The organism is Nereida sp., from assembly GCF_965655635.1.
Lineage (GTDB): Bacteria > Pseudomonadota > Alphaproteobacteria > Rhodobacterales > Rhodobacteraceae > Nereida.
The window spans coordinates 1-110,027 of record NZ_CBFHHE010000005.1 but is presented as its reverse complement, the minus strand read 5'-3'; the positions used below and the strand labels follow the sequence as shown (position 1 = coordinate 110,027).

At 54.0% G+C, this 110,027-nt stretch carries 93 protein-coding genes, 2 tRNA genes, 1 other RNA gene and 6 pseudogenes; 53 read left to right on the top strand and 49 right to left on the bottom strand.

Annotation, left to right across the window (positions count from 1 at the left end; genetic code table 11):
• Positions 1–19: 19 nt before the first annotated feature.
• Both pheS and pheT read left to right on the top strand, forming a co-directional pair.
• Positions 20–1,093 carry a phenylalanine--tRNA ligase subunit alpha gene (gene pheS, locus ACTF5M_RS03055; protein WP_438959619.1) on the top strand — a complete coding sequence of 358 codons (1,074 nt, stop codon included), beginning with the start codon at positions 20–22 and terminating at the stop codon, positions 1,091–1,093.
• Entirely contained in the window at positions 1,090–3,483 is a 2,394-nt protein-coding gene (gene pheT / locus ACTF5M_RS03050; RefSeq protein WP_438959612.1) for a phenylalanine--tRNA ligase subunit beta, read from the top strand. The genes pheS and pheT overlap by 4 nt, the downstream gene beginning before the upstream one ends.
• Positions 3,484–3,559: 76 nt before the next feature.
• Here pheT and ACTF5M_RS03045 read toward each other — a convergent pair.
• Positions 3,560–4,261: pseudogene (locus ACTF5M_RS03045) on the bottom strand (glutathione S-transferase family protein).
• Between the two features lie 154 nt (positions 4,262–4,415).
• Between ACTF5M_RS03045 and mscL the strand changes: the two are divergent.
• On the top strand, positions 4,416–4,829 hold the full coding sequence (mscL, locus tag ACTF5M_RS03040; RefSeq protein WP_438959611.1) for a large conductance mechanosensitive channel protein MscL: 414 nt from the start codon (positions 4,416–4,418) through the stop codon (positions 4,827–4,829).
• A 62-nt stretch (positions 4,830–4,891) separates the two neighbouring features.
• On the opposite strand, the gene ald is transcribed toward mscL, so the two are convergent.
• Positions 4,892–6,007: an alanine dehydrogenase gene (gene ald / locus ACTF5M_RS03035; protein WP_438959610.1), complete on the bottom strand. Its 1,116-nt coding sequence runs from the start codon at positions 6,005–6,007 to the stop codon at positions 4,892–4,894.
• Between the two features lie 76 nt (positions 6,008–6,083).
• On the opposite strand from ald, the gene ACTF5M_RS03030 reads away from it, so the two are divergent.
• Positions 6,084–6,605 (top strand): Lrp/AsnC family transcriptional regulator, encoded by a 522-nt coding sequence (locus ACTF5M_RS03030; protein WP_438959609.1) that lies wholly within the window; start codon positions 6,084–6,086, stop codon positions 6,603–6,605.
• A 133-nt stretch (positions 6,606–6,738) separates the two neighbouring features.
• Here the strand turns inward: ACTF5M_RS03030 and rpsU are convergent, their stop codons facing one another.
• Positions 6,739–6,945 (bottom strand): 30S ribosomal protein S21, encoded by a 207-nt coding sequence (rpsU, locus tag ACTF5M_RS03025; RefSeq protein ID WP_048598879.1) that lies wholly within the window; start codon positions 6,943–6,945, stop codon positions 6,739–6,741.
• Positions 6,946–7,056: 111 nt separating this feature from the next.
• Between rpsU and ACTF5M_RS03020 the strand changes: the two genes are divergently transcribed.
• Both ACTF5M_RS03020 and ACTF5M_RS03015 read left to right on the top strand, forming a co-directional pair.
• Positions 7,057–7,761, top strand: a complete 705-nt coding sequence (locus tag ACTF5M_RS03020) for a COQ9 family protein (protein WP_438959608.1) — start codon at positions 7,057–7,059, stop codon at positions 7,759–7,761.
• A 31-nt stretch (positions 7,762–7,792) separates the two neighbouring features.
• Positions 7,793–8,767 (top strand): NAD(P)H-quinone oxidoreductase, encoded by a 975-nt coding sequence (locus ACTF5M_RS03015; protein WP_438959618.1) that lies wholly within the window; start codon positions 7,793–7,795, stop codon positions 8,765–8,767.
• Positions 8,768–8,820: 53 nt separating this feature from the next.
• On the opposite strand, the gene ACTF5M_RS03010 is transcribed toward ACTF5M_RS03015, so the two are convergent.
• Complete coding sequence (locus ACTF5M_RS03010) at positions 8,821–9,453, bottom strand: ribonuclease T2 family protein (RefSeq protein WP_438959607.1); 633 nt, start codon at positions 9,451–9,453, stop codon at positions 8,821–8,823.
• 132 nt (positions 9,454–9,585) lie between these two features.
• Here ACTF5M_RS03010 and ACTF5M_RS03005 point away from each other — a divergent pair, with 132 nt between their 5' ends.
• Positions 9,586–10,341: a DUF1013 domain-containing protein gene (locus ACTF5M_RS03005; RefSeq protein WP_438959606.1), complete on the top strand. Its 756-nt coding sequence runs from the start codon at positions 9,586–9,588 to the stop codon at positions 10,339–10,341.
• A gap of 67 nt (positions 10,342–10,408) precedes the next feature.
• Here the strand turns inward: ACTF5M_RS03005 and recR are convergent, their stop codons facing one another.
• From recR to ACTF5M_RS02975, 6 genes are all read right to left on the bottom strand, one after another.
• Positions 10,409–10,999 carry a recombination mediator RecR gene (recR, locus tag ACTF5M_RS03000; RefSeq protein ID WP_438959605.1) on the bottom strand — a complete coding sequence of 197 codons (591 nt, stop codon included), beginning with the start codon at positions 10,997–10,999 and terminating at the stop codon, positions 10,409–10,411.
• A gap of 8 nt (positions 11,000–11,007) precedes the next feature.
• Complete coding sequence (locus ACTF5M_RS02995) at positions 11,008–11,343, bottom strand: YbaB/EbfC family nucleoid-associated protein (protein ID WP_048598884.1); 336 nt, start codon at positions 11,341–11,343, stop codon at positions 11,008–11,010.
• Between the two features lie 2 nt (positions 11,344–11,345).
• Positions 11,346–11,678, bottom strand: a complete 333-nt coding sequence (locus ACTF5M_RS02990) for a hypothetical protein (RefSeq protein ID WP_438959604.1) — start codon at positions 11,676–11,678, stop codon at positions 11,346–11,348.
• 68 nt (positions 11,679–11,746) lie between these two features.
• Positions 11,747–13,507, bottom strand: coding sequence for a DNA polymerase III subunit gamma/tau (locus tag ACTF5M_RS02985; RefSeq protein WP_438959603.1), 1,761 nt, complete (start codon positions 13,505–13,507; stop codon positions 11,747–11,749).
• 116 nt (positions 13,508–13,623) lie between these two features.
• An RNA gene (gene ffs / locus ACTF5M_RS02980) (signal recognition particle sRNA small type) lies at positions 13,624–13,722 on the bottom strand.
• Between the two features lie 342 nt (positions 13,723–14,064).
• Positions 14,065–15,501, bottom strand: a complete 1,437-nt coding sequence (locus ACTF5M_RS02975; protein WP_438959602.1) for a bifunctional metallophosphatase/5'-nucleotidase — start codon at positions 15,499–15,501, stop codon at positions 14,065–14,067.
• Positions 15,502–15,598: 97 nt separating this feature from the next.
• On the opposite strand from ACTF5M_RS02975, the gene nudC reads away from it, so the two are divergent.
• Both nudC and ACTF5M_RS02965 read left to right on the top strand, forming a co-directional pair.
• Positions 15,599–16,558 (top strand): NAD(+) diphosphatase, encoded by a 960-nt coding sequence (gene nudC, locus ACTF5M_RS02970; protein WP_438959601.1) that lies wholly within the window; start codon positions 15,599–15,601, stop codon positions 16,556–16,558.
• 72 nt (positions 16,559–16,630) lie between these two features.
• Positions 16,631–17,083 (top strand): SRPBCC family protein, encoded by a 453-nt coding sequence (locus ACTF5M_RS02965; RefSeq protein WP_438959600.1) that lies wholly within the window; start codon positions 16,631–16,633, stop codon positions 17,081–17,083.
• A gap of 8 nt (positions 17,084–17,091) precedes the next feature.
• Here ACTF5M_RS02965 and ACTF5M_RS02960 read toward each other — a convergent pair whose 3' ends face one another.
• Positions 17,092–17,940 carry a prephenate dehydratase gene (locus ACTF5M_RS02960; RefSeq protein ID WP_438959599.1) on the bottom strand — a complete coding sequence of 283 codons (849 nt, stop codon included), beginning with the start codon at positions 17,938–17,940 and terminating at the stop codon, positions 17,092–17,094.
• A 123-nt stretch (positions 17,941–18,063) separates the two neighbouring features.
• Between ACTF5M_RS02960 and ACTF5M_RS02955 the strand changes: the two genes are divergently transcribed.
• The 5 genes from ACTF5M_RS02955 to ACTF5M_RS02935 all read left to right on the top strand — a co-directional run bounded on the left by ACTF5M_RS02955 (position 18,064) and on the right by ACTF5M_RS02935 (position 24,472).
• Positions 18,064–18,573, top strand: coding sequence for a c-type cytochrome (locus ACTF5M_RS02955; RefSeq protein ID WP_438959598.1), 510 nt, complete (start codon positions 18,064–18,066; stop codon positions 18,571–18,573).
• 180 nt (positions 18,574–18,753) lie between these two features.
• Positions 18,754–20,667, top strand: coding sequence for an extracellular solute-binding protein (locus tag ACTF5M_RS02950; RefSeq protein ID WP_438959597.1), 1,914 nt, complete (start codon positions 18,754–18,756; stop codon positions 20,665–20,667).
• A 21-nt stretch (positions 20,668–20,688) separates the two neighbouring features.
• Positions 20,689–21,771, top strand: coding sequence for a microcin C ABC transporter permease YejB (locus ACTF5M_RS02945; RefSeq protein WP_048598893.1), 1,083 nt, complete (start codon positions 20,689–20,691; stop codon positions 21,769–21,771).
• A complete protein-coding gene (locus ACTF5M_RS02940; RefSeq protein WP_438959596.1) occupies positions 21,768–22,868 on the top strand; it encodes an ABC transporter permease in 1,101 nt (366 codons plus the stop codon). The genes ACTF5M_RS02945 and ACTF5M_RS02940 overlap by 4 nt, the downstream gene beginning before the upstream one ends.
• Positions 22,865–24,472 (top strand): ABC transporter ATP-binding protein, encoded by a 1,608-nt coding sequence (locus ACTF5M_RS02935; protein ID WP_438959595.1) that lies wholly within the window; start codon positions 22,865–22,867, stop codon positions 24,470–24,472. The genes ACTF5M_RS02940 and ACTF5M_RS02935 overlap by 4 nt, the downstream gene beginning before the upstream one ends.
• Before the next feature lie 18 nt (positions 24,473–24,490).
• Here ACTF5M_RS02935 and ACTF5M_RS02930 read toward each other — a convergent pair whose 3' ends face one another.
• On the bottom strand, positions 24,491–25,825 hold the full coding sequence (locus tag ACTF5M_RS02930) for a D-alanyl-D-alanine carboxypeptidase family protein (RefSeq protein WP_438959594.1): 1,335 nt from the start codon (positions 25,823–25,825) through the stop codon (positions 24,491–24,493).
• A 379-nt stretch (positions 25,826–26,204) separates the two neighbouring features.
• Between ACTF5M_RS02930 and clpS the strand changes: the two genes are divergently transcribed.
• The 4 genes from clpS to hemF all read left to right on the top strand — a co-directional run bounded on the left by clpS (position 26,205) and on the right by hemF (position 29,372).
• Positions 26,205–26,543 (top strand): ATP-dependent Clp protease adapter ClpS, encoded by a 339-nt coding sequence (clpS, locus tag ACTF5M_RS02925; protein ID WP_438959617.1) that lies wholly within the window; start codon positions 26,205–26,207, stop codon positions 26,541–26,543.
• A gap of 18 nt (positions 26,544–26,561) precedes the next feature.
• On the top strand, positions 26,562–27,548 hold the full coding sequence (locus ACTF5M_RS02920; protein ID WP_438959593.1) for a class I SAM-dependent methyltransferase: 987 nt from the start codon (positions 26,562–26,564) through the stop codon (positions 27,546–27,548).
• A 20-nt stretch (positions 27,549–27,568) separates the two neighbouring features.
• The gene (locus tag ACTF5M_RS02915; RefSeq protein WP_438959592.1) at positions 27,569–28,375 is read left to right on the top strand and encodes an SDR family NAD(P)-dependent oxidoreductase; all 807 of its coding nucleotides are present in this window, start codon (positions 27,569–27,571) and stop codon (positions 28,373–28,375) included.
• A 103-nt stretch (positions 28,376–28,478) separates the two neighbouring features.
• Positions 28,479–29,372: an oxygen-dependent coproporphyrinogen oxidase gene (gene hemF / locus ACTF5M_RS02910; protein ID WP_438959591.1), complete on the top strand. Its 894-nt coding sequence runs from the start codon at positions 28,479–28,481 to the stop codon at positions 29,370–29,372.
• Between the two features lie 87 nt (positions 29,373–29,459).
• Here the strand turns inward: hemF and hemE are convergent, their stop codons facing one another.
• On the bottom strand, positions 29,460–30,500 hold the full coding sequence (gene hemE, locus ACTF5M_RS02905; protein WP_438959616.1) for a uroporphyrinogen decarboxylase: 1,041 nt from the start codon (positions 30,498–30,500) through the stop codon (positions 29,460–29,462).
• Positions 30,501–30,689: 189 nt separating this feature from the next.
• Between hemE and hemC the strand changes: the two genes are divergently transcribed.
• Positions 30,690–31,631: a hydroxymethylbilane synthase gene (gene hemC, locus ACTF5M_RS02900; protein WP_438959590.1), complete on the top strand. Its 942-nt coding sequence runs from the start codon at positions 30,690–30,692 to the stop codon at positions 31,629–31,631.
• Here the strand turns inward: hemC and ACTF5M_RS02895 are convergent.
• Positions 31,628–33,046, bottom strand: coding sequence for an FAD-binding oxidoreductase (locus ACTF5M_RS02895; RefSeq protein ID WP_438959589.1), 1,419 nt, complete (start codon positions 33,044–33,046; stop codon positions 31,628–31,630). The two genes, hemC and ACTF5M_RS02895, sit on opposite strands and share 4 nt — an antisense overlap.
• Positions 33,047–33,121: 75 nt before the next feature.
• On the opposite strand from ACTF5M_RS02895, the gene ACTF5M_RS02890 reads away from it, so the two are divergent.
• Positions 33,122–33,198, top strand: a tRNA-Met gene (locus ACTF5M_RS02890).
• A gap of 9 nt (positions 33,199–33,207) precedes the next feature.
• Here ACTF5M_RS02890 and ACTF5M_RS02885 read toward each other — a convergent pair.
• Positions 33,208–34,245, bottom strand: coding sequence for an NAD-dependent epimerase/dehydratase family protein (locus ACTF5M_RS02885; RefSeq protein ID WP_438959588.1), 1,038 nt, complete (start codon positions 34,243–34,245; stop codon positions 33,208–33,210).
• Between the two features lie 140 nt (positions 34,246–34,385).
• Here ACTF5M_RS02885 and ACTF5M_RS02880 point away from each other — a divergent pair.
• Positions 34,386–35,689: pseudogene (locus tag ACTF5M_RS02880) on the top strand (UDP-glucose dehydrogenase family protein).
• 7 nt (positions 35,690–35,696) lie between these two features.
• Entirely contained in the window at positions 35,697–36,422 is a 726-nt protein-coding gene (locus ACTF5M_RS02875; protein WP_438959587.1) for an esterase/lipase family protein, read from the top strand.
• Here the strand turns inward: ACTF5M_RS02875 and ACTF5M_RS02870 are convergent.
• The 3 genes and pseudogenes from ACTF5M_RS02870 to ACTF5M_RS02860 all read right to left on the bottom strand — a co-directional run.
• Complete coding sequence (locus tag ACTF5M_RS02870) at positions 36,406–37,374, bottom strand: aldose epimerase family protein (RefSeq protein WP_438959586.1); 969 nt, start codon at positions 37,372–37,374, stop codon at positions 36,406–36,408. The genes ACTF5M_RS02875 and ACTF5M_RS02870 overlap by 17 nt on opposite strands.
• Positions 37,359–39,257: a beta-galactosidase gene (locus ACTF5M_RS02865; RefSeq protein ID WP_438959585.1), complete on the bottom strand. Its 1,899-nt coding sequence runs from the start codon at positions 39,255–39,257 to the stop codon at positions 37,359–37,361. Before ACTF5M_RS02865 ends, ACTF5M_RS02870 begins: the two co-directional genes overlap by 16 nt.
• Positions 39,254–40,027: pseudogene (locus ACTF5M_RS02860) on the bottom strand (SMP-30/gluconolactonase/LRE family protein); the annotation flags it as partial. The gene ACTF5M_RS02865 and the pseudogene ACTF5M_RS02860, both read right to left, overlap by 4 nt.
• Here ACTF5M_RS02860 and ACTF5M_RS02855 point away from each other — a divergent pair.
• A pseudogene (locus tag ACTF5M_RS02855) lies at positions 39,965–40,108 on the top strand (hypothetical protein); the annotation flags it as partial. The pseudogenes ACTF5M_RS02860 and ACTF5M_RS02855 overlap by 63 nt on opposite strands.
• Here ACTF5M_RS02855 and ACTF5M_RS02850 read toward each other — a convergent pair.
• The 8 genes from ACTF5M_RS02850 to ACTF5M_RS02815 all read right to left on the bottom strand — a co-directional run bounded on the left by ACTF5M_RS02850 (position 40,056) and on the right by ACTF5M_RS02815 (position 49,292).
• Complete coding sequence (locus ACTF5M_RS02850) at positions 40,056–40,667, bottom strand: 2-dehydro-3-deoxy-6-phosphogalactonate aldolase (protein WP_438959584.1); 612 nt, start codon at positions 40,665–40,667, stop codon at positions 40,056–40,058. The pseudogene ACTF5M_RS02855 and the gene ACTF5M_RS02850 sit on opposite strands and share 53 nt — an antisense overlap.
• On the bottom strand, positions 40,664–41,563 hold the full coding sequence (locus ACTF5M_RS02845) for a 2-dehydro-3-deoxygalactonokinase (RefSeq protein WP_438959583.1): 900 nt from the start codon (positions 41,561–41,563) through the stop codon (positions 40,664–40,666). The genes ACTF5M_RS02850 and ACTF5M_RS02845 overlap by 4 nt, the downstream gene beginning before the upstream one ends.
• On the bottom strand, positions 41,560–42,321 hold the full coding sequence (locus ACTF5M_RS02840) for an SDR family NAD(P)-dependent oxidoreductase (RefSeq protein ID WP_438959582.1): 762 nt from the start codon (positions 42,319–42,321) through the stop codon (positions 41,560–41,562). The genes ACTF5M_RS02845 and ACTF5M_RS02840 overlap by 4 nt, the downstream gene beginning before the upstream one ends.
• Positions 42,321–44,036 carry an IlvD/Edd family dehydratase gene (locus ACTF5M_RS02835; protein ID WP_438959581.1) on the bottom strand — a complete coding sequence of 572 codons (1,716 nt, stop codon included), beginning with the start codon at positions 44,034–44,036 and terminating at the stop codon, positions 42,321–42,323. The genes ACTF5M_RS02840 and ACTF5M_RS02835 overlap by 1 nt, the downstream gene beginning before the upstream one ends.
• Complete coding sequence (locus tag ACTF5M_RS02830) at positions 44,033–46,111, bottom strand: alpha-galactosidase (protein WP_438959580.1); 2,079 nt, start codon at positions 46,109–46,111, stop codon at positions 44,033–44,035. Before ACTF5M_RS02830 ends, ACTF5M_RS02835 begins: the two co-directional genes overlap by 4 nt.
• Before the next feature lies 1 nt (position 46,112).
• On the bottom strand, positions 46,113–46,961 hold the full coding sequence (locus ACTF5M_RS02825) for a carbohydrate ABC transporter permease (RefSeq protein WP_048598913.1): 849 nt from the start codon (positions 46,959–46,961) through the stop codon (positions 46,113–46,115).
• Positions 46,961–47,887 carry a carbohydrate ABC transporter permease gene (locus ACTF5M_RS02820; protein WP_438959579.1) on the bottom strand — a complete coding sequence of 309 codons (927 nt, stop codon included), beginning with the start codon at positions 47,885–47,887 and terminating at the stop codon, positions 46,961–46,963. Before ACTF5M_RS02820 ends, ACTF5M_RS02825 begins: the two co-directional genes overlap by 1 nt.
• Positions 47,888–48,026: 139 nt before the next feature.
• Positions 48,027–49,292: an ABC transporter substrate-binding protein gene (locus ACTF5M_RS02815; protein ID WP_438959578.1), complete on the bottom strand. Its 1,266-nt coding sequence runs from the start codon at positions 49,290–49,292 to the stop codon at positions 48,027–48,029.
• A gap of 145 nt (positions 49,293–49,437) precedes the next feature.
• On the opposite strand from ACTF5M_RS02815, the gene ACTF5M_RS02810 reads away from it, so the two are divergent.
• A complete protein-coding gene (locus ACTF5M_RS02810) occupies positions 49,438–50,226 on the top strand; it encodes an IclR family transcriptional regulator (protein WP_438959577.1) in 789 nt (262 codons plus the stop codon).
• A 15-nt stretch (positions 50,227–50,241) separates the two neighbouring features.
• Positions 50,242–51,297: an ABC transporter ATP-binding protein gene (locus ACTF5M_RS02805; protein ID WP_438959576.1), complete on the top strand. Its 1,056-nt coding sequence runs from the start codon at positions 50,242–50,244 to the stop codon at positions 51,295–51,297.
• Between the two features lie 65 nt (positions 51,298–51,362).
• On the opposite strand, the gene ACTF5M_RS02800 is transcribed toward ACTF5M_RS02805, so the two are convergent.
• Positions 51,363–52,322: an ester cyclase gene (locus tag ACTF5M_RS02800; protein ID WP_438959575.1), complete on the bottom strand. Its 960-nt coding sequence runs from the start codon at positions 52,320–52,322 to the stop codon at positions 51,363–51,365.
• A 122-nt stretch (positions 52,323–52,444) separates the two neighbouring features.
• Here ACTF5M_RS02800 and ACTF5M_RS02795 point away from each other — a divergent pair, with 122 nt between their 5' ends.
• From ACTF5M_RS02795 to ACTF5M_RS02780, 4 genes are all read left to right on the top strand, one after another.
• Positions 52,445–53,494 (top strand): ABC transporter ATP-binding protein, encoded by a 1,050-nt coding sequence (locus ACTF5M_RS02795; RefSeq protein WP_438959615.1) that lies wholly within the window; start codon positions 52,445–52,447, stop codon positions 53,492–53,494.
• 85 nt (positions 53,495–53,579) lie between these two features.
• Entirely contained in the window at positions 53,580–54,833 is a 1,254-nt protein-coding gene (locus ACTF5M_RS02790; protein ID WP_438959574.1) for an ABC transporter substrate-binding protein, read from the top strand.
• Between the two features lie 82 nt (positions 54,834–54,915).
• The gene (locus ACTF5M_RS02785; RefSeq protein WP_438959573.1) at positions 54,916–55,941 is read left to right on the top strand and encodes a carbohydrate ABC transporter permease; all 1,026 of its coding nucleotides are present in this window, start codon (positions 54,916–54,918) and stop codon (positions 55,939–55,941) included.
• Between the two features lie 15 nt (positions 55,942–55,956).
• Complete coding sequence (locus ACTF5M_RS02780; RefSeq protein ID WP_391483129.1) at positions 55,957–56,838, top strand: carbohydrate ABC transporter permease; 882 nt, start codon at positions 55,957–55,959, stop codon at positions 56,836–56,838.
• 228 nt (positions 56,839–57,066) lie between these two features.
• On the opposite strand, the gene ACTF5M_RS02775 is transcribed toward ACTF5M_RS02780, so the two are convergent.
• The 7 genes from ACTF5M_RS02775 to ACTF5M_RS02745 form a co-directional block, all read right to left on the bottom strand.
• On the bottom strand, positions 57,067–57,936 hold the full coding sequence (locus tag ACTF5M_RS02775; protein WP_438959572.1) for a dimethyl sulfoxide reductase anchor subunit family protein: 870 nt from the start codon (positions 57,934–57,936) through the stop codon (positions 57,067–57,069).
• On the bottom strand, positions 57,936–58,691 hold the full coding sequence (locus tag ACTF5M_RS02770) for a 4Fe-4S dicluster domain-containing protein (protein ID WP_438959571.1): 756 nt from the start codon (positions 58,689–58,691) through the stop codon (positions 57,936–57,938). The genes ACTF5M_RS02775 and ACTF5M_RS02770 overlap by 1 nt, the downstream gene beginning before the upstream one ends.
• Positions 58,692–58,833: 142 nt before the next feature.
• Positions 58,834–61,656 (bottom strand): molybdopterin oxidoreductase family protein, encoded by a 2,823-nt coding sequence (locus ACTF5M_RS02765; RefSeq protein ID WP_438959570.1) that lies wholly within the window; start codon positions 61,654–61,656, stop codon positions 58,834–58,836.
• Between the two features lie 54 nt (positions 61,657–61,710).
• Complete coding sequence (locus tag ACTF5M_RS02760; RefSeq protein WP_438959569.1) at positions 61,711–62,649, bottom strand: phosphate acyltransferase; 939 nt, start codon at positions 62,647–62,649, stop codon at positions 61,711–61,713.
• 131 nt (positions 62,650–62,780) lie between these two features.
• Positions 62,781–64,553 (bottom strand): sulfoacetaldehyde acetyltransferase, encoded by a 1,773-nt coding sequence (xsc, locus tag ACTF5M_RS02755; protein WP_438959568.1) that lies wholly within the window; start codon positions 64,551–64,553, stop codon positions 62,781–62,783.
• Between the two features lie 86 nt (positions 64,554–64,639).
• Entirely contained in the window at positions 64,640–66,091 is a 1,452-nt protein-coding gene (locus ACTF5M_RS02750) for a PLP-dependent aminotransferase family protein (protein ID WP_438959567.1), read from the bottom strand.
• 247 nt (positions 66,092–66,338) lie between these two features.
• Positions 66,339–67,730, bottom strand: coding sequence for an aminotransferase family protein (locus ACTF5M_RS02745; protein WP_438959566.1), 1,392 nt, complete (start codon positions 67,728–67,730; stop codon positions 66,339–66,341).
• A 416-nt stretch (positions 67,731–68,146) separates the two neighbouring features.
• Here ACTF5M_RS02745 and ACTF5M_RS02740 point away from each other — a divergent pair, with 416 nt between their 5' ends.
• The 9 genes from ACTF5M_RS02740 to ACTF5M_RS02700 all read left to right on the top strand — a co-directional run bounded on the left by ACTF5M_RS02740 (position 68,147) and on the right by ACTF5M_RS02700 (position 78,947).
• A complete protein-coding gene (locus tag ACTF5M_RS02740; RefSeq protein WP_438959565.1) occupies positions 68,147–69,151 on the top strand; it encodes a taurine ABC transporter substrate-binding protein in 1,005 nt (334 codons plus the stop codon).
• Between the two features lie 101 nt (positions 69,152–69,252).
• Positions 69,253–70,059, top strand: a complete 807-nt coding sequence (locus ACTF5M_RS02735) for an ABC transporter ATP-binding protein (RefSeq protein ID WP_438959564.1) — start codon at positions 69,253–69,255, stop codon at positions 70,057–70,059.
• Positions 70,060–70,166: 107 nt separating this feature from the next.
• Positions 70,167–71,396: an ABC transporter permease gene (locus ACTF5M_RS02730; protein WP_438959614.1), complete on the top strand. Its 1,230-nt coding sequence runs from the start codon at positions 70,167–70,169 to the stop codon at positions 71,394–71,396.
• 19 nt (positions 71,397–71,415) lie between these two features.
• On the top strand, positions 71,416–73,050 hold the full coding sequence (gene betA / locus ACTF5M_RS02725) for a choline dehydrogenase (RefSeq protein ID WP_438959563.1): 1,635 nt from the start codon (positions 71,416–71,418) through the stop codon (positions 73,048–73,050).
• A 63-nt stretch (positions 73,051–73,113) separates the two neighbouring features.
• Positions 73,114–74,124: a UDP-glucose 4-epimerase GalE gene (gene galE, locus ACTF5M_RS02720; RefSeq protein WP_438959562.1), complete on the top strand. Its 1,011-nt coding sequence runs from the start codon at positions 73,114–73,116 to the stop codon at positions 74,122–74,124.
• A 181-nt stretch (positions 74,125–74,305) separates the two neighbouring features.
• Positions 74,306–76,321: a DEAD/DEAH box helicase gene (locus ACTF5M_RS02715; protein ID WP_438959561.1), complete on the top strand. Its 2,016-nt coding sequence runs from the start codon at positions 74,306–74,308 to the stop codon at positions 76,319–76,321.
• A 99-nt stretch (positions 76,322–76,420) separates the two neighbouring features.
• Entirely contained in the window at positions 76,421–77,398 is a 978-nt protein-coding gene (locus ACTF5M_RS02710) for a GlxA family transcriptional regulator (protein ID WP_438959560.1), read from the top strand.
• A gap of 169 nt (positions 77,399–77,567) precedes the next feature.
• Entirely contained in the window at positions 77,568–78,686 is a 1,119-nt protein-coding gene (locus ACTF5M_RS02705; protein WP_438959559.1) for an FAD-binding protein, read from the top strand.
• Positions 78,687–78,719: 33 nt separating this feature from the next.
• A complete protein-coding gene (locus tag ACTF5M_RS02700; protein ID WP_438959558.1) occupies positions 78,720–78,947 on the top strand; it encodes a hypothetical protein in 228 nt (75 codons plus the stop codon).
• Between the two features lie 128 nt (positions 78,948–79,075).
• Here the strand turns inward: ACTF5M_RS02700 and ACTF5M_RS02695 are convergent.
• The 8 genes and pseudogenes from ACTF5M_RS02695 to ACTF5M_RS02660 form a co-directional block, all read right to left on the bottom strand.
• A tRNA-Gln gene (locus ACTF5M_RS02695) sits at positions 79,076–79,150 on the bottom strand.
• 83 nt (positions 79,151–79,233) lie between these two features.
• Positions 79,234–80,732, bottom strand: a pseudogene (locus ACTF5M_RS02690) (phosphomannomutase/phosphoglucomutase).
• Between the two features lie 15 nt (positions 80,733–80,747).
• Positions 80,748–81,581 (bottom strand): 3-deoxy-8-phosphooctulonate synthase, encoded by an 834-nt coding sequence (kdsA, locus tag ACTF5M_RS02685; protein ID WP_438959557.1) that lies wholly within the window; start codon positions 81,579–81,581, stop codon positions 80,748–80,750.
• On the bottom strand, positions 81,581–83,200 hold the full coding sequence (locus tag ACTF5M_RS02680; protein WP_438959556.1) for a capsule biosynthesis protein: 1,620 nt from the start codon (positions 83,198–83,200) through the stop codon (positions 81,581–81,583). Before ACTF5M_RS02680 ends, kdsA begins: the two co-directional genes overlap by 1 nt.
• A complete protein-coding gene (locus ACTF5M_RS02675) occupies positions 83,169–83,837 on the bottom strand; it encodes an ABC transporter ATP-binding protein (RefSeq protein WP_438959555.1) in 669 nt (222 codons plus the stop codon). Before ACTF5M_RS02675 ends, ACTF5M_RS02680 begins: the two co-directional genes overlap by 32 nt.
• A gap of 204 nt (positions 83,838–84,041) precedes the next feature.
• The gene (locus ACTF5M_RS02670; RefSeq protein WP_438959554.1) at positions 84,042–85,289 is read right to left on the bottom strand and encodes a Na+/H+ antiporter NhaA; all 1,248 of its coding nucleotides are present in this window, start codon (positions 85,287–85,289) and stop codon (positions 84,042–84,044) included.
• A gap of 67 nt (positions 85,290–85,356) precedes the next feature.
• Entirely contained in the window at positions 85,357–86,406 is a 1,050-nt protein-coding gene (locus ACTF5M_RS02665) for a permease (RefSeq protein WP_438959553.1), read from the bottom strand.
• Positions 86,403–86,834 (bottom strand): ArsR/SmtB family transcription factor, encoded by a 432-nt coding sequence (locus ACTF5M_RS02660; protein ID WP_438959552.1) that lies wholly within the window; start codon positions 86,832–86,834, stop codon positions 86,403–86,405. The genes ACTF5M_RS02665 and ACTF5M_RS02660 overlap by 4 nt, the downstream gene beginning before the upstream one ends.
• 150 nt (positions 86,835–86,984) lie before the next feature.
• Between ACTF5M_RS02660 and ACTF5M_RS02655 the strand changes: the two genes are divergently transcribed.
• From ACTF5M_RS02655 to ACTF5M_RS02640, 4 genes are all read left to right on the top strand, one after another.
• Complete coding sequence (locus ACTF5M_RS02655) at positions 86,985–87,755, top strand: SseB family protein (protein ID WP_438959551.1); 771 nt, start codon at positions 86,985–86,987, stop codon at positions 87,753–87,755.
• Between the two features lie 77 nt (positions 87,756–87,832).
• A complete protein-coding gene (gene dut, locus ACTF5M_RS02650) occupies positions 87,833–88,294 on the top strand; it encodes a dUTP diphosphatase (RefSeq protein ID WP_438959550.1) in 462 nt (153 codons plus the stop codon).
• Positions 88,294–89,331: a HesA/MoeB/ThiF family protein gene (locus ACTF5M_RS02645; RefSeq protein ID WP_438959549.1), complete on the top strand. Its 1,038-nt coding sequence runs from the start codon at positions 88,294–88,296 to the stop codon at positions 89,329–89,331. The genes dut and ACTF5M_RS02645 overlap by 1 nt, the downstream gene beginning before the upstream one ends.
• A 62-nt stretch (positions 89,332–89,393) precedes the next feature.
• Entirely contained in the window at positions 89,394–91,406 is a 2,013-nt protein-coding gene (locus ACTF5M_RS02640) for a M3 family metallopeptidase (protein ID WP_438959548.1), read from the top strand.
• Positions 91,407–91,426: 20 nt separating this feature from the next.
• Here ACTF5M_RS02640 and ACTF5M_RS02635 read toward each other — a convergent pair whose 3' ends face one another.
• Positions 91,427–92,887 carry an MORN repeat-containing protein gene (locus ACTF5M_RS02635; RefSeq protein WP_438959547.1) on the bottom strand — a complete coding sequence of 487 codons (1,461 nt, stop codon included), beginning with the start codon at positions 92,885–92,887 and terminating at the stop codon, positions 91,427–91,429.
• Between the two features lie 165 nt (positions 92,888–93,052).
• Here ACTF5M_RS02635 and ACTF5M_RS02630 point away from each other — a divergent pair, with 165 nt between their 5' ends.
• Genes ACTF5M_RS02630 through gltX form a run of 3 tightly spaced genes read left to right on the top strand, consistent with a single transcriptional unit; the run spans position 93,053 to position 96,444 of the window.
• Entirely contained in the window at positions 93,053–94,750 is a 1,698-nt protein-coding gene (locus tag ACTF5M_RS02630; RefSeq protein WP_438959546.1) for an NAD+ synthase, read from the top strand.
• A complete protein-coding gene (locus ACTF5M_RS02625) occupies positions 94,740–95,072 on the top strand; it encodes a hypothetical protein (protein ID WP_438959545.1) in 333 nt (110 codons plus the stop codon). Before ACTF5M_RS02630 ends, ACTF5M_RS02625 begins: the two co-directional genes overlap by 11 nt.
• Positions 95,073–95,121: 49 nt before the next feature.
• A complete protein-coding gene (gene gltX / locus ACTF5M_RS02620) occupies positions 95,122–96,444 on the top strand; it encodes a glutamate--tRNA ligase (RefSeq protein WP_438959544.1) in 1,323 nt (440 codons plus the stop codon).
• A gap of 44 nt (positions 96,445–96,488) precedes the next feature.
• Here gltX and ACTF5M_RS02615 read toward each other — a convergent pair whose 3' ends face one another.
• Positions 96,489–99,011 carry an ABC transporter permease gene (locus tag ACTF5M_RS02615; protein ID WP_438959543.1) on the bottom strand — a complete coding sequence of 841 codons (2,523 nt, stop codon included), beginning with the start codon at positions 99,009–99,011 and terminating at the stop codon, positions 96,489–96,491.
• On the bottom strand, positions 99,008–99,679 hold the full coding sequence (locus tag ACTF5M_RS02610) for an ABC transporter ATP-binding protein (RefSeq protein ID WP_438959542.1): 672 nt from the start codon (positions 99,677–99,679) through the stop codon (positions 99,008–99,010). Before ACTF5M_RS02610 ends, ACTF5M_RS02615 begins: the two co-directional genes overlap by 4 nt.
• A gap of 13 nt (positions 99,680–99,692) precedes the next feature.
• On the opposite strand from ACTF5M_RS02610, the gene ACTF5M_RS02605 reads away from it, so the two are divergent.
• The 3 genes from ACTF5M_RS02605 to ACTF5M_RS02595 all read left to right on the top strand — a co-directional run bounded on the left by ACTF5M_RS02605 (position 99,693) and on the right by ACTF5M_RS02595 (position 100,992).
• Entirely contained in the window at positions 99,693–100,358 is a 666-nt protein-coding gene (locus ACTF5M_RS02605) for an arylesterase (protein ID WP_438959541.1), read from the top strand.
• A 57-nt stretch (positions 100,359–100,415) separates the two neighbouring features.
• On the top strand, positions 100,416–100,619 hold the full coding sequence (locus ACTF5M_RS02600) for a dodecin family protein (RefSeq protein ID WP_438959540.1): 204 nt from the start codon (positions 100,416–100,418) through the stop codon (positions 100,617–100,619).
• A gap of 124 nt (positions 100,620–100,743) precedes the next feature.
• Positions 100,744–100,992: a hypothetical protein gene (locus tag ACTF5M_RS02595; RefSeq protein ID WP_048598958.1), complete on the top strand. Its 249-nt coding sequence runs from the start codon at positions 100,744–100,746 to the stop codon at positions 100,990–100,992.
• An 81-nt stretch (positions 100,993–101,073) separates the two neighbouring features.
• Here ACTF5M_RS02595 and ACTF5M_RS02590 read toward each other — a convergent pair whose 3' ends face one another.
• Together ACTF5M_RS02590 and ettA are read right to left on the bottom strand one after the other, a co-directional pair.
• A complete protein-coding gene (locus tag ACTF5M_RS02590; RefSeq protein WP_048598959.1) occupies positions 101,074–101,280 on the bottom strand; it encodes a cold-shock protein in 207 nt (68 codons plus the stop codon).
• Between the two features lie 277 nt (positions 101,281–101,557).
• Positions 101,558–103,213, bottom strand: coding sequence for an energy-dependent translational throttle protein EttA (ettA, locus tag ACTF5M_RS02585; protein WP_438959539.1), 1,656 nt, complete (start codon positions 103,211–103,213; stop codon positions 101,558–101,560).
• Between the two features lie 102 nt (positions 103,214–103,315).
• Here ettA and ACTF5M_RS02580 point away from each other — a divergent pair, with 102 nt between their 5' ends.
• Entirely contained in the window at positions 103,316–103,921 is a 606-nt protein-coding gene (locus ACTF5M_RS02580) for a nicotinate-nucleotide adenylyltransferase (protein WP_438959538.1), read from the top strand.
• Here ACTF5M_RS02580 and ACTF5M_RS02575 read toward each other — a convergent pair.
• Positions 103,918–104,745, bottom strand: coding sequence for a DMT family transporter (locus ACTF5M_RS02575; RefSeq protein ID WP_438959537.1), 828 nt, complete (start codon positions 104,743–104,745; stop codon positions 103,918–103,920). The two genes, ACTF5M_RS02580 and ACTF5M_RS02575, sit on opposite strands and share 4 nt — an antisense overlap.
• Before the next feature lie 65 nt (positions 104,746–104,810).
• Here ACTF5M_RS02575 and dacB point away from each other — a divergent pair, with 65 nt between their 5' ends.
• Positions 104,811–106,271 (top strand): D-alanyl-D-alanine carboxypeptidase/D-alanyl-D-alanine endopeptidase, encoded by a 1,461-nt coding sequence (gene dacB / locus ACTF5M_RS02570; protein WP_438959536.1) that lies wholly within the window; start codon positions 104,811–104,813, stop codon positions 106,269–106,271.
• On the opposite strand, the gene ACTF5M_RS02565 is transcribed toward dacB, so the two are convergent.
• Positions 106,268–106,699: a tellurite resistance TerB family protein gene (locus ACTF5M_RS02565; protein ID WP_438959535.1), complete on the bottom strand. Its 432-nt coding sequence runs from the start codon at positions 106,697–106,699 to the stop codon at positions 106,268–106,270. The genes dacB and ACTF5M_RS02565 overlap by 4 nt on opposite strands.
• 166 nt (positions 106,700–106,865) lie before the next feature.
• On the opposite strand from ACTF5M_RS02565, the gene ACTF5M_RS02560 reads away from it, so the two are divergent.
• The 3 genes and pseudogenes from ACTF5M_RS02560 to ACTF5M_RS02550 all read left to right on the top strand — a co-directional run.
• Positions 106,866–108,512 (top strand): lysine--tRNA ligase, encoded by a 1,647-nt coding sequence (locus ACTF5M_RS02560; RefSeq protein ID WP_438959613.1) that lies wholly within the window; start codon positions 106,866–106,868, stop codon positions 108,510–108,512.
• Positions 108,513–108,560: 48 nt separating this feature from the next.
• Positions 108,561–108,971 carry a DUF4864 domain-containing protein gene (locus ACTF5M_RS02555; RefSeq protein WP_438959534.1) on the top strand — a complete coding sequence of 137 codons (411 nt, stop codon included), beginning with the start codon at positions 108,561–108,563 and terminating at the stop codon, positions 108,969–108,971.
• A gap of 184 nt (positions 108,972–109,155) precedes the next feature.
• Positions 109,156–110,027 (top strand): annotated as a pseudogene (locus ACTF5M_RS02550) (right-handed parallel beta-helix repeat-containing protein); the annotation flags it as partial.

Sequence of the window (110,027 nt, the reverse complement as noted above, 5' to 3'; positions counted from 1 at the left end):
ATTGCAAACGGAGTATCTCTTGACCGATCTACGTACCAAATACCTTAGCCTGATCGCGGAGGCGCAGGACGCTGCGGTTCTCGAAGATTTGCGTGTGCAAGCAGTTGGCAAAAGAGGCGAAATCAGCCTCCAAATGCGTGAATTGGGTAAAATGACACCGGAGCAGCGACAAGAAGCTGGTCCGATGTTGAACGCACTGAAAAACGAAATCAACTCTGCGCTGGCTGCCAAAAAAGAAGCGCTTGAAGATGCTGTTCTTAATGAACGGTTGCGTACCGAGTGGCTTGATGTGACGTTGCCGTCACGCGGACGACCCGCGGGCACTTTGCACCCGATCAGTCAGGTCTGGGAAGAAGTCACTGCCATCTTTGCCGACATGGGCTTTTCCGTAGCAGAAGGCCCCCAGATCGAGAGCGATTGGTACAACTTTGATGCGCTCAACATCCCGGGCCACCACCCTGCGCGCGCCGAGATGGACACTTTTTATACCCACCGTGCCGAAGGCGATGATCGCCCGCCGCACGTGCTGCGTACCCACACCAGCCCGGTACAAATCCGTAGCATGGAAGCAAATGGCGCACCGATCCGCGCAATTTGCCCGGGCCGTGTTTACCGAGCTGATTATGACCAAACTCATACGCCTATGTTCCACCAAGTCGAAGGTTTGGCGCTGGATAAGAACATCTCAATGGCCAACTTAAAATGGGTGCTTGAAGAGTTTGTGAAGGCATTCTTTGAGGTCGACGATGTCGAGCTTAGGTTCCGCGCGTCCCACTTTCCGTTCACAGAGCCATCCGCAGAAGTGGACATTCGCTGCTCGTGGGAGGGCGGTACGCTTAAAGTGGGTGAGGGGGATGATTGGCTCGAAATCCTTGGTTCAGGCATGGTGCATCCCAAAGTAATTGCTGCGGGTGGCATCGATCCGGATGTGTACCAAGGTTTTGCGTTTGGTGTTGGTATCGACCGCATCGCGATGCTGAAATACGGCATTCCCGACCTGCGTGCGTTCTTTGACAGTGATCTGCGTTGGTTGCGTCATTACGGGTTTGCATCGCTCGATCAACCAAATCTTGCAGGAGGGCTGACACGATGAAATTCACTCTGTCATGGCTGAAATCGCACCTTCAAACCGATGCGTCTGTTGACGAGATTGCAGATGCACTGACCGACCTTGGTCTTGAGGTTGAGGGCATTGAAAACCCGATCGAAAAGCTCCGCCCGTTTACCATTGGCTACGTTAACTCTGCGGTGAAGCACCCTGATGCAGACAAACTGCGTGTGTGTCAGGTGCAAACTGATGAGGGTGAAAAGCAGATCATTTGCGGTGCGCCAAATGCGCGCGAAGGCATTACCGTAGTTGTAGCCAAGCCCGGCGTTTACGTGCCTGGCATTGATACCACTATCGGCGTTGGCAAAATCCGTGGCATCGAAAGCTTCGGCATGATGGCGTCAGAGCGTGAGATGGAACTGTCCGACGAGCACGATGGTATCATCGAGTTACCATCCGGTGAAATTGGCCAGAGTTTCGCGGATTATCTTGCTGAGCATGATCCAGCCAAAGTGGATCCGGTCATCGAAATTGCGATCACACCAAACCGTCCTGACGCATTGGGCGTACGCGGTATTGCGCGTGATTTGGCGGCGCGCGGTCTTGGAACGTTGACGGCTCGCGATGTCACTGCCGTTGCCGCAAATGGTGCAAGCGCGATTGGTGTTAGTATCGATGAGGATACGCTGGATGGGTGTCCCGTATTCTGTGGTCGCTTAATCAAAGGCGTCAAAAATGGTCCGTCCCCGCAATGGCTGCAAGATCAGTTACGTGCGATTGGCCTGCGCCCGATCAGTTTCTTGGTCGATGTGACCAACTGGTTTACGTATGATCTGAACCGCCCGCTGCACGTTTTTGATGCTGATAAAGTTGCGGGAAATCTGCGGGTCCACCGCGCTGTAGGCGGTGAAGAAATCGTTGCTCTTGATGATAAGACCTACACGCTTTCCGCTAGTCAAATGGCAATTTCCGATGACAACGGTGTGCAAAGCATCGCCGGTATCATGGGCGGGCTTGAGACAGGCTGTACAGATGAAACCGTTAGCGTCTTTGTTGAAAGCGCTTATTGGAACCCTGTACAAATCGCTTACGCAGGCCGTGCGCTTAAAATCAATTCTGATGCGCGCTACCGGTTTGAGCGCGGCATTGATCCTGCCTTTACGCCTGAAGGTCTTGAGCATGCTGTACGCATGATCGTTGATCATGCAGGTGGTGACGCGAGCGAAGTTGTAACCGCCGGTGCTGTACCTGATACTGCGCGTGCCTATAAGCTGGACACTGACCGTGTGGTGTCTCTCGTTGGGATGGAAATTCCAGCGCAGACACAGCGTCAAACCCTAACTGATCTGGGATTTGTGTTAGACGGTGACCAAGCTAACGTGCCGTCATGGCGTCCTGATGTTCAGGGCGAGGCGGATTTGGTTGAGGAAGTTGCGCGGATTGCGTCGTTGACAAAGCTTGTCGGCAAGCCGCTTCCACGTATTGCTGGCATTTCAAAGCCTGTACTTACGCCGATGCAAAAGCGTCTGACAACGGCGCGCCGCACAACCGCCGCGTTGGGGTATAACGAGGCTGTCACCTACAGCTTTATCGACCAAAAGGCGGCTGAGCTTTTTGGCGGTGGTACTGATGCGACAATGCTTGCAAACCCCATTAGCTCTGAAATGAGCCATATGCGTCCTAACTTGCTGCCTGGTCTTCTGCAGGCTGCAGCCCGCAACCAAGCGCGTGGATTTATGGACGTAAGCCTTTTTGAGGCGGGACCTGCATGGCACGGTGGTGAGCCGGGTGAGCAGCACGATCAGGTGGCAGGTATTCTTGTCGGGCGAACAGGTCCAAAGGATGTCCACGGTGAAATGCGCCCCGTAGATGTTTACGACATAAAAGCGGATATAGAGGCGGTTCTGGCCTCCATGGGGGCTCCGGCCAAAGTGCAAATCCTGCGCGGTGGCTCTGACTGGTGGCACCCTGGGCGGCATGGCCAAATCTGTCTTGGTCCAAAGAAAGTGCTCGGCGTTTTCGGTGAGCTACACCCTAAAATTCTGGCGGCGATGGGCATTAAAGGTCCCGCGATGGCCTTCACAATTTTCCCCGCTGAAATCCCGCTTCCGCGTAAATCATCTGCCACGCGCCCTGCTTTGAAGGCGACAGATTTACAGGCTGTTGAACGCGATTTCGCGTTTGTTGTGGATGCGGATGTTGAGGCGTTGACCTTGGTAAATGCAGCTGTGGGTGCTGATAAAGCACTTATTTCCGAAGTACGCGTCTTTGACGAGTTTATCGGCGGCAGCCTTGGTGAAGGGCGTAAAAGCCTTGCGATTACTGTCCGCTTACAGCCGAGCGATGCCACGTTGACTGAAAAAGATATTGAGGCCGTAGGCGCCAAAATTATCGAAAAAGTTAACAAAGCAACAGGTGGTGAGCTGCGCGGTTAAGACTGCTTTGCTGAGACATTATAAGGCCGCTCTGAACGATATCAGAGCGGCCTTTTTTGTTTGTAAGAACTCACGTTTACGCAGGCTCGCGTGGCGGAGCAATGAGGCCGCGCTGAACCGCGTCACGGGCCAGAAAGCGATCCAGATATGCTGAAACATTCTTGAAGCCATCAAAACCTAGCAGTTCTTTGGTGCCGTAGAAATCAAGTGCCCGAAGCCAAGGCGCAATCGCCATATCGGCAATTGAGTACTCACCAGTTACCCAATCGCGTCCTTCAAGATGCCCGTTTAAGACAGTTAACAATCGCTTACTTTCATCTAGGTAGCGTTGCTTGGGGCGTGGGTCTTCAATCTCAGACCCAGCGAATTTATGGAAAAAACCCATCTGCCCAAACATCGGACCAAGGCCACCCATTTGCCACATGAGCCAAGTCATCACTTCAGCCCGCTCAGCGGGGTTAGTTCCGATGAACTGTCCCGTCTTATCCGCAAGGTATACCAAGATTGCACCGCTTTCGAACATTCCAATCGGGCCATCAGGGGCAGTTGGGTCGATAATGGCTGGAATTTTGTTATTAGGATTCAGGGACAAAAACTCGGGACTGCGCACATCCGCATCGGCCAAAGTCACTGTGTGTGCCTCGTATGGGATGCCCATTTCTTCCAGCGCGATCGACACTTTAACGCCGTTTGGTGTTGGAAACGAATAAAACTACAGCACACTTGGGTCTTTGGCGGGCCATTTCTCATTAATCTTGAAATCATCTGGAAACGTCATGGCGTGATCCTTTCATCGCGTTAACCTGTTTTGAACATAGGCGCTAAGTCTGCGGAAAAAAGGAATAGTATTGTGTTCATCATGCGTTAACAATGTGCGTAGGCGCGCCAAGTAGTCATTGCGGCGTTTGTATAAGTAACGAGGGAACTAAAATATGTTAAAAGAATTCAAAGACTTAATCGCGAAGGGCAACGTCATGGACATGGCTGTAGGCATCATCATTGGTGCAGCCTTTACGGCCATTGTTGGCAGCCTTGTGTCAGATTTGATCAACCCGATCATCAGCCTGTTCATGGGCGGCGTTGATTTCAGCGGCATGTACGCGTTGCTTGGCGAGGGCGAGTACACGTCGATGGCTGAGGCGGAAGAGGCCGGTGCGGCAGTCTTCGCTTACGGCCGTTTCATCATGGCGATCATCAATTTCCTGATCATTGCTTTTGTCGTGTTCATGCTGGTTAAATCTGTAAACGCGACGAAAAAGAAAGAGGCACCAGCAGCACCTCCTGCGCCCAAAGGGCCGACCCAAGAAGAGTTGCTGATGGAAATTCGTGACGCGTTACAAAAGTAAACTTATTACGCGCAATCGTGTAGAATGGGGAGGGCCCGCCGGCTTATTGGCGGGCCTTTCGTTTACTTCAGGATGACGGATGTTGACGTGACATCAATGCCAAGGGCCTTACCCACAGCGAAATAGGTTAGCTTGCCGTCATGTACATTTAGTCCGTTTGCAAGGTGCGGATCATCAATGCAGGCCTGCTTCCATCCCTTGTCCGCAAGGGCCAGCATGAAAGGCATCGTCGCGTTACCAAGGGCAATGGTCGACGTGCGCGCAACAGCGCCCGGCATGTTCGCAACGCAATAGTGCATGATCCCGTCCATATCATAGATCGGGTCTTGGTGAGTGGTGGCTTTGGATGTTTCAAAGCATCCGCCTTGGTCAATGGCCACATCCACAAGGGCCGCGCCGGGCTTCATTTCAGAAAGCTGCGCACGGCTGACCAGTTTGGGAGCAGCCGCACCGGGAATTAAGACTGCACCGATGACCATGTCCGCTTGTTGTACCAATTCTGCCGTGTTGCCGGCACTGGCATAGCCGTTTTTGAAGCTGCCGCCAAAGACGTCATCCAAATAGCGCAAACGAGGCAGAGAGCGGTCCAGAACGGTTACATCTGCGCCCATTCCTGCGGCGATTTTTGCCGCATGTGTGCCGACTACACCGCCGCCGATGACAACTACTTTTGCAGGACCAACGCCGGGTACGCCGCCCATAAGCACACCGCGTCCGCCGTTTGCTTTTTGCAGCGTCCACGCGCCTACTTGCGGGGCCAAGCGGCCTGCGACTTCGGACATCGGGGCCAGCAAAGGAAGACCGCCACGGTCATCTGTCACCGTTTCGTACGCGATGCAGGTCGCGCCGGATGCCAGCAAATCTTTGGTCTGCTCTGGATCGGGAGCAAGGTGCAAGTAGGTGAACAGCAACTGCCCTTCACGCAGCATTTTGCGCTCTGCGGCTTGGGGCTCTTTCACTTTCACGATCATGTCGGCGGTGGCAAAAATCTCTGCGGCTGTGTCCAGCATGGTAGCACCAGCCGCTTCGTAATCGCTGTCGGCAAAGCCTGCATCAAGGCCCGCGCCTTTTTCGATGACAACGCTATGACCGCGTAAAACCGCTTCGGCGGCCGCATTAGGGGTCATTCCAACGCGGAACTCTTGTGGCTTAATTTCTTTTGGACATCCCAGTTTCATGATGTTCCCTCCTGTTAGTAATCTGAAGGGACGTTCGCCTAGAATACGCGCATTTTCTCACTTAATTGACTGGTTGATGTGGCGCTTAGTGCAAGAATATTCTACTTATTTCGAATTACTGCGGAGGATATTCGAATTGACGCCACTTGATGACACCGATTGCCGTATTCTCAAGGTGCTACAGAAGTCTGGGCGCATGTCCAACGCCGAATTGTCTGATGCAGTGAACCTGTCAGCATCTGCGTGCCATAGGCGTGTGCAACGCTTAGAGAATGACGGCTTTATTCGCAATTACGTAGCGATGGTGGATCCCCGCAAAATCGGGTTGCCGACGACTGTGTTCGTCGAGATTACCCTGTCGACCCAAGCGGATGAGGTGCTTGATGCCTTTGAAAAAGCTGTGGCGCGTATTCCAAATGTTCTTGAGTGTCACTTGATGGCTGGTAGCGCGGATTACCTGCTTAAGGTCGTGGCGTCTGATACAGATGATTTCGCAGCCATTCACCGCCGCTACCTTGCGCGTTTGCCGGGTGTGCAAACCATGCAATCAAGCTTTGCGCTACGCACAGTTTTTAAAACAACAGCACTTCCCGTTTAATCTGTTTGCGCAATAAGAACCGTGGTCCTTTCGGGCTGCTCCATACCGCACACCATAGCAATTAGCCAAAATAAAACCCCCGCAAATTGCTTTGCGAGGGCTTAATTCTTTTGCGTTGCGTGTTGAGCAGCTCTTAGAGCATACCTTCGCGCTGTGCTTTCTTACGTGCTAATTTACGGGCACGACGGATAGCTTCATCATTCTCGCGCGCTTTTTTCACGGAAGGTTTTTCGAAATGTTGCTTGAGCTTCATTTCACGAAAAACACCTTCACGCTGGAGCTTTTTTTTCAGAGCTCGAAGGGCCTGTTCAACATTGTTGTCGCGAACACTAACCTGCATGTGGTTTTCACCACCTTTCTAGTTTGAAGTTGCATGGAATTGCAGGAAGTGGCCGTATAGCAACCGGCGCCCTATGTGTCTAGTATACCCCCATTGATAAGGAGAAGCCTGATGCCTGCCGCGCCCTATGACATTGCAAAGCAAGAACTTCTTGAAGCTGCATTGATGCATGTTGCTTTTGATGGGTGGTCCGATGCCACTTTCAAAGCGGCTGTGCGCGATTCGGGCATGGATATTGGTTTGGCCAAGTCTGTTTGCCCACGCGGGGCTATTGATCTGGCGATTGCGTTTCACAAACGCGGTGACGAAGCGATGATCGCAGCCGTCAAAGCAGCAGATCTGAGTGAGATGAAGTTCCGCCAGAAAGTCGCGTTTGCGCTGCGTACCCGCTTTGAATTGATTACTGATAAAGAGGCGGTACAGCGGGGCACGACCCTTTTTGCGCTGCCACATCTGGCTGCGGATGGTGCCAAGTTGATCTTGGGTACTGCAGATGCGATTTGGACTGTTTTGGGTGATACCTCTGAGGATGTAAATTGGTATACAAAGCGGGCGACCTTGTCCGGCGTTTATGCCTCGACAGTGTTGTATTGGCTGGGTGATGACAGCACCGAGGCGCAGGCCACTTGGGATTTTATCGATCGTCGCATTGAGAACGTGATGCAGTTTGAAAAAGTCAAAGCGCACGTGAATTCAAACCCTGCTTTATCCAAACTCATGGCGGGGCCGAATTGGTTGATGAGCCAAATCAAAGCGCCAACACAATTCGCCCCGCCTTCCGATTTACCGGGCATGTGGCGCGGTGATCAAAGCTAAGCTGCAGACAGAACGAATGGATCCGCGGATGATGAAGGCAGTTGAGATTACCCAAGCGGGTGGCCCAGAGGTGTTGCAGCTATGCGAGCGTCCTGTGCCGCGCGCTGGGCACGGTGAGGTGGTGATTAAAGTCGCCTATGCAGGGGTAAATCGGCCTGATGCGCTTCAGCGTGCGGGGTCTTATGCGCCACCTAAAGGTGCCAGCGATTTGCTGGGTCTTGAAGCGTCCGGCGAAGTTGTTGAGGTCGGTGCCGGTGTTGTGTGGCCCGCCGTTGGTGAGATGGTCTGTGCGTTGTTGCCAGGTGGTGGCTATGCGGAATTTGTGGCGACACCCGCGGCGCACTGCTTGCCTGTTCCTGCCGGCACTGAGCTAGTGCAGGCGGCCTGTCTGCCCGAAAACTACTTTACCGTTTGGTCCAATATGTTCATGCGTGGCAGGCTTAAGGGGGGTGAGCGGGTGCTTATTCATGGTGGGTCAAGTGGCATTGGCACGACGGCCATTCAGCTTGCCAACGCAGCGGGCGCGCGGGTTTTTGCAACCGCTGGAACTGCGGAGAAATGCGCCGTGTGCGAAGATCTTGGGGCTGAGCGGGCGATTAATTACCGCGACGAAGACTTTGTGGCCATCCTTAAAGAAAACGGTCGCGCCAATATGATCCTTGATATGGTTGGTGGTGATTACATCCCGCGCAATATTAGTGCCTTGGCAGATGATGGGCGGCTTATACAGATTGCCTTTTTGCAGGGCCCAAAAGTGGCTCTGAACTTTGCTCACGTCATGATGCGGCGGCTGTCGATCACGGGATCAACTCTGCGCCCGCAGTCTGATTTGGCTAAGGCACAGATCGCAACAGAGTTGCGTGATACGGTGTGGCCCATGCTTGAAGCAGGCCGTGTCAAAGTGGTGATGGATAGTGAGTTTGAACTTGCAGATGCAGCCAAGGCGCACGCACGCATGGAAAGTAGCGAACACATTGGTAAAATCGTTCTGAAAGTAAGTGGCTAGGCCAGCCTTTTGGGTGGGCAGTTCCCAAGTGCTTGTGTCGTGCTGGAAATAGTTTAACGGATTGGGTTCCAAAGGGCATCGTCCAAAGTACAATCACGCCGCACGTCTACACCGCACCTGACCGGCGTCAGGCCATCTTTTGACAGGCAAACGCGCACTTCTTGGACGCGCGCAGATTTGCAGGTGACTGTGATCATGTCGCGTTGCAGCCTTGAGTTTGCCCTTATGAAAGCTTCTTCGATCACCTGTGCGGGGACCTCAACAGCGCGGTCTAGTTTTCGGAACACTTCGGGCCGGTTGATGTGCCCGTAGGCTGCGCGGGCGGTGCCAAAATAGCGCGCCGCAGACAGCCCTGAACAGGCGCCGTGTTTCTTCCATTGATGCCAAGCAGAACCCGCTGTGCCCATGATATCTGCCATCCCAGCAGTTTGCGCGCGCGATGCAGCACGCGCCGGGGTGGGGCAGTAAGACGGCCAACCTTTGTTGTACTGGGGCCAGAGCCCGTGCAGAACCCACCCAAAATTTGCGTCATCTGCGCATTGCTCTGAGCCTCGCGCGTCACCCTCAAGCGCGCACCATGTAGGTGACCATGACAGGGCCAGCACGTAGTAATCAAAATCACCTGATTTCTCGCCCGCCGCTTGGGCGATTGAGCTTGATATCAGTAGAGCAAATAACCAACGCATGTTTACACTTCCCAAACCGTACTGGTGTCCTTATACGATCATGCAAGTTCCCCGACAATGTGAACCCGCCCGAACGAGGGCAGACCGATTTAAGGTCGCGGGGAAGGCACGTTTAATGAAAGGAGACATCTTATGTCTGGCAAACCGATTATGGCAAAAGCAACAGCTGTTTGGCTGTGTGACAACACCACGATGACCTTCAAGCAGATCGCAGATTTCTGTGGCCTGCATGAGTTGGAAGTCCATGGTATTGCTGATGGGGATGTTGCGGCTGGCGTGAAGGGGTTTGACCCCGTCGCCAACAACCAGCTGACAGCCGAAGAGATTGAAGCGGCGGAAAAGAACCCGCTACACTCGCTCAAGCTGAAGTTCTACCAAGCTGCCGTGGGTGAAGAAAAGCGCCGTGGTCCGCGCTATACTCCACTGTCCAAGCGTCAGGACCGTCCTGCGTCTATCTACTGGTTGGTTAAGTTCCACCCAGAGCTGTCTGATGGTCAGATCGGCAAACTGGTCGGTACAACCAAGCCAACAATCCAAGCGATCCGTGAGCGCACCCACTGGAACATCCAAAACATTCAGCCGATTGACCCGGTCGCGCTTGGTCTGTGTAAGCAGTCTGAATTGGACACAGCTGTTCAAAAGGCAAACGCGAAAAAGACCAAAGAAGGCGGTGTTATGTCTGATGATGAGCGCCGTAAGTTGGTAAGCACCGAGCAGTCTTTGGGTGTCGAAGAACCCAAGATGCCAAGCTCTATTGCTGGTCTTGAGGCCTTCACGCTTGGTGATAGCACACCTGAGCCTGAAGAAGCAGAGCCACAGTATGACGCAGAGAGCTTGTTTAAGTCACCAGCACCTGACGTGGAAGCTGATGAGGATGACAACGCGTAAGAAATACTGAACGGCGGCGCCTTGAGGAAAGGCGCCGCCGTTTTTCATTTGTGTCTGCCGTAGGGGTTTAGAAAGATTTGCGGGCGTTGAGCGCCGCGCTGATAGTACCGTCATCCAGATAGTCCAACTCACCGCCAATCGGGACGCCTTGGGCCAATGAAGTGACCTCAAGATCAGGCAATTGATCAGCGATATAATGCGCCGTTGTTTGCCCGTCGATCGTGGCGTTAAGGGCCAGAATGACTTCGTTGATTTCTTCGGTTCGGATACGGCCAAGCAAGCGTGGGATGCGCAACTCATCGGGCCCAATGGCGTCAAGCGCGTTGAGTGTGCCGCCCAACACGTGATAGCGGCCTTTGAAAACCCGCGAGCGTTCCATGGCCCACAAGTCTGCCACGTCCTCTACCACACAAATCTGGCCGTTTGCGCGTTTTTCACTTTCGCAAATCTCACACAGATCCGTCGTCCCGACGTTTCCGCAATTCAGACATTCTCGTGCAGTTGCAGCGACCGTTTGCATGACATCCGCCAGCGGGCTGAGCAGCAGTGACTTTTTTTTGATCATATGCAGCACAGCACGGCGCGCAGAGCGCGGGCCCAACCCCGGAAGTTTGGCCATCATATCGATGAGTGTTTCAAGATCCGTGGAGTGAGCCATAGCGGTTTTTAGAACGGCAGCTTCATATCAGCGGGAAGGCCAAGGCCTTCTGTCAGCTTGCCCATTTCTTCTTGGGACTTCTGCGCGGCCTTTGCCTGTGCGTCTTTGATGGCGGCAAGGATCAGGTCCTCAACCACTTCTTTTTCATCCGGGTGAAAGATGGATGGATCAATGTCGAGGCCTGTCAAAATGCCTTTGGCAGTTGCTGTTGCTTTGACCAAACCCGCCCCGCTTTCCCCGGTCACAGTGACGTTCTCAAGGTCGTCTTGCATCTCGGCCATTTTGGATTGCATATCTTTGGCGGCCTTCATCATTTTGGCCATATCGCCCATGCCTTTGAACATCTTTATTTCTCCGTGGTTGGGGGCGTTTTGGCCCCACGTGTTGTGTAAAGGATCGTCGCGACACATAGCGCAATGACCGTGGTGATAAAAAGAGAAGAGCTGCCGATGCAGCCTTCCGCCATGGCTTGTAGCGTTAATGGTGCGGGCGTGCCGAGCGTGAGCGTCGACATCCAAGCAGTCCATGCCAATACAACGATCAGTGCGCCCCATTGATGACGCAACCTGATCACAAATGCTGTCGCCACAAGTAAGATAAGCGAAGGGGGCGTGGACATAAGGGCTACCAATTCATCCACTGCTGTAGCCGTGGTGCCGTCTTCCCAGGTGGGTCGCAAACTGCCGCACACGCTGGTCTGCGCGTAAGCGGCCAGAGGTGTTGTCCCGAGTAAGATTGCAGTGCTGATCAGTCCTCGTCGAAGGGGTCCCATTCGTCCTCAACTTCTGCCAGTGCTTCACCGGCGACGGTGGTTTCGAGATCTTTCATGGTTTTGATGTTAACGATTTTCGCGTCTGGGAATGCATCAAAAACCGCTTGGACAAGCGGGTGCGCCGAGGCTTCTGCTTTCAGCGCAAGGTCCGCAGCGTCACGCTTTTCAGCGATTGTTTCCGTGCCGCCCTCTGCCTCGATTGAGATGGCCCATCTGTTGCCGGTCCACGCCTGCAGACGGCTGCCGAGTTTTTGGGCCAGATCCGCGGGTGCATTCGGGGTCGGCGCAAAGGTGATACGCCCTGGTTGATATGAGATCAGGCGCACGCCATTTTCCACATCCACGAGCAACTTAACATCGCGGTGGGTCCGGATCAGCTCAACCACGGTTTCAAACGTCGCAAACCGTGCAAGACCTTGATCCACGGCCAATGCTGTTGCGCCTTCGGTGTTGCCGCCCATTTGTGTGGCCGAGGATGTTCTGTGGCTAACAGCTGACGTGCTTGCTCCACCCGACATATGCACACCGCCGCCAGCTGGTCCGTTGCCGCCGCTTTGGGGGGCTGCGGGTGGGGGCGTCATATCTTTTAGTTTGCGTACCAAGTCATCCGGCGCCGGGAGGTCCGCCACGTGTGTCAGGCGAATGATTGCCATTTCTGCCGCCATCATTGCGTTCGGCGCCTGCGAGACTTCTTCGATTGCTTTAAGCAGCATCTGCCACATACGCGTAAGCACCCGCATCGGTAGGGCCGCTGCCATTGCTTGGCCGCGCGCACGCTCATCTGGGCCGATTGTGGGGTCCTCTGCAGCGTCTGGTGTGATCTTAACAACGCTCGTCCAGTGGGTGATTTCCGCCAAATCGCGCAAAACCGCCATGGGGTCTGCGCCGTCTGCGTATTGTGACGATATTTCTGACAAGGCACCTGCCGCGTCACCTTTGAGGATCATGTCAATCAAGTCCAAAACGCGGCCACGGTCTGCAAGGCCAAGCATGGCGCGTACCTGATCGGCGGTGGTTTCGCCTGCTCCGTGGCTGATTGCTTGGTCCAATAGTGATGTGGCGTCCCGCGCAGAGCCTTCAGCCGCCCGGGTAATCAGGGCTAGCGCATCATCGGTAATTTCAGCGCCTTCGCCGGTGGCGATTTTGCGCAGCAGGGCAATTTGCACTTCGGGCTCAATGCGGCGCAGGTCAAATCGCTGGCATCGTGACAACACCGTGACGGGGACTTTGCGGATTTCTGTTGTGGCAAAGATAAATTTGACATGTGCAGGCGGTTCTTCGAGCGTTTTCAGCAGGGCGTTGAACGCCGAGGTGCTAAGCATGTGCACCTCATCGATGATATATATTTTGTAGCGCGCAGAGGCGGCGCGGTAGGCGACAGATTCGATGATTTCACGGATGTCATTGACGCCAGTACGTGAGGCGGCGTCCATCTCCATGACGTCAACGTGGCGGCCTTCCATGATCGCCGTGCAGTGCTCGCAAACGCCGCATGGCTCAGTCGTGGGGCCACTGGTGCCATCAGTGCCGATGCAGTTCATGCCCTTGGCGATAATCCGTGCGGTGGTGGTTTTACCCGTGCCGCGAATACCCGTCATCACGAAGGCCTGTGCGATCCTGTTGGCCTCAAACGCGTTTTTGAGCGTGCGAACCATCGCGTCTTGGCCAACAAGGTCGGCAAAGGTTTCGGGGCGGTATTTACGCGCAAGCACCTGATAGGCGGGTTTGTCAGTCATCAAAGCCTCATGGATAGACTGTTTCAGACTAGTGGTGTGGGCTGGCAACGTCCACAGGGGAATCCGCATCATTTGGCCTAAGCCATTAGGGATCAATTCGCAGTGTAAAGAAGATAAGGTGAGAGGTTGGACATCGACCCAAGTGGGGCTCGTTGTGGCTGCTTCCTTCCGGACCTGACCAGGTTGGCGAGGCACTTGCCCGCGCCAACCTCTCAAGGCCGATATAGGGGGCAGGGCGATTTTGTGCAAGTGGTGCTTAGAACATCATCTCAAGAGTGGTGAGCTGGGGGTGTGTTTCGCTTTGGCAGGCCGCGGGAGGGATGTTCGCGGGCAAGGGCGTGTCACATGGTGCGTTGAACGTGGCGGTTGATCCCTTACCGGATTCTAAATGCCACGCCTCGGGCCGCAGAGCACCGTGTGATGCTTGGGTAGGTGTGGTGTGTGCTAGGTATGACTCTAGCGTTTGTCTCAGCGACATCTCAGGTCCTTCACAAACTGTTCCTGAGATTTTGCCTGTCTGGACGCGGTAGTCATCGGTTGCCACCAAAAGCGGCGTATCATTTGCAAGCGTGATGCCTTGGATTTTTGAGCGGGCTCACACGATTGGTCGCATCTGGTGCGGCATCAAGGTGAATTTGGTAGGTCGCGCCGTGAACAATGTTGGCCGTGAACCGTGGAACGTCTGTGTTGAATAGCTGGCTTTGCATAGTCAGATCGCCGTAAATACGCGCGCCTTTTCGCAAATCATCGCGCAGGGCTTGCGCAGTTGTCTGCACTAATTGAACGCTGCTTTGGAGCGGATAAGCGGTGATCAGATCACGCCTGCGCAAAGTGCCTGCCGCGATACGGGTGTAGTTCAGCGCGTTCGTACGACCGCCGGTTCGTAGCATTGGCACTGTTGTCAAAACTGGAAAACCTTTGCCAAAGGGTGCCGCAGCAGCGACCAACGCATCTCCCAACAGATTGCTAAGCGGTGTGGGCATGGTCAGCGCGAGGGCGCTGTTAAAGCCGATCTCGCTCTGTCCGATGGGTTCATCCAGCCAGTCTTGGGCCTGTTGTCGCGCACTGTGTAGTGCAGGCGTTGTAAGTTTTTGGGGCTGCGCCGCTGCAGGTAGGGCCATGGCCCTCGTGCTACTCACCTGCCAGCGCTTTCCGTCATGGGTTAATTCGAGAGCCAGTTTACCAAGTTCCGCACCGTGGGCGGAAGGTAGTACCGCGGGAATTTTGGCGTTTGCGTCTGTTTTGAACGACATATGGGTGTGGCCCAAAATGACAGCATCAAGAGCGTTCATCGATAGCACTTCCATAGTCGTTTCGTTCTTGTTGACGTGTGAGTCGTCGGGCCGAACGCAGAGTGTGTCATCTGCGGTGATACCAATATGTGCAAGACATAACACCACATCTGCACCGACGGCACGCAGTTCTGCGCAACTTTGACTTAACGCTGGAATAATGGGCTTGAACTGCACTGTATCTGGTAGGCGCGCGGCGTTCCATTGGGCGGTTTCCGGGGGGCAAACCCCCGTGATGCCGATGCGCAGTTCCTTGGTCGTACCGCTCGGCAATGTCACATCGCGCTTAAGGATTGTCCAAGGCACAACATGATCAACACCGGCAATATTGCATGAGACGACCGGCTGCGTTGCCTCACCGATACGCTGGCTTAGCGCGGTCATGCCGTAGTCAAATTCGTGGTTGCCAAGGGTGATCGCATCATATTTCAGTTCGGCAAAAGCGGCTATGACAGGATGCTCGGCACGCAAGCCTTCGGGCGTAGCGCACCAATCCATCACATCACTGCCCTGCAATGCATCGCCATTATCAAGCAATAAAACTTGATCGCCCGACACTGCTGCTTTTGCCCGCTCGTCTGCAATTACCGATGACAGGTTTGCTAAGCTGCCTTGCGCGCTATCCTTTGGCGTGAGGGCGCCGTGCAAGTCGGATGTTGCGAGGACAACAAGCGTTGTCGAATTTGAGGCTCTGGCGCTCACGATGGCTAATCATTAGCAATGTGTGAAGACTAACATGGTGTCAGGGTAGGCCAGTCCGAGGGATGACGTAACCTACTATTTTTGGGGAGGGCAGGCGATGCGCCATGCTGAGACAGTGACATTTGGCGGTGGTGGGCTTGAAAGGCGCGCAGAATTACGCCGCAACGCCGAGGTGCTTTCCAAGGCGTTTCAGCAAACAAACAATGTGCTTTTGATCTGGCGGGGAAAACCGCTTTTGGGGCCTGAAGGCGTTGCTTGGGTAAGTGGTGAGCATCCATTACTCGCGTTGCAAAGCGAAGCGCCGGTTTTTCTTGGGCAAGGTGCTGATGGTGAGATGCTGTTTGCTGCTGATGTTTCGGGGTGGGAGCCGGAGGATGCGGATTTGAGCACGCTCAACCAGTTCGTTGACCCGTCAGAACAAGTCCCGCCCAACGCACCAGAGGGGGCTGCATTTTGCGAGTTGCGTGGTGCGATGTTGCGGCTATCACCACTGGATGCTGAGATTACGGCAACTACGCGGGCAGTATTTACGTGGCACGCGTCCCATCAGTTTTGCGCCAAATGTGGGCATGCATCGGTGATGGCTTCGGGCGGCTGGCAGCGTAATTGTGACCCTTGCAAAGCGCATCATTTTCCGCGCACCGATCCGGTAGTCATTATGTTGATCACGCGTGGTAACTTGGTACTGCTTGGCCGCTCACCCCATTGGCCTGAGCGAATGTATTCATTGTTGGCGGGTTTTGTTGAACCCGGTGAAACCCTGGAGGCGGCTGTGCGCCGTGAGGTCTTTGAGGAATCTGGGGTTCGCGTTGGTGAGGTTGAGTATTTGGCGTCCCAGCCTTGGCCCTTTCCTGCGTCTTTAATGTTTGGCGTACATGGCAAAGCAACTAGCACAGACATAACGATTGATCCCCTTGAGATTGAAGCCGCACGTTGGGTTACCCGTGAAGAGCTGGCCGAGGTCTTTGCGGGTCGTCACGCTGATATTGATCCGGCTCGAAAAGGGGCAATTGCGCACTTTTTGCTGGAGAATTGGCTGGCGGATACATTAGACTGAGTGCACGAATTGTTAATCAGGCGGTGGCACAAAACACGGCCTGATGATGCTTAAAGAGTAAGGTTTTCGGTGATGTTGAGCACACAAGAAGATATATCTGCTCCCACGTCTTTTGTATTTGCGCGGCTTACGGATTACGACAGTCTTGAGCGGCTCCCGTTACGCCGTGGGGCGAAAGTGACGCGCAGTGGTCAGATCGGTGTTGGCACCACGTGGACCGCTGAATTTCGCTTGCGGGGCAAAGACCGCAAGCTGAAGGCCACCTTGGTTAAGTATGGGATTGATGAAAAGTTGGGTTATGAGGCGCGCATCAAGGGTATGGAATTTAGCTTCAGTGTGGAGTTGGTTGCGCTGTCACGCAGCCGCACACGGATGGTGGTCAGCACAAATGCTAAGGCAAAGACCCTGACCGCGCGGGTTTTACTGCAATCATTCAAACTTGCTAGACAGCGGGCGCAAAAGCGGTTTGCCAATCGGGTGTCTGATTGGGCAGAAACCATCGAAGACGGCTACTCTGGTCGCTAAGCCTGCGCCTAACTGTTGCGGCAGGCGTGGGCGGGATAGACCCCAAGTAAGGTGATTTGGTCGGTGAAGTGGCCCAACTCATCCATTGCCAGTTGGACGTTCTGATCATCTGGATGGCCTTCAATGTCGGCGTAAAACTGGGTTGCGGTAAATTCGCCGTTTACCATGTAGCTTTCCAGTTTGGTCATGTTGATGCCGTTCGTCGCAAACCCACCCATGGCTTTGTATAGGGCCGCGGGGATGTTGCGAACGCGGAAAACGAAGCTGGTCATCATGACGCCGTCGCCGCGTCTACTTGGATCCATCTCGCGGGACATGATCAAAAAGCGGGTGGTGTTTGTGTCTTCGTCCTCGATATCGCGGACCAGCACGGTAAGCTCATATTGTTCAGCGGCCAGCTCTGATGCCAAAGCACCGATGCCTTGCTCTGGGTTGCGCGCCAGATCGGCCGCCGCGCCAGCACTGTCTACTGCGGTTTCATCTGCTATGCCGTTCTGCATGAGGAAAGTGCGGCACTGGGGGATCAAAACAGGGTGCGCACGGACAAGTTTGATATCGCTGAGCGTGGCGCCCTTGGGGGCCATAAGCGCAATGCGAACGCGCACGAATGCCTCGTCAATGATGTGTAGGCCCGATGCGGGCAGAAGTCGGTGCATGTCTGCAACGCGCCCGTAGGTGGTGTTTTCAACCGGTAGCATCGCCAGATCTGCGCGCCCCTCGCGGACGGCTTTGATCACGTCTTCAAACGTACGACAGGGAAGTGGGGTATGGTCGGGGCGGGCAACTGCGCATGCTTCATGAGAGTAGGCGCCCAGTTCCCCCTGGAAGGCGATAATTTTGGGCTTTTGACTGCTCATTTTGCGAAGTCCTTGGTGTAATTCGTAAAAAAGGGCGTTTCGTCGCGGTTGCTACACCTTGCTCTTTTTGCAGGGAAGGGCATATAGGGACCAATTGTAAAGCCAAATGACGGACGCGACAAAATGGACACGATGACATTTACGAAAGTATTGGGCGGGCTGTGCGGCTCCCTATTGGTTTTTTTGCTTGGCTCTTGGGTGGCTGAGGAAATGTACCACACCGGTGGTAAGCACGGCGATGAGCAGCAAGCTTACGCGATTGAAGTCGAATCAGACGAGGCAGAAGTTGAAGTTGTAGAAGTATCCTTCGACGAAGCATTCGCAGCAGCGGACATCGACAAAGGCAAGAAATTGTGGCGTCAGTGTAGCGCGTGTCACAAGCAAGCAGACGGTGCCAACGGTACTGGGCCGCATTTGTATAACGTAGTTGGTCGCGACAAAGGTTCTGTAGACGGTTATGGCTACTCTGGCGTATTGGCCAGCATGGAAGGTGACTGGACGCCAGAGAACTTGAGCGGCTTTCTGGAAAGCCCCAAGAACTATGCACCTGGCACAATCATGGGCTATCGCGGAATGGCAAAAATCGAAGACCGCGCGTCTTTGATCGCCTACTTGCAAACGAACGGCGAATAACGCGCCCTCAATCAAGTTTAACAGATACAAAGCGGCGTAGGGATGAACCCTGCGCCGTTTTTGTTTGCGTAAACGAAACCTCACATATCCGCTAGCTGCGGCATAATCCTCTTGAACATTGGACAAATGCGACCTTAGCTTCACATCTAACCTAAGACGTTGATAAGTTTTGAGGGACCTATGAAAATCACACCAAGCCGTAGCCGCGCGAAATCCGTGAACCGTCCGAACCGATTTGCCCAGTTTGTAGCGGTATCGGTGTTGAGCGTGGGAACCTTGATCGCTTGTGTGGGAGCGCTTCGGGCCGATGAAAACGTTATTGTTGCGCAGACATTCACCACACTTGGTAGCCCCAAGTATCCCGCTGATTTCGCGCATTTTGATTACGTGAACCCCGACGCGCCAAAGGGTGGTGAAATCTCGTTCGCGGCGGTGGGCACATTCAACAGCCTGATGCCTTTTTCGCGCAAAGGTGATCCGGCCTCCCTTTCATCGGTGATGGTTGAGCGTTTCATGGAAACTTCGCTTGACGATCCCAACACAGATTATGGCTTACTCGCGGAGCGGTTGGAGTATCCGGTAAGCCAGGACTGGGTAATATTCCATATCCGCCCCGAGGCGCGATTTTCTGACGGTGAGCCCGTGACGGCGGATGATGCGGTATTTACTTGGAATTTGCTGATGGAGCAGGCGTTTCCGTCTTACCGCGATGCGCTTGCCCGCATGGTGAGCAGCGTTGAGAAAGTTGGCCCCCTGTCTGTGAAATATACCTTCAACCCTGAGGTGCCGCGCGAAGGGTTGATCAGTCAAATGGGCACCAACGCCGTGCTTCCCCAATACTATTTTGAGGCGGAAAATCTGCGGATTGATGAAAGCACGATGACCCCAATTCTGGGCAGTGGTCCCTATATGTTTGAGAGTGCTGACGCCCCGCGCCAAGTTACTTATGTGCGCAATCCCGATTATTGGGGCAATGATCTGCCGCTCAATAAAGGCCGACACAATTTTGACCGCATTCGTATTGAATATTTCGGTGACGCGGCGGCCGCGTTTGAAGGCTTTAAGTCAGGGGCATTTTCGTTCCGCCAAGAGACCAGCTCAAAAAACTGGGGTACGTCTTATGACTTTCCGGCGCTTGATAAAAATTGGGTCGTAAAGAAAGAACTTCCGAACACTGCGCTGCCGACATCGTCCGGTTTCGTATTTAACCTTGGTAAAGACGCCTTCCAAGACAAGCGTGTCCGTCAGGCGATTGCGCTGATGTACAACTTCACATGGACCAATGAGACGCTGCAATACGGGCTTTTTGCACAGCGCGAGAGCTTTTGGCAAAACACCGATATGGCCGCACGTGGTCTTCCTGAGGGGCGTGAGCTTGAAGTGTTGCAATCATTGGGTGATCTGATTGATCCATCGCTTCTGACAACGTCCGCCTTTCTACCACATACATCCAGCGAGCGGCAGCTTGATCGTCGCAATCTCAGAGCGGCGTCAAAGCTGATGGAGGAAGCGGGTTATGTCGTGGATGGTAGTGGCATGTTGGTCAAAGACGGCGAGAGTTTGTCCCTTACCCTGCTGGAAGGTAATCCCAGCTTCGACCGCATCATGTTGCCTTTCATCGAAAACCTGAAGCGTCTCGGTGTCGATGCCAATTACGAACGCGTTGATCCCGCACAATTTACGGCGCGCCGCCGTGATCGCGACTACGACATGGTCTACGGAAGTTATGCCACGGGTTATGGCCCGGGGTTGGGTTACACACAGCGTTTTGGCTCGGAAGATGCGGCGGTAAGCCTGTTCAATCCTGCGGGCTTTGCCAATGAGGCGGCTGATGCGATCATGGAAAAGATGTTACTCAGCAAAACCCAAGAGGAATTTGTGGCCACTGCACGTGCCCTTGACCGTGTCATGCGCGATGAGTTGTTCATCATCCCCACTTGGTACAACGACAAACATTGGGTGGCGTATTACGATATGTTTGAACATCCGCCGGAGGATATTTTGCCCCCGCTTGCGCTTGGTCATCTGGACTTCTGGTGGTTCAACGCCGAACGTGCGGCGGAACTGGAAGCCGTCGGCGCGTTTCAGAACTAAGACGAAAGCAGACGCAGCAGCATGGGCGCATATATCCTAAGACGATTACTTTTGATCATCCCCACGTTACTCGGGGTGATGGTGATCAACTTTGCGTTGGTGCAGTTTGTGCCCGGCGGTCCTGTGGAGCAAATCATCGCCGAAATTGAAGGCGAGGGGGATGTGCTGGGGGGCATCACTGGTGCAGGTGGCGATAGTGGTGCCTCGGTAGAGGCAGATGACACCTACCAAGGCGCACGGGGCCTTGATCCTAAATTTATCGCGGAGCTGGAGCAGCAGTTTGGCCTAGATAAGCCGCCCGTTGAGCGTTTCATGATCATGATGTGGAACTACATGCGCCTTGATTTTGGCGAGAGTTTCTTCCGATCAATTGGCGTTTTTGAGTTGGTGATGGAAAAGCTGCCGGTGTCGATAACCCTTGGGCTTTGGTCAACGCTGATCGCTTATGTGGTCTCAATCCCGTTGGGGATTCGCAAAGCGGTCCGCGACGGAACGCCGTTTGACACATGGACTTCGGGCGCGATCATTGTGGCCTATTCCATCCCCGGCTTCTTGTTTGCGATTTTGCTGTTGGTCTTGTTCGCAGGTGGCTCGTACTACCGCATTTTCCCTCTGCGGGGCCTGACATCAGAAGGGTTTGCGGACATGACGTTGCTGGAGCAAATCAAAGACTACCTATGGCACATCACGTTGCCAGTGATCGCCACCACAATTGCAAGTTTTGCGACACTGACGCTGTTGACCAAAAACAGCTTTATGGACGAGATCAACAAGCAATATGTCACCACTGCAAAAGCCAAGGGTTTGTCAGAGGCGCGCGTCCTTTACGGCCATGTATTTCGTAACGCGATGCTTATTGTGATCGCAGGTTTCCCCGCTGCTTTCATTAGTATTTTCTTTGGCTCGTCACTTATCATTGAGGTCATTTTCTCCCTCGATGGGCTTGGTCGATTGGGGTTTGAGGCCGCTGTCGCACGTGACTATCCGGTTATTTTCGGCACGTTGTTTGTCTTTGGCCTGGTGGGCCTTTTGATGGGTATCATTTCGGATCTGATGTATGTGTTGGTTGATCCGCGCATCGATTTTGAAAGTCGCAAGACATGAGCCCGCTAAACAAACGCCGCTGGCGCAATTTCCGCAATAATAGGCGCGCTTTTTACTCGCTGGTTATTTTTACGGTGCTGTTCGTGCTGTCGTTGTTTGCTGAATTCTTGGCAAATGATAAGCCGATTTTGGTGAATTACCGTGGTGATTATTACACGCCCGTTTTCAACTTTTATCCCGAAACGCAATTTGGTGGGGATTTCAAAACCGAAGCCATTTACCGCGACGATGAGGTGAAATGCCTCATTATCTCCGGTGGTGTCATCGACTGTTTCGATGAGCCGATTGAGATTATGTCAGAGATTGAAAACGGTGCATTCTCTGATCCTGATTTTGAGAAAGGCTGGATGCTCTGGCCTGTTATTCCCTACAGCTATGACACGCCAAATACGCTTGACGGCCCTGCACCGTCTGCCCCTGACGCCAACCATTGGTTAGGCACCGACGAGGGAACCAGAGACGTTCTAGCGCGCACGATTTATGGGTTCCGCCTGTCTATTTTGTTCACAATCGCCGTCGTCAGTCTGGCAAGCGCGATTGGTATTATCGCTGGTGCCGTGCAGGGTTTCTTTGGTGGTTGGCTGGATCTGACATTCCAGCGTGTGCTTGAGATTTGGGGCGCTACGCCATCACTTTACGTCATCATTATTATGTTCGCTATTTTTGGCCGTAGCATTGGAATGCTGATTTTCTTAGTGATTTTGTTTGGCTGGCCCGCGCTTGTTGGACTGGTCCGCGCCGAGTTTTTGCGCGCGCGCAACTTTGAATATGTCCGCGCGGCGCAAGCCTTGGGGGTGTCGAACTGGACCATCATGTTCCGGCACATGCTTCCCAACGCGATGATCGCAACGCTCACCATGATGCCATTTATCATCACAGGCACGATCGGTGGTTTGGCAACGCTCGACTTTTTAGGCTACGGCCTGCCAGCGTCTGCGCCGTCATTGGGCGAGATGACATTGCAGGCAAAGCGTAATCTCTTTGCACCGTGGCTTGCGTTTACCAACTTTTTCACCTTCGCCATCATGTTGTCGTTGCTGGTATTCATTTTTGAGGGTGTCCGCGATGCCTTCGATCCCAGAAAGACTTTTGCATGAGCGTGTTGAACGTAGAAAACCTTCGGGTGTCCTTTCAGCAGGACGGTAAATCTGCGCTTGCGGTGCGCGGTGTTAGCTTTGCTGTTGGCAAAGGCGAGACCGTCGCATTGGTGGGGGAATCTGGGTCTGGGAAGTCGGTCACGGCGCTTTCGACTGTGAACCTACTCGGGCGGAACGCGCGCATCGAAGGCTCCGTTACCTATAACGGTCAGCAAATGGTGGGGGCGGATGAAAAGGCCCTGCGTAAAGTGCGAGGCAATGATATCAGCTTCATTTTCCAAGAGCCGATGACATCGCTAAACCCGCTTCATACGCTTGAAAAACAGCTGACGGAGTCAATTGAGTTGCACCAAGGGTTGCGCGGTGTCGCAGCCCGCACCCGCGTGGTCGAATTGCTCGAGCGTGTTGGGATCCACGATGCGGAAAGCCGGTTGTCGAGCTATCCGCACCAATTGTCCGGTGGGCAGCGTCAGCGTGTGATGATCGCAATGGCGCTGGCAAATGGCCCAGAGCTTTTGATCGCGGATGAACCTACTACGGCTCTTGATGTAACGATCCAAGCCCAGGTTCTTGAATTGCTAGCCGAGTTGAAGCGGGATCTCGGCATGTCGATGCTCTTCATCACTCACGATCTGTCAATTGTGCGAAAATTTGCGGACCGTGTCTGTGTGATGAAAGATGGTGAAATCGTTGAGCATGGGCTGACCGCAGATATTTTTGACGCCCCACAGCATCCTTATACCCAAACACTACTTAGTGCCGAATCCGTTGGCGTGCCTGACCCTGCACCCGCGGATGCGCCAGTGGTTGCGACAACTGACAATCTCAAGATTTGGTTTCCGATCGAACGCGGTTTGCTTCGGCGAACCGTGGGCCATGTCAAAGCTGTGAACGCGGCCAGCCTATCGGTTCGCGCAGGTGAGACGGTTGGAATTGTTGGCGAGTCTGGTTCTGGAAAAACGACTTTGGCGCTGGCGATGATGCGGCTGATCAAGTCAGAGGGGCGTATCGCCTTTTTGGGCCGCGAGATTTCAAAGCTACAAAAGCGCCAGCTGCGTGCACTGCGCCGCGATATGCAGATTGTTTTTCAAGACCCCTATGGAAGTTTGAGCCCAAGGATGTCTGTTGAACAGATTGTCGCGGAGGGCCTCGGGGTTCACGGTGTTGAAGCAGGTCGCAACAAGCGCGACATGGTTGGCGAAATCATGACTGAGGTCGGGCTGGATCCGGCAACTATGGACAGATACCCCCATGAGTTTTCGGGCGGCCAACGTCAGCGGATTGCCATTGCGCGGGCGATGATTTTACGTCCCAAACTTGTCATTCTGGACGAGCCTACCTCTGCGCTTGATATGACTGTGCGGGTGCAAATTGTTGAGCTTCTGCGCGGCCTGCAGGCCAAGTACGGCTTGGCCTACATCTTCATCTCGCATGATTTGAAAGTTGTGCGCGCGTTATCGCATCAGGTGATGGTCATGAGGCGCGGTGACGTGGTTGAGGCGGGTCCGCGTGATCAGATTTTTGATGACCCGCAATCAGAGTATACCAAGGCGCTTATGGCTGCTGCGTTTGATCTTGAGGCCGCTGCTGGCGCGGGGATCTAGGTCCGCTGCGTTATTTTGTCAGCTTGGACCAACAATTTCGCAATCGACATTGCGGGCCTGTAGGCGCCGACAGGCAAGCGCCGCGGTTTGTTGGTTAAGCCCCAGGAAATTCGCATCAAACCCATTCCTGCGGCGGATCACTTTGCGCAGAGAACCGTCAAGCGTGTTCATTTCCATCAACGCGGTGCGCAACAAAACTTGTTCCGCTTTGTATTTCGTACCGAACTTGCCGACATTGATCCCGTAGTCACGCGTGCCGCCCGAATTTGAAATGCGTGTCACCATACTTGGCTGTGCCACAGTGGGTCGGACCCGCGGTTTGGGTGGGGTCGCAGTCGCCAATAATATGGGCTGTGAGGTTTGCACGTTTGCGCTGGCGCTGGTGTCGACGGCTTGAGCAACTGCCTGCTCAACGGTGCTTGCCAAGGCGAGTAACATCTCTTGATCGGGCTTAGCCCCACCCTTGCGCGCAACGGGACGCAGGCTTTTCTTAACCGCCGTGTGCAGGCGGATCGTCTTGCCCTTTAGCTCCGTATCATCGTCAGTGAGGCTTGCCACGTAGTTTGGCAGTGCGGGTTTTCTAACGGGCGCATTGGTAGGTGCGCGGCGGAAGCCCATATCCAGCAATTCGGCGACGCGTGCGTTACGCGTTGCAGTTGAGCGACCTCCAAACACAGTTGCGATGATCCGCTCGTTGCCGCGTTCAGCACTTGCAACTAAGTTGAAGCCTGCCGCGCGGGTGTAGCCGGTTTTGATGCCGTCTGCGCCGCGGTAGTTGCCAAGAAGGCGGCGGTTGGTGTTGGAGACCGTGCGGATGCCAGCGTCTGTCGTAATGCGCGAGAAGAGGTTGTAGTATTGTGGATAGTCGTAAAACAGTCGCCGACCCATTGTGGTCATGTCTCGCGCTGTCGACATGTGACCGCTTTCGGTCAATCCGTGCGCGTTCTTGAATGTGGTTTTGGACATGCCCAAGGCTTTGGCTGTGCGTGTCATGCGGCGGGCAAACGCAGCTTCCGAGCCTGAGATGGCCTCGCCGATTGCAGTGGCGGCGTCATTGGCTGACTTCACGGCTGCTGCGCGGATCAGGTAGCGAAATTGAATGCGCTGACCCGACTTGAGGCCGATCTTTGAGGGGGGCTCTGCGGCGGCCTTGCGCGATATTTTTACGCGTGTATCAAGGCTAATCTCACCTTTGCGGACAGCTTCGAACGCCACGTAAAGCGTCATCATTTTTGTCAGAGATGCGGGATGCAGGCGGGTGTCAGCGTTGCGGGAGTGAAGAACCTCACCCGACCGTGCGTCAATGACCATTGCCGCATAAGGGGCCGTCACGCCCATTCCAGGGGTTAACATCACACATACCAATGCGAGTGTGAAAACAAACATACGCGAAACGCGCCCAAAGGTGTAAAACACTGGGAACCTGCCTTGCCAAACTCTGCCTCTGATCGCCGGTTTTCCGACTGACCATTTCTATTGTTAATTGGTTACCATTTTTTGGCGAATCCGAAAACCCCCTTATTTTCAATAGGTTTTGCTATCTTTCGATAGATGCTTCTCAATATTTGGTAGTGTATTCGGCTGCCCCGCCTACATAAGCCCTGTATAGGTCGGTCTACTTTGACGGGCAAATTATTGCATATGCCCTGTGCTTTGGATTGCCCCCTTTTCATACGGCGTAGTGGCTTTATATAGTGTGTCGCACCACGGCCCATGGGATTTCAAAGTAATGATGGCGAACTGGCACCTTTCAAACGACGAACCTGACAGCCCTGAAAGCGACATCGGGTTGGCAACGAAGCCGCGTGAAAAGACAAAGCGGCCACCGATGTACAAAGTGATGATCCTCAATGATGATTTCACACCAATGGAATTTGTTGTGCACGTGCTTGAGCGGTTTTTTGGCCTTAACCACGCACAGGCGTTTGAATTGATGTTGACCGTCCACAAAAAAGGGCTGGCTGTTGTAGGTGTTTTCAGTCACGAGGTGGCGGAAACAAAAGTGACGCATGTGATGGAATTCGCGCAGCGTCACCAGCACCCGCTACAATGCACAATGGAAAAGGAATAGGCTCCGGCCGCTCTCCTGATGTCACGACTTTCACTTGCCATAGATGCGGGCTATGTACCGCTGCCCGATGAGGGCGTAATTGCGGTTTGGGGCCCATCCGCGGATGCAGACTTAGCTGCGCTGCCTCAGGACCGCGTTTCCATTATTCAGCCGTTCAAGCCGGACTATGATGCGTGGGCTGCGCGCGGATACACCGTTAGCCCCCTTCCTGAGGGCAGATTTGCCCACAGCATCGTGTTTCTCCCGCGCGCCAAAGACGCTATCCGCGCGCGGATCGCCGATGCGGCCGGCCGAACTGACGGGGCAGTCAGTGTTGATGGCCTGAAAGTTGAGAGCGTTGAGAGCGTTTTTCGTGATCTTCGCAAGATGTGTGATGTAACTTCGGCATTTTCCAAGCAGCACGGCAAAGCTTTCACAATCTCAGCCGGTGCAGACCTTAGCGCTTGGGCAATAGATGATCCGATGCAGAATGGGCCGGATGGCTTTAAAACCAGTGTCGGTGTCTTTTCTGCGGGCGCGGTCGATAAAGGAAGCGCAGCACTTGCCGCGGCTTTGCCCACCAAATTGCCTGCCAAAATTATGGATATGGGCTCCGGCTGGGGTTGGTTGTCGGCGCAGATTTTGAAGCGTGATAACGTCGTCCATCTTGATATGGTTGAGGCTGACCATGCAGCACATCTATGCGCTGCTCACAATGTAACTGATGAGCGCGCGAATTTGCATTGGGCGGATGCAACGCGGTTTAAGCCAGAAAAAGCGTTGTACGACGCGGTTATTTCCAACCCACCGTTCCACACATCACGTATTGCAGATCCGGCAATTGGTCGCGCATTTCTCGCGGCCGGTGCGTCAGTATTGCACCCCGGCGGGCAAATGTGGATCGTTGCAAACAGACACCTGCCTTATGAAGGGACGCTGTCTGAGCTGTTTGCGGACGTCAAAGAAATCGCAGGCGACGCAAGCTTCAAAGTGCTACATGCCCGCAAGCCACGCCGCCGCTGGTAAACCAAGTTAGGAAGCATCTGATGTCTTTTTCCATTGCGGGTAAAACTGCTATTGTGACCGGTGCTGCCAATGGGGTCGGCCTTGCGATTGGTCGCCACTTTCTGTCCATGGGCGCCAATGTCGTATTCGCGGATATGAATGAGGAAAAGCTGGTTGCCGAGGTCGGGGCGGACGATAGTGCGGAGCCGAAGTTCATCACGTTTTCAGGTGATCTGCGCGAAAAGTTGACAATTGCGAACCTGTTGTCTGCTACGTTGGATCACTTCGATCAGGTTGATATTTTGGTGAACGGCTCACGCCAAGTCCTTGAGTCCGATCCGTTCGACCCTGCAGCCGATCAAGTTGAAACACTGTTGCAGCAAAACCTGATGACGTCGCTTCGCCTCACACAGGCCATCTCGAAACGCATGATGAAGCAGGCCGAGACTGCTGCAGAAGATGCGCCTGCGGGCTCCATCGTCAACCTAAGCTCAATTGCTGCAAATCGTACCCAGCCCGAATTGCTTGCTTATTCCGTGAGCTCTGCTGCGTTAAACCAAATGACTCGTTCTATGGCGGTGGCATTGGCGCCGCACCGCATTCGCGTAAATGCAGTTGCTTTCGGTTCAGTCATGTCAGCCAGCCTTAAGGATACGCTGAAAGACAATGAAGTGTATCGTGAAGACATCAAAGAACACACGCCCCTGCACCGGATTGCTGGGCCGTCCGAGGTGGCTGACGCGGTGCAGTATTTGGCCTCAGATGCTTCAAGCTTTGTGACGGGTGAAGTGATTACGGTTGATGGTGGCCGCTCGCTTGTTGATGCAGCGCGCGCACCAGCCCACTAGTTTTGCCAAACATATCATAAAACGATGTTGCGAGGCGCTGCCCAAATCTAGGCAAGCCGCAAAACACATGTTAGTAAAGTGTCAACTAAAGAGGACAGTTTGCATGACCGAAGATTTTGACAGCCGCAAAGCGCTCGCCGCAGCGTGGTTTCGTGAGTTACGTGATCAAATCGTTGCAGTGTTTGAAGACCTTGAGGCGTCACACACAACAGGGCCGTTCTCAGATATGGCGCCCGGTTCGTTTGAAGTGACTGAAACAACACGGGCATCTGATGACGGTTCCGATGCGGGTGGCGGCCTGATGAGCGTTATGCGCGGTGGGCGCGTATTTGAAAAAGTAGGCGTCAACGTCAGTACGGTTTTCGGTACGTTGGCTCCGCGTGCACAGGCCGCGATGGCTGCGCGCAAAGGTATTCCGGGTATGGCGGATGATCCGCGTTTTTGGGCCAGCGGGATTAGCCTTGTGGCACACATGCGCAACCCGCAAGCACCGGCAGTTCACATGAACACACGGATGTTTTGGACGCCTCATGCGTGGTGGTTTGGGGGCGGGTCTGACCTGAACCCTTGTCTTGAGTTTGATGAAGACACGACGCATTTTCACGCGACCCAAGAGCAGCATTTGGCACCACATGGTGCGGATTTGTATCCGCGCCTAAAAGAGTGGGCTGATGAGTATTTCTATATCCCGCACCGTCATCGTGCCCGCGGTGTTGGGGGCATTTTCATGGATGATCACAACACGGGTGATTGGGAGGCAGATTTTGCTTTGACCCAAGACATCGGTCGTGCCTTTTTGCCGGCTTATGTGCCGCTTGTTGAAAAGCGCCGCACAGCAGATTTCAATGAGGCCGATAAAGAGGCGCAACTCATTCACCGTGGGCTCTATGCGGAGTACAATCTTGTATATGATCGCGGTACTAAGTTTGGTCTTGAGACAGGTCACGACGCCAACGCGGTGTTGATGTCCCTGCCGCCTCTGGCGAAGTGGGTTTAGACCTCGGTCCACTGCTTTTCGGTTCATAAAATACAAAAGGCCGCGCAAATGAATGCACGGCCTTTTTTGTTGATCTGATGAATCTGGTTAGCTGCGTTTTTCGCGGACCGTGTCGATCATCAGTTGTACGTTTTCGGGATCAGCATCGGGTGTGATGCCGTGACCAAGATTAAAAATATGTGGCCCACCCTTGAAGGCATCAACGATGGCACGTGTTTCATCAACAAGTGCTTGGCCGCCGGTGACCATATGGCTTGAGGCGAGGTTACCCTGAACGCAGCTATCAACTTGAACATTGCGCGCGGCCCATTCGGCACTGACGGAGTTGTCGAGGGCAACGCAGTCTGCGCCTGTTGCTTTGGCAAAGCCGATGTAACCATCACCTGCTTCGCGGGGGAAGGCGATGATCGGTGTGGTGGGGTGTTTTGCTTTAAGTGCTGTGATGATCTTGATAGCGGGGGCAAGGGCGTATTTCTGGAAGTCGTCACCTTTAAGTGAGCCTGCCCAGCTGTCGAACAGTTTAACGACTTCTGCACCTGCTTCGATTTGCATCGACAAATATGCAATGGTCGCGTCCGTTAAACGGTCAATCAGCGCTTCAAACAGCGGGCGGTTCTCAGCAATCAGCTGATGTGCGGGCCCTTGGTCAGGGGTGCCGCGACCTGCGATCATATATGTGGCAACGGTCCAAGGCGCGCCAGCAAAGCCGATCAGCGCAGTTTCTTCCGGCAGTTCACGTGCAAGAATCGTTACGGTCTCATAAATTGGCGCAAGGTGATCATGAACATCATCCGCGCTTTTAATTTTGGCAAAGTCCGCGTCGGTTGTGATGGTGGAAAGGCGGGGGCCTTCGCCGGTGACAAACCAAAGATCAGCGCCAAGTGCTTCGGGGATTAGCAAAATGTCTGCAAAAAGAATCGCAGCATCAAAGCCGTAGCGGCGGATCGGCTGAAGCGTTACTTCTGCGGCCAATTCCGGATTGTAGCAAAGTGATAGAAAATCACCGGCCTGCGCGCGGGTGGCGCGATACTCGGGCAGGTAGCGCCCTGCTTGGCGCATCATCCAGATCGGCGGCGTCTCAAGCGTTTCGCCCGCAAGGCTTTGCAGCAATTTCTTTGGCTTTGTCATGGTGATGCTGTCCTTCATCGGAATTTCCTTGCTTCGGGCGCGCCGAACTAGGCGCTTGGTATCACGGGACTTTTCTTGCGAAAAGATATTTTGCTTTTTGAATGTGGCCAGTTAAGGTTCTCGGGGTTGAGGAATGGCCATTCAACTTATAGACACCTAGTGTGTCAACAAAAGTGGACAATGTAAATTATGACTCTACCTTCTCCCGATGCACCGTTGAAAATCGGCACTCGTGGTTCGCCGCTTGCGCTCGCGCAGGCTTATGAAACCCGTCAAAGGTTGATGACGGCCTTTAATCTGCCTGAGGGTGCTTTTGAGATTGTTGTGATCAAAACAACCGGTGACCGCATTTTGGACCGGCCTTTGAAAGAAATCGGCGGCAAGGGTCTGTTTACCCGCGAGATTGAAGACGATCTGCTGTCCGGCGCGATTGATATTGCAGTCCATTCGATGAAAGATATGCCCGTTGCGCAGCCAGACGGGCTTGCGCTGACGACTTATTTGCCCCGTGAAGACGTGCGTGATGCGTTTGTCTCTTTGGACGGCGGCAAGCTTGCTGATCTGCGCGAGGGGGCTGTGGTTGGCACGTCATCCCTGCGACGCAAAGCGCAGCTTTTGAATTATCGTCCTGATCTGGAAATCGTCGAATTTCGTGGAAACGTTCAAACGCGATTAAAAAAGTTGAATGACGGCGTGGCTGAAGCAACCTTCCTTGCCATGGCCGGGTTGAACCGGTTGGCAATGGACGAAGTGCCCCGCACCGCCATTGAGGCTGAAGAAATGCTTCCGGCGGTGGCTCAAGGTTGTATCGGTATTGAACAGCGTTTGGGTGATGACCGCATGAGCGAGATGCTGAGCGCCATCAATGACACCCTCTCGACCCAACGTCTTGCGGCGGAGCGCGCCTTTTTGGGTGCTCTTGACGGATCATGCGAAACGCCAATTGGCGGCTTGGCCACTATTGATGGCGATACTCTGACCTTGCGCGGTGAAATTTTGCGCGTTGATGGTTCTGAGGTGCTTAGTGATGAGCAAACCTGTTCTGTGGCTGACGGCGCAAAGCTGGGCGTTGAAATGGCCCGTAAGTTGCGCAGTCAAGCGGACGATGACTTCTTCAGTTGGCTGAATTAATCGGCCGGCGCCGGTGGAATCACTTTGCCGGGATTGAGGATATTATTGGGGTCGAGCGCCGTTTTCAGCGTGCGCATCATCGCAAGGGCCGCGGGGTCTTTGCGTCGCGACATCGTATCAAGCTTTGAGATCCCAATGCCATGTTCGGCCGAAAAGCTTCCTTGCACTTCAACGACGCAATCCTCAATCGCCTCGACCATGGATTTATGCACGGCCTCATCATGTGTCGTGGGCCATACCGCATAGTGCACATTGCCGTCGCCCAAGTGTGAGACGATCATGGGTTGTGCGCCGGGATCAATCTGCTGCGTCCGCGCATCTGCAAGCCTGATAAAGCGGCTGACATCGTCAAGCGCGACGGAAACATCTGTGTTGACCAGTGGTTTGTGGCTTAGAAGAACCTCACCCGCTGCCTCGCGCCGCTCCCACATTTGGCGGCGTTGCGCCTCGTTTTGTGCAATTACGGCATCCAACACCTGACCGGTTTCCACCATTTGGCCCAAGACATCCTCAAGATACGATGTGATCGGAACTGACCCGTCGGGTTGCACGTCTGCGTCACGCGGCGCCGTAGCACCTACTTCGCACAAGATATTTATCTGGTGCGGTGCATCGAAGGGTTCTCCGCCGCCGTGGTTTTTCATATGCGCCTCAACATACGGGCGCGTCATATATTCAAATGCTTCAACACCGCCGCCTGTTGCTTGCTGAAGGTTGTTCAGAAGGCGCAAAGCATCATCAAGGCTGGGCACCGCCAGCATGGCTGTGGCATAGGCCAATGGCTTCGGGGCCAGCTTCATAACGGCGGCAGTAATGATTCCCAGGGTACCTTCTGCACCGATCATCAAGTGCTTTAGGTTGATACCAGAGTTGTCTTTATGAAGCGCGCCCATCAGGTCCATGATCTCGCCTTGGGGGGTGACCACTTCAAGACCAAGGCAAAGATCGCGGGTGTTGCCGTAACGCAAAACGTTTGAGCCGCCTGCGTTGGTCGATAGCATTCCGCCGATCATCGCGCTTCCTTTGGCTCCAAACGTCATTGGAAACACAAGGTTCAAGGCGTCGGCTGCATCATGTAGTTGGGACATTATTACGCCAGCCTCAACAACTGCCACGCGTGCATCAGCCCGCATTTCGCGAATTTTGTTGAGCCGGTCGAGCGATAGCATCACGGCCCCTTCAGCATGGGTTCCACCATTCAGGCCGGTATTGCCGCTCACGGGCACGATTGCGGTTTTGTTTTCGTTCGCCCATTTGACCAGTGCTGCAACTTCTGCGGTATTTGCAGGACAGACCAGTGCAAGAGGTTTCCAGCTATACCAGCCGACCCAGTCGCTGGAATAGGCTGCTAAATCCTTGCCGGTTGTCACATAATTTTCGCCAACGATGCTTTGCAATTCAGAAATCATGGTCATCCCCTTCGTTGAAGGCAGTTTGCACGAGTTTGCGGGTTGACGCCATGGGGTGCCGTCGATAAATCAGCCGCCAGTGGCGCGGTAGCTCAGTTGGTTAGAGCGATCGACTCATAATCGATAGGTCGGGAGTTCAAGTCTCCCCCACGCCACCATTTTACTCATTATGTCTGGTAATAGTCGCAGTACCAGCGCACGAATTCCTCGACGCCCTGTGCAACGCTTGTTTGAGGTTGGTATCCGGTCAGGTCTTTTAGCAATTGCGCGTTTGCCCATGTCGCGGGCACGTCGCCGGCCTGCATGTCCATCATGTTAAGTTTTGCGGTTTTTCCAGTGGCTTTTTCAATGGCGGCTATGAAATCCATCAGTTTGACCGGCTCTGAGTTTCCTACATTCACCGCACGCCATGGCGCAACTGGTGACATGCTATCATTCGGGGCGATATTTTCGCTACGTTCAGGGACTGCTTCAATAAGTAAGCGGATCGCTTCGACCAGATCGCTCACATAGGTGAAGTCTCGGCTCATTTCGCCGTGGTTGTACACATCAATCGGCTCACCGGCCAAAATGTTGCGTGTGAATTTGTAAAGCGCCATGTCTGGCCGCCCCCAAGGGCCGTAAACAGTGAAAAAGCGGAACATTGTGATAGGCAGGCCAAACAGATGAGCATAGCTGTGGGCCATCGCTTCGTTTGCCTTTTTGGTGGCCGCATAAAATGACATCTGCGTATCTGCGTATCTGCGTATCTGCGTATCTGCCTTGTCGGTTTCGGCGTAAGGCATTTGCGTGTTGGCACCGTACACGGAACTGGTGGAGGCAAGCAGCATATGTGCGGGCGGAAAGGCGCGGCCCGCTTCCAACAGCTCGTGAGTGCCGATTAGATTGGACTGAACATAGCTGCGCGGGTTGTCGATTGAATAGCGAACACCTGCTTGGGCAGCGAGGTGCACAACCACATCAGGGCGGTACTTTTCAAAAAGGTTATGCAGCACCTGTTCGCCTTCTAGCCTGTCTTCACAGGCTGTGAACCCTTCGCTTTGAAGTAAAATCTGATGTCTGCGCTGCTTCAGGGCAACGTCATAGTAATCTGTCATGGCGTCTAGACCGATCACACGGAATCCGTCGCGCAGCAGTCTTTGGCACAGGTGAAAGCCGATGAAGCCCGCCGAGCCAGTTACCAACGCGGTTCTTTGTTCAGTCATCTAAGTGCCTCACTCTTGTCATTATCGCTGAGTATCGTGCGCAAATAAGTCAAAAGTTAGAGCGGAACGCGGCCAATTTTGCACCGCTGCCCCGCGCGTTGTTTTGACGAGTTAGACCAATGAGTGTCAGGAGTGGTTAATTGCGCATCGCGATGATTGGAACCGGCTATGTCGGGCTTGTTTCGGGGATTTGTTTCTCGGACTTTGGGCATGACGTAGTATGTGTTGATAAGGATCCCGCCAAGATTGAGCAGCTAAATGCGGGTCACGTCCCAATATTTGAGCCTGGCCTTGAAGCGCTGATGACGAAAAATGTTGGGGCTGGTCGGCTGTCGTTCACCCTTGATCTGGCCAGTGCCATGAAGGGTGCCGATGCGGTATTTATTGCTGTCGGCACACCGACTCGTCGGGGCGACGGGCACGCGGATCTTACATATGTATATGCCGCTGCAGAAGAGGTTGCGCATCTAATCGATGACTACACAGTGGTGGTGACCAAATCGACAGTCCCCGTTGGCACAAACCGTCAGGTTAAACAGATTATCCGCAAAGCAAACAAAGGCGCGTTGTTCGATGTGGCATCAAACCCGAGTTCTTGCGTGAGGGGGCGGCAATAGATGATTTTATGCGCCCAGATCGAGTGGTAGTTGGGGTGCAAAACGAACGTGCCGCAGACGTGATGGCTGAAATCTACCGTCCCCTTTTTCTGAGGGATTTTCCAATTGTGACCACGGATTTGGAAAGTGCGGAGATGATCAAATACGCCGCCAATGCATTTCTCGCCACCAAGATCACATTCATCAATGAGATTGCTGCACTGTGTGAAAAAGTTGGTGCGGACGTGAAGGAGGTCTCGAAAGGCATGGGCCTTGATGTGCGGGTCGGCAATAAATTCTTACACGCAGGGCCTGGCTATGGCGGATCTTGTTTCCCCAAAGATACCAAAGCCTTGGCGCGTATTGGCCAAGAATATGCGGTGCCAATGCAGATCACGGAAACGGTCATCAAGGTGAATGAAGAGATCAAGCGCGGCATGATTGAGAAGCTTCTCACCCTTTGTGATGGCAGCTTTAACGGCAAAACCATCGCCGTTCTGGGGGTCACGTTCAAACCCAATACGGATGACATGCGTGATGCGCCAAGCCTTACCATTGTGCCTGCTTTGGTGGGCGCGGGGGCGAAAGTGGTCGTTACTGATCCGCAAGGCAAACATGAGGGCGAAACGCTTTTGCCGGGTGTGGTGTGGGCTGAGGACGCATATAAGGCCGTGCAGAAAGCTGATTTGTGTGTTTTGTTGACCGAGTGGAACGAATTTCGTGCGCTTGATTTGAACCGGATTTCACGGCGGATGAACACGCCGCGGTTCGCAGATTTGCGCAATGTTTATTCGGAAAAAGATTTGAAACGGGCAGGATTTGAAAGTTATGCGTTCGTGGGTCGCTAAGGCGCTTATGGCATTGGGTTTAACCGCGCAACCGGCAACGGCCGAATGCGTAGTTCTGTTACATGGGTTGGCTCGTAGCGACACGTCGCTTGCGGTGCTTGAGGGCGTTTTGCGGACGCAGGGCTATCACACGGTCAACCCCGGCTACCCCTCGCGCCAATTACCAATTGAGGAGCTGGTCGCCCAAACGCTTGGCCCTGCGGTTGCCGAATGTAGGGATCGCAAGGTGCATTTCGTCACCCACTCAATGGGTGGCATTCTGGTGCGCTCCTATCTTGAAAAGGCGCGCCCGGCTAATCTTGGGCGTGTTGTCATGCTTGCGCCCCCCAATCAGGGGTCAGAGTTGGTGGATACCTTTGGGGATTTGGTGCCTTTTGAATGGCTCAATGGTCCTGCTGGCCGTCAACTTGGCACCAATGATGGCAGCGTTCCCAGTCAATTAGGTGGCGTTGATTATCCTGTTGGCATCATTGCGGGTAATGTGCCGCTTGGCGCACTTGGTGCTGTTTTGATCGATGGGCCCCATGACGGTAAAGTGTCTGTAGAAAGTACGAAATTGGCGGGCATGCGTTCTCACATCACGTTGCCGGTTAGCCATACGTTTATGATGAATAACCCTATCGTGATGGCTTATGCGCTGCGCTTTCTGCGCGAAGAAAAGTTTGGCGAAAAGATCGATCTTGCCTCGGCGGTGCAGATGATTGGTGATCCTTTGATCAATTCTCAGAACTGATTTTCTCAAACTGCCAGCGCATGACTTGAGTGGTCACACCGTCGGCTTCCAAAGTAACGGATGGATAGTCCGAATTGTTCAGCGCGTCCGGCCACCTTTGCGGCTCAAGCGCCAGAGCAGCGCGCGGCATCGGCCCGTTTACATTCAATGAGATACCATCATAGACCTGCAGGCCTACGTCAGTGCTCCATAGGTGCAAGGCTTTGCCGCCGGCACGCAGCACCGCGATCTCGCGCATTGGGGACGTCTGTTGTGATAAGCAAAAGTTGTTATCGACAGACGTATCTCCGATCAGCCGTGGCGTGCGAAAATCAAACTCAGTACCCGCAACTTCTGTAATGCCCGTGGGCAGACTGTTTTCTGAGGTCAGGTATTGATCTGCGCGCACCTCAAGGGTGTGGTTATCGATTGTTGGCGCCCCAGTTAGGTTCCAGTACCCGTGGTGGGTTACGGCAACAGGGGTTCGTGCGTCGCTTGTGACCACGATGGCAAGTTCAATTCGGTTGCCCGCAATGGCGTAGGCCGCTGTCACAGTTTTGTTGCCGGGAAAACCACCCAAACCGTCAGGGTCTTTGAGCATAAACGTGACGCACCGCTCTGTGCTGTCCACAATATCCCACACACAATTGTGCCAGCCAGCAGGGCCGCTGTGCAAAGTGTTTCCGCCGCTGGATGGATCGAACTTCAACTCTTTTCCGTCGAACATTGCGCGTGCGCCGCCAATGCGGTTCGCCACTGGGCCGATGACGCAACCCACCATGTTGCCGGGGGCTAGATACGAGCCAAGATCATCAAACCCAAGGGTCAGGTTCTGTGCATCGCCATTCAGATAGACCGATTGTAGCGTCGCCCCAAAGGTCAGAAAGCTTGCAGATAACGCATCATTGGTGAGGGTGATCTTATGGACTTCGGTGCCGTCTGGCATTGTGCCAAAGCTTACAATTTCTGCCATGTTACACCTGCTGCTGATATCTCATTCCCATCAATTGTGACGCTGTGTGGATTGTAGTTGAACCAAAACCGGTGGGTATCTGTGTCGCGAACACGTACACCTGCTGGCATTTTATGGGGCGTCACAAACATCTGGATCACGCGGTCAAATCCTGCCTCATCAAGCCATGCGCCAAGGTAGAACAGGCCATTGCTACCGACAAGCACGGGCTGATTGTCGATCGTTTCAATGTGCGTTTCGGCGTCACCTGCAATATGCTCAAACCAGTGGCGCGCGGTGCCGCCTCCTTTCAGGTCAAACTTCGCAGTGGGCGGAATGCTTTCAGTGATCCGCACAGTGACATCAAGCCCCTCAACATTTGGGCCCATCGGGGTTGGGATGGCCAGATTGATGTCTTTGGTATCGGTACGCGGCCCAAAAAGGACGGGCGTTTTGGTACTATGCAGTAGCTTGCGCAGCCCGTCCGGAATGGTCATCAAACCAGGCGCGAAAATAGCACTGTAGCCATCAAGCGAGGGGGCGTCGGGTGTTAGGATATCCACGTTTTGGCCCGCGCGCCGCAAGGCGCGGTACGTGTCGAAGACAAGTCTGAAATAATCAAAATCTGCGCCCTGTGGCTGCGCAAACCACGCCCATGCTGAGGCATAATCAAATATGATTGCCACATCGCCTTTTGCAGTCTTGGCATCAGGCATCGCCTTAATTTCGTCCGCAACTTGGCGTGCCTCACTGAGGGCCGGCGCATCGGTGCTGTCAGGATGCAGCAAGCCTGCATGCATTTGCTCTTGGGCAAAAGGCGCCTGTCGCCAGCGGAAATAGCACACGGTTTCAGCACCATGCGCAAAAGCTTCCCATGCCCATAAGCGGGCCATCCCATCAAGAGGGGCAGGGTTGTAGGGGGCCCAATTTACTGGACCAGGTTGTTGTTCCATGATCCACATACGGCCGCGGCCCACCGCGCGGTACAGATCGTGGTGAAAGGCCTGAAAGTCCGGATCCCCTTGGCGCAAAAAATGCTGTTTGTTCGCATCGCTTGCTTCAAGGCGGTCTGACAGAAAGCCAATCGGATAGCTGTCCCATGACGCAATATCGAGGTCCGCCCCCACATCGAAATGATCAAACTCCATAATACGCCCCATGTAATTGTGGATCAGTGGCGCATCCGTATGAGTGCGTAAAATATCGGTTTGAACTTTGTTGAAGGCCACAACCATGTCCGAGCTATACCGCATGAAATCAAGTTGGTGGATGTGGCTTGGTTCGGTCACCGTTAGGTTAGGCAGATCGATCTCGGAGAAATCATCGTATTCCATCGACCAAAAGACGTTACCCCATGCCTTATTCAAGGTGGTGATGTCGCCGTAGCGCGCTGCGAGCCAGTTTTGAAAGCCACTTCGCGCCGCATCAGAGTAAGATATGACAGTATCATGGCAGCCGTATTCGTTGTCGGTTTGCCATGCGTGGATGAAGTCGTTTGGCCCGTAGCGTTCTGCCAAGTTGCGTGTGATCCGGCCAGCTTCTGCGCGGTATGGCAAATGCGAAAAGCAGTAGTGCCTGCGCGAGCCAAATTTGCGGGGCTGCCCTTGTGCGTCTATTGCCAGCATGTCGGGATATTTGTTCAGAACCCATTTGGGGGGCGTCGCTGTGGGGGTGCCCAACACAACTTTCAGGCCAGCACGGCCCAAAACCTCAATGGCGTCATCCAACCAGTCCCATTGAAATACACTTTCGCGCGGCTCAATCTGCGACCAAGCGAATTCACCGATCCGGACCCAGCTCAGGCCTGCTTCGACCATTCTTCGTGCATCATCCTCCCAGATGCCTCGGTCCCAGTGTTCGGGATAATAGCAGGTGCCAAGGGTGCGGGGCTGTGTAGTGATCATACTTTTACTTGATGCTCCAACTGGGGCGATACGTTGAGCGGCTTGAAGAAGGTTTTGCCGCCGTCGGTCTCAGTCACATCGACGGCAGCGCTAGTCGCAAAGAGCCCGTGATCAGACAACGCAGGGCAGCTGATTTGGGTAGCACTGAACTCATGCGCCTCAATGAAATTTCCTGATGGATCATAGACGGCTACCCGCGACGCACCCCATTGTGCCACCCACAAATTGCCGTTGGCGTCTGTAACGGCACCATCTGGGTTGAGGCCTTGGGCCGTCAGATCAACGTGTACGGCTGGTGCGTCATCGGGCCACCCCGCATCATCAAGGGGGACACGCATGATCTGTTTTGTCGTTGTGTCCGTGAAATAGGCGCAGGATTTATCAGGGGCAAAGCAGATGGCGTTGCTAATCGTGATATTTGCAAATAGGCGGTGCAGCTTGCCTTCGAACAGGCGGTAAATGCTACCCGCTTTGGGCTGCGCCTTCTTACCCATCGTGCCAATCCAAAAGCCCCCCCAAGGATCGGCGCGCCCATCGTTTGAGCGGTTATCAGGCAAATGGGCTTCTAGCTCGGCGACAGTAGTTTGCACTCCCGTTTCCAGATCAAACGTGAATAAATTCGTTTCGGACGCAATCAGAAGCTGCGTTTCGGACATCCAACCAGCGGCCGAGACATGCTCACTAAACTGCCATGTTTGACCTTGCGAATGCAGGGTTTTTCCCAAGATGTCGAACCAGAAAAGTTCCTGTCGCAGCGGGTGCCACAAAGGCCCTTCACCAAGCGCGCAGGCGCGTTCGTCAAAGATCATCTATGGCCTCATCATAGGCGGCAACAATCGCCGCTGCGTTTTTGGCGATGGTGTTTGTGCTCATTCCCGGTTTGTAGATGCCTGAGCCGATGCCAAACCCGTCAGCGCTTGCTGCGATCCATTCTGCAAAATTATCGGGTCCTGCGCCGCCTACAGCGTAAACCTGTGTGCCTTGGGGCAAAATTGCGCGGATCGCCTTTAGGCCGTCGATTCCCGCCATGTTACCGGGGAAGAGTTTTAATCCTGTTGCCCCTGCTTCAAGGGCAGCAAAACATTCGGTCGGCGTAAATGCCCCGGGCCAGGATTGCAGGCCAAGTGCTACTGTATGCGCGATGACGTCTGGATTTGTGTTCGGTGATACACTGAGCTTTCCGCCTACGTCAGCTACCGCGTTCACTTGCGCTTTGCTTAGAACAGTGCCGGCCCCGATAAGCGCCTGTTGGCCGTGCGCGTCCGCCATTGCCTTGATCGCCCCGATGGGGTCGGGGCTGTTCATTGGCACCTCAATAGTGGTGATGCCTGCTTCGATAATAACTGATGCGGCTTCGGCGGCTTGCTCTGTGGGAATACCCCGCAAAATAGCAATGATAGGACGGCTCATGTGATGCCTTTCAATTTCTTGTAGCCCGCGGTCAGGCCTGCAAGGGTCATCGCGGCGGGGTCTGTTTCCGTCGCAGGAACTCCTTGGCCTCGCAGAGCTGTTGTGTAGTGGCCGGCGAGTGGCGCGCTACCGACGATGGCTACGTTCTGACCTAACCAATAGGGCTTGGTTGCCGCAAGTTCGGCCCCGATCAGCAAACCAGAAAGTCGTGCACTGCCTGTGTCTGGTGCGGTGTCTTCCAGAAGCTGGCTAGCGCGAATGTTGAACAAGCGTGCGGCCAAGGCTTCAGGCCGCGACATCGCTGTGCTGAGGCCGTCTTCGAATGCTGCATCGCTCCAACCTTCTGAGGTGACGGAGTGCGCTAAAACGCTTTGCTCGCTGAGAAGGCCAAACAATTCCCCCGTCATGAGGGTTTGGAAACTGACCACTTCACCTGCACTCACATGGACCCATTTCGTATGCGTACCAGGCAAACAAATTACGCCGTCCCAGTCTTTGTTAAGCGCAAGAAACCCTGCGATTTGCGTTTCTTCACCGCGCATCACATCTGCGGGACTGGTCTGTTTTATGCCCGACAGAATATGCATTTGCAGCCGTGCGTCTTGGGTCGGAACTTTTACGATGCCCTCGCCCAACGGTTCGCAGGGCACGGTGCTATAGGGTGCCTCCATCCAGCCTTGGCGCGCACCGACCATCCCACACGCAATCGCAATTGTGGTTCCGTCCAGCCAAGTGCTGACCATCGCCATCAACGCGTCTTCAAACTGATCGCGGGCAAGCACGTTCATGCCGTTGGTGCTGGTTGCTTCACGCACTGCACGCCCGTTTGCATTCATGCCCCAAACTCTCAGGTTCGAGGTGCCCCAATCAATTGCGATCCACTCCACGTCGGTCATCCGGTTGTTACCACGCCACCGTCGATCACCATTGCCTGACCTGTCATCATTTTGGAGGCATCGGAGGCCATAAATAGGCACGCGCCGGTGATGTCATCCGGGGCAAGGGGTGTTTTTAGACACTGCCGGTCGATGTGTGCGGCCAGCGCTTCTTCTGTCACCCACAGGTCTTTTTGTTTCTGTGTCAGCACCCAACCTGGCGCCACGGCGTTCACGCGGATGTTGTGAGGGCCAAACTCACGGGCCAGGCTTCTGGTCATGCCATTGATGCCAGAGTTTGCAGTCGTGTAGATCGGGTACCCGCCATTGCCCATCATGTAGCTGATGGAGCTGAAGTTGATGATTGATCCACCAGTGTTGGCCATCAGAGCCGCGGCGTGTTGGCACGCAAAGAAATAGGCCTTGAGGTTGACCGAGATCATCCAGTCCCAAAAGTCAGGCGTGACTTCGGCTGTGCTGTGACGTTGGTCATTTGCGGCGTTGTTAATCAAACACCGTAGCGGCCCATGTGCTGCAACTGCCTGATCCATCGTTGCCTTCAGGTGGTCCGTATCTGTGATGTCCCCTTGCAAAAACAAAGGGCGCGTTCCGTGCTTTTGCTCCATCGCGTCGCAAAACGCGCTGGCGTGTTCACGGCCGATAAAGGCCACTTTTGCACCTTGCGACAAGAACGCATCCGTTAGTGCCGCGCCGATGCCTGATCCGCCGCCTGTGATATAAACGCTGGCGTCTTTTAGGTCATGAAATGTGGGGTGCATTAGTGGCTCTCCCTTGTGACGAGGCGGGTGTCTTTACCGACCAAGAAGTCAAGGTCAGCGCCTTTGTCCGCCTGTAAAACAGTATCGATATATAGCTTGGCATACCCGCGTGTGTAATGAGGTTCCTCTGGTTGCCAATCTGCACGGCGGGCTGTCAGTTCGTCTTCACTGACCAGCAACTCCAACACACCGCCACTGGCACTTACGCGGATACGGTCCCCTGTTTTCACCAGCGCCAAAGTCCCGCCCGCATTTGCTTCGGGACTAACGTGCAAGATGACAGTGCCGTAAGCAGTGCCCGACATACGCGCATCGCTAACACGGATCATGTCGCGCACACCTTGTTGAACAAGCACTTTTGGAATTGGCATGTTGCCGACCTCAGGCATCCCGGGATAGCCCTTCGGACCACAGCCCTTTAGCACCAAGATAGTATCCGGCGTGACAGGCAAATCATCGCGGTCAATATTTGCTTTCAAATCTTCTATGTTTTCAAAAACATACGCCTCGCCTTCGTGTTCAAGCAATGCATCTGTGGCTGCTGAAGGCTTCAAGATGGCTCCGTTGGGCGCCAGATTGCCGCGTAAAACCCGCAGGCCTGCAGCTGGCTTTACGGGGGCGTCGAAGGTTTTGATGACGTCTGTGTTGTAGTTTTCTGCGCCCTGCGCATAGGTCGAAATGTCCCCGCCAAGCACTGTTTTTGCAGATCTTATGTGAGAGCCGAGTTCAGACAGAACCGCAGGCATTCCGCCTGCGTAACAGAAGTCTTCCATCAGGTATTTACCAGACGGCATACAGTTGACCAACAGGGGGAATTCGCCACCGATTTCAAAATCGTCAAGGCTTAGATCAACGCCTACACGCCCCGCGATTGCCAGAAGGTGAACGACTGCGTTTGTTGAGCCACCCACAGCGGCATTGGCAAGGATCGCATTTTCAAACGCTTCTTTGGTCAAAATGTCGGACGGCTTTAGATCTTCATCGACCATTTCCACAATGCGTTTGCCTGTCATATGCGCCAGCGCCATGCGGCGCGCGTCCACAGCAGGCAGGGCCGCGTTGGTCGGAAGGGACATGCCCATCGCCTCAACAAGCGATGCCATCGTGCTGGCTGTGCCCATGGTCATGCACACGCCTTTGCTGCGCGACATGCCAGACTCGGCGTTCATGAAGTCTTGCAAAGTCATATCGCCTGCGCGCACCGCCTCAGAAAATTTCCAGACATCTGTTCCAGAGCCGATGTCGGAACCTTTGTATTTCCCGTTCAGCATCGGTCCTGAGGACACGACAATGGACGGAAGATCGACAGATGCCGCACCCATCAGTTGGCCTGGTGTTGTCTTGTCACAGCCGCCCAGCAATACGACACCGTCGATGCCGTAGGCGCGGATGGATTCCTCCACGTCCATGGCAAGAAGGTTGCGGAACAGCATTGCAGTGGGCTTCATCTGTGTCTCGCCTAGGCTCATCACCGGAAACTCGACAGGGAAACCACCCGCTTCCCAAACGCCGCGCTTTACGCCCTCAGCCAAGTCGCGAAGGCCCGAGTTACATGGTGTGAGCTCTGACCATGTGTTGCAAATCCCGATAATCGGACGGCCATCAAATGCTTGGTCTGGAAACCCTTGGTTCTTCATCCAAGAACGGTGAATGAAGCCGTCTTTGTCGAGTTTGCCGTACCAATGGGACGAGCGGCGGGGCTTTTTGTCAGTCATAGTTTTGTTCCTTCCAGTACCCACATGGTCTCTGGGAAATTCCATGGCAAGGTGACGCCGTAGTTCATTAGATAGGCTCCGGAAAATTCCATAGGCTCGGTTTTGATCCGCTGATCCCCGCGCGATAGTGCAGGCGCTGTGGGGCCGTTCATTAGTTGGATGCGGTAGCGTGCAGTTGGGTCAAGACGGGTCAAGCGAAGCGGTCGCGGAGCGATTTGCGCGCTTGTGTCTGCTTTGCCGGCAAACACTACAAAGCGGCTATGATCTTCGGCAAGTTGCTGTTCTGCGATGACCGCCGGATCGGCGCTGTCGAGGCGCAAAATATCTGCGCGTTGCATCCAATCGCGGTTCGCTTTCCACCAGCTTGTGACTTCGCGCAGAACCCGCTCTTCACGATCGTCCAGTTCACGGGGATCCATTTCAAAGCCCATATGGCGCTGTGCAGCGACCCACGCGCGCATCGAAATATCGATGCTACGCCCTGACGTGTGACATTTGCGCGGACCAACGTGACTTCCTGTGACGGAGAGTGGCAGGAAAAGGGCTGCGTTATGCTGAATTTTGAGCCGCTCAAGCGCATCGTTGCTGTCTGACAGCCAGACACGTTGGGTGCGTTTTAGGATACCCATATCTATGCGGCCACCACCTGAGGCGCAGCTTTCAATCTCGACCTGCGGGAAATCACGGCGCAAGCGGTCAATCAGGGCATATGAGCCGCGTGTTTGTGCGGCGTCAGGGGCGGGGAGTACACGGTTATGGTCCCATTTGATGTAGTCCACATCGTGGTCACGCAAGATTGCAGACATGCGGTCGTAAAGGAAATCACGGACTTCGGGCAGCGCCATGTTGAGGGCTTTTTGCTGCCTGCCAAGGGTCTGATCTTCGCTGCCCAACGCCCAGTGCGGATTGGCGCGGTGGATATCGCTATCAGGGTTGATCATCTCAGGTTCAAACCAGATGCCGAAGGTCATCCCTTCGGCGTGAACATGATCGATTAGCGGGCCCAAACCATCGGGGTATTTGCGCGGATCGACTTGCCAATCAGACAGGGACGTCGTGTCGTCGTCGCGTTTACCAAACCAGCCGTCATCCAGTACGAAACGCTCTGCGCCCAGATTGGCCGCCTTGGTGGCGATGTCTTTGAGGACGTCTAGTTTGTGGTCAAAGTAGACAGCTTCCCAACAGTTGTAATGCACAGGCCGCGCGATTTGGCCCTTGGGCCAGGTCACAATCTGATCGCGGGTATGGCGTTGAAATGCTGTGGCGCATCCGTTCAACCCGTGCCCCGAAAACGTTGCATAAAGAGTTGCGGTCTCAAAGCGGGTGGCGGCTTCTGTTTCCATTCGCGCGGCATGGCCAAACTGGATTTGACGCCGTCCATCGGGCAGTTCCTCGGCGATCATTTTGTGCCCGCCGGACCAGCCATAGTGAAAGCCATACGCCTCGCCGTCGGTATTTGTGGTGCCTTCACAAGGCACGATTAGACCCGGAAAGTGTTCGTGACCTGTGCGGCCAGTCCGGTTCTCACGGTATCGCATGCCTGCCGACCATGCCGTTCGATTAAGCTGGAATTCACCACACCAACGGCCTGCAAAATCGATCATCTCACTGGCGTTTTGTGGGGCGGGAAATACTGGCGCGGACAGCCAATGCAAATGGATCGAGCGATCCGCTTCAAGAATGTGCTTGGCGGTGATAATATGCGTTTGAGGGTTGATCGCGTAAATGGCGGTCAGGGTGAGGCGGTTCTCATCATCACGAAAACTTAGGGTCAGCCCACCATCGGTCCCCGCTTTTTCAAAGCAGAACTTTGGCAACAAAGGTGTGCCGTCTGTATCACGACAAATCAGACCGGGCTGGCCGGGAAATGTGCGCGATGCTTCGGGGCAAATTGATAAATCTGGGTTCTCATCCAGCATGCCGCCGGTCACATCAAGCTGGTAGGCCGCTTGGAGCGTTTCGAGATCCTCATCCGCAGGCAGAGGCGCGCCCCAGTAGATCACTTGAGGTAGCCGCGCGCCTTTGGTTGCCAGAACCAGTGTCTGACGTTCATCGTCTAATCGCCAATGGTGCATGCTATTTGACAGCTCCGAGAGTTAGCCCCGCGATGAAGTGCTTTTGCATTAAGAAAAACATCGCGACAGGAGGTAGTGCAGCAACAATAGAGCCAGCGCTCATTAGGTGGTATGCCGCACGATATTGAGAGTTAAAGCTGGTGATCCCCGCAGTGACAGGTTGCGCGTCCGGACCTTGTGTCAACACAACTGCCCAGAAGTAGTCATTCCATATGAAAGTAAAAATCAACACAGACAAAGCGGCCAAGGCGGGCTTCATTAAGGGCAAAACCACAAACCAGAAAATACGCCACTCTGCGATCCCTTCAACGCGGGCGGCTTCGATTAATTCATATGGTAGGGCTTTGATGAAGTTGCGCATAAACAAAGTGCAAAAGCCCGTTTGGAACGCGATGTGAAAAAGGACCAAACCGACTTTGGTGTCATAAAGTCCAAGGTTCACGGAGATATCCCGCACTGGCACCATCAAGATTTGGAACGGTACAAAGTTGCCTGCGATAAATAAGAAGAAGATCGCGAGGTTGCCTTTGAAGCGGTAAACCCCAAGCGCAAACCCAGTCATGCTTGAAAGAGCAACGGCGCCAATCACAGTGGGAACAGTGATCAGCACAGAGTTGATCATGTAGCGGGGCATATCGCTTTCGAAGAAAACTTTGCCGTAGTTCGTGAACAGCTCAAACGATGTTGGCAGTCCCCAGTAGTTGCCATTTGTGAAGTCGGCAGACGGTTTGATAGAGAACGTTGCCACGGCGATCAGCGGCAAAAGCCAGATTAGTAAAACAATTGGCAGAAGGCCTTGGTACGTCAATTGCCACGTGCGCGATGTCTTTTCGATTGGGGTCGGAAACATTAGCGGCCTCCTCTTTCATCTTGGTACATCGACCACAAAAAGTAGACGATAAAGAACAGCATAATGAAGAAAAGGACCACGGCAATTGCTGCGCCGTATCCCATGCGGAAGCCGAACTCCGAGAGAGATTCCTCGTACATGTAAAAACTCAAGACGCGGGTTGAACCGAAGGGGCCGCCATTGGTCATAACACTGATCAAATCAAATGAACGTAGCGCGCCGATGATGGTCACCACAAAGGCGATGAACGTGGCGGGTTTCAGCTGGGGCAACACCACATACCACAGCATGCGGTGACCCTTTGCGCCATCAAGGCGCGCGGCTTCAATTTGTTCGGGGTCTACGGCGTTCAGGCCCGTAAGATACAAAATCATGCAATAGGCAGTCTGTGGCCATAGACCGGCTGCAATAATACCATAAGTGGCGGTTGACGGATCACCCAAGATATTAACGGGGCCTGCGCCAACCACAGCGAGAATTGCGTTCAGTAATCCTTCGCGGGGAAGGTAGAACCACGAAAATACAAGACCGACAACAACTTGGCTCAACACGAACGGAAAGAAAAAGAGCGATTTATAAAGCCGGATGCCGCGTACTTTTTGGTTGAGCAGCAACGCAATCGACAGACCTGCCGGAATAGCCAGCAAGTACAAAAAGAGCCATTTCAAGTTGTTCCAAAAAGAGGTCTCAAACTTGCGATCACCACCCAGAAGGCGTTCGTAATTTGCTGTGCCCACCCATACTTTTTCGCCCAATCCGTCCCACTCATGAAATGAAATCCAGAACGACTGAAAGATCGGATAAATGACGTAGAACGCAAAGAAAAACATCCCCGGCAGCAAAAACAGCCATGGGGTCACTGCGATCTCGTTACGCTTGTACCAGCTGCGTTGTGGTTGCGATGTGGGGTCGGGCAAGGCCGTCATGTTGGTCGCCTCCGGGCTGGGTCGGTCACCTTATGCGAAAAGCCGATTGTGTCTTTGGAAGCGGATTTTCGAAAAAGCTGATCTTGAGTGCGTTGTTAGAAGTCGGAGGGCAGCGCTGGGCCGCCCTCCGACATTTAGTTTACTTGTAGATACGCTGACGCGCGTCTTCGAGGCGCTCAAGGATATCGTCAAGGTTATCTGGGAATACCATGAACTCTTGCAGACCTTCCATGCCAACGCTTGCCATCTCTGCGGGGAAGTCACGGTCGAAGAACTGCGCTACGCCGCCTTTGGCATTGCCGGACAGCATTGCAAAACCCTGCTCAAGGAACTCATCCGCGTCTACGCTTGAAGCTGCGTTAACCGGAAGCTGACCAAGTGCGTCGCCAGAGTTGATTTTTGTTTGCACATCAGCGGATGTGACGAACTGCAGGAACGCACGGGCGTTATCTTTGTTCGACGCATTGGCCGGGATGTGGAACGTATCAGTTGGCGCATCTTCGCCTTGTGGCAGGGACGCATCGATCAGTGGGAACTGATAGAAATCAATCTGATCATCGCTAAGGCCTGCATCGCGCATTGGTGCTACAGCGAAGTTACCGATCAAATATGACGCGGCTTCACCGTCTGTCATGAACTTAAGCGCTTCTTGCCAGCTGTATGACTGGTGGTCGTCAATGTAGCCGCCCATGTCGATGATCTTGCGCCAGTTTGCAAAAGTCTCGCGGACACGTGCATCGGTCCATTCAACTTCACCACGTGCGAGCTGCATGTGGAAATCGAAGCCGTTTGTCCGCATGTTCAGGTAGTCAAACCAGCCGCCTGCAGTCCAAAGGAACTTGGTGCCGATTGCGTAACATTTCTTACCTGAGTCGACGATTTTTTGGCAGTTGGCGAGTTCTTCTTCAAAGGTGGTTGGCTCAGTTAGGCCCAACTCTTTGAACATGTCTTCACGGTAGTACATACCCCACTGATAGTATGTATAGGGCACGCCCCACTGCTTGCCATCAAGGGTCATCGCGCCTTTTACGGCATCAAGGCCGGGCAGGTCACCGTTTTCATACATGTCGGAGATGTCTTCAAAAAGACCCGCGTTCACGTAAGGGCCCATCCGGTTTGCCGCATACCAGTTCACAACGTCAGGTGCGTTGGCTGTCAGGGCGTTACGGATCTGTGTCTTCCACGCTTCGCGGTCAACGATTTCCAGATCAATGTTCAGGTCTGGGTGCTTTTCGCCAAATTCTTTGGCAAGACCTTCCATAACTGCGCGAGGCGCAGGGTTTGACATGTCAGAGATAATTCGCAGATTGCCTGACAATTTCTTACCGTGGCCGTCAGCGACGGCGCCGGTTGCAAGTGCAGCAAATCCAAGCGCCGCTACAGACGCTTTCAAAATGGAACGCATGGTATCCTCCCTAGGTGCTTCCAACTATGTATTTGGTTTCATTATTTGAAACCACGTTTTACATATTGAAATGATAACGCCGACTCGCATAGGCTTGTCAACAGGGCTGTCGCAAGTTGTCAGCCCGCTTGGGAGGAAAGTGATCATGAACGTGGACGCGAGTGGCGGAACAGTTGGCAAGGCGCTCGATGTGCTCGACCGCGTAGCCGAGTTCAATCGGCCCGTTCGGTTTGCAGAGCTGCTTGCCGCATCGCCCTACCCCAAGGGGACGCTGTACCGCCTTATGCAAACTTTGACCCGCGAGGGCATGTTGGTGTTCGACCCTGATCGACAGAGCTATTCGCTTGGTGTGCGGCTTGTTCGTTTGGCCCATGCGGCGTGGCGGACGTCATCATTGGCACCAATTGCGCGCCCGCATTTGGATGCGCTTGCCGCTGAAACAGGTGAAACGGTTCACCTCGCGCAGCTGGATCAGGCGCAAGTGTTGTACGTGGATAAGCGCAACATGGCAGAACCGGTGGAGATGTATTCATCCGCTGGCAAAGTGGGGCCTGCGTATTGCACAGGTGTCGGCAAAGCCATGCTTGCGCACCTCCCGGAAGAAACGCTGAGCCAGATCATGCCGCTGCAATTGTTTCATAAATTCACGGAGCACACCCTGACTGATGAGGCCTCCTTGCGAGCCCAACTGGCAGAAATTCGCGCCCACGGATACGGATTTGACCGCGAAGAACACGAGCCAACCATCATTTGTGTGGCGTGCCCCATTTTAAGCGAACGGGGGCGCGTGCTTGGTGCGCTGTCTGTCACATCGACCACTGCGCGCACAAATCTGGCAGCGCTTGAGCAGCTTGTGCCGCGCATACAACAAACAACAACAGCGATTGCAGCTGAGGTGCAAGACTGGCGCTTCCCTGACACAGTTGCCCAATAGGTAGAGGATTAAGTCATGTCTGGTGTTAAGCTAAACAACGTCATCAAGCGCTACGGCGAAACGCAGGTCATTCACGGGATTGATCTGGATATCCAAGATGGCGAATTCTGCGTTTTTGTTGGCCCCTCTGGCTGTGGCAAATCTACGTTGCTTCGGATGGTGGCAGGTCTTGAGGAAACCACTGAAGGACAGATCAGCATTGGGCCCCGTGATGTGACGCGGCTCGATCCATCGCTTCGTGGTGTCTCGATGGTATTTCAGACCTACGCGCTTTACCCGCACATGACTGTCAAAGAAAACATGGGATTCGGCCTGAAAATGAACGGCCATCCCAAAGCCGAGATTGAACAAAAGGTTGCTGAGGCGTCGCGCATTTTGAAGCTGGATGAGTACCTTGCTCGCAAGCCAGCCGCGCTTTCAGGTGGGCAACGTCAGCGGGTATCGATTGGCCGTGCGATTGTACGTGGGCCCGAAGTATTTCTTTTCGATGAGCCGCTTTCCAACCTGGACGCAGAATTGCGCGTTGAAATGCGTGTGGAAATCGCACGTCTGCACGAAGAAATCGGCGCCACCATGATCTACGTTACTCACGATCAGGTCGAGGCGATGACGCTTGCGGATAAGATCGTTGTGCTGCGTTTAGGCCGAATTGAGCAAGTGGGCGCGCCCATGGACCTTTACCGCGATCCTGACAATAAATTTGTGGCTGGCTTTATCGGCTCGCCCGCGATGAATTTTGTGAATGGCACGGCAATCAAAGACGGCTTCGACGTGCCTGCGTTTGGCACGAATATGAAGCTATCTGTTGAGCAACCTTCAAACGGCACTGCGGTTAGCCTTGGGCTGCGCCCCGAGCACGCGCAGATTGTCGATGGTGATACATTTACGGTTGAGTTGACCGAAGCACTCGGCGGCGTGTCGTACGCCTATCTGTCTTCAAAAACGGGCGAAAAAATTGTTGTCGAGGAGCGTGGTGATCACCGGTCTGCCAAAGGCGATTTAGTCGGCCTGTCGTTCGACGTGGATCGCGTCATGGTGTTTGACGGCCTATCGGAAGAGCGTATTCGTTAAAGAAAGCTGCCCGGAAATCAAAGCGCCCCGGTCCGTTTGGCTTGGCGGCCCTTTGTTGTTTACACTTAGTTGCGCAGTGCGTTTGCCTCTGCGATCAGATCACGACCCATCTGCGCAAACAGATCTCCGTAGTCCAATGTTACCCAGTTTTCCTTGATGCGGTTATCTGCGACGCGGTAGAAATCCATCACGCGCAGGGTAAGGGCGCGGCCATCGGCGGGTTGGCCAAGATAGTCGCCCTGAAACGTCATGGTCATCGACGGCCAGCCGCTAACGGCAGCATAGTTTGCATCCCCGATGCGGCAGTAGTGGTTCCCACCTTTGCGGTCAGGAAACGCATCAAGGAATGGCACGCGGTGATCTTTGCTAAACCCTTCCCAGCGGTAGTTTGACCCGATCCCGGCAGGTCCGTACCACATCATGTCGTCGGCCCATGTGCCGTCTTCGCCAGTCTGGCTCGCGCTTGTTTTGGTGACGGGGTCAAAGACATGAAGCGCGCCCAACATCCGCTGCACAACATTTAGGGATGCATCGCCGCCTTCGGTTTGCGGGCAAAGGCCATCCTGTGTGGCGGGGGCAGGAAATGTAATCTCAGTTCCCAGTGAGGGCAGGGGAAGGCAGCCCGCTTGGTGCATAACATCGGGCAAATCAAAGATGATTTTGGCTTCTGTAATCTGACCGTTTTCAATGTGGTAGAATTCACCTGTGCGCAAAAACACCAAAGAATCGGAAGGCAGCAACCCGAATAAAGGCTTGGTGAAGTTGCCAACGTAATGAGTGACCGCGGCACACCAGTACCCGCCTTGTTCGCGAATATTGTCCCCGCCGATAAAAATCAGGTCGCGCCGATGAACATCGGCAAGCGCATTGCGGATGGGTGTGATGAAGCTTTCAAAAATCGCGTCGCGCCCCACTAACTCGTTCACAGGCCAAGCTACTGAAAATACGGCATCTTCAGCGATAACATCTGCTCCGTCGCCTGCTGTCCACAAGGTTTGCAGAGCGTTTCTTGGATCAACGGTCATCGGCGCATCTCGCGTTTTTTGCTGTTTGTGTAAAAAGCGAATTGCAAATAGAGCATCTCGAGTCTAGCCTTTTTGCAAACGTGTGCAAAAATGGCGCACGGGCCACGATGCAGGGGGAAGTGATGGCTGAAATTCAGCTTAAGAATGTTGGTAAGCGGTGGGGTAGTTTTGTTGGGGTTCAGAATTTCGACCTAACGATCGCTGATCAGGAGTTTCTCGTCCTCCTCGGGCCATCTGGCTGCGGCAAGACGACGACAATGCGTATGATCGCTGGCCTCGAAGACGTCACTGAGGGTGACATCATCATTGATGGCGAGCGTGTGAATGATCTTGAACCAAAAGACCGTGACATCTCGATGGTGTTCCAGTCTTACGGTCTCTACCCGAACATGAATGTCTACGACAACATTCGCTTCCCGTTAAAAGTGCGCAAAGTCCCAACTGCAGAGCACGACGAGCGTGTGATGCGCGCAGCTGCGATGGTTGAGTTAGAGCCGTTCTTGCACCGTAAGCCTGCGGAACTTTCGGGCGGTCAACGACAGCGTGTGGCGCTGGCGCGTGCAATCGTGCGTGAACCGAATGTCTTCTTGATGGACGAGCCGCTATCCAACCTTGACGCAAAGCTGCGCGTCTCGACCCGTGCGCAGATCAAGAACCTTAGTCACGAACTTAAGGTAACGACCATTTACGTCACGCACGATCAGATTGAGGCGATGACACTTGCGGACCGCGTTGTTGTTATGAAGCAGGGTGTTGTTCAGCAGGTTGGTACGCCAACTGATATTTACGACGCGCCAGCAAACACATTTGTGGCCAGCTTCATCGGCTCGCCTGCGATGAACCTTGTTGAAGGTGAAATGAAGGCGGGCGTCTTTAGTGCCGATGGTATTTCGGTCGGCGGACTGACAGCACCTGATGGGCCGATCACTTTGGGTTTCCGCGCCGAAGATGCGTCTGTTGTGGACGGCAAGGGCGATGCGAACGCGCCTGCCTACACCATGGAGTTGTTGGGCGACGCAACAATGGTCGCTATCCGTATTGGTGGGGCGTTGGTTAATGTGAAGGCCAGCAAAGACTACCGGACAGAGATTGGCGCACCGGTTGCGGTGTCGATATCTGCAGAAATTTGTCACCTGTTCCGTTCGGACACTGGTGAGCGATTGGAGGCGTAAGCCTTCTAATAAATGTCTCCGCAGTCAATTGTGGGGCGTCAATTGGGTGGCTCGCTGCCCTTTTAAAGCAAACAGGGAGAGACTTATGTTTCTGAAAAAAATTACAACTGCGGTGGCGATTTCCATCGCTGCTACGGCTGCGGCGCAAGCCGCTGGCCACTCGAACTGCGGCATTGATGCAGGTCGTGTAAACATTGTTGGTAACGAATTCCCAGCGATCCAAACTGTTGGTGCAGGTGCTGTCGCATGTGCAAACGACAACGTTGAGGTGAAAACAAACCTTACTGCGGACCACCAAAAGATCAACGTCGCTGGCATGACATCCAACCCTGCTGAGTACACATCAGCAATCGTTGCCAACTCATCTATCGTGGCATTGATGAACGAAGACGTCATCCGCCCGCTTGACGATCTGGTTGCCGAGTACGGCCAAGACCTCAAGAAAAACCAGCTGATCACCGTGAACGGCAAAGTTATGGCAGTTGCTTTCATGGCAAACGCGCAGCACCTGGTGTACCGCGCGGATGTTCTTGAAGAAGCTGGCGTTGAAGTGCCAACAACATACGAAGAAATGCTGGCCGGTGCGAAAAAGATCCGCGACATGGGCATCTTGGAAAACCCACTTGGCGGCGCATACAAAGCTGGTTGGAACCTCGCACAGGAGTTCAACAACATGTACATCGGCCACGGCGGCGAGTTCTTTAAGCCGGGTTCAGCCGAAGTAGACATCAACAACGAAAAAGGCGTCGCGACGCTGACCATGTTGAAGTCACTTTCAGAGTACATGTCACCCGACTTCCTCACACATGACTCAAACGCAACAAACGCCGAATACCGTGCGGGCAACGTTGCAATGATGAACATGTGGGGCAGCCGTGCAGCTGGTCTTGTTACCGAAGAAGGTGTGCCACAAGAAGTGGTTGACGGTTTTGCGATTGCGGGCCCTATGACTGTTGCTGGCGGTGATACACCTGCAACAACACTGTGGTGGGACGGTTGGACAGTGTCCAAAAACATCTCTGACGAAGACGCAACGGCAACATTCAAAGCGCTTACAAAAGCGATTGAACCAGCGATCCTCGACGATGCAGAAGTTGCGACACAAGCTGTTTGGTTGATTGATGGCTATGAGCCAACTGAAGCAGCCAAAGGCGTATTTGCAGCTGCTGCAGCTAACTCAGTGCCATACCCAATGGTGCCTTACCAAGGTCTGTTGCACTCCGCACTTGGTGCAGAGCTTTCAGACTTCATGCAGGGTAAAGAAAGCGCAGAGCAAGCGTTGTCAGACGTTGAAGCAGCCTACACAGCTGCTGCTAAAGAGCAGGGCTTCTTGAACTAAGAGCTATGACTTTCGGGCGGGACCAATCGCGGTCCCGCCCCTTTTTATTTACGATACTGACGGCCGTTGAGGACCTTAATAGATGAAGCATAAAACGTTCTTTTGGTTTTTCCTGCCGACAGCATTAGCGATGCTTTTGTTTATCGCGTTTCCAATTATCTCAGTTGTGATCCAATCTTTGTTTACGCCTCATGAGGCGGTCCTTTTGACCGTTGAGAATTGTGGCCCCTTTGGCTGTACGACTGAAACATCAATCGACCAAGAGGCGACCGCCGCCCTAAAATTAGCCGAGCCTTTGGGCCGGTTTGCGGGCCTCTCTATTTATCTTGATCGTGGACACCTTGCAGTGAATGAAGTGGCTGCCTTGTGGTCTGGGCGCGAAAGCATTGGTGGCTTTTTCGACGGGCTGAAGAACCTGCCATTCTACCGCGCTATGTACTTCACGCTTACCTATACATTTGTTGTGACGCCGCTTTTGATCGTTCTTGGCTTTGCCATCGCGGTTGGGGTTAACTCGCTGCACCGCCATCTTAAGGGCCTTGTGATTTTCTTTTCACTACTGCCAATGATTGTGACGCCGTTGATTGGCTCACTCATTCTGTTTTGGATGATCGACAGCCGCGGCGTGCTTGGTAGCGCGATCCAATTCCTTGCCGATGATCCAGACCTGTCATTGAAGGCCAACACAGCACTCACATGGATCACTCTGATGGTTTATGGTGTCTGGCACTCAGCACCATTTGCCTTCGTTGTCTTCTACGCAGGCCTGCAAACATTGCCCCAAGATACATTGGAATCCGCTATGATTGATGGTGCGAGCCGCTGGCAGCAAATCCGCTACGTTGTGATCCCGCATTTGATGCCGCTTGTGACGTTCGTGGCCTTGATCCAATTGATGGATAACTTCCGCGTCTTTGAACCGATTGTGGGCTTTAACGCCGAAGCGCACGCGACTTCGCTTAGTTGGATCATCTACAACGACTTGGGTGGTGAGACGCGCTTGCTGTCCTCTGCTGCTGCAACGTCAGTACTTACGATTATCGGCGTCGCAATTTTGTTGTCACCTGTATTGGTCCGCACTTGGCGCGACTTCAACGCCAAGACTTAAGGAAAGGGATCAAATATGAGCTCGAAAGCGACACAACAGCCCCTCGGCCTTCGCATCGCTATTTATGCCTTTATCGGTATCTGGTTGATGATGGCGGCGTTCCCATTTCTTTGGACGCTTTGGGGGTCATTCAAAGTTGAATTGGACTTCTTCTCAATCACCAATTGGAAAGATGCGTTGTTTGGTCCGCGCACAGAAGCCACATATGGCAGCTCGCTTACTGGCGCGGGCTATGAAGGTGCGTGGATACAAGAAGAGTTCTGGCGCGCTGTTTTGAACACGTTCATCGTGTGCTTTTTCGTGGTCTGCACATCGCTGACCATCGGGACGCTTGGTGGTTACGCGCTTTCGCGGTCAGGCTTTAAGTACACGTTTTGGTTGCTGATCATTGCGCTGATTTTCCGCGCTATGCCGCCCATCACGTTGGTGTCAGGGTATCTGCTTCCGTTTTTTGAATGGAACCTCTGGGGAATCCTACCCACATCAATCATTGTGTTGGTCGCTATTAACCAGCCGTTCACATTATGGATGCTTCATAGCTTTTTCCAGAAAATTCCGAAGGAACTGGACGAAAGTGCTAAGGTGGATGGCTGTACCCAGTTTCAAGCCTTCCGCCATGTGATCATCCCCGTGATGTGGCCGGGTGTTATTACAACGGGTCTGTTTAGCTTCCTGCTGGCCTACAATGACTTTGCGGTTACTGCGATGTTGCTGAGCAAAGAGAACCAGACAATGGTGCCGAAAATCGCCTCGTTCCTGGGGACCACCCAGACCGAAGGAAACGTGATGTTCGCTGTTGCAGCTGTTGTTTCAGCCACGGTACCGCTGTTCATCTTAGTGATGTTCTTCCAGCGTCAGATCGTGAGCGGCCTGACAGCGGGTGCCGTAAAGGGCTAATCTCGTATCCAGTAAAGCTCATGAAGACAGCAAAAGCAGGTTGGTTCATCCGGCCTGCTTTTTTGTTGGTGTGTGGGGGAGGTGGGCGATGTCTTGCAGAGCATTGTCGCGTTCTATCTCTTACTGTCTTCGTCCTGTCCAAGATGTCACGCGCGCAGCAAAAAGGCGGTCCCATAAAAGGCCGCCTAAGGTTTTTTGTTAGTAAGAGTGTTTGAAGCTACAGCCCCCTTAGCGCTTGTCGTAGTAAAGCCCGACAACATGCTCTGCTTGTGCAAAAAACAACCAGCGCGCAACGATGACACCGGCCACGTGCGCCAACACCGCGACCAGTGCGAGAGCGTGATTAAAGGGCAAAAGCAAAAGCAACATAGGTGTGAACAACAGCACAACCGAGATGATTTGTAGCTTCACAGCATGTTTGCGCCCCACGATGTGGATCATTTCTTTCATAAGATAGTTGCTGCCTGTGTGGGGCGGTTCGAACTGGCGGACAGACCCGATGTTGCCCAGCTGTGTAGCCGACGCGATTGTACTGCCCGCGGCGCTAAAGCGGTCATCGGCGGTCAAGAAAATGAAAAGCTGCAAGAGGGCCGCGGCAGGCAAAAACCAAACAGCCAGGCTGACTTGTCCAGCAAGCAGTGCACCGCCTGAAACAGCGTAAGCGATGAACATGACTGAGGTGGTAGGATGGTTCCAACGGGGCACGGTCTTGAGCTGTGCATAGATCATGGACGTGCCGTAAACGGTTGCCAACGCAAGCGCTGATCCAACGTAGCCAAGCAAAGGAATGCGCATGTTCAAAAAGACTAACGCCGCTCCGTAAATGCCCATGACAAGCAGTGTCGCCACCGCAAGGCATCCCTCGCGTGAGAGCCAGCTTGTGCGCCACTGGCTGAAGGACTTGAGAATGTTCTTCGGGTTCCCGAGATGGAATGTCGAAGAGATGATCCCACCAACGGCAAGAAGATAGGCAATAGCGAACCAGATGAACGCCGAAAGACCCGTGGGGGATGGCATGCCCAGCCCCAAGAAAATCATCAGCCCAAAGCCCAAGCCGGAAAGGACTGTGAATAGAATAATGGATGGTGCTGGATGCATCAGAGTTTCTCCAGTGCTTTATCGAGCCAGCCCAGAATACCTTTGGCATCTGGCGCAACAGGCTCAAGAAGGGGTGCGAGGATGTCGATATCACCGGTGTTGGTATAGTCATCCTTCAATCGAGGAGGCAGGTATTTGTTAACAGGTTTGGTGCCTTGCTCTGGCATCAAATCAACGCCGCCACGTTCAGCCACAAGCTTTGAGACGTCTGAGTTCTCGTCACCTAAATCGCCAAAGTGACGGGCACCCGCAGGACAGGTCCGAACGCAGGCGGGCTGGCGGTCCTCTTCGGGCAGGTTTTCATTGTAAATCCGGTCAACGCAGAGGGTACATTTTTTCATGACGCCTTCTTGTTGGTCCAACTCCCGCGCTCCGTAGGGGCAGGCCCAAGCGCACAGACCACAACCGATACAGTCAGCTTCATTTACCAGAACAATACCGTCTTCAACACGCTTGTAGCTGGCACCTGTCGGGCAGACGGTGACACACGGTGCGTCGTCACAATGCAGGCATGATTTGGGGAAGTGGATCAGTTGGGCAGGGCCTGCCTCGGGCTGTACTTCGTAGCTGTGAACACGGTTCAGAAACGTACCTGATGGGTTGGCGCCGTACGCATCCTGATCGGACAGGGGGGCGCCGTAGTTTTCGGTGTTCCAGCCTTTGCAGGACACCACGCAGGCGTGGCAGCCAACGCAGGTATCGAGGTCAATGACCAATCCCAGTTTCTTTTTCGTATGGGTTGGCAGAGTTGTCATGCGAGCCCCCTCAGAGTTGTGTGTGATATATAGGTGATGGGTTCTTCTTTGCTGGCATCCCATGTGGCAACGAACCAGATGAAAGACCCAACCATTACTGCGATGGCGGCAGCAACGCCTAAGAGTGTCAGTTTTACAGGGCTCATTTTCCCAGCTTCCATGCAAGGTCTTTGGGGCCTTTGCCGACAGGCGATTTTTGCGGCGCAAAATTAGGTAGGGTTTGCCCCGCAACATCTGATTTTTCGATGCGCACTTTAAGATCGAACCACGCGGCCTGACCGGTGATCGGATCAGAGTTTGCCCAACGCATACCGTCACCGTTTGCGGGCAGCAGTTCGTGGATGAGATGGTTCAGCAAAAAGCCTTTGGTCGTTTCTGGTGCGTTCTCTTCAAGGGCCCACGCGCCCTTACGCTTACCAATCGCGTTCCATGTCCAAACGGTGTTGTCATTGAGCGCAGCCATGTGTGCTACTGGAACAACGATCTCGCCGTGGGGAGACACAACCTTGGCCCAATCGCCTTCTTCAAAACCGTTCTCTTCCCATATTTTGGTCGGAACATAGAGAGGGTTGTGGCCATGGATTTGGCGCAACCACGCGTTCTGGCTGCCCCACGAGTGATACATTGCCATAGGACGCTGTGTCAGCGCCGTGACAGGGTATTGGTCCGCAAGGTTCTCAGGCTCGTTGGAATACCAGATCGGAAGCGGGTCGAGAGTGTGTTTGATACGCTCGCGCAGGTGCTCTGGTGGTTGGCGCTCTCCGTGGCCTTCGGCAGCCAGTTGGAATTTACGCATCGGCTCCACATAAAGCTGGAAGATATAGGGCTGGACTGCATCAAAGAAGCCCATCTTCACGGCCCAATCTTGGTAGCCCATGTTGAACGGTTTGTAGTAGGCTGCGTCCTCTGGGACGTGCTCCATCCAAAAGCCGCCGTTTTCGATATAGGCATCAAGCTGTGCTTCGTTTACTTCGCCGCGGCCACCTTGCAGACCGTCTTCGCCTACGCGCCAGCCCGCCAGTGGGCCAACACCGGGACGGCGGATGTGATTGGTGATGTAGTCGGCGTAGTCTTCGTATTTTTGGCTGCCGTCTTCATTCACGAAACCGGCCAATCCAAGACGTGCGCCAAGATCACAAAGGGCTGACTGGAAACCCTTTACGTCGCGGTCAGGCTCAACAACTGGCCAGCGAATAGCGTCTGCCACGGCGTCGGCTTCACAGATTGGCCGGTCCAAAAGCGAGATGCAATCGTGGCGCTCAAGATAGGTCGTATCGGGCAGGATCAGATCGGAATAAGCGACCATCTCGGATGAGTACGCATCAGAATAGATGATGTTCGGAATGACGTAATTGCCGTCCTCATCTTTATCCGTGAGCATCTCAATGACACCGGATGTGTTCATGGATGAGTTCCAAGACATGTTCGCCATATACATAAATAGCGTATCAATCTTGTAAGGATCGCCCGCATGGGCATTGGAAATTACCATGTGCATCATGCCGTGCGAGGACATGGGGTTTTCCCATGTAAACGCTTTATCGATACGTGCGGCAGTGCCGTCTTCGCGCAAGCAAAGGTCATCTGGCCCATGGGTGAAGCCCAAGTGTGGCCCGTCAAGTGCAGCACCCGGAGTGACTTTGCAGTGCGGTTTGGGGTGCGCTGTTGCTGGCTTGGGGTAGGGCGGTTTGAACCGCATGCCGCCCGGCGTTTCAACAGAGCCGAGCATAATTTGCAAAACGTGTAGTGCGCGGCAGGTTTGAAAGCCGTTGGCATGTGCTGAAATTCCGCGCATCGAGTGGAACGAAACGGGCCGCCCCACCATTTTATCATGCTTCTTGCCGCGGAAATCTGTCCAAGGACGATCTAGCTCAATCGCTTGGTTAAACGCGACATCAGCTAATTCGGCGGCAAGTTTGCGGATGCGTTTTGCTGAAATACCGCACCGCTCTGCGACTGCTTCGGGGGTGTATTCCTCGGACATGTACCGCTCGATCATGTGGTGGAATACGGTGCGGTGTGTGACACCTGCCTTGCGGTGTGTGCCAGCAAGATCGGGATAAACGCCCTGGCCATCAAAAGGTGCAAGCTTGCCAGTATTGCGGTCGATGACCAACGCTTTGCCGTCTTTGTCTTTCAGGAACAGACCTTCTTCGGCGCTACCGTTGGTTTCATCCAAAAGAACCGGCGCGTTTGTGAATTGTGAAAGATAATCAAGGTCAATTTTACCCGCTTTGATCAAGCAGTGCAGCATCGACAGGATGAACAAGCCATCTGTGCCCGGTGTGATGCCGACCCACTCATCTGCAACGGCGTTATACCCTGAGCGGATTGGATTGACGCCAACAACTTTGGCGCCGCGGGCTTTGATTTTGCCCAGACCCATCTTGATTGGATTGCTGTCATGGTCTTCGGCAACACCGAAAATCATCAGCATTTTGGTGTGGTCCCAATCTGGTTGCCCAAACTCCCAAAAAGCACCGCCCATAGTGTAAATACCGGCTGCAGCCATATTGACCGAGCAGAAGCCACCGTGGGCTGCGTAGTTTGGCGTGCCGAAACCTTGGGCCCAAAGCGACGTGAAACTCTGTGATTGGTCACGGCCCGTAAAGAACGCCAGTTTTGAAGGGTCTTCGTCGCGGATAGGCTTTAGCTTGGACACTGCAATGTCATAGGCCTCTTCCCATGTGATTTCTTCAAACTCACCAGAGCCACGCTCGCCGACCCGTTTCATGGGCGCGCGCAGACGTGAAGGCGCGTTGACCTGCATAATACCGGCCGAGCCCTTGGCGCAGAGCACACCTTGGTTTACAGGGTGGTCTTTGTTGCCTTCGATATAGGCAACTTTGCCTTCCTTCATGTGCACATTGATGCCGCAACGGCAGGCGCACATATAGCAGGTGGTTTTACGGACTTCGTCGCTAACTTTCGGGGACGTGTCCACGACTGGCTGATTAAATCCCATAATTCCTCCTCAGGGTCGGTTTTGGATGTACAGCGCGGTGCTGCGGTCCATGGGTCATTTGTTGGCGGCGGTTACAATTGCGGCAAGGGCAGCGGATGCCATGCGCGCGGCAGGTGGATCGGCACGAGAGGTCAGCAAGATAGGAACAGCCGCCCCCATCACGATGCCCGCAGCACACCCACCGGCCATGTAAACGGCAGATTTGAAGATGGCGTTTCCTGAAACAATGTCAGGGACGATGATCGCGTCGGCTTGGCCCGCGACCGGATCATCCATCAGTTTTTTGGCCGCAACGGCTTCAGGCGACAGGATAAGATCCATGGCCAGTGGTCCGGAGAAATCAGCATTCGTGATCTCGCCTTTCGCCCATGTGGCAAGCTCGGAGGCATCAACGGATGAAGGGACGGAGGGGATCACGCTTTCAGTAGCGCTTAAAAACGCAACTTTGGGACGATCAGTGCCGAGTAAATGCAACAGGCGCACCACTTCGCGTGTGGCGTCTTGGCGAGTTTCCATGTTGGGGCTGACGTTTACGGCGGCATCCGAGATGGTCAGCGCACCGCCGTTTGGGTGACCGATGTGGAAAATATGAACCAATCGCTTGCCCGCGCGCAGGCCAGCATCGCGGTTCAGGGCGGATTTCATGAAAACATCGGTATGCAGGTGCCCCTTCATCAAAACATCCGCGCGGCCCTCGCCACAGGCAAATGCTGCAGCCTTTCCTGATGCTTCTTCGCCCTCCGCCTCAATCAATTCAAACGCAGAGATGTCCCAATTCAGCTTATCCGCTTCGGCTTCGATCAAAGCGCGCTCGCCCGTAAACACAGGCTCCATGATGCCAGCTTGTGTGGCGTCGCGGGCGGCTTCCATCGGCAGTGCTGCACCGGCGCGGGCAATGGCGACGCGCGGTGTGGGGGCGGCTTGGGCTTGGCGCAGTAACTCTGGTGGGCAAACGACAGAGTTTGTGCTCAGAAAATTGTTTGTCTTTGCCATAGCGCGTTTGTTCCCGTTGCTCCGCATGGTCGAAGGCATCTGTGCATGCACAAATCTTTTCCATGTCTTTTCACCTCAAAACCCGCCTCAGTTTCCTGAGGCGGGTAATGTTTAGCGATGCGGCGGTGTGCTTATTCAGCAGCCATATCAGATGCTGAGACGCCCGCTACTGCGACCGGCTTTTTCATCGCGTCGCGACGGAAAGGCTCGCCCAGTTCTTGGTTCAGCATGACTTCGATCAATGTCGTAACACCGTCTTCCATCTGCGCTTTGATCGCTGTGTTTAGCACATCTGTGAGTTCTTCCATTGTGCGCGCTGCAACACCTTTGAGGCCACATGCGTTGGCGATGCCCGCATACGAAACTTCGGTGTCCAGCTCAGTGCCGACGAAGTTATCGTCGAACCACAAGGTTGAGTTGCGCTTTTCAGCACCCCACTGGTAGTTGCGGAACACGATCTGCGTAACTGCAGGCCAGTCGCCGCGGCCGATAGCAGTCAATTCGTTCACTGCGATACCGAACGCGCCGTCACCTGCAAAACCAACGACCGGAACATCTGGTTGGCCGATTTTCGCACCAACGATTGCAGGCAAACCGTATCCACATGGGCCGAACAGGCCAGGTGCAAGGTACTTACGGCCTTCGTCGAAGTCTGGGTAGGCGTTACCGATTGCACAGTTGTTGCCGATGTCTGAAGAGATAATTGCTTCGCGTGGCAGAGCGGCTTGGATAGCACGCCACGCCATACGAGGGGACATCCAGTCAGGCTTTGCATCACGTGCGCGCTGGTTCCAAGTTGTGCCTGGATCGTCGTCTTCGTGATCCATGGAGGCCAGTTGCTGTGCCCACGCTGATTTCGTCTGCGCAATTGTTGCTTTGCGCTCTTCGCGGCCTGCGTCGCCTGCAGATGCGTCCAGCTGGCCCAAGATACCTTTTGCAACTTTGGCTGCGTCACCGACGATGCCCACAGTTACTTTCTTGGTCAAACCAATGCGATCTGGGTTGATGTCGACCTGAATGATTTTCGCGTCTGCTGGCCAGTAATCAATGCCGTAACCAGGGAGTGTGGAGAACGGGTTCAGGCGTGTGCCGAGGCACAAAACAACGTCGGCTTCGGAAATCAGTTCCATGCCTGCTTTTGAGCCGTTGTAGCCCAATGGACCTGCAAACAATGGGTGCGAGCCTGGGAATGCATCGTTGTGCTGGTAGCCTACACAAACTGGTGCGTCGAGACGTTCAGCCAATGCAATAGACGCATCGATGCCGCCTTTTGACAGAACAACGCCAGCACCATTCAGGATAACTGGGTTTTTCGCGTTTGAGATAATCTCAGCGGCTTTTGCAACTGATGTCTCGCCGCCTGGTGAGACTTCAAAATCGATTGGCTCAGGGATTTCGATGTCAACAATCTGTGTCCAGTAGTCACGCGGGATGTTGATCTGTGCAGGGCCTGAAAGACGCTTTGCTTTTGAGATGACGCGAGCAAGTACTTCGGCAACGCGGCTCGGGTCGCGTACTTCTTCTTGGTAAGCAACCATGTCTTCGAACAGCTTCATCTGCTCAACTTCTTGGAAACCACCTTGGCCGATTGTTTTGTTCGCTGCCTGCGGTGTAACCAAAAGCAATGGTGTGTGGTTCCAATACGCGGTTTTCACAGCCGTCACGAAGTTCGTGATGCCTGGGCCGTTCTGCGCAATCATCATGGAGACTTCACCAGTGACGCGTGTGTAGCCGTCAGACATGAAGCCTGCGCTGCCTTCGTGCGCACAGTCCCAGAATTTGATGCCAGATTTAGGGAACAAATCTGAGATGGGCATCATGGCTGAACCGATGATGCCAAATGCGTGGCGGATGCCGTGCGATTGCAGCGTTTTGACGAACGCTTCTTCCGTAGTCATTTTCATGAGGCAGTCTCCTTTTAATTTGAGGGCAACATACTCGGATTCGTGAACCTCTGAGTAGGTCCAGTTTTGTGCTCAATTAAGTCCAGTCAGATTGCCGCGGCCAGTATTTCAATGCCTTTTGCGATCCGTTCCTCGGGAATTGACGAATACGCGAGACGATAATGACAAACGCGGTCCTCTTTTTGCAAAAAGAACGGACCACCGGGTTCAATCAAAACGCCTTGGGGCTTTAGTGCGCGGGCTAATTCCATTGTATTGTGCCTGTTTTCAGCTTTCATCCAAATGCTAGATCCGCCAAACGCACCGCGACCGGAAACAGTTAAGCCATTATGATCAATCGCTTTTTCCATTTCCATGCGGCGGCGATAAAATGCCTTGGACATACGTTTGATCAGTGCGTCGTAGTGTCCGAGGGACAAAAAGTACGCAGCAGTGCGTTGAATTTGCCCCGGGGGGTGACGCAGAACCGATGCGCGCAGCTTGCGAGCCTGTTTGATAAAGGGCGCGGGGCCGACCATGTAGCCAAGCCGCAAACCTGGCGCCAGCGATTTTGAGAATGAGCCGATATAGATTACCCGTCCGTCCTGATCGAGTGACTTCAGCGCAGGAGAGGGAGCCTTCAGAAATGACATCTCAAATTCGTAGTCGTCTTCTACGATCAAAAAGTCCTCTGATGCGGCGCGATTAAGCAGTTCTGTTTTACGTTCAAGCGGCATTGAGGCTGTGGTGGGGCATTGATGTGAGGGGGTGCAAAAAACCACATCAATGTCTTTGGGAAGTAAATCTGGCGGCAGCCCGTCTTCATCCACTGGGATGTGGTGAAGGTTGCACCTGCTCTGCATCAGGATGTCCCGCAGGCCCGGATAGCAGGGCTCTTCCATCACCGCGTTGCGACGCTGTGTTAGTAGCAGTTGTGCGGACAGCCATAGCGCGTTTTGAGCACCCATTGTGACCAGAATTTCATCTGGGCGCGCTTTGATACCCCTGCGGGGCAGGGTGTGACGTGCGATGAATTCGATCAATTTTGGATCGTCTTGATCAACGTAATCTGTTGTTAATGCGTCAAAATCGCGCTTACCGAGTGCTTGTAATGCGCACAGCCGCCAGTTGGCGCGATCAAATAGCGTAGGGTCCGCTTGTCCGTAGATGAATGGGTATTGGTAGCGTTGCCAGTCGGCAGGCTTGGCCAATTGAGGCACGTCGCTGTTGCGGTGCGCCAAGACGCGTGACCATTCGACCGCGTCGTTTGTGGGTCTAAGTGATGGCATCTCTGGTGGTTGCGGCGCATTTTCCGAGACGTAATATCCGGACCTGCCGCGCGCGACGATATAATCGTCAGCCAGCAAGTCGGTATAGGCAAGGGTCACCGTAATTCGGCTGACACCTAGATGCGTGGCGAGTTTGCGTGAAGAGGGTAGCTTCTCACCTGGTTTAAAGCGCCCAGACAGAATGCCTTCGGCGACCATCTGCTGGATTTGTGCCTTAAGCGTGCCTTGTGTGGTACTGTTCAGAAAAAATGTTTCGACGGGCAATGCCATGTAATCTGGCCTTATCGCAGGAATTATCTGGCGTTATTTTAGGACCAAGAGGTGTTCTGGGCAACCGTAGTCAAACGTGCGCTCTAAATTTGCGGATTAGTGCGGAGCGCGCCGGATGGGCATGCTCGGCCGCCAGCGAAATCAAAGTTATAGATATGGCCAGTTTGCGAAATAATGAGACACTTAAGCGGAGAACTGGACTGATTGTCAGAGCGGCACAGCCTGCGCCGCTCTGATGATGTGTGATTTAGGCAGTTGCCCGTGTAATTGCCGCGTCGACTGCGTTCGTGATGTTGTCGATATCGTCCTTTGTCGCGATCAGCGCAGGTGAGAAGCAAAGCGTGTTGTTCTTGCCTGGAAGTGATCTGTTCGTTGCGCCAATGATCACGCCTTGTTGCATACAGTCACCAACGATTGCCTGAGTGATTTTCTCGTTTGCAGGTTCACGGGTTGTGCGATCAGCAACCAACTCACAGCCAAGGAAAAGACCTTTGCCGCGCACTTGGCCGATGATCGGATGCTTGTCCGCAAGCGCATGCAAGTTGTCGAGCATGTACTCACCCATTGCCGTCGTATTCTCAAGAAGGTTCTCATCCTCAATGATACGCATATTTTCCAACGCCGCTGCGGGACCAGCTGTGCAACCACCAAATGTTGAGATATCGCGGAAATAGCTCATTGGATCAGACGGGTCATCTTTGAACATATCAAAGACTTCTTCAGTTGTGACAAGGCATGAGATCGCGGCATAGCCGGAAGCAACACCTTTCGCCATCGTGACCATGTCAGGCTTGATCCCATAGTGTTGATACCCAAACCATGTGCCCGTGCGGCCTACGCCACAAACAACTTCGTCGATATGAAGTAGAATGTCATATTTCGTGCAGATCTCTTGAACCCGCTCCCAGTAGCCATCGGGGGGGGTGATGACGCCGCCGCCTGCTGTCAGTGGCTCAAGGCAGAGCGCACCAACAGTTTCTGGACCTTCGCGCAAGATGACTTCTTCGATCTGATTTGCAGCCCATTCACCGTAATTTTCCGCAGGCGCGCCATCTTGCTCGTGCTTTCGGTATTCAAGGCAGTGCGGCACGCGCACAAACCCGGGCGTAAATGGCCCGTATTGTGCAGCGCGTTCATCCTGACCAGTTGCCGACAGCGCAGTGATCGTCGTGCCATGGTAATCGCGGTCGCGATACAAAATCTTATGCTTCTTGCCGCCGTACCGTTTGGCTGCAATTTGACGTACAAGTTTGAATGCTTTTTCGTTCGCTTCAGAGCCTGAGTTTGCGTAGTAGCAGCGCGTCATTCCAGGCATTTTGCTTAGCAATTTTTCTGCAAACAAAGCGCCAGGAATTGAGCCTGCTGAACCGGCGAAATAGTTGAGCTTTACAAGCTGGTCACGAACGACGTCTGCAATGCTTTCACGGCCGTATCCAACGTTAACGGTCCAAACGCCGCCTGACACTGCATCAAGGTGCTCTTTGCCATTTTGGTCCCACACCAGCATGCCTTTTCCCTCGACAATAATCCGGGGTTCACCGGTCTCAAAGGGTTTGTGCTGAATCAGGTGGTGCCAGACGTGCTTACGGTCTGCGTCGACTACAGCACTGATATCATTCGAAGAAAAGTTACCGTCCATGAGCCGGACCTCGCGTTAAATTGCAGAACATACACAAGCATTGCCCGAAATTTAGACTTTGCAAATAGGGCCAGTTTGGTACCACATTTATAGCCAGTTGGTTGTGGTTTGTCGCGTTCTAAACAACCTCAAATTTACCAAATTTTCGGAAAGCTTCAAAAAATTATGTAGTTTCAATTCCTTGCTGCGCCTGCAAACGCGCTCAAAATTTTAGCATCTGCAGCGATAATGTCGCTTTTGTGCTCTCGAGCTGCCAACTTTAGGGTTTCTTAAATTCAATATGTATGTTTGCTTTATCGCGATTGCTCTGTGGGCCAACCACGGCATCCGCGTTATCAACGCGTCAGAGCCTCAAATGTGAGGTTCCAAGTAAGACGCTCAACATAAGAGCCAAAATGAACATGGGAGTTCAAAATATGACACTTAAGTCCAAATTGATGGGTGCTGTCGCTGGCGTAGCTATGCTGACAGGTGCGCAAGCTGCTGTCGCTGCTGGCCACGAAGAAATTACAGTTGCTTACTTCCTAGAGTGGCCGATGCCATTCCAGTTTGCCAAAGTAGAAGGCATGTATGAAGAAGCACTCGGCAAGAAAATTAACTGGGTCTCTTTTGATACAGGCACCGCAATGTCAGCTGCTATGGCATCCGGCGACGTGCAGATTTCCGTAAGCCAAGGTATCCCACCGTTTGTTGTGGCCGCTTCTGCCGGTCAAGACATCCAAGTTGTTGACGTGGCTGTGAGCTACTCAGAAAACGACAACTGCGTTGTGGCATCCGGCCTTGAGATCGACAAAACATCTGCAGCTGAGCTTGCTGGCAAAAAAGTTGCCGTGCCACTTGGTACCGCTGCGCACTACGGCTTCCTGAGCCAAATGAACCACTTCGGTGTGGACCCAGCCGGCATGGAAGTTGTTGACATGGCGCCCGCTGAAGGTGCTGCTGCACTTGCTCAAGGCTCAATCGATATGGCCTGTGGTTGGGGCGGCGCGCTTCGTCGCATGAAAGAGCACGGTAACGTGTTGCTGACAGGCGCGGAAAAAGAAGCACTCGGTATTCTTGTTTTTGACGCGACAACTGCACCAGCAGCGTTCATCGCAGAAGAAAGCGACACACTTGCAGCGTTCCTGAAAGTCACAGCAGATGCGAATGCAATGTGGGCAGACAGCGCGAACCACGCCAAAATGCTTCCAGTGATTGCAAAAGACGCAGGTATGTCTGAAGACGATACAGCTTCAACACTGTCAACATTCAACTTCCCAACAGTGGATCAGCAGCTTTCAGCAGCATGGTTGGGCGGCAATGCGCAAAACTTCATGAAGGGTGTTGCGGATGTTTTCGTAAACGCGGGCTCAATCCCATCCGCACTCGAAAGCTATGACGCGACAGTGAACACTGCTGGCCTCAAGGCAGTGATGAACTAAACACTTCACGACCTTGGGCAGCGCGATTTTTTTGCCGCGCTGCCCGTTTTTGAGACGTACATTTTCAACGAAAACATCCAACAAATGATCGGAGAGGCGCAATGAATGGCCTTGAGATAGATAATATATCTATGCGCTTCGAGCTGCCTAACGGTGGCGCAGTGCAAGCTTTGAAAGACGTCAGCCTTGACCTGAAAAAGGGTGAGCTGCTGAGCGTTTTGGGGCCTTCGGGCTGTGGTAAAACAACCCTTTTGAACATCGTAGCAGGGTTCCTTGCGCCGACGGGCGGCGAAATTCGCCTTAACGGTGGTACGGTTTCTGGTCCGTCTGCTGACCGTGGTATGGTATTTCAGCAAGGTGCTTTGTTCGAGTGGATGTCTGTGCGCGACAACGTTGGTTTTGGTCCCCGGATGAAGGGCATGCCTACGGCTGAAAAGCGCGAAAAAGTTGATCATTTGTTGGATGTCGTCGGCCTTCAAGATTTTAAGGAAAAGGCAGTTTACGAATTGTCAGGCGGTATGCAGCAGCGCGTTTCGCTTGCACGCTGTCTGTGCAACGAACCTGATGTCATCTTGATGGATGAGCCGCTCGGCGCGCTTGATGCACTTACCCGCGAAAAAATGCAGGGGCTGGTTCTGAAGCTTTGGAAAGAGACCGGTAAGACGATTATCCTGATCACGCACTCTGTTGAAGAAGCGCTTTTGCTGGGTGAACGTCTGCTAGTTATGGCGCCGCGCCCGGGGCGTATTCATAAAGAATACCGTTTGCCGTTTGCGGAACTGGGTGTTGGCGCGGACCTTCGCGAAGTCAAAAAGCATCCTGACTATGCGAAAACACGTGAAGAAATTCTGACAATGATCTGGGACATGGAAGAAGAAATCATGGGCCGCAGTGAGGAGAGCGCGTAATGGGACAGATTGTGTCTGATCTGGGCGGCGAACTGTTCGTTCTGTTTGTATCTATCGCGCAAGCGCTTCCTGCACTTGTTGGCTATATCGCGATTATCTTGCTGGCGATGACTGTTTGGCGGTTCATTCGCCGTCAAATGACACCCAAGGCCGATTATACATCACTCAAAACCGTTACTTTTGGTGACGAAAGCGCAGTGGTATCGGACAAGGCCGCGTCGTTCATCTCAATCGCGCTGATCTTTGTGATTTGGGGCGCTTTCACAGGCTCCAACTGGTTGCCCGGTATGTTCCACGCACCTGGCCCGTTCGTTGGGGACAGAAGCTTTGTCTACACAGTCGAAGATGCCAACGGAAACCAAGATGAGGCGACTGTTTTCGTTGCTGTCTTTGAAAAAGGCGCAGAAGTTCCAAGCCAGGATGTGTCGGCGGGCACTGGTTTTGCTAAGGACGACTTTTTGGCTGTTCAGGCGTATCGTTCGAAGCTGATCCTTTGGGACAAGAACGACGAAACAAACCGCTCTGAAGGGGCGAAAATCGTTTCAGTGGATGGCCGCGCAATTAGCAAGGACAACGCCGTTGATGTGGGCTTTGGCCGTGTTGCGTTGACAGACAAGGGCACGTTGAACTTTGAACCAGGCAAAGGCTGGCAGATGGAAAACATCTGGCTTCCAGCACCTGACTCTGTGGCGTCACGCCTTGTGTCTGTCTGGGCTGAGGGATATCAAAACGTTACCTTGGCTGAGCATCTGTCGTTCTCTCTTTTCCGTGTGATCGTCGGTTTTTTCCTTGGTGCGTTGGTTGGTATTCCGCTTGGATACGCGATGGGTTTGTCGGACTGGTTCCGTGGTTGGTTTGACCCAATTGTCGAATTCATGCGTCCCGTGCCACCTTTGGCGCTGATCCCACTGGTTATTATCTGGGCGGGCATTGGCGAGCAGGGCAAAATCATTCTGCTTTTCTTGGCGGCTCTTTGGATTATGGCGATCGGCGCACGGTCTGGTGTGTCTGGTGTGAAAATCTCCAAGGTACACGCGGCTTACTCTTTGGGTGCGTCCAAGGTTCAGATTTTGCGTCACGTGATCATTCCAAATTCACTGCCGGAGATCTTCACCGCAGCACGGGTTGCGATGGGGGTTTGCTGGGGCACAGTGGTTGCAGCAGAGTTGGTCGCGGCTGAAAAGGGCGTGGGCAAAATGATTGTGGCCGCTTCTAAATTCCAAGACACTGACATCGTTTTGATGGGGATCATCCTGATCGGCGTCATTGGTTTTGGCATCGACGTTCTGATGCGGTTGGCTGAAAAATGGTTGGTTCCTTGGAAGGGTAAAGGTTGATCTGTAAAAGGAGGCTTTCTTGGAAGCTGACTATGTAATTATCGGATCCGGCTCAGCCGGGTCCGCGATTGCGGCCCGTCTCGGTGAGGCGGGCTGCGATGTTTTGGTTCTTGAGGCAGGCGGTTCCGATTGGGGCCCACTTATCAACATGCCCGGTGCGTTATCGTTTCCGCTTAATATGAAGCAATACACGTGGCTTTATGAGACAGAGCCAGAGCCGCATTTAGGCGGTCGCAAAATCATTGCCCCGCGCGGCAAAGTGACGGGCGGTTCTTCCTCGATTAACGGAATGATTTATGTCCGTGGCCATGCAATGGACTACGATGGCTGGGTTGAGGCTGGCGCAGACGGCTGGGGCTACGCCGATGTGCTGCCTTACTTTCAGCGCATGGAGAACTGGAACGGCGGGCCCTCAGATTTCCGAGGCGGGGATGGGCCGTTGCACGTCAGTAAAATGCCCCAAGAGAACCCGCTCTATCACGCATTTGTCGAGGCTGGCGCGCAAGCCGGTTTTGAAGTGACAGAAGACTACAACGGTACGAAGCAAGAAGGTTTTGGGGCGTTCGACGCCACAATCCACAAAGGCTCGCGTTGGTCCGCGGCAAAGGCGTATTTGAAGCCTGCATTGGCTAAGGGCAAAGTGCGGCTGAAGAAATGCGAGGCCTACAAGCTGCGCTTTGACGGTAAGCGTTGCGTCGGCGTGGAAACATCAAAGGGTTTTGTGAAGGCGCACAAAGAGGTGATCGTAAGCGCATCAGCTTTCAATTCCCCCAAACTTTTGATGCTGTCAGGCATCGGGCCAGCAGCACACCTCCAAGAGCACGGCATTGAGGTGATCGCGGACAGGCCGGGGGTCGGACAGCACCTTCAAGATCATCTTGAACTCTACATTCAGCAAGCCTGTACTCAACCGATCACGCTGTTCAAACATTGGACGTTATGGGGCAAATTTAAAGTTGGCTTGGAGTGGGTTTTGAACCGCTCGGGGGCGGGGGCCAGTAACGGCTTTGAAAGCTGCGCGTTTGTACGTTCAAAAGCGGGTGTGAAGTACCCTGACATTCAATATCACTTTTTGCCGATTGCCGTGAAATACAATGGTGAGGCCGCCGCCGAAGGGCACGGCTGGCAGGCTCATGTGGGGCCAATGCGTTCAAAATCGCGTGGCCAAGTGACGCTGCAATCTGCGGATCCGGCAGCTGAGCCTAAGATCTTGTTCAACTACATGAGCCACCCAGATGATTGGAAGGACTTCCGCCACTGCATTCGTCTAACACGTGAAATCTTTGGTCAGGCGGCTTTTGATCCATATCGCGGTAAAGAAATCCAGCCCGGTGCTGACGTTCAAACGGACGCAGAGCTTGATGCATTTATCGCCGAGCACGTTGAAAGCGCATATCATCCATGTGGCACCTGCAAGATGGGCCGGACGGATGACCCAATGGCTGTCGTTGATCCTGAATGTCGCGTTATTGGCGTTGAGGGGCTGCGGGTCGCGGACAGCTCGATTTTCCCGAAAGTGACCAATGGCAATCTCAACGCGCCATCAATTATGACAGGCGAGAAAGCGGCTGACCATATTTTGGGCCGTGCGCCATTGCCACCCAGCAATCTTGAGCCGTGGATCAATCCCAACTGGGAAACCTCTGATCGCTAGACGCCCGCGCGGTTGTTTGGCATCAAGAGGGAGAGCGATGTGCGCCCACGAGGTGAACTTCAGATGACGCGACACACTATTTTGCTGACGGGCGGGCTTGGCTATATTGGCTCGCATACGGCTGTCGCACTGGTTGAGGCGGGTTACCAAGTGGTGATCCTCGACAATCGGTCAAATTCTGAGCGATCCGTGTTTGATGCACTTGGCAGGTTGGTGGGGCACAATCATCTGACTTTTGTCGAGGGCGATGTCACGGATGCGGCGACACTCGAGCGGGTATTTTCAGATCACGTATTCTTTGGTGTGGTACATTTTGCTGCCCTCAAATCTGTGGCTGAGAGCGAGGCGCAGCCGCTGGCATATCTGGAAACAAATATCGGTGGCCTTTTGACGCTGCTGCACGCGATGGAGAAGGCCGAGGCTTTCAATCTGGGTTTCTCATCATCCGCAACGGTTTACGGCGATCAGGAGATTTTCCCCATCCCTGAAACAGCCGAACGTTCTGCCGTCAACACATATGGATTTACCAAGCTTAGCTCCGAGCAAATGCTTGAGCGCGTTGGCAGCAACGATGATCGGTGGTCGTTTGGAGTGTTGCGCTATTTTAATCCAATCGGTGCCCACGAAAGTGCCGCGATCGGTGAGCGACCCAACGGCATACCTGCTAATTTGCTCCCCTACATTGATCGCGTGGCCACCGGCAGTCTGCCCGAACTAGTTGTGTACGGTGATGATTACCCCACCCCTGATGGCGCCGGCGTGCGCGACTACATCCACGTCATGGATTTGGCCGAAGGGCACGTGCGCTCGCTCGATGCGATTGAAGCCACTGGCCAAGGGCACACCGTCAACATTGGGACTGGGCAGGGGTATTCCGTTCTTGAGGTTATCCGTGCCTATGAAGCGGTGTTCGGTATCAAGATACCCTACCGTGTTGCGCCGCGCCGCGCAGGGGACGTTGCTGTCTATTTGGCGAATGCAACTTTGGCCCATGAGGTGCTGGGGTTCGAGACCAAGCGCGATCTGTTTGATATGTGCCGATCAAACTGGGCGTGGATACAGAAAGACGCGTAACGGCGTCAAAAAGCGACGAGGAATTTAGGGCTACGCTGCGTTTTGTAAAGGGTACATATGCAACTGCCCCTATACAAATGGCTCACAACACTCTAGTGGCGCACTCAACCAAGCGAATCGTTGATCATATCGTCCCCCGTATATCCTTCAGGGGCCAACGACCTTATTGAAAGACCCTGACGTGAAAAAAACCATCGCTGACGCTCTGGCCGCCAAAGGCTACGACAAACTTACTCCGGTCCAAGAGGCGGTCTCTGATCCTTCTCTTACTGGTGCTGACATGCTGGTTTCAGCGCAGACAGGATCGGGCAAAACGGTTGGCTTCGGGCTGGCGATTGCGCCAACGCTTTTGGGTGAGGGTGATGGTTTTGAGCGGGCAAGCACCCCTCTGGCGTTGATCATTGCACCAACTCGCGAACTTGCGATGCAGGTAAAGCGCGAACTGGCGTGGCTCTATGGCCCAGCTGGTGCGGTGATGGCGTCTTGCGTTGGTGGGATGGACATGCGCGACGAACGTCGTGCGCTTGACCGTGGTGCACATATTGTCGTGGCAACACCGGGCCGTCTGCGTGATCACATCATGCGTGGTTCGATCGATCTCAGCCAGACACGTGCGGTTGTTCTGGATGAAGCCGATGAAATGCTTGATCTGGGCTTTCGGGAAGACCTTGAATTTATTTTGGGCGAGGCGCCTGATGAGCGGCAAACGTTGCTGTTCTCTGCCACTGTGCCAAAGGCCATCGCGAACCTTGCGAAAAGCTACCAAAAAGATGCGGTGCGGGTTTCGACCAAAGCTGAAACATCGCAACACGCTGACATTGAATATCATGCAATGGCTGTATCGCCTCGCGATGGTGAGAACGCCATTATCAACGTGCTGCGGTACTATGAAGCGCCAAACGCGATTGTTTTCTGCAATACGCGCGCGATGGTAAACCGCATCACAACACGCCTGTCGAACCGTGGTTTTTCAGTTGTGGCGTTGTCTGGTGAGCTGTCCCAGAACGAGCGGACACACGCGCTGCAAGCCATGCGCGACGGTCGTGCGCGGGTTTGTGTCGCAACAGATGTTGCTGCGCGCGGCATTGATTTGCCGAACCTTGATCTTGTTGTGCACGCTGAATTGCCGGGTAGCCACGAGACGATGTTGCACCGTTCTGGCCGTACGGGCCGTGCGGGTCGTAAAGGTGTGTCTGCGCTGATCGTTACGCCAAAAGTGCGCAAAAAAGCCGAACGTATTCTTGGTATGGCAAAGGTTCAGGCAGTCTGGGGCCAAGCGCCTTCTGCTGATGCCGTGAACGCCCGTGATGACGAACGGATGTTGGCGGATCCTGCATGGTCTGAAGCAATCGCTGAAGGTGAGATGGATGCTGTAACAGGTCTTGCTGCCCAATTCACACCCGAGCAATTGGCCGCTGCTTATTTGCGTCTGTATAAAGCCAACCGCTCTGCACCAGAAGAGTTGGGAGCGGCCGACGCTGCACCAAAGCCGCGCGAAGAATTTGGCGCCAGCACATGGTTCTCCGTGGCAGGTGGCCGCAAGGGTGGTGCTGAGCCGCGTCGCTTGCTGCCTATGCTCTGTAAAGCTGGTGGTCTTGGTAAAGATGACATCGGTGCAATCCGAATTCAGCAAGACGAGAGCTATGTTCAAATTCGTGATGAATCCGTCGAGCGCTTTTTGGCCGAGATTGGTTATGACATGAATGTGGAAGGCGCCAAGCTAACGAAGCTGGATCGGGCACCGAACCTTGGTACATCTGGTCCACGCGGCGGCGGTGCGCCGCGCGGTGGCAAGCCTTCTTACAAAGGGTCCAAACCCAAGGGTGATTGGCATCCTGCTGGTCCAAAAGGCGAGGGCAAAGGAGCTGCGCGCCGCGAGGATGCGCCACGCAAACCGCGCACAAAGAAACCCCGCAGTGATGAGCAAGCCGCAGCACCCTATCGTGTGCCACGCGAAAATCTGACTGAAACCCACGAAGGTGCGGTTAAGCCGCGTAGCCCCAAAGGTGCAGGAAAACCAATCGGAAAGCCGGGTGGAAAACCTTCTGGCAAGCCATACGGTAAATCTGGTCCCAAAGGCCCACCGCCCCCTAAAGGCAAATCGAACAGCAAAAAGAACCAAGCGCGCAATGCTGCCGCAAAAGCCGAAGGTGGGCCGCGTAAGCCGCGCACCAAGTCGAATGGTCCAAAGCGTTAGATTGGGATATTTACCCATCATGGGATTACGTGTTTAACAAGCGCCAGCACCTTATGTGCTGGCGCTTTTGCGTTGTCCCTATGTTGGAACTGCTTTGCGATGCTTCATGAGACCACCACGACACCACAGCTGTTTGAGCTTTATGTCGGCCATGGCTTTTGTGACTACGAAGCGTCCGCCGTGACGCACACCCTGAACATTGCCAATGAAGTTCTTGCGCGTACCGCTTTTGACTGGCGTTTCGTGGCGGAAACACCCGGCGTTGTGCAGGGGCTGACAGGCGGGCTGCTGCGGGCCGAGCCTTTGATCGATGATCACAACGTAGCAGATGTTTTGATTGTGGTTGGTGGTAAATCAGGGGCTGCAGCGGGCTGGCAGCGCCGCGCGCGTCAGATGCAGCGTTTGGGGCGGCCGGCAGTTTTGCTGTCTGATGCTGCAACTGCCTATATTGAGCTTACAAAAAATCCTCCTGGTCACGTGACGACCCATTGGCGCGACGCGGTCGCCCTCAATGAAACCGGGTACTACCCCAAGCTTACCGCTCGTTTTTCTGAAAACAGCGGCGGTATCATTACTGCTGCGGGCATGGGTGCGACGGCTGAACTGATCATCGGTTTGATTTCAAGCAGTCTTGAGGCCGCACAAGTTGCCGAGTTGGGGAACCGCCTTTTGCTGCATACCTTGCGCAAAAGCGATGCAGAGCAACCAAAGGACATTGCTGATAATCAGGGCCTTTTTGATGCGCAGGTCACCGAAGCGATCCGTCTGATGGAAGAGACCATCGCGGACCCAATCTCCATGGCGGATCTGACCGACCAGTTGGGGCTGTCAACGCGCAGCCTTGAGCGAACGTTTCGCAAGGTATTCGATGATACCCCTGCGCGGTTCTATAAGCGCCTTCGCACCAAACGCGCCCGTAACATGATTGAAGAAACCCTGTTGCCGATTGTTGATGTGGCGGTTGCCACGGGATTTGGTTCTGTTGATACAATGTCGAAGGCAGTGCGTGAGGAATACGGGCTAAGCCCCGCAAAAATGCGCGCACGCAAAAAGATTAAGCTTTTGAAATACGACTAAAGTACGCTGCTGCGTTTATATGCGGCTCTTTTGATACGTTTGCCTAATTCCGCCGCGCGGTGCGTTGCCAAAGTCGCGGCATGCATTTCATACTGCGCATATTAATGAGTGAGTTTCGAGTAATGAGTAAGGTTTGGCAAATTGGTACAGATCGTCAAAATCGGCCGGCGTGCGGCTCTACTCGGGGGCGGGCAAAACCTTAAACGACGCCAGTGAGTTGAATGAGACACCAATCTTCAAGCACATAACGTTGCGCGAGGACCTAGGTGAGAAACTGGTTGCGGCTCTCAGAGCTGAACTTGCAGATGCGAGCGCAAATAACCGCGCGGTAAACGTGGGGGCTGCGCGTCATTCTATGGGGGGACAGGCAATTCCACGTGGCGGTCACGCCATTACGTTTGAGAATGCGTCTATCGAGCTTGATACCGAAAACAGTGTGATGCGTCTTCATGCGGGTGCGCGCTGGCGGGATGCGATCAATGCTGCGGACCCTGTTGGGCTTGGCCCGCGCGTCATGCAGTCTAGCAATGATTTTGGGGTTGCGGCGACCTTTTGTGTGAATGCCCACGGGTGGCCTGTGAAAGAGAGGCCAATGGGCAGCACCGTTCGGGCCTTTGAGATGTTGCTGCCAGAAGGCGAATTGGTGCGATGCTCGCGATCGGAAAATAGCGATCTATTCAACATGACAATGGGTGGCTATGGCTTAACAGGCATAATCACACAAATGGACGTGGACCTCGCAAAAAATGTGCGCCTTGAGCCTACATTTGAGGAAGTGCCCGCAGAGAGCCTCGGTAAACGTTTTGTCGAGGTGCTGAAGGACCGCAACGTCAACATGGCCTGCGGGCGGCTTAATGTGGGGCGTGATGATTTCATGATGCGCGGTTTACTTGTGTCGTACCGACCAAGTGCTGATCAAAGTGCACTGCCGGCGGCGCAAAGCTCGGGTGGTGCGGCGAAAATTGCGAGCCGCATTTACCGTGCCCAGCTTGGTAACGAATGGATGAAAAAGCTGCGGTGGTGGTTTGAGGCGGACGTAGCGACGAAGCTGGCGGGTGGGCCCACAACGCGCAACAGTTTGATCAATGAACCTGTGCACACGCTTGATGATCGCGACCCCAAGCGAACGGACATCTTGCACGAGTATTTTGTCGCACCAGAACGTTTTGCGGAATTTGTGATCATTTGTAGAACTGTCATCCCTGCCTCGTATCAAGAATTTCTCAACGTCACCTTGCGGTTTGTCGATACTGATGAGGAGAGCTGGCTGAGTTACAGTACAACATAGCGTATCGCTGCTGTGATGTCATTCAGTCGGGAAATGACTGCTCGCGCAGCGGCTGACATGCAGCGGATGACCCAAGAATTGATTGACGGGGTAGTCTCGATCGGGGGCACATATTATTTGCCGTATCGCCCTCACGCGCGATTAGATCAGTTGACAGCGGCCTATCCACGCGCTGCTGAGTTTGCCGCTACAAAGCGCAAAATGGACCCAAAGCTGATCCTGCGGAGTAACTTTTGGGACAGGTATTTGGGGGTGTTATGAGTTTGCTACAAAAGAATGCGTTTGGGTATTTTGTGGTGCTTTTGGCAGCCGCAGCTTTGAACTAGGTGCCCGGTATCACAAGCGATCACGGCTTGGCCTTTGGTATTTTCGTTTCTCTAAAGAGCAGTTGGCTGGGATGGTAGGATTCGAACCTACGGTACACTGTACCAAAAACAGTTGCCTTACCACTTGGCTACATCCCAACGCTGAGCGGTTATCTACTTCGATGGTTTGACTGGTTCAAGGGGGGAAATGACAAATTACTATCTAAATTTAGAGATAGACTTTAGGTCGTCTGGTCATACGCTCCTACGCCAGGTTCTGTGCGGATGATTGCATCGATGTTTGCAAAGATATCACGCATCTCGGCTTCTGTTTCCGGACTTTCGCAGACGACCACAAGGTTGGGTCTGTTTGAACTTGCCCGTACCAAGCCCCACGCGCCGTTTTCCAAGATAATGCGTGCGCCGTTGACGGTTACAACATCTTTGATCGCACGTCCGCCTATTGTGCCGCCTTGCTCAAAATGTGCCTTAATCTTAGCAAAAATCCGCTCTAGGGTCTCGTATTTCTCGGTATCCGCACAGTAGGGGGACATTGTTGGTGTGGCCCATGTCCGTGGTAGCGCTTTTCGAAGGTCAGACATTTTGGCGTTAGGATTGCGGTCCATGAGTTTATAGATTTCAACGGCCACTCGCATCCCGCAGTCGTAACCAGGCCCAATTGGTTCAGCGAGGAAGTAGTGACCGGATTTTTCAAAACCTGCCAACGCGCCCAGTTCTTTGACACGGCGCTTTATGTGGCTGTGGCCGGTTTTCCAATAGTCTGCTTTGGCGCCATTCTTCTGAAGTTCTGGGTCTGACGCAAAAAGGCCGGTTGATTTCACATCTGCTACAAACAGCGCATCTTTGTGCAATTTGGACAGATCGCGCGCCATGATGACGCCTACTTTGTCCGCAAATATTTCCTCACCCTCATCATCGACAACACCGCATCTATCACCGTCCCCATCAAAGCCGAGCGCTAAGTCCGCCCCTGTTGCCAGCACGGTTTTGGACATATTGTGCAGCATTTCCATGGCTTCAGGGTTCGGGTTGTAATGTGGAAAAGTGTAGTCAAGCTCAGTATGGCTATGAACCATCTCAACGCCGATACTCTCAAACAGATCGGGTGCAAAAGCTGCTGCCGTGCCGTTACCAGTGGCGCATACCACTTTAAGCGGTCTGCTCATTTTGAAATCGCCCACAAGGTCATCAAGATAAGCCTCACGCACCCCGTCCACAAACTCATATCGCCCACCGGCGCGGGGGCTCGCCTTCACCGTTTAGAACGATGTCTCGGAGCTCACTCATATCATCAGGGCCATGGGTGAGGGGGCGTTCAAACCCCATTTTAACCCCTGTCCAGCCGTTTTGGATTATGGCTTGCGGTGACCATGGCGACTGCTGGTGCATCTAGGTGGAACTGTGCAAAATAGGTCATTGGCGAGACCGCAGGGCCGATATCTTTGACGTGAATACCGGCTTGCATAAGCCCAAGCATCAGCGCGTTTTTGATCGAAAGCGAATAATCCCGATAGTCGTTGCCAACTGCAATCACGGGCTCAATCCCGCGGCGATGCATTTGGGTGCCAAGCCCCAATCCCAATGCCGTTATGCCCTGAAGGTTGATGTCATCCGGGTATTTCCAACGTGCGTCATATTCGCTAAACCCCGTTGGGGTAATCATTGCGTCACGTAGGAACGACCAAGTGTTTTGCGCGACGGTTGGCTGTGGTTTGACCATGAGGGTGCTGTCCGATCAGAGGCGTATAGGGTTTGATTTTGCCAATTTATCGAACGCGGCCCAGCTTTCGATCAACGCAGGCATGTCGCGCAAATAGATCATGTTAGGCCCGTCGCATGGCGCGTTATCAGGGTCTTCGTGAGTTTCGGTGAAGAGGGCCGCAATGCCAAGCGAAACAGCGGCACGCGCCAACACAGGGGCCAACTCACGCTGCCCGCCAGATGCAGATCCCAAGCCACCGGGTTTGGCTACTGCATGGGTGGCATCCATCACAACCGGATAGCCCGTTTTGGCCATTTCAGGTAGCGAACACATGTCGACCACCAGGTTGTTGTAACCAAAAGACGCGCCGCGTTCTGTCAACAACAGTTTGTTGTTTCCTGTGCTTTCTACTTTGGCGACCACGTTCGCCATGTCCCAAGGGGCCAAAAACTGACCCTTCTTGATGTTGATCGCTGCGCCTGAGCGACCTGCCGCCAGCAGAAGTGCGGTTTGGCGGCACAAGAACGCAGGAATTTGCATGACGTCGACAACGCTCGCCACAGGCTCACATTGGTCTTCGCTGTGAATATCTGTGATCACGGGGCATCCAATTGCGTTGCGCACCCCCTCAAGAACGGCCAGCCCTTTATCAAGCCCAAGAGGGGCAGGCGCATTTAAAGACGTGCGGTTGGCTTTGTCGTAGCTTCCCTTGAACACATATTGCACACCCGCTGCGGCGCATGCTTCGGCAAGGGTGCCTGCGATCATTTGCGCATGATCAGCACTTTCAAGTTGGCACGGCCCTGCAATCAAAGTGAGGGGGGCGTCGTTGGAGACGGATAGCGTCCCTATGTTTACAGTTTTCATTAGCTTGTCACCTGTTCTCTGAGGATGGACGCGGTTAGCGAAATCATCAGATAGATACCAGCAAAAATCAGGAATGCCAGAATGGTGTTCTCAAACTGGCGCGGATAGCTTGCCTCGTCCGGGGAAACAGGGGCCACAGCAATTGACAGATAGCGGACCTGCCGTTCGGCCTCGACCCGCGCCGTTTCGAGTGATTGCAGTGATTGTTGCAACAGGGCCGTGCGGGTTTGGTAGTCTTCTTCTGCTGCGCGCAGCTCTGCATTCTTGCGGGCTTGGTTGTTGGCATCGCCCCCCGTCGAGGTCATTTGCGCCTGCACGTCAGCGATTTTTTCTTCAAGGCGTCGGATCTCGGCGCGGGTTCCATCGACGCGGGCCTGGTTGGGGCGGCGGTTATCAAGCAAACTGCCCAGCGTAAGCTCTTTTTCCAAAAGCAGCGATTGCAGTTGTTGCGTCTCGCTTTGCAAGAGCGCGTTGGCCGCTGCAGGGTCCAGAACACCAAGACTTTCTTGCAGGCGCGTCACACGAGAAAGCGCCTCAACCCGTTCGGCTTCGGCGGCCTCATAGCTTTCACGCGCGCCTTTCATGGCATCTTCACGCACACGCAGCGAAATATTGTCGACCCGCTCCTCAGCATATGCCACGAGGCGTTCTGCGAAAAGTGCACTGGTTTCAGGATCTGCTGCGATGACCTCCATGCGCACAATCCCTTCGGTGGGATCATAGCCGATCTTCACTTTCTTTTTATACAGTTTATAGGCCGCAGAATTGATGGTGTCGGGTGCAAGGCGCTTGAGTGTGTCGATGTTGTCTTGTAAGAAATGCTCCTTAAACCTAAGGTCTTCATCAAGCCGGAGCATCGCCTCGGGCGATTGTAGATACCCTTGTACTGCGATGCTGTCTTGGGACGTGGCGATGGGCGAGCCCCCGAAAAGACTGGCGGCACCGGACGCGCCCGGTGGCTCTGCTTGCTGGATGAGGAATTCGGATTTGGTGGCGTACATTGGTGTCGCAAGAACATAGAAATAATACCCCGCGATCAGTGTGGGCAAAAAGACAAAGGCGCTCAGTCGCGAGATCAAAAGCAACAGTTTGCGGCGGCGGCGCTTTGCGATGTCTTGTTGGATGCGTCTGATTTCGAGGGCGCGATCGTCTGGTGACGCCATCTCGGTGGAGGGCAACTGTGCTTTGCCGTTTTGGGTGGTTTGGGGCAATTGAATACGCCCAAGGGCTTGGCGCACCGCTTCTTCATCGCTGGCTGTAGTCCTACTTTGGGCCACGTTTGAAGCTGTGGCGCCTTCGTTGGTATTGCTCTCAGGCATGACCAAATCAAGCGTGTTGGCCCGTTGAAACGGATCAATCCCTTTTTCGCGCAGCAACCGAATTGCATCAAAATCAGATGTGGGTGCGAGCCCGTGTTTTTGTGCCACGCGTCGCGCCATGCGCAATTGACGGCCGGTCAGCCCCTCTTGGCGGATCGCATCAAACGGCCCCTCAACGGCCTTGAGCGGAGTAGTACCTTGAGGTGTCGGTGTTTCGGCCGCTCGTTGATCCGGTGCGGGCGTTGCACCTTGAACGGGGCGGCGGATCCTAAACTTTTGCGCCTTGGGTTTGGTAGTCATAAAGTTGCTTAGCCTCTTCCAAGGTTTCAAACATATTCAATTGGCCGTTCATCAAAACGGCGGCTTTTTTGGCGTGTTTTTCCAAAGTCTCTGCTTGGTGCAACACGATGATAACGGTTGTCGTGTGGAACCGCTCTTTTAGGATTTCTGCGGCTTTACGGTTGAAGTTCACATCTGTGGTTGAGGGCATTCCCTCATCGATGAGGTAGACATCAAAGTCGAGCGCAAGCATTAGAGCAAAGGTGAAACGCGCCCGCATGCCTGACGAAAAGGTGCCGACAGGCATGTCGAAATACTCGTCGATGTCACACATCCAGCGGCAAAATGCTTCGACATAGTCGGGGTCCAGCCCGTAAAGCCGTGCGATATAGTGGGAGTTGTCCATAGCCGTGTGTCTGTTGGTCACGCCGCCCATAAAGCCCAACGGAAACGAAATGCGGCAACTGCGTCTGATCTCGCCCTCATCTGGTTTTTCGAGGCCCGCCATCATGTTGATCAGGGTGGTCTTGCCGGTGCCATTAGGCGCAAGGATACCCAAGGATTTACCAAGCTCGACGCGAAAGCTCACCCGATCAAGGATCACTTTACGCTGTGTCCCCGTCCAGAATGATTTGCTGACATTTTCAAACTCGAGCATTGGCTCCGGTTCCTGACACTACACCTCGCGCTCGGTAACGGTACAAAGCGGGTTTCTTCCGCCAATCAATAGGAAAGCAATTGGGCATTATTATGTCTGTTTTTGAAAACAATGGCCACGTTTCGGGCGGACTGGTTAAACGAAAAAGGGCCCCAGCGGTGACTGGAGCCCCTCAAATTATGCGAAAATCCGCTGGTGATCTAGTTAGGCTTGCTGTTTCTCAACCCGCAACAATTTGCCTGCGATGAATGACGCCACAGCAGCAAAGAAGCTAAAGAGTGCCCCCATCTTCGCAGCGTCTTGGACGGGCCCTGCGTCAAAGGCCACAGAGGCCACAAAAAGCGAAACCGTAAAGCCGATAGCCGCCACAAAACCAATCACGATTAGATCAACAAGGCGCATCCCTTGAGGCAGCCCAAGGCCCAGAGGTCGTGCGGCGATCCATCCGAAGATAAAGATACCAACAGGCTTACCAATCAGCAGACCCGCAAGAACAAGCCATGTCGCATCACCAATAGAGCTAAACTCAACACCGGCATTCAGCAGACCAAAGAAGAACAATATGATTTCAACGGGGTGCTTCAAAGCGTGCTCGATCTTATTGAGCAAGTCGGTCAAATACTGCTCGGCCTCACTGAAAATACCAAAGGCGCGGTCAGCGTGCGGAATGGTTGGCACGATCGGCAAAAGGCCCAACGCAGGGTGAAGGCCCGAACGCATGAACCCGTACCAGCTGATGCAGGCTGCAATGGCATATGGCAGAAAATGCAGCTTGGTGCGTACCCATGTGCTGACAGGGCGCATTTGGTTTCCTCTGTCCATTTTGCGCGGCAGCCAGTTGGCCAAGAGAAACACACCGATGGCAGCGCCAAATGAGGCCAGCAGCCAAACAGGAGCCAATTCGCCCGATGGGTAGAAAATCGCCAAAATGATGAGGCCCGCAGCATCATCTGCGATTGCCAGCAACAACAAAAAACGTACCGCCGGGTGGCCTGCGCCAAACACAAGGCGTCCAACAAGGTAGCTGAATGCGATGTCTGTGGCCGTTGGAATCGCCCATCCGTTAGCGACTGAGCTGAACTTGTCCTCACCAAGCAAAAACGCCAGTCCAAGGTACACAGAAATCGGACCAACCATGCCACCTAGTGTGGCAAACAAAGGTGTTGCCGCTTTCTTGCCGCGCAGCGAGCCTTCTTTTAGGATAACGGCTTCCCAGACCTCTTTTGCGGCGATTGCAAAGAACAGCGCCATCAAAATATCGTTCACCAGATAGTGAAGGGTGAGGGTGCGATGTCCATCATGAAGGTGCCCGATCGGGGCATGATCCCAAATGGTGAACTCTACAAAATGGTGATAGCTCTCGGCATTAATGTTTGCCCAAATCAGCGCGATCAATGCTCCGGCTATGAGCAAAAGCGAGTAGTTGGTGACGAAATTCCAGACGCGGTACATGGTGTCTTCCCGTATTATTGCCGCAGCTGCCTACGCCAACTGGTTCAAGGGTTCAACGCCCATTGCGTCAGGCGATCGCCTGCCAGACTAATCCTGCGCTGACGGAACCGACGAATGCCAGTCCAAGATATGCTGCGAAAACTTTGTGTTTCACGAGCGCGTAGACTGCAATCGCTGCGGGAATACAGCTTACGCCACCAGCCATCATAAATGACAGCGCTGCCCCTTGTGACATGCCTTGGTCCATCAAGCCTGCAACAAGTGGGACAGCTGCGTAGCCGTTGAGATAGGCAGGACCGCCCAGGATTGCCCCAAGAATGACAGGCTGAACGCCTTCGCCACCCAGAAAGCCTGCGACAAATTCGGCCGGAACATAGCGCGTCATTATCGCTTCAAAAATATACGCGATGAGCAGCCATTTGAACAAGAACGCGCCGTTTGTAAGAGTGGTTTCACGGAAAATAGCGGTGCGTTCAGCTTCGCCCCAGAATTTCCATTGTGGCTTTTGATCAAATCCTGAAGGACCAGATGATTTTGAGCAGCAAGACTTCACGGGCGCGATTTTCAGTGGGTCACTGAAGACGGCGGTGCCAGACAGCAGCTGCGTGATCAGGCCACCGCCGATGCCGACACTGATTGCCGCGATGGTTTTAGCGATTGCAAAATCAAAGCCAAGGGCGGATCCGGTGATCGCGAATTGGGCAGGGTCCATCAATGGCGATGCTAGCCACAATGCCATGACCGCCCCAAGCGGCGCCCCAAGCGCCAAAAGCGCGGAAACAAACGGAATGACCTCGCATGAACAAAACGGCGCCACCCCCCCGATAATTGCGGCGAATACAATCATGCGAACCGGTGGGCCAGTAAAGGCTTTGGCCACCAGCCCTTCGGCGCCAGTGGCCTTGAGGTAAGCCACCGAAAAGATTGCAAATAAGATAAAAGGCGCTGTGTGTGCCAAGCTGCCAAAACCGCTGGCGATTACGGGACCAAGGGCGTTCAGATCGAAGAAGGCAAGAACTGCAAGTGCTGCCAAAGTGACAAGAATTGCTTTGTCCGCCCCGCGCCAAAGTGCTGCGGGTTTGATCGCGCTCGACCGTGTTTGAGATGCGTCGCTCATGATGTAGCCTTTGTATTGTTTGGTGCTGTTTGGGTTTGGATGTCGGAACAGCATTCGCCGTCGCTACATTTACAATTTGGACCACACTGACATGCGGGACCACAGGCACAGCAATTGGCCATCAAAAATCCGCAGAGCGCCTCGATATCATTGTAGGCGGCACCAACCGAAATAATTGAACGCCCGTGTTTTTGCTGTTGGATTAGACCCGCTGCTGCAAGAATTTTCATGTGATGTGTGAGTGTTGAGCCCGAGACGTCCGACCGCTCTGCTAGCTCTCCGATGCTTAGCCCCTTGGGTCCGGCTTGCACCAAAACACGGAGCACACCCAAGCGTTGTTCGCTTCCCAATGCAGCAAACGTGGATGCAGCTACGGTTAGACTGAGACCGGTGGATGCGGCGGGGCGCAGGGTGTTTTCATATTTCATACGCTACGCTTCGAAGATATTCGAAATAATAGCAAGTCTTATTTCGATGGTTTTCGAAATGATTTCCCTGCGCGCATCTTTCACCTTGTTTGATCGTGGTGAAGTCACTACCCCGATACCCGAGCTATCCCTTCCAAACATGAGGCCCCCATGTCCAAGACGCCCGTTGATATCGCTTTTTCAAGTATGGATGCGTCAGATGCGGCGCGTTTGCGGTTTTATGAGCGATTAGCGGATGCAGAGTTGTTTATGCTGTTGCATCAAGAGGCAGACGGTGAAGACGTTGAGCCAGAGGTATTTAATGTTGAAGGTGGGCAGTTTGTGTTGGTGTTTGACCGCATTGAACGTCTGACTGCATTTGCGGAAAAGCCTGTGCCTTATGTTGCTGTGTCGGGACGCGTGCTGGCAGCGATGTTGAGCGGGCAAGGCATTGGGATGGGTGTCAATCTGGGGCAGTCGTCCGAAATATTGATTCCAAGCGATGCGGTTGAATGGTTGCATGCGACACTTGGAAATCTGCCAACAGAAGTTACCGCCACGCCTAAAGAGATTACACCGCCCAAGGGTCTTCCAGAAGACTTGATCGCGGCACTCGATGCAAAGCTGGCGACTGCCACTGGGCTTGCACAAAAGGCTGTGCTGGTCGGGGTTGCTTATGATGACGGATCACGTGGGCATATGCTGGCATTTATTGATGTTGCGGCGGGTGCCGAAAATTCGCTGGCGCGCGCTGTAGGTGAAGCGTTGACATTCTCGGGGCTTGAGGCAGGTGTTTTGGATGTGGCGTTTCTTGCTTCCCGCGATCCAAGTGTGTCTGCGCTTTTGGCCGCGGGGCTGCAATTTGATCTTCCAGAGTTGTTGATGCCTGAGGCGCCAAAAGTACCCGGGATGGACCCTGCAAATCCGCCGAAACTGCGCTAAGTGGTTTGATGCAGGTGCGAGACGCTGTCTCGCGCTCTGGGATATTTTGAACAAAAGAAGATGAGAGGCCGTTCGTGATGAGCCAACCGATGATCGAGATGATGTGGGTAGAGGGGGCGGATACGTCGCTTGGGTTGCCGGCGTATGAAACGAAGTTGGCGGCCGGTGCTGATTTGCGGGCTAACTTGCCAGACCGCGGTGAGGTGGTGCTTGAGCCTGGGGCGCGCGCGCTTGTTCCGACAGGGCTGTGCATGGCAATTCCTGCGGGTTTTGAGGTGCAGATCCGGCCGCGCAGCGGCTTGGCGCTTAAGCACGGGATTACGTTGCTAAACAGCCCTGGGACCATTGATGCAGATTACCGTGGTGAAGTGGGGATCATCGTGCTGAACACATCGTCTGAGGCGTTTGTGATTAGTCATGCTGATCGCATCGCACAAATGGTTGTGGCACCAGTTGTTCAGGGTGAATTCCAAGCTGTAAGCGTACTTGGGCAAACGGCGCGTGGTAGCGGTGGCTTTGGCTCGACGGGGCGCAACTGATGCTAGTTGTTTTTTCAATGGCTGCTTTTTTGTGGGTGTTCGGAATGATCACCCAAACGCCGAAACAAGCGCGCTGGATCATGATCGGTTTGTTGTTTGTTGCGGTTTTGGCGGTGCACATCATTTTGCCAAACGGTCACCCGCTACGTGAGGGCACCGGTGGGGATGCGCGGCTTTGGATACTGTTGGCGGCTTTCGTGGGGCTTGTTCTGGCTTACCGCCGTGGTTTGCTGTGGATTAGGGCGCGCACAAATCCCGTAAGTTTTGAGGTTCCTGAAACCGGTCAGCTTTTCGCGGACGTAGAGTTGGAACGCGCCGCACGTCACATCGTGTTGCGAGAGATCGGTGGCGTTGGTCAGAAGTCTCTAAAAGAGGCGAAAGTGTTGGTGATTGGGGCTGGCGGCCTTGGGGCGCCTGCTTTGATGTATTTGGGTGCTGCGGGCGTTGGAACGCTTGGAATTATTGATGATGATATTGTCGAAAACACCAACCTACAGCGCCAAATCATACACAATGACGCGGCGATCGGCATGCCCAAAGTGTTCAGTGCCGAGGCGCGCTTAAAGGCGCAAAATCCTTTTGTTTCGGTGCGCCCTTATAACCGCCGCCTGACTGCTGATATGGCAGAAGATCTAATCGCGGACTATGATCTGGTGCTTGATGGCAGTGACAATTTTGAGACCCGTTATTTGGTTAATGAGACCTGCCAGAAGCTTGGTAAGACGTTGATTTCTGCCGCACTGACCCAATGGGAGGGGCAGATCAGCACGTATGTTCAGGGTGGTCCTTGTTACGCATGCGTGTTTCCTCAGGCACCTGACAGCAAACTTGCGCCAAACTGTGCAGGAGCTGGCGTGGCGGGGCCTTTGCCTGGTGTCATTGGGGCAATGATGGCTGTTGAAGCAGTGAAAGAGATAACTGGTGCGGGCGAGGGGTTGTCTGGATCAATGCTGATCTACGATGCGCTTTATGCGCAAACGCGCCACATCAAAATTACACGCAATAAGAATTGTACCGTGTGCGGCAGCGCGACGTAGCGGCTTACATCGCGACGCTTGCGTGCCTACATGAAACTAAAGCGTAGTTTACCGGAGATATTATGACCGCATTGACCATATGGACCGAACCTTTTGACATGCCGGCTTTCTCGAAGGTGCGCGATGATATGTTCGCGCCGGCTTTCGAGGCGGCATTGGCCGAGGCGTGTGCGGATGTGGCGGCAATTGCAGCTGACCCCGCACCTGCTACGTTTGAAAACACGGTTGAGGCAATGGCCCGTGCGGGAGAAGATCTCGATAAAGTCCTATCTATTTTCTACACTATTTCTGGTGCTGTTTCTAACAATACCCGAGAAGCGTTGAGCCGCGATTTCTCACCCGCCTTGGCAGATTATAGTTCTGAAATTTCTTTGAACGCGGACCTTTTCGCGCGGTACCAAGCGCTTTGGGATCAGCGTGACAACTTGGACTTAACCGCGGAACAAGCCAGCGTTTTGGACCTTAGCTACAAAAATTATGTGCGGGCAGGGGCTCTCTTGGAAGGGGACGATCGTGCGCGCTACGCACAGATCAAATCACGCCTTGCCAGTCTTGGAACCGCGTTTGGACAGAACCTTCTGTCTGATGAGCGGACTTGGGTTATGGAGCTTACACAAGCTGATCTGGACGGCCTGCCGGAGTTTGCCGTCGATGCAATGCGCGCAGCGGCGCAGGAAAAAGGCGTAGACGGCCCCGTTGTTACGCTTGCCCGCTCAATCATCACACCGTTTTTGCAGTTTTGTTCGAACCGTGATTTGCGCAAAGCGGCTTATGAAGCTTATGTGGCGCGCGGTGCAAATGGGGGCGAAACGGATAACCGCGCACTGGCAAATGAGATGCTTTCGTTGCGCCATGAACTGGCACAACTGTTGGGCTATAAAGATTACGCTGCGTACAAGCTGGAAGTTGAGATGGCGGGCGATGCGGATGCGGTGCGGTCGCTATTGATGGATGTGTGGGCCCCTGCAAAAGCGGCGGCGGACGCAGATGCCATTGTTCTTGAACAGATGCTTGTCGCAGATGGTCACGCAGGACCCATTCAGGCGTGGGACTGGCATTATTATGCAGAGGCTCGTCGCAAGGCAGAGCATGATTTGGATGAGGCCGAATTGAAGCCCTACCTGCAACTTGACCGTATGATCGAGGCTGCGTTTTCTTGCGCATCCCGGCTTTTTGATCTGTCTTTTGAGCCTGTCGAGCTGGACTTGTATCACGAAGATTGTCGTGCATGGAATGTGACGCGCAACGGTGCGCATATCGCAGTGTTCGTGGGCGATTATTTTGCGCGCTGGTCAAAGCGGTCTGGTGCGTGGTGCTCAGCGATGCGGGCGCAAAACCGGATGGATAAAGAAGTCCGCCCCGTTGTGTTAAACGTGTGTAACTTTGCCAAACCCTCCGGTGGACCTGCGCTTTTGTCTTATGATGACGCGCGCACGTTGTTTCATGAGTTTGGACACGCGCTTCACCAAATGCTGTCAGATGTGACGTATGAAATGGTAAGTGGCACATCAGTGCCGCGTGATTTTGTGGAGCTACCCAGCCAACTCTATGAGCACTGGATGGAGGTGCCTGAAGTCTTTGAGACATTCGCTACCCACGCCATTACAGGTGCGGCGATGCCTGCGGATTTGCGGGAACGGCTTCTTGGGGCATCGACATACAATATGGGGTTCCAAACAGTTGAATACGTCGCTTCTGCGTTGGTTGATCTGGATTTCCACGACGGTCCACCACCTGCTGATGCGATGCAGGCCCAAGCGGAAACTCTTGACCGGATCGGGATGCCCGCCGCCATCCGCATGCGCCACGCTACGCCGCATTTCGCCCATGTGTTTTCAGGTGGCTACTACGCGGCCAGCTACTATAGCTACATGTGGTCCGAGGTTATGGATGCTGATGCGTTTGAAGCTTTCGAAGACGCGGGAAGCGCATTTGATACCAAAACGGCCAAGGCTCTTGAGGAGCACATCTTGTCAAAAGGCGGCAGTGTTGATCCGAAAGACCTGTATATTGCCTTCCGCGGCAGATTACCTGGTGTGCAAGCCCTTCTTAAGGGGCGCGGACTGGCCGCCTAAAGGCTGATGCGCGAGCCGACCTATTGGTCCGCTTGCGTCTCGTCTTCTGCAGTAGCTGTGTCATCAGCGGCTTCGATTGAGGCTGTCTCTTCACGCAGTGCGCCGTTGTCCCACTCACCGCTTGCTGTTTCGCCTGTGGCGTATGTCATTGTGCCCGCACCTTGGCGCTTGCCTTGAACGAACAGACCCTCATAGATGTCGCCGTTCGCGTAAGTGGCCTTGCCCTGACCGCTGATCTCGCCGCGGGTCCATTCACCTTCATAAGTGAAACCATCAGGAATGGTGATTTTACCTGTGCCGGACCGCTGCCCTGCGCTGAACGTGCCCACATAGACAGTGCCGTCTGCGTAGGTTGCAGTACCTTGCCCGTTGCGTTGCCCGTTTTCCCATGCGCCTTCATAGCGGTAGCCATCGGGGTAGGTCATCATGCCTTGGCCATGGTTGCGCGCGTTTTTGAAGCCGCCTTCGTAAATCAACCCGTTGGTGTAGGTGGCGCGCCCCTTGCCAGAAATCACGCCCGCGTCCCACTCACCCGAATAGGTGTTGCCATCTGCGTAGATGATTTCGCCGGTTCCTTCGGCCAGACCACCCACGAATGAGCCTGTGTAAAAAGAGCCATCGGGATAGGTCACCACACCTTCGCCATCAATCTCGCCGCGGGTCCAGTTGCCCACGTATTTGTAGCCATCCGTACTTGTGAATGTGCCTTGGCCGTGGCGTGCATCATTGTTGAACGCGCCCACGTAGATATCGCCGTTTGCGTAAGTTACGGTGCCTTGCCCCTGACGCTGGCCGGCCACGAAAGTGCCTTCGTAAACGTCGCCATTGATTTGGGTCAGCTTACCGTCGCCTTCCATCTGATCGTTGACCCATGTGCCGTCAAACACAAGCCCGTCTGCGGTCTTGAGCGTCCCGGGGCCAGCGCGCTTACCATCTGCCATCTCGCCGTCGAACACGGAGCCATCGGGGTAGGTGATTTTGGCAGAGCCGGATTTAATCCCATCAACCCACTCGCCTTCATAGATGTAGCCAGAAGGGTCTTGCATCTTGCCGATGCCGTCGTGCCGCCCGTTTGTGACACCGCCTTCATACACGACACCGCCATCGTATAGAATGAGGCCAGTGCCGGTCATCATGCCCGCTGCCCAGTCCCCCTCATAGGTGCCGCCATCGGTGAAGGTGATTTTGCCAAAACCGTTGGGTTGGCCGTTCTGAAACTCACCCACATAAAGTGAGCCATTGGGAAAGCGTGCTGTACCTTGGCCACTGATCGTGCCGTTGACCCACTCGCCTTCGTACTCATAGCCGTTAGGCAAAGTGTAGCGGCCCATGCCGTGCTGCTTGCCGTCTTTGAAGGTTCCCTCGTAGACACCGCCATTCTCATACTGCTTTGTCTGTGTACTTTGTGCGGCCACGGGTGCTGCGGCCAAAGAGGTGGCGGCCAAAAGGGCCACAAGGACGGATGCGGTATTGCGCTGCACGGTAGTTCCCCCGAAAGTCTAGGCAGGGCCATTGATGCCCCCTGGCGAAAGCCTAAATCAGCAACGAGCAATGAACAACGACTTTTGCGCATCGCAAATTGGTAGACCTTTCGCTTGGGGCTACATCTGCTAAAGCAAAGCGTGGTTTTCGAAAAAGGGACGGCAATGTCTGATCTGGTCGGTCAAAAAGGGTCGCGCACACGCGCCGAGGATAATTTTCGGCTGACAATGGCGCAGCTAAACCCAACGGTTGGGGATTTGGCGGGCAATGCGCAGCTTGCCTTCGATGCGTGGCAAGAAGCGCGTGAGGCAGGTGCAGACCTGATCATGTTGCCCGAGATGTTCATCACCGGCTATCAAGTGCAAGACTTGGTTCTAAAGCCTCAGTTTGTGCACGATGCGATGGCCCAGATCGAGACGTTGGCGGCACGCGTTAAGCACGGACCTGCGATGGCAATTGGCGGGCCGCAAAGCAAAGACGGTCAGTTGTTTAACGCGTACTATGTGCTGGATGGCGGCGAGATCACATCCGTGGGTCACAAGCATGAGCTGCCAAACTTCAATGTTTTTGACGAAGTCCGTCACTACATGTCTGCGCCGCTTCAGGGACCGATGTCTGTGCGCGGTGTTCGTATCGGTTTTCCGATCTGCGAAGATGCGTGGCACGAAGATGTTACTGAGGCGATGGAAGAAAGCGGCGCAGAGATGCTGCTTGTTCCAAACGGGTCGCCCTATTTCCGCGGAAAATTTGATGTCCGGATGAGCCAGATGGTGGCACGTGTCGTTGAGACAGGTTTACCGCTGGTGTACCTCAATATGGTTGGTGGACAGGACGATCAGATCTTTGATGGCGGCTCGTTTGTATTGAACAAAGGCGGCGCGCTTGCCCTTCAGATGCCCCTTTTTGATCAAGCGCTTAGTCACATTGATTTCACGCGCACCGCAGATGGGTGGCGTGCCGTTGAAGGTGAGATAACCGCGCAACCTTGCACAGAAGAACAAGATTACCGCGCCATGGTTGAGGGTCTGCGAGACTACATGGGCAAAACCGGATTTTCCAAAGTGCTGCTTGGTTTGTCAGGAGGCATTGACAGCGCGATTGTGGCAACTGTCGCTGCAGATGCGCTTGACCCTGAGAACGTACGTTGCGTGATGTTGCCGTCAGAGTATACCAGCCGAGAAAGCCTTGATGACGCCGGTGAAGTTGCAAATCTGCTTGGATGTAAGCTCGATGAGGTCAGCATTGCAGGCCCGCGCGCCGCGGTAACCGAAGCCCTTGCTCCGCTTTTTGCAGGGCTTGATGAGGGACTGACCGAAGAGAATATTCAGTCACGCTTGCGGGGGCTTTTGTTGATGGCCCAGTCGAACAAATTTGGCGAGATGCTTCTAACAACGGGCAACAAATCCGAAGTCGCCGTCGGCTATGCGACCATCTATGGTGATATGTCAGGTGGTTATAATCCCATCAAAGATATGTATAAAACCCGCGTGTTTGAGACGTGCCGTTGGCGCAATGCCAACCATCGCCCTTGGATGATGGCCCCTGAAGGCACCGTTATTCCGCCACGAGTGATCGACAAGCCGCCAACGGCAGAGTTGCGTCCGGATCAAAAAGACAGCGACAGCTTGCCCGAGTATGAAATTCTTGATGCGATCCTTGAAATGCTCATTGATGAAGAACGGTCGGTTGCTGAGTGTGTTGCTGCGGGCTTTGAGCGCGATGTGGTCAAGCGCGTCGAGCATTTGGTCTATATCAGTGAGTACAAACGCTTTCAGTCTGCGCCGGGACCAAGGCTGAGCCAAAAAGCGTTTTGGCTTGATCGCCGCTATCCGATTGTGAACCGTTGGCGCGATGGTAGCTGATGCGCTATGCCCCCGCTTAAGGCCTGATTGGTCCCCGACAAACGGGGCCGTTGGTGCGCTGGCCGAAGTGGGGTATTTCGCAACGCATCCCGTGGGCGTCGCCGCATTGGTTCTTGCTGCGCTGTCGCTTTTACGGCCGACACCTTTGGTGCGGTATGCCGCGTTGGTGGTGGTGTCTTTTGCCTTGCTGGGTGAAGTTGAAACGCTCTTTTCAAATATCACCGTTGCAGGGCAGCTTTATTCTGAAGGGTGTCGCGGCGCACCTTGGGCAACCGGGGCGCTATTGATAGCATTGCTTGGTGCTGTGGCATGGCGAAACTAGACAAGCGCCCAAGGGTGTGAGACATCCCGCGCGAACAGGAGAATTTCCGATGACCACGACTCGTTTTGCCCCTTCGCCCACTGGCTTTTTGCATATTGGTAACCTGCGTACTGCGCTTTTTAATTATCTGATTGCGCGCAAGAGCAACGGCTCTTTTATTCTGCGGATTGATGACACCGATCCAGAGCGCTCAAAGCAAGAGTATGTGGATGCGATTCAGCAAGACCTGGAATGGCTTGGCATCACATGGGACCGGATGGAGCGTCAGTCAGACCGCCTTGACCGCTATGCGGCTGAGGCAGACAAGCTGCGCGGCATTGGCCGGTTTTACGAGTGCTTCGAAACGCCTACCGAACTTGATTTGAAGCGTAAAAAGCAACTTAACATGGGTAAACCACCGGTTTATGACCGTGTGGGTCTTTCACTGAGTGACGCTGAGAAAGACGCGTTGCGCGCCGAGCGTTCTGGCCACTGGCGCTTTTTGCTCGACCAGTCGCGTATTGAGTGGACTGACGGTATCTTGGGTGACATCAGCATTGATGCGGCATCCGTAAGTGATCCGGTTCTGATCCGCGGTGACGGTCAGGTGCTTTACACTTTGGCGTCGGTTGTAGACGACACCGACATGGGCGTGACCGATGTTGTGCGCGGCTCTGATCACGTCACCAACACTGCGACGCAAATCCAGATGATCGAAGCAATCGGTGGCACTGTTCCAACTTTTGCGCACCACTCTCTTTTGACCGGACCGCAGGGCGAGGCGCTTTCAAAGCGTCTTGGTACACTTGCGTTGCGTGATCTTCGCGAACGCGGTGTTGAACCAATGGCGTTGTTGTCGCTTTTGGCGCGCATCGGCTCGTCTGATCCGGTTGAGCTGCGTGGTTCAATTGATGAATTGGTTGAAGGCTTTGACATCACCAAGTTTGGCTCTGCACCGACTAAATTTGATGAGAATGATCTTTTCCCGCTGACTGCGAATGTGCTGCAAGGCCTGCCTGTTGACGCCGTGACGCATGATCTGAACGGGTTGGGTGTGCCAGCAGAGCTTCAGGCGCAGTTCTGGGCGGTTGCGAAAGACAACATCACCGTAAAGGCAGATTTGGCCCAGTGGTGGACGCTTTGTTCCGAGGGTGCAGACCCTGTTATTGACGACGAAGATGCCGAGTTTGTTGCCCAAGCGATGGCTCTGTTGCCGGATGCTCCATTTGACGCCGAGACATGGGGTCAGTGGACATCAGCTGTAAAAGCGGAAACTGGCCGGAAGGGTCGCGGGTTGTTTATGCCATTGCGCAAAGCGTTAACCGGCATCCAGCACGGCCCTGATATGTCTGCGCTTTTGCCCCTGTTGCAAGTGATCCGCGCGAAAGCCTAAAGCAGGCAAAGGTGCGGGGCGTAAAGCCGCCCCGCACCTTTGCCCTAACTCCCTCTGCGTAGAATGCCTGCGGGGCGTGCCTTCAACGGCCCCCAAGCATAACCGAGGAATGCCAGCATCGTGGCTGCAACACCGCCAATGATAGTGGCCAACGCATTGCCCCAAACAATTGCAAAGCTGGTTTCCATCACAAATGTGCTGACGGCCCATGCAAAAGTCAGCCCCGCAATCAGCGCGATTGTGCCCGCAGCGGCACCTAAAAGCCCTGCGCGCAACGCAAAACTTTGCAGGATAACACCTTTTGATGCGCCGAGGGTTTTGAGTACTGCCGCCTCAAACGTGCGCGCATCAACACCTGCTGCAGCGGCTCCGATTAGCACCAAAAAGCCTGTGATCAATGTGGCTGATGCCCCGAGGGATGTGGCCGCAGCAAGGCTTGCCAAAAGCTCTCCCACACGTGCAATTGCGTCGGCGACCCTGATCGCGGTGATGTTTGGGAATGTTCCCGCGAGGTCACGCAAAATTTCGGCCTCTGCCTCGGGTGTCGCGTAAACCGTTGCGATGTGGCTGTGCGGTGCACCCTTCAGTGCAGCAGGGTTCATGGTCAGGATGAAGCCAATCCCTGCTGTTGAAAAGTCCACCTCCCGAAACGATGTGATCGTGCCGGTGATATCACGCCCCAGAATGTTGATCGTCATTGTGTCCCCAAGGACAAGACCCATCTCTTCGGCCTCTTCGGTGGCAAAGCTAATTTGCGGTGCGCCGGTATAATCTGTGGGCCACCAACTGCCTTGCGTGATCGTCACGCCGTCTGCGGCTGTTTGCGCGTATGTGACGCCGCGGTCACCTAGCAAAACCCAATGGTCACCTGCGACCTCTTTTGCGGGGCGGTCATTTATCTTGCTGATGACGCCGCGCAACATTGGCGCAGTATCCACGCGTGACACCGCAGGGTCATCCGCCAGCCGCGCGTTAAAGCCTTCGAGTTGGTCAGACTGAATATCGACAAAGAAATAACTTGGGGCGACGTCTGGCAAATCTCGCGCGATTGCGCCGCGCAGGTTGCCGTCAATTTGCCCAACGGCGGCAAGAACCGAAAGGCCAAGACCCAGTGACAAAATAGCTGAGCTTGCCTGTTCACGCGGCCCGCCGATGGCACCAAGCGCAAGTCGCAACGCAGGCCGCCCCCGCAACGCGTGCATTTTGGTTGCGGCTGCCGCCAACGCTCGCAGTCCGCGCGCGGCTAACGCAAGCACACCCAGTACAGCGATGATGCCCCCTGCAGTCCAAAGTGTTAGGAACGCAGTGCCCGAAAATGCGATGGCGCTAAGCACCAACGCGGCGACCAGCCCCGCAGTCATAAACAGGTATCTTTTGCGTGGCAGTGCGTTGTCATGCCCTAATGCGTCGCGAAACAGCGTGGCTGCGCGAATATTTTCCGTGCGCGCCAGAGGCCAAAGCGTGAAGATTGCAGCGGCAAACGCGCCATAAATAGCAGCTTCAATGAGTGGTTTGGGGTGAATTGCAAACTCGGCGGGAACCGGCAGGCGGGCTTCAATAATGGGCGCAAGGGCAAGTGGTAGTGCGGCGCCAAGCACAAGCCCGATGGCGATGCCCAAGATCGTCAGTAGGCCGATTTGAATGGCGTAAGTGGCAAAGATGGTTGACCGTGATGCGCCCAACGTTTTGAGCGTCGCAATTACGGATGTTTTCCGCTCAAGATAGCTGCGCACCGCTGCGCTGACACCAACGCCCCCGACCGCCAAACCAGATAGCCCGACAAGCACCAAAAAGGCGCCAAGCCGATCAACAAATTGCTGAATACCTGGCGCGCCATTGCGAGCATCGGTCCAGCGTAGCCCTGAATTAGCAAAGCGTTGCTCGGCGTCACGCTCAAGGGCGGCAAGTTTGGTGCCTTCGGGTAACAGCATGCGGTATTTCGTGTCGAACAAAGTGCCGGTTTGCAAAAGGCCTACGTTTGCCAGACTTTCGGTGCGCACAATTGTACGCGGGCCCAAGCCGAAACCACCACCGGCACTGTCGGGCTCACGTCGCAAAATAGCTGAAAGGCGAAATGTGCCGGTGCCAATGCTGAAGCTGTCACCGATCGCAAGCCCAAGGCGGTCGGCCAAGACACGCTCCATTACGGCACCATTTGCGGCAATTGCCTTAGTAAGCGGCATCGCAGGGGATAACTTAACCTCGCCCACAAGGGGGTAGGCAGCATCGACTGATTTGACTTGGGTTAACGCCCGTTCTGGTGGCGCATCGCTGCCCGATGGTACCACAATCATAGATCTAAAATCAGTAATTTCAGACACTTGAATGGCTTGGTTTTGCATCCATGCGCGCTCGTCTTCTGTCGCGAAGCGGTAGGTGAATTGCAGTTCTGCGTCGCCCCCAAGAAGTGCTGCTCCGTCCCGTTCTAAGCCTTTGAGGATGGCTGTACGGGTACTGCCCACGGCGGCAATTGCGGCGATGCCTAGCGCAAGACAGGCCAGAAAAATACCAAAGCCGCGCAAGCCACTGCGCAGTTCACGTGTTGCAAAAATCCATGCAGTTTTCATTGGTCTAACCGTCCGTCACGCAATCTGATCACGCGGTCACAGCGGTTGGCCAATTCAGGCGAATGGGTGACCATGATGAGGGTCGCACCGTGACGGTCGCGAAAATCAAATAGAAGGTCCATGACGGCCTCACCGTTGGTGCCATCAAGATTGCCCGTCGGTTCGTCCGCCAGCAAAATTTCCGGACGCGGCGAAAGGGCACGCGCAAGGGCCACGCGCTGTTGTTCGCCCCCTGACATCTGGTTGGGATAATGATCCGCCCGCGCCCCAAGACCCACTGCTTCCAGTTCCGCTTGGGCGCGGTCAAAAGCATCGGTTTCACCTGCTAATTCAAGCGGAACGGCCACGTTTTCAAGTGCCGTCATAGTCGGGATAAGGTGAAAAGATTGAAACACTACCCCCATGTGGTGCCGTCGAAACGCGGCAAGTGCGTCTTCGTCCAAATTGGTGAGGTCTTGGTTAACTGCGCTGATCGTTCCGGCAGTTGCTTGCTCGAGTCCGCCTATCACCATTAGTAGTGATGATTTTCCCGAACCTGATGGGCCAATCAGCGCCAATGTCTCGCCTTTTGTCACGTCAAGACTGATGCCGTGCAAGATATCCACCATCCCCGCATTGCCATTTAGCGAAAGGTGCACATCTTTGAGGGACAGGATCGGGTTAGACATTGAGGGGCCTTTCATGGGGATCACAACTGGATATGGGGCGGTATTGCTGCGGCGCAACCTGATGATGACAATTGTTGCGATCTTGGGTCTGGGCCTTGGCATGGGGCACGGTGGTGCGCGTGCTGAAAGTACCGTGGTGATCTTTGGCGACAGCCTTGTTCAAGGGTATGGGTTGCCTGCCGAGCAAGGCCTTGTGGCACAATTAGAGAGCTGGTTGCAGGCAAACGGGACGGAGGTGACGCTTGTGAACGCGGGTGTCTCCGGTGATACGACCCAGGGTGGTGCGGCGCGCATCGCTTGGACGTTGACCGAGCAGGTTGACGCCATTGTGATTGCCCTTGGCGGCAACGACATGCTGCGCGGCATCGATCCAAGTGTTGTGCGGCAGAATATGACAACCATTGTCCAACAGGCTGCGAATTCCGGTGTGGTTGTGTTGGTGGTGGGGATTGAAGCGCCATTAAATTATGGGCCTGACTATAAGGCGGCGTTTGATCCAATTTTCGCAGATATCGCGGCGCGTTTTGTGGCGGATTATCACCCGGGTTTTTTTACGGCGTTTGAGGGAGATGTGCTGCCGTTCATGCAGGCTGACGCAATCCATCCGAACGCAGAGGGTGTCGCGCAAATCGTAAAGTCTGTCGGGCCGTCGGTGGCGGCGCTGATCAATGGCGACTAGACGGGCAAGCCTTTGGCACATAGGCTTTTGAAGTACTGTGAGTAAGGAGTAACGAGTATGAGTGTTGCAAGAGTAACCGAAGTCATCGCAAGTTCGAAAAAGTCATTTGATGATGCAATAGAAGCCGGCGTTGAGCGCGCAGCCAAAACGCTCAAGAACGTGACGGGCGCTTGGGTGCAGGATCAAAAAGTAACTGTTTCAGATGGTAAAATTGATGAATACCGTTTTGTTTTGAGAGTTACTTTTGTTCTGGAAGACTGATTTTCTGACAGTTGAACGACTTGAAGGCCAGTTGCCATGCGGTTGGTAGCCTTTTTTGCCGTCTGGGTCTTGGCGGGTGGAAAAATCGTTCCATGTTACGAAGCAACACCGGAGGAGCCGCAACATGAATTCTATGCACAACATCGATGAACAAACCCGCCAAGCCCGCGTCTATGCACAGGCTATGGAAAGCCTTCAGGCGCATAACAGAGTATACCGCCCGAGTGCGACGGTCGCAGATATGCGCGCAAATCAGACATCTGATGGGGGCACACCCCTGTTGGATTGGGCGGGCGGTCTTTCTGCTAAATTCTGTATCGCTTTCGCGTTTATTACGCCGTGCTACATGTTTTGGAGCCAAGTCCTAAACTAATAACGGGACGGTTACATTTAGTCATAAAAAAGGCGCCACATCCAAATGGATGGGCGCCTTTTCCATTATAAGTACAATAACTTACGCGAGGGCGATGTTGATCGCGCTCTCACGGCCATCACGGCCGCTTTCGATGTCGAATGTTACTTTTTGGTTGTCAGCAAGACCAGTGAGGCCTGAACGCTCAACAGCAGAAATGTGAACGAAAACGTCCTTGCTGCCGCCATCGGGTGCAACAAAGCCGTAGCCTTTAGTAGTGTTAAACCATTTCACGGTGCCAGTAGCCATATCCGTGTCTCCTTTTAAATTCGTGCCCGCGAAATTGCAGCACGTCGGCTTAGTCAGGGATCGAAAGACTGTAGCCGGTAAGGGAAGACAGGGATCGAGTGCATAACGTAGCTAGTCCCCATATGGGGTGGCGACCCTCATAAAGCAAGGGAAATCGGGGAAAGCATTTTGATCAGCAATTCGCGGCTGATCTGGCTACGATATTTGGTGTTTGGGATACGCCAGGCCGCTATTTGGCCAAGCGTATCCTTAATGTATAGCCGCGCTAAACAGGATTTTAGCGTGCGAATTTCTTGTATTTGACGCGCTTTGGTTCCAAGGCATCGGGTCCAAGGCGGCGTTTTTTATCTTCTTCGTACTCAGTGAAGCCACCTTCAAACCACTCGATATGCGCTTCGCCTTCGAATGCCAAAATGTGGGTGCAAATCCGATCAAGGAAGAAGCGATCGTGTGAAATCACCACAGCACACCCTGCAAAGTCGACCAACGCATCTTCAAGGGCGCGAAGTGTTTCAACATCAAGGTCGTTTGTTGGTTCATCGAGCAGTAGGACGTTGCCACCGGCGCGCAGCAGCTTGGCCATGTGAACGCGGTTGCGCTCACCACCTGATAGAACGCCAACTTTCTTCTGTTGGTCGCCACCTTTGAAGTTGAAGGACGAACAATACGCGCGGCTGTTCACTTCAGCGTCACCCAGCATGATGATGTCATTGCCGTCACTGATTACTTCCCAGACGGTTTTATCGTCGGGCAGTGCGTCGCGCGACTGATCCACATAGCTAAGGTCAACTGTGTCGCCGTAGCTGACGGATCCCGCATCTGGTTGTTCATCGCCCGTGAGCATTTTGAACAACGTAGATTTACCCGCGCCGTTCGGGCCGATGACGCCCACAATACCACCCGGAGGCAGTGTGAAGGACAAATCTTCGATTAGAAGTTTATCGCCATAGGCTTTTGTGAGGTTGTCGATCTCGATGACTTTGTCACCAAGGCGGGGACCGTTTGGAATGATGATCTGTGCGCGGCCGACTTTTTCGCGCTCTGATTGATTGGCCATCTCGTTGTAGGCCGCAATCCGCGCTTTTGATTTGGCTTGGCGCGCTTTGGCGCCTTGGCGCATCCACTCAAGTTCACGCTCGAGGGTCTTTTGCTTGGATTTATCGTCTTTCGCTTCACGCTCCATGCGCTTGGCTTTGGCTTCCAGCCATGAAGAATAGTTACCCTCATGTGGGATGCCCGAGCCCCGGTCCAGTTCCAGAATCCATCCGGTGATGGCATCAAGGAAATAACGGTCGTGGGTGACGATCAGGATGGTGCCTTTGTAATCGATCAAGTGCTGTTGCAGCCATGCGATGGTTTCGGCGTCAAGGTGGTTGGTCGGTTCGTCAAGCAGCAACATGTCAGGCGCATCCAGCAAAAGCTGACATAGGGCCACGCGGCGCTTTTCACCGCCCGATAGGGTTGTGACGTCTGCATCATCCGCAGGGCAGCGTAGTGCCTCCATCGACACGTCGATTTGCGCATCGAGGTCCCATAGGTTCTGGCTGTCGATCTCGTCTTGAAGCTGCGCCATTTCTTCGGCGGTCTCATCGGAGTAGTTCATCGCCAATTCGTTGTAGCGATCCAGAATGTCTTTCTTGGCTTTCACGCCCAGCATTACGTTGCCGCGCACGTCAAGGCTTGGGTCCAAATCAGGCTCTTGGGGGAGGTAGCCGACGCGTGCGCCTTCTGCTGCCCATGCTTCACCGGTAAATTCTTTATCCTGACCGGCCATAATGCGCATCAAGGTTGATTTACCTGTGCCGTTCACACCGACCACACCGATTTTCACACCGGGCAGGAAGTTCAGGCGGATGTTCTCAAACACCTTTTTGCCGCCGGGGTATTGTTTGGACACGCCGTCCATGAAGTAGACGAATTGATTGGCAGCCATCTGTTACATCTCCGAGTAAAAGGTAAGTTGGCCCCAGATAACGCGGCACGGTCGCGGGGGCAATGCATTGACTGGACTGTAAGGGTGTCCGACAAGGTGCGCATGACACGGAAGTCTCCATATGCGCGGCAGGGCCAAGTTGTTGGTTTGTTGGGTGGATCGTTTGATCCCGCACACGCAGGGCACGTGCACATCACTAAAGAGGGGTTGAAACGCTTTGGGCTGGACCGCGTGTGGTGGCTGGTCTCAGTTGGTAATCCGCTGAAAGAGCACGGGCCCGCACCGCTTGAACGGCGTGTGCAGGCGGCCCGCCAAGTTATGTGCGATCCGCGTGTTGAGGTGACAGATATCGAGGCCCATCTTGGCACCAGGTATACCGCGCAAACCCTTGATGTGCTGCGCTTGCGGTATCCTGGCGTACGGTTTGTTTGGTTGATGGGTGCGGATAATTTGGCCCAGTTCCATCATTGGCAAGACTGGCAAGGTATTTTGGCGACCACACCTGTTGGGGTGTTGGCGCGCCCGGGTGATCGTATATCGGCGCGTACGTCACCGGCGGCCAAGATCTATGATTTTGCACGGTTGAAAGGTAGGCAAAGTCAGCTTTTGGGCCGCTCTGACGCGCCTGCGTGGTCGTTTGTGAATATACCGATGCTGTCTGTTTCGAGTAGCGAAATCAGGAAACGCGGTGAGTGGCAGCGCAACTAGCGACGCAAAGTTGCTGCACCCACACCTGCGCCGATGATCAGCACTAAACCGCAAAGCGTCAGTGTATCGGGCAAAGCGCCGAACACGGTCCATCCCAGAATGGTTGCTGCGATCAGTTGGAAGTATACTAATGGGGCCAGCCGCGTGCTGTCGGCCATTGCGCAGGCAAAAAGCAGCAAAAAGTTTCCAGACATGGACCCAACAGCAGACGCAGTGGCCAGCCCCACAACAGGCAGGCTCAGTGGTGGCCAGAAAACTGCGGCAAAAGGGAGCATGATAATCGCGGGGATCAGGAGTTGGCTCAGCAGTAGCGTGCGTGCAGGCGCGATCCCGATGAGCCATTTCGATGCGGTCAGGAAACTTCCGTAAAAACATCCCGCAAGGACGGCGAACCCGAGGCCCGGTGAATAGTCAAAGCCCGGTTTGACCACCAACAGGACGCCACAAAACCCAACGAGCAATAGAGCCGTTTGCACCCATGTGACTTTTTCTTTGAGCAGCCACGCCGATAGGGTGAACGACAACAGCGGACCGATGAAGAACGCTGCAAACACATTGGCGATGTCCTCAGTGCGCAGGGCCGTCAGGATGCACGAAATGCCGCCTGCCAACAAAAGCGCTCGGAAAACTACCTTAGGGTTGCGCAGAACACCCCATGTCCCGCGCGGCATAAATGGCGCTGCAATCAACGCGCCAAGGGCAAAGCGGCTCCATGCGATCCAAAGCGGGTGCACTTCATAATTATTCGACAGCAGCTTGCCGGCCGTGTCCCCTGCAGGGATTAGCGACATAGCGAGGAACATCAAAAGAGTGGCGCGTAACATAAGGCAGGTGGTTACGCCGCAGATTGTGAGTTGTCACGCGCCAACTGCTGGGCTTTAGTCTAGGCATGACGCGTGTGTATTCCCGACGGTTCTTGCTGGCCGGTCTTCTTGCAACAACAGCGACAGCGGCGGGTGCTACTGCGCCCACAATGTCAGCGCGCCCAGTTGCAAGGCCTGATGATTTTGCCCGCAAAGTTGACCCCACTGCCACAGATATCGTGACCCAAGCAGGCCTTAGTGGTGTCACGCGGTTTGCGGTTGCCGACGCGACGAGCGGGAAAAGCATTGAGCAATTCCAAGCGGATGAAGCGCTACCGCCTGCGTCAGTGGCAAAGATGCTGACAGCGCTCTATGGGCTTGACCGACTTGGAGCTGGGTTCCGATTTAACACGCGGCTTGTGAGCGACGGTGCGATTGAGGATGGCACGTTGCGAGGTGATCTGTGGCTGGTGGGCGGCGGTGATCCGACGTTGAACACCGATGATCTTGGCCGTATGATTGCCGATCTTCACAGCAACGGTGTGCGCAGGATTGATGGCAGCTTTTATGTTCAAAACAGCGCGCTGCCTGCAATCCCTTTTATTGACCGCGATCAGCCTGACTATTTGGGGTATAACCCCACAATCGGTGGTATGAACCTAAACTTCAATCGTGTGCATTTCGAATGGCGACGCGGCGCGGATGGATATCGTACAACCATGGATGCCCGTGCAAAACGTCATGCTCCTGCGGTAGAGATGGCAACGCTGCGCATCGTTTCGCGTGACTTTCCTGTTTACGGATACGCTCTTGAAAAGGGGCGTGATGCGTGGACGGTCAGCCGTTCTGCACTTGGCGGGGGCGGGGCACGGTGGCTGCCGGTTCGCCAACCTGCGCTTTATGCAGCTGATGTTTTCGGTCAACTTGCCCGCGCCAAGGGAATTTCGCTTCCCGCCGGTCAAGTGACGGATCGCCCTGCAAAGGGGCGTGTTCTGGTCCAGCATGCAAGTGTGCCGCTTTTCGAGATGTGCCGCAATATGCTGAAGTTTTCGACCAACTTGACGGCTGAAGTTATTGGTCTGCAGGCCTCTGGTGCAAAGACACTTCGAAGTTCGGCTGCGTCTATGAATGGATGGGCAAAGGAGCGTTTTGGCGTTGCTGCGCAACTGGTTGATCATTCAGGCCTTGGTGATCGAAGTCGTATCAGTGCGTCTGATTTGCTGCAAATTTTAGTCGCGGCCGCAAACGGGCCGATTGGGGCACTGATGAAGCCGATCAAGCTGCGTGACGCGAACGGCAAAGTCATTGATGGGCGAGGCATCGAAGTGACAGCCAAAACTGGCACGTTGAACTTTGTCAGCACATTGGCCGGCTATGTCACCACCCCGCAAGGTACAAAGCGGGCTTTTGCGATTGTCTCTGCCGATCTAAGTGCGCGCGGCAAAATCAAAAAGTCAGACAGGGAAAGGCCCCGCGGTGCATCCGGCTGGAACAGGCGCGCAAAATCAATGCAGCAGCGCCTTTTGCACCGTTGGGGGCGGGCCTAAAACGCGGTCGGCAAGGTCATGTGGCGTGCGCGTGCGCCACGCTCAATTGCTGCAGCGTGTAAGCGGTCAAGTTCAAGCTCGTACCGAATTTCTTCAAGCATGCGAAGTTCGGGCGATGCAATTGATCCGTCAGCGGCTGCGACGTCGCATGACAATGCGTAAGCTGTTTCATACAGGGTTTGAGGCAATGCGTCGCGGATCAAGCCAAAAAGCGCGTCCAGCCCGTCTTCTTGATCGAACAAGTCAAAAACGGTGCGCCCGATTGTTTGAAGGCGTTCGGGATCATATCCCGAAAAGACGGGTAAGTTGTTCACAATATTGGTGATTTTCACAAGTTTAGCCGTGCGAATATCTTCATCGCTTGCGGAAACGGCGATCATCAGTGCGGCAAGGCTGTCTTGTGCCGTTAGCGGGGCTTGTGCGTTCACGAGGGGTGTTCCTTTTGGACTGCTCTGCCCTTGGTTTATTGACGGCTGGCCCCCCTCGCAATAGGGAGTGCGAATGGTGCGCGGGGTTGTGCCACCGCGCGGCTGATCTGCGCGCCCTCGCCGCGTCCAATTACGTACACCGATGATCAAAACCGGAGATAGCCAGATGAGCCTTTCGCGCGACGAAGCCCAACAGTCCAAAGCATGGCCTTTTGAAGAAGCGCGCCGGGTGCTCAAACGGCTTAAGGGTAAGGACCCGGAGAAGGGTTATGTATTGTTCCAAACGGGATACGGCCCGTCGGGGCTGCCGCATCTTGGGACTTTTGGTGAGGTTGCGCGTACCACCATGGTGCGTCGCGCATTCGAAGTGTTGTGCGATATTCCAACGAAGCTTATTTGTTTTTCTGACGATATGGACGGGTTCCGCAAAGTGCCGACAAACGTTCCGATGCAAGAAGAGCTGTTGCAGGATCTCAACCTGCCGCTGACCAAAGTGCGCGACCCGTTTGGGTGCCATGAAGGTTTTGCACAGCACAATAATGCGCGTCTGTGTGAATTTCTGGATGGTTTCGGATTTGAGTATGAGTTTGCATCATCAACCGACTACTACACTGGTGGGAAGTTTGATGAAGCACTTATGACCGCCCTAGAGCGCTTTGACAAAATCCAAGAGATCATGCTGCCGACATTGGGCGAAGAACGCCGCGCCACATATTCGTGCTTTCTGCCCGTAAGTCCGAAAACAGGCCATGTGCTTCAGGTGCCAACGCTTGAACGTAATGTGGCGAAAGGCACGATCGTTTATGAAGAGCCTGACGGCGAGCGTATCGAAGTGCCCGTCACCGGCGGTAACGTCAAAATGCAATGGAAACCTGATTGGGCGATGCGTTGGGCTGCCCTTGGGGTGGATTATGAAATGTCTGGCAAAGACCTGATCGACAGTGTTGTCCAATCGGGTAAAATTTGTCGCGCACTTGGTGCGCCGGCGCCTGAAAGCCTGTCGTATGAGTTATTTAATGACGAACTCGGTCAGAAAATTTCGAAATCAAAAGGCAATGGCCTTTCGATGGAGGAGTGGCTGACTTATGCGGCGCCCGAAAGTCTGTCGTATTTTATGTATCAGAAGCCAAAGACAGCCAAGCGCCTCTATTTCGATGTGATCCCCAAAATGGTGGATGAGTATCATCAACAATTGCGCGGCTATGAAGACCAAGATGCCACGCAAAAGCTGGCGAACCCGATTTTCCACATCCACGGTGAGACTGCGCCAAAGTCTGACATGGTTGTGCCGTTCTCAATGTTGCTGAACCTTGCGGCTGTGGCCAATGCCGAGGGTAAAGAGCAATTGTGGGGCTTTATTCAGCGCTACGCGCCCGAGGCGTCCGCAGAAACCCATCCTGATTTGGATGCGGCAGCAGTCTATGCGGTTGCGTACTACAACGACTTTGTGAAGCCTGAGAAAACGTACCGCGCACCAACAGATCAAGAGCGTGCGGCTTTGGCGGATATGGCAGCGGCATTGCGTGATCCCGCGTTGGCGCGTCAGATGATTGAGACGAAAAACGCAGCAATGGGCAAAGATGATCCGGTAGCTGAGTTGGATTACACCAGCGCCGAGGATCTGCAATCAATTGTCTTTGCGGTTGGTAAGAACCACGGGTTTGACCCGCTTCGTGATTGGTTTGGCGCGATTTATGAAGTGCTTCTTGGGGCTACTCAGGGACCGCGCTTCGGTGGATTTATCGCGCTCTATGGCGTTGATGAAACTGCGAATTTGATTGACGAAGCCTTGGAAGGCGCGTTGATTAATTGACCTAGCGCTCCTCTGACTTAGCTTTTGGTGCAGTCAGAGGAGGTTCACATGGTTCGTATTTTAGTCGGTCTGGTCTTTTGTTTGTGGGCGGGATTTGCCGCAGCGCAAGATACGCCAACACGTGATATTCAAAATACCATCTCAAATCAGATGGATGCCTTTCGCGACCGTAATGTGGACGGCGCGTGGGCGTTTGCGGCCCCAAATATACGGCGAATGTTTGGGCAAGACCCCAATGCATTCGGGCGGATGGTTGAGCGTGGCTACCCTATGGTTTGGAACAACGATCAGATCAGGTTTGGTGAATTGCGGGTGCTGAATGGCCATGTTTGGCAACAAGTGCGCGTGACAGATGCGGCCGGTGGTCGGCATGTCCTTGATTACATGATGCTGCAAACGGAAGCGGGTTGGAAGATTGCTGCGGTGCAGGTGTTGGAAGCCCCCGACGTGGGCGTTTAGGTGTTGCGCGCGTCATTAGCAGTGCGTTCGCTCGCCTAAGATGCGCTTAATGAACGGACGCTAGGTTGGGCAGATAGAGCAGACCAACACGCCCGCGCTGACATTGTGAGACCGCAGAAACGGATGCTCCGTTTGTGCGGTTTTTTTGTGTCTAACGCCAAGGTTCCACGAAAGGATATCGTTCATGAATATGGCAATTACTGACCGTTTTAGCTTGTCTCCAGCACCGTTTTCGCAAGGCTTGGGCCAGTGGTCCCGTGAAGATGGGACTTTTGGAACTGAAACCTACGCAAGCTACAGCAGTGCTGTGGTCGTGCCATCGGATCCTGATTTTGGGAGTTGCCTTCAGCTGACAAAAAACCAAGGCGGCACCCAACGATTGCGGTTCACGGGCCAAACTGCACGTTCCACGAGTTGCTACTACAAAGTGAGCGCGCGCATCAAAGCGGTAAGCGGCAGTCGGCCGTCTGTGCAGATTGCGGGCTCTGTCTTTGATGCCTCGGATGATGCTTTGACCGGGCTGCAACTGGCTGGGGCAGCGGTGACGTTGCAAACCTACGGAAACGTGATTGAGGTGTCTGCTATCGTGGGGCAGGGCAGTCGTCCTGGCGTGGATATGGCGTGGGGGATGGACGCTGAATATGCGCATATTGGCCTAGATTTGACGGGGCCGGTCGGTGGCGTAATCCGTATTGATGACCTTAGGGTCGAAGATGTGACGCCGCTTTTATTTAGCCAAACATTTGATGTGTTAGACGTGCGGGATTTCGGTGCGATCGGGGACGGAGTGGCCGATAATGCTGATGCGATTGAGGCGGCTGATGCAGCAGCGCAGGGCCGTACTGTTTTGGTCACGGACGGCGTTTTCCGGATGGGCCGCGATGTGACGATTAACAGCAAAATCCGTTTTGAAGGCCAGATTACCCAATTGCCTGTGCACCGTTTTGTTCTTAGGCGCTCGTTCGATCTGCCGACTTATGCCGATGCGTTTGGCAATGAAGTCGTGGGTTTCAAAAAAGGGTTTCAGGCCCTGTTTAATGGCGCGGATCATGAGGT

Bases quoted from the DNA above. Each gene is read 5' to 3' on its own strand.
- ACTF5M_RS02590 (WP_048598959.1), bottom strand. From the start codon at position 101,280: ATGGCTACTGGCACCGTGAAATGGTTTAACACTACTAAAGGCTACGGC.
- ACTF5M_RS02595 (WP_048598958.1), top strand. From the start codon at position 100,744: ATGAATTCTATGCACAACATCGATGAACAAACCCGCCAAGCCCGCGTC.
- ACTF5M_RS02830 (WP_438959580.1), bottom strand. From the start codon at position 46,111: ATGCACCATTGGCGATTAGACGATGAACGTCAGACACTGGTTCTGGCA.
- ACTF5M_RS02740 (WP_438959565.1), top strand. From the start codon at position 68,147: ATGACACTTAAGTCCAAATTGATGGGTGCTGTCGCTGGCGTAGCTATG.
- ACTF5M_RS02630 (WP_438959546.1), top strand. From the start codon at position 93,053: ATGTCTGATCTGGTCGGTCAAAAAGGGTCGCGCACACGCGCCGAGGAT.
- ACTF5M_RS02710 (WP_438959560.1), top strand. From the start codon at position 76,421: ATGCTTCATGAGACCACCACGACACCACAGCTGTTTGAGCTTTATGTC.
- ACTF5M_RS02745 (WP_438959566.1), bottom strand. From the start codon at position 67,730: ATGGACGGTAACTTTTCTTCGAATGATATCAGTGCTGTAGTCGACGCA.
- ACTF5M_RS02775 (WP_438959572.1), bottom strand. From the start codon at position 57,936: ATGCATCCAGCACCATCCATTATTCTATTCACAGTCCTTTCCGGCTTG.
- pheT (WP_438959612.1), top strand. From the start codon at position 1,090: ATGAAATTCACTCTGTCATGGCTGAAATCGCACCTTCAAACCGATGCG.
- ACTF5M_RS02555 (WP_438959534.1), top strand. From the start codon at position 108,561: ATGGTTCGTATTTTAGTCGGTCTGGTCTTTTGTTTGTGGGCGGGATTT.
- ACTF5M_RS02790 (WP_438959574.1), top strand. From the start codon at position 53,580: ATGTTTCTGAAAAAAATTACAACTGCGGTGGCGATTTCCATCGCTGCT.
- recR (WP_438959605.1), bottom strand. From the start codon at position 10,999: ATGGCTCACTCCACGGATCTTGAAACACTCATCGATATGATGGCCAAA.
- ACTF5M_RS03030 (WP_438959609.1), top strand. From the start codon at position 6,084: ATGTGGCGCTTAGTGCAAGAATATTCTACTTATTTCGAATTACTGCGG.
- hemF (WP_438959591.1), top strand. From the start codon at position 28,479: ATGACCGAAGATTTTGACAGCCGCAAAGCGCTCGCCGCAGCGTGGTTT.
- ACTF5M_RS02605 (WP_438959541.1), top strand. From the start codon at position 99,693: ATGGGGATCACAACTGGATATGGGGCGGTATTGCTGCGGCGCAACCTG.
- ACTF5M_RS02665 (WP_438959553.1), bottom strand. From the start codon at position 86,406: ATGAGCGACGCATCTCAAACACGGTCGAGCGCGATCAAACCCGCAGCA.
- hemE (WP_438959616.1), bottom strand. From the start codon at position 30,500: ATGACAAAGCCAAAGAAATTGCTGCAAAGCCTTGCGGGCGAAACGCTT.
- ACTF5M_RS02610 (WP_438959542.1), bottom strand. From the start codon at position 99,679: ATGTCTAACCCGATCCTGTCCCTCAAAGATGTGCACCTTTCGCTAAAT.
- ACTF5M_RS02870 (WP_438959586.1), bottom strand. From the start codon at position 37,374: ATGGCAGAAATTGTAAGCTTTGGCACAATGCCAGACGGCACCGAAGTC.
- ACTF5M_RS02670 (WP_438959554.1), bottom strand. From the start codon at position 85,289: ATGTACCGCGTCTGGAATTTCGTCACCAACTACTCGCTTTTGCTCATA.
- gltX (WP_438959544.1), top strand. From the start codon at position 95,122: ATGACCACGACTCGTTTTGCCCCTTCGCCCACTGGCTTTTTGCATATT.
- ACTF5M_RS02850 (WP_438959584.1), bottom strand. From the start codon at position 40,667: ATGAGCCGTCCTATCATTGCTATTTTGCGGGGTATTCCCACAGAGCAA.
- dut (WP_438959550.1), top strand. From the start codon at position 87,833: ATGAGCCAACCGATGATCGAGATGATGTGGGTAGAGGGGGCGGATACG.
- ACTF5M_RS02625 (WP_438959545.1), top strand. From the start codon at position 94,740: ATGGTAGCTGATGCGCTATGCCCCCGCTTAAGGCCTGATTGGTCCCCG.
- ACTF5M_RS02600 (WP_438959540.1), top strand. From the start codon at position 100,416: ATGAGTGTTGCAAGAGTAACCGAAGTCATCGCAAGTTCGAAAAAGTCA.
- ACTF5M_RS02875 (WP_438959587.1), top strand. From the start codon at position 35,697: ATGGCATTGGGTTTAACCGCGCAACCGGCAACGGCCGAATGCGTAGTT.
- ACTF5M_RS02895 (WP_438959589.1), bottom strand. From the start codon at position 33,046: ATGACCATGATTTCTGAATTGCAAAGCATCGTTGGCGAAAATTATGTG.
- ACTF5M_RS02735 (WP_438959564.1), top strand. From the start codon at position 69,253: ATGAATGGCCTTGAGATAGATAATATATCTATGCGCTTCGAGCTGCCT.
- ACTF5M_RS02920 (WP_438959593.1), top strand. From the start codon at position 26,562: ATGTCACGACTTTCACTTGCCATAGATGCGGGCTATGTACCGCTGCCC.
- ACTF5M_RS02815 (WP_438959578.1), bottom strand. From the start codon at position 49,292: ATGCGTTCCATTTTGAAAGCGTCTGTAGCGGCGCTTGGATTTGCTGCA.
- ACTF5M_RS02940 (WP_438959596.1), top strand. From the start codon at position 21,768: ATGAGCCCGCTAAACAAACGCCGCTGGCGCAATTTCCGCAATAATAGG.
- xsc (WP_438959568.1), bottom strand. From the start codon at position 64,553: ATGAAAATGACTACGGAAGAAGCGTTCGTCAAAACGCTGCAATCGCAC.
- ACTF5M_RS03010 (WP_438959607.1), bottom strand. From the start codon at position 9,453: ATGCGTTGGTTATTTGCTCTACTGATATCAAGCTCAATCGCCCAAGCG.
- ACTF5M_RS02645 (WP_438959549.1), top strand. From the start codon at position 88,294: ATGCTAGTTGTTTTTTCAATGGCTGCTTTTTTGTGGGTGTTCGGAATG.
- ACTF5M_RS02560 (WP_438959613.1), top strand. From the start codon at position 106,866: ATGAGCCTTTCGCGCGACGAAGCCCAACAGTCCAAAGCATGGCCTTTT.
- ACTF5M_RS02995 (WP_048598884.1), bottom strand. From the start codon at position 11,343: ATGTTCAAAGGCATGGGCGATATGGCCAAAATGATGAAGGCCGCCAAA.
- mscL (WP_438959611.1), top strand. From the start codon at position 4,416: ATGTTAAAAGAATTCAAAGACTTAATCGCGAAGGGCAACGTCATGGAC.
- dacB (WP_438959536.1), top strand. From the start codon at position 104,811: ATGACGCGTGTGTATTCCCGACGGTTCTTGCTGGCCGGTCTTCTTGCA.
- ACTF5M_RS02915 (WP_438959592.1), top strand. From the start codon at position 27,569: ATGTCTTTTTCCATTGCGGGTAAAACTGCTATTGTGACCGGTGCTGCC.
- ACTF5M_RS02760 (WP_438959569.1), bottom strand. From the start codon at position 62,649: ATGGCAAAGACAAACAATTTTCTGAGCACAAACTCTGTCGTTTGCCCA.
- ACTF5M_RS02950 (WP_438959597.1), top strand. From the start codon at position 18,754: ATGAAAATCACACCAAGCCGTAGCCGCGCGAAATCCGTGAACCGTCCG.
- ACTF5M_RS02660 (WP_438959552.1), bottom strand. From the start codon at position 86,834: ATGAAATATGAAAACACCCTGCGCCCCGCCGCATCCACCGGTCTCAGT.
- ACTF5M_RS02575 (WP_438959537.1), bottom strand. From the start codon at position 104,745: ATGTTACGCGCCACTCTTTTGATGTTCCTCGCTATGTCGCTAATCCCT.
- ACTF5M_RS02675 (WP_438959555.1), bottom strand. From the start codon at position 83,837: ATGCTCGAGTTTGAAAATGTCAGCAAATCATTCTGGACGGGGACACAG.
- ACTF5M_RS02580 (WP_438959538.1), top strand. From the start codon at position 103,316: ATGACACGGAAGTCTCCATATGCGCGGCAGGGCCAAGTTGTTGGTTTG.
- ACTF5M_RS03020 (WP_438959608.1), top strand. From the start codon at position 7,057: ATGCCTGCCGCGCCCTATGACATTGCAAAGCAAGAACTTCTTGAAGCT.
- ACTF5M_RS02750 (WP_438959567.1), bottom strand. From the start codon at position 66,091: ATGGCATTGCCCGTCGAAACATTTTTTCTGAACAGTACCACACAAGGC.
- ACTF5M_RS02770 (WP_438959571.1), bottom strand. From the start codon at position 58,691: ATGACAACTCTGCCAACCCATACGAAAAAGAAACTGGGATTGGTCATT.
- ACTF5M_RS02865 (WP_438959585.1), bottom strand. From the start codon at position 39,257: ATGATCACTACACAGCCCCGCACCCTTGGCACCTGCTATTATCCCGAA.
- ACTF5M_RS02960 (WP_438959599.1), bottom strand. From the start codon at position 17,940: ATGAGCAGTCAAAAGCCCAAAATTATCGCCTTCCAGGGGGAACTGGGC.
- ACTF5M_RS02835 (WP_438959581.1), bottom strand. From the start codon at position 44,036: ATGACTGACAAAAAGCCCCGCCGCTCGTCCCATTGGTACGGCAAACTC.
- ACTF5M_RS03015 (WP_438959618.1), top strand. From the start codon at position 7,793: ATGAAGGCAGTTGAGATTACCCAAGCGGGTGGCCCAGAGGTGTTGCAG.
- clpS (WP_438959617.1), top strand. From the start codon at position 26,205: ATGGCGAACTGGCACCTTTCAAACGACGAACCTGACAGCCCTGAAAGC.
- ACTF5M_RS02985 (WP_438959603.1), bottom strand. From the start codon at position 13,507: ATGACTGACAAACCCGCCTATCAGGTGCTTGCGCGTAAATACCGCCCC.
- ACTF5M_RS02825 (WP_048598913.1), bottom strand. From the start codon at position 46,961: ATGTTTCCGACCCCAATCGAAAAGACATCGCGCACGTGGCAATTGACG.
- ACTF5M_RS02805 (WP_438959576.1), top strand. From the start codon at position 50,242: ATGTCTGGTGTTAAGCTAAACAACGTCATCAAGCGCTACGGCGAAACG.
- ACTF5M_RS03005 (WP_438959606.1), top strand. From the start codon at position 9,586: ATGTCTGGCAAACCGATTATGGCAAAAGCAACAGCTGTTTGGCTGTGT.
- ACTF5M_RS02700 (WP_438959558.1), top strand. From the start codon at position 78,720: ATGACTGCTCGCGCAGCGGCTGACATGCAGCGGATGACCCAAGAATTG.
- ald (WP_438959610.1), bottom strand. From the start codon at position 6,007: ATGAAACTGGGATGTCCAAAAGAAATTAAGCCACAAGAGTTCCGCGTT.
- ACTF5M_RS02765 (WP_438959570.1), bottom strand. From the start codon at position 61,656: ATGGGATTTAATCAGCCAGTCGTGGACACGTCCCCGAAAGTTAGCGAC.
- ACTF5M_RS02955 (WP_438959598.1), top strand. From the start codon at position 18,064: ATGGACACGATGACATTTACGAAAGTATTGGGCGGGCTGTGCGGCTCC.
- ACTF5M_RS02935 (WP_438959595.1), top strand. From the start codon at position 22,865: ATGAGCGTGTTGAACGTAGAAAACCTTCGGGTGTCCTTTCAGCAGGAC.
- ACTF5M_RS02885 (WP_438959588.1), bottom strand. From the start codon at position 34,245: ATGACTGAACAAAGAACCGCGTTGGTAACTGGCTCGGCGGGCTTCATC.
- ACTF5M_RS02945 (WP_048598893.1), top strand. From the start codon at position 20,689: ATGGGCGCATATATCCTAAGACGATTACTTTTGATCATCCCCACGTTA.
- rpsU (WP_048598879.1), bottom strand. From the start codon at position 6,945: ATGCAGGTTAGTGTTCGCGACAACAATGTTGAACAGGCCCTTCGAGCT.
- ACTF5M_RS02680 (WP_438959556.1), bottom strand. From the start codon at position 83,200: ATGACTACCAAACCCAAGGCGCAAAAGTTTAGGATCCGCCGCCCCGTT.
- hemC (WP_438959590.1), top strand. From the start codon at position 30,690: ATGACTCTACCTTCTCCCGATGCACCGTTGAAAATCGGCACTCGTGGT.
- ACTF5M_RS02845 (WP_438959583.1), bottom strand. From the start codon at position 41,563: ATGACCGACGTGGAGTGGATCGCAATTGATTGGGGCACCTCGAACCTG.
- ACTF5M_RS02730 (WP_438959614.1), top strand. From the start codon at position 70,167: ATGACTGTTTGGCGGTTCATTCGCCGTCAAATGACACCCAAGGCCGAT.
- ACTF5M_RS02930 (WP_438959594.1), bottom strand. From the start codon at position 25,825: ATGTTAACCCCTGGAATGGGCGTGACGGCCCCTTATGCGGCAATGGTC.
- ACTF5M_RS02800 (WP_438959575.1), bottom strand. From the start codon at position 52,322: ATGACCGTTGATCCAAGAAACGCTCTGCAAACCTTGTGGACAGCAGGC.
- ACTF5M_RS02810 (WP_438959577.1), top strand. From the start codon at position 49,438: ATGAACGTGGACGCGAGTGGCGGAACAGTTGGCAAGGCGCTCGATGTG.
- ACTF5M_RS02785 (WP_438959573.1), top strand. From the start codon at position 54,916: ATGAAGCATAAAACGTTCTTTTGGTTTTTCCTGCCGACAGCATTAGCG.
- galE (WP_438959562.1), top strand. From the start codon at position 73,114: ATGACGCGACACACTATTTTGCTGACGGGCGGGCTTGGCTATATTGGC.
- ACTF5M_RS02795 (WP_438959615.1), top strand. From the start codon at position 52,445: ATGGCTGAAATTCAGCTTAAGAATGTTGGTAAGCGGTGGGGTAGTTTT.
- ACTF5M_RS02640 (WP_438959548.1), top strand. From the start codon at position 89,394: ATGACCGCATTGACCATATGGACCGAACCTTTTGACATGCCGGCTTTC.
- ACTF5M_RS02820 (WP_438959579.1), bottom strand. From the start codon at position 47,887: ATGACGGCCTTGCCCGACCCCACATCGCAACCACAACGCAGCTGGTAC.
- ACTF5M_RS02615 (WP_438959543.1), bottom strand. From the start codon at position 99,011: ATGAAAACTGCATGGATTTTTGCAACACGTGAACTGCGCAGTGGCTTG.
- ACTF5M_RS02840 (WP_438959582.1), bottom strand. From the start codon at position 42,321: ATGCACCCCACATTTCATGACCTAAAAGACGCCAGCGTTTATATCACA.
- nudC (WP_438959601.1), top strand. From the start codon at position 15,599: ATGCGCCATGCTGAGACAGTGACATTTGGCGGTGGTGGGCTTGAAAGG.
- ACTF5M_RS02780 (WP_391483129.1), top strand. From the start codon at position 55,957: ATGAGCTCGAAAGCGACACAACAGCCCCTCGGCCTTCGCATCGCTATT.
- ettA (WP_438959539.1), bottom strand. From the start codon at position 103,213: ATGGCTGCCAATCAATTCGTCTACTTCATGGACGGCGTGTCCAAACAA.
- kdsA (WP_438959557.1), bottom strand. From the start codon at position 81,581: ATGAAAACTGTAAACATAGGGACGCTATCCGTCTCCAACGACGCCCCC.
- ACTF5M_RS02655 (WP_438959551.1), top strand. From the start codon at position 86,985: ATGTCCAAGACGCCCGTTGATATCGCTTTTTCAAGTATGGATGCGTCA.
- ACTF5M_RS02965 (WP_438959600.1), top strand. From the start codon at position 16,631: ATGTTGAGCACACAAGAAGATATATCTGCTCCCACGTCTTTTGTATTT.